The 115,343-nt window shown below is 41.4% G+C and carries 83 protein-coding genes, 1 tRNA gene and 1 pseudogene (1 of these 85 running past the window's edge); 51 read left to right on the forward strand and 34 right to left on the reverse strand.

What is annotated here, in order from left to right; genetic code table 11:
- The 4 genes from RMZ41_RS19655 to RMZ41_RS19670 all read right to left on the reverse strand — a co-directional run.
- Nucleotides 1–4,107 (reverse strand): amino acid adenylation domain-containing protein (locus RMZ41_RS19655; protein ID WP_322641005.1); only part of this gene is annotated, 4,107 nt, incomplete at its 3' end.
- A 71-nt stretch (nucleotides 4,108–4,178) separates the two neighbouring features.
- Complete coding sequence (locus RMZ41_RS19660) at nucleotides 4,179–7,928, reverse strand: type I polyketide synthase (RefSeq protein WP_322641004.1); 3,750 nt, start codon at nucleotides 7,926–7,928, stop codon at nucleotides 4,179–4,181.
- Nucleotides 7,925–20,983, reverse strand: a complete 13,059-nt coding sequence (locus RMZ41_RS19665; protein WP_322641003.1) for a non-ribosomal peptide synthetase — start codon at nucleotides 20,981–20,983, stop codon at nucleotides 7,925–7,927. The genes RMZ41_RS19660 and RMZ41_RS19665 overlap by 4 nt, the downstream gene beginning before the upstream one ends.
- A gap of 949 nt (nucleotides 20,984–21,932) precedes the next feature.
- A complete protein-coding gene (locus RMZ41_RS19670; protein WP_322641002.1) occupies nucleotides 21,933–22,058 on the reverse strand; it encodes a hypothetical protein in 126 nt (41 codons plus the stop codon).
- An 814-nt stretch (nucleotides 22,059–22,872) separates the two neighbouring features.
- Here RMZ41_RS19670 and RMZ41_RS19675 point away from each other — a divergent pair.
- The 9 genes from RMZ41_RS19675 to RMZ41_RS19715 all read left to right on the forward strand — a co-directional run bounded on the left by RMZ41_RS19675 (nucleotide 22,873) and on the right by RMZ41_RS19715 (nucleotide 36,817).
- Nucleotides 22,873–24,033, forward strand: a complete 1,161-nt coding sequence (locus RMZ41_RS19675) for an AAA-like domain-containing protein (RefSeq protein ID WP_322641001.1) — start codon at nucleotides 22,873–22,875, stop codon at nucleotides 24,031–24,033.
- Between the two features lie 1,010 nt (nucleotides 24,034–25,043).
- Nucleotides 25,044–26,459: an AAA-like domain-containing protein gene (locus RMZ41_RS19680; protein ID WP_322641000.1), complete on the forward strand. Its 1,416-nt coding sequence runs from the start codon at nucleotides 25,044–25,046 to the stop codon at nucleotides 26,457–26,459.
- Nucleotides 26,460–26,855: 396 nt separating this feature from the next.
- Nucleotides 26,856–27,344, forward strand: a complete 489-nt coding sequence (locus RMZ41_RS19685; protein ID WP_322640999.1) for a hypothetical protein — start codon at nucleotides 26,856–26,858, stop codon at nucleotides 27,342–27,344.
- Nucleotides 27,345–27,849: 505 nt separating this feature from the next.
- Complete coding sequence (locus tag RMZ41_RS19690) at nucleotides 27,850–29,181, forward strand: Rieske 2Fe-2S domain-containing protein (protein ID WP_322640998.1); 1,332 nt, start codon at nucleotides 27,850–27,852, stop codon at nucleotides 29,179–29,181.
- A gap of 52 nt (nucleotides 29,182–29,233) precedes the next feature.
- Nucleotides 29,234–29,716: a TerB family tellurite resistance protein gene (locus tag RMZ41_RS19695; RefSeq protein WP_322640997.1), complete on the forward strand. Its 483-nt coding sequence runs from the start codon at nucleotides 29,234–29,236 to the stop codon at nucleotides 29,714–29,716.
- Nucleotides 29,717–29,880: 164 nt separating this feature from the next.
- Nucleotides 29,881–31,455 (forward strand): mechanosensitive ion channel family protein, encoded by a 1,575-nt coding sequence (locus RMZ41_RS19700; RefSeq protein WP_322640996.1) that lies wholly within the window; start codon nucleotides 29,881–29,883, stop codon nucleotides 31,453–31,455.
- A 213-nt stretch (nucleotides 31,456–31,668) separates the two neighbouring features.
- Complete coding sequence (locus tag RMZ41_RS19705; protein ID WP_322640995.1) at nucleotides 31,669–35,472, forward strand: AAA-like domain-containing protein; 3,804 nt, start codon at nucleotides 31,669–31,671, stop codon at nucleotides 35,470–35,472.
- Nucleotides 35,473–35,797: 325 nt separating this feature from the next.
- A complete protein-coding gene (locus tag RMZ41_RS19710; protein WP_322640994.1) occupies nucleotides 35,798–36,394 on the forward strand; it encodes a tRNA-(ms[2]io[6]A)-hydroxylase in 597 nt (198 codons plus the stop codon).
- Nucleotides 36,395–36,412: 18 nt separating this feature from the next.
- A complete protein-coding gene (locus tag RMZ41_RS19715) occupies nucleotides 36,413–36,817 on the forward strand; it encodes a VOC family protein (RefSeq protein ID WP_322640993.1) in 405 nt (134 codons plus the stop codon).
- Between the two features lie 181 nt (nucleotides 36,818–36,998).
- Here the strand turns inward: RMZ41_RS19715 and RMZ41_RS19720 are convergent, their stop codons facing one another.
- The gene (locus RMZ41_RS19720) at nucleotides 36,999–37,610 is read right to left on the reverse strand and encodes a PEP-CTERM sorting domain-containing protein (RefSeq protein WP_322640992.1); all 612 of its coding nucleotides are present in this window, start codon (nucleotides 37,608–37,610) and stop codon (nucleotides 36,999–37,001) included.
- A gap of 695 nt (nucleotides 37,611–38,305) precedes the next feature.
- On the opposite strand from RMZ41_RS19720, the gene RMZ41_RS19725 reads away from it, so the two are divergent.
- The 4 genes from RMZ41_RS19725 to RMZ41_RS19740 all read left to right on the forward strand — a co-directional run bounded on the left by RMZ41_RS19725 (nucleotide 38,306) and on the right by RMZ41_RS19740 (nucleotide 41,651).
- Nucleotides 38,306–39,631 carry an alkaline phosphatase PhoX gene (locus RMZ41_RS19725; RefSeq protein WP_322640991.1) on the forward strand — a complete coding sequence of 442 codons (1,326 nt, stop codon included), beginning with the start codon at nucleotides 38,306–38,308 and terminating at the stop codon, nucleotides 39,629–39,631.
- A 233-nt stretch (nucleotides 39,632–39,864) separates the two neighbouring features.
- Nucleotides 39,865–40,356, forward strand: coding sequence for a GNAT family N-acetyltransferase (locus RMZ41_RS19730; protein ID WP_322640990.1), 492 nt, complete (start codon nucleotides 39,865–39,867; stop codon nucleotides 40,354–40,356).
- Nucleotides 40,357–40,429: 73 nt separating this feature from the next.
- Nucleotides 40,430–41,107, forward strand: a complete 678-nt coding sequence (locus RMZ41_RS19735) for a ComF family protein (RefSeq protein WP_322641009.1) — start codon at nucleotides 40,430–40,432, stop codon at nucleotides 41,105–41,107.
- 88 nt (nucleotides 41,108–41,195) lie between these two features.
- Nucleotides 41,196–41,651 carry a PPC domain-containing protein gene (locus RMZ41_RS19740; RefSeq protein WP_190936836.1) on the forward strand — a complete coding sequence of 152 codons (456 nt, stop codon included), beginning with the start codon at nucleotides 41,196–41,198 and terminating at the stop codon, nucleotides 41,649–41,651.
- 85 nt (nucleotides 41,652–41,736) lie between these two features.
- Here RMZ41_RS19740 and cobS read toward each other — a convergent pair whose 3' ends face one another.
- Nucleotides 41,737–42,510: an adenosylcobinamide-GDP ribazoletransferase gene (gene cobS / locus RMZ41_RS19745; protein ID WP_322640989.1), complete on the reverse strand. Its 774-nt coding sequence runs from the start codon at nucleotides 42,508–42,510 to the stop codon at nucleotides 41,737–41,739.
- 376 nt (nucleotides 42,511–42,886) lie between these two features.
- On the opposite strand from cobS, the gene RMZ41_RS19750 reads away from it, so the two are divergent.
- The 5 genes from RMZ41_RS19750 to psbM all read left to right on the forward strand — a co-directional run bounded on the left by RMZ41_RS19750 (nucleotide 42,887) and on the right by psbM (nucleotide 45,835).
- Nucleotides 42,887–43,339 (forward strand): hypothetical protein, encoded by a 453-nt coding sequence (locus RMZ41_RS19750; RefSeq protein ID WP_322640988.1) that lies wholly within the window; start codon nucleotides 42,887–42,889, stop codon nucleotides 43,337–43,339.
- A 321-nt stretch (nucleotides 43,340–43,660) separates the two neighbouring features.
- Nucleotides 43,661–44,806: a tRNA guanosine(34) transglycosylase Tgt gene (tgt, locus tag RMZ41_RS19755; protein ID WP_322640987.1), complete on the forward strand. Its 1,146-nt coding sequence runs from the start codon at nucleotides 43,661–43,663 to the stop codon at nucleotides 44,804–44,806.
- A gap of 115 nt (nucleotides 44,807–44,921) precedes the next feature.
- Nucleotides 44,922–45,059 (forward strand): photosystem II reaction center protein K, encoded by a 138-nt coding sequence (locus RMZ41_RS19760; protein ID WP_006195022.1) that lies wholly within the window; start codon nucleotides 44,922–44,924, stop codon nucleotides 45,057–45,059.
- Between the two features lie 188 nt (nucleotides 45,060–45,247).
- On the forward strand, nucleotides 45,248–45,544 hold the full coding sequence (locus RMZ41_RS19765; RefSeq protein ID WP_322640986.1) for a 2Fe-2S iron-sulfur cluster-binding protein: 297 nt from the start codon (nucleotides 45,248–45,250) through the stop codon (nucleotides 45,542–45,544).
- A gap of 174 nt (nucleotides 45,545–45,718) precedes the next feature.
- Entirely contained in the window at nucleotides 45,719–45,835 is a 117-nt protein-coding gene (psbM, locus tag RMZ41_RS19770; RefSeq protein WP_012407089.1) for a photosystem II reaction center protein PsbM, read from the forward strand.
- Nucleotides 45,836–46,055: 220 nt separating this feature from the next.
- Here psbM and RMZ41_RS19775 read toward each other — a convergent pair whose 3' ends face one another.
- The 7 genes from RMZ41_RS19775 to psbZ all read right to left on the reverse strand — a co-directional run bounded on the left by RMZ41_RS19775 (nucleotide 46,056) and on the right by psbZ (nucleotide 52,909).
- Nucleotides 46,056–46,907, reverse strand: coding sequence for a universal stress protein (locus tag RMZ41_RS19775; RefSeq protein ID WP_322640985.1), 852 nt, complete (start codon nucleotides 46,905–46,907; stop codon nucleotides 46,056–46,058).
- Between the two features lie 533 nt (nucleotides 46,908–47,440).
- Nucleotides 47,441–49,000 (reverse strand): alkaline phosphatase, encoded by a 1,560-nt coding sequence (locus tag RMZ41_RS19780; RefSeq protein ID WP_322640984.1) that lies wholly within the window; start codon nucleotides 48,998–49,000, stop codon nucleotides 47,441–47,443.
- A 385-nt stretch (nucleotides 49,001–49,385) separates the two neighbouring features.
- The gene (locus RMZ41_RS19785; RefSeq protein WP_322640983.1) at nucleotides 49,386–50,651 is read right to left on the reverse strand and encodes a glutamate-5-semialdehyde dehydrogenase; all 1,266 of its coding nucleotides are present in this window, start codon (nucleotides 50,649–50,651) and stop codon (nucleotides 49,386–49,388) included.
- A 4-nt stretch (nucleotides 50,652–50,655) separates the two neighbouring features.
- On the reverse strand, nucleotides 50,656–51,063 hold the full coding sequence (locus RMZ41_RS19790) for a hypothetical protein (protein WP_094329162.1): 408 nt from the start codon (nucleotides 51,061–51,063) through the stop codon (nucleotides 50,656–50,658).
- 653 nt (nucleotides 51,064–51,716) lie between these two features.
- Nucleotides 51,717–51,788: transfer RNA gene (locus RMZ41_RS19795), tRNA-Gly, on the reverse strand.
- A 164-nt stretch (nucleotides 51,789–51,952) separates the two neighbouring features.
- Nucleotides 51,953–52,531, reverse strand: a complete 579-nt coding sequence (ribH, locus tag RMZ41_RS19800) for a 6,7-dimethyl-8-ribityllumazine synthase (RefSeq protein ID WP_094346524.1) — start codon at nucleotides 52,529–52,531, stop codon at nucleotides 51,953–51,955.
- Between the two features lie 189 nt (nucleotides 52,532–52,720).
- On the reverse strand, nucleotides 52,721–52,909 hold the full coding sequence (gene psbZ / locus RMZ41_RS19805) for a photosystem II reaction center protein PsbZ (RefSeq protein ID WP_322640982.1): 189 nt from the start codon (nucleotides 52,907–52,909) through the stop codon (nucleotides 52,721–52,723).
- Between the two features lie 150 nt (nucleotides 52,910–53,059).
- On the opposite strand from psbZ, the gene RMZ41_RS19810 reads away from it, so the two are divergent.
- From RMZ41_RS19810 to RMZ41_RS19820, 3 genes and pseudogenes are all read left to right on the forward strand, one after another.
- Nucleotides 53,060–55,768 (forward strand): CBS domain-containing protein, encoded by a 2,709-nt coding sequence (locus RMZ41_RS19810; protein WP_322640981.1) that lies wholly within the window; start codon nucleotides 53,060–53,062, stop codon nucleotides 55,766–55,768.
- 25 nt (nucleotides 55,769–55,793) lie between these two features.
- Nucleotides 55,794–56,366 carry a Uma2 family endonuclease gene (locus RMZ41_RS19815; protein WP_322640980.1) on the forward strand — a complete coding sequence of 191 codons (573 nt, stop codon included), beginning with the start codon at nucleotides 55,794–55,796 and terminating at the stop codon, nucleotides 56,364–56,366.
- A gap of 88 nt (nucleotides 56,367–56,454) precedes the next feature.
- Nucleotides 56,455–56,610: pseudogene (locus RMZ41_RS19820) on the forward strand (IS701 family transposase); the annotation flags it as partial.
- A gap of 293 nt (nucleotides 56,611–56,903) precedes the next feature.
- On the opposite strand, the gene RMZ41_RS19825 reads toward RMZ41_RS19820, so the two are convergent.
- Nucleotides 56,904–57,086 (reverse strand): CsbD family protein, encoded by a 183-nt coding sequence (locus RMZ41_RS19825; RefSeq protein WP_322640979.1) that lies wholly within the window; start codon nucleotides 57,084–57,086, stop codon nucleotides 56,904–56,906.
- A 764-nt stretch (nucleotides 57,087–57,850) separates the two neighbouring features.
- Between RMZ41_RS19825 and RMZ41_RS19830 the strand changes: the two genes are divergently transcribed.
- From RMZ41_RS19830 to RMZ41_RS19860, 7 genes are all read left to right on the forward strand, one after another.
- Nucleotides 57,851–58,078, forward strand: coding sequence for a hypothetical protein (locus tag RMZ41_RS19830; RefSeq protein WP_322640978.1), 228 nt, complete (start codon nucleotides 57,851–57,853; stop codon nucleotides 58,076–58,078).
- Nucleotides 58,079–58,083: 5 nt separating this feature from the next.
- Nucleotides 58,084–59,703, forward strand: a complete 1,620-nt coding sequence (locus RMZ41_RS19835; RefSeq protein ID WP_322640977.1) for a hypothetical protein — start codon at nucleotides 58,084–58,086, stop codon at nucleotides 59,701–59,703.
- Nucleotides 59,704–60,158: 455 nt separating this feature from the next.
- Nucleotides 60,159–60,482 (forward strand): RNA-binding protein, encoded by a 324-nt coding sequence (locus RMZ41_RS19840; RefSeq protein WP_322640976.1) that lies wholly within the window; start codon nucleotides 60,159–60,161, stop codon nucleotides 60,480–60,482.
- A 108-nt stretch (nucleotides 60,483–60,590) separates the two neighbouring features.
- The gene (gene rpsU / locus RMZ41_RS19845) at nucleotides 60,591–60,779 is read left to right on the forward strand and encodes a 30S ribosomal protein S21 (protein WP_012407716.1); all 189 of its coding nucleotides are present in this window, start codon (nucleotides 60,591–60,593) and stop codon (nucleotides 60,777–60,779) included.
- A gap of 229 nt (nucleotides 60,780–61,008) precedes the next feature.
- The gene (locus RMZ41_RS19850; protein WP_322640975.1) at nucleotides 61,009–62,769 is read left to right on the forward strand and encodes a serine/threonine-protein kinase; all 1,761 of its coding nucleotides are present in this window, start codon (nucleotides 61,009–61,011) and stop codon (nucleotides 62,767–62,769) included.
- Nucleotides 62,770–63,204: 435 nt separating this feature from the next.
- Complete coding sequence (locus RMZ41_RS19855) at nucleotides 63,205–63,768, forward strand: pentapeptide repeat-containing protein (protein WP_322641008.1); 564 nt, start codon at nucleotides 63,205–63,207, stop codon at nucleotides 63,766–63,768.
- A 166-nt stretch (nucleotides 63,769–63,934) separates the two neighbouring features.
- Nucleotides 63,935–65,119 (forward strand): M20 family metallopeptidase, encoded by a 1,185-nt coding sequence (locus tag RMZ41_RS19860; protein ID WP_322640974.1) that lies wholly within the window; start codon nucleotides 63,935–63,937, stop codon nucleotides 65,117–65,119.
- An 81-nt stretch (nucleotides 65,120–65,200) separates the two neighbouring features.
- On the opposite strand, the gene RMZ41_RS19865 is transcribed toward RMZ41_RS19860, so the two are convergent.
- Entirely contained in the window at nucleotides 65,201–66,253 is a 1,053-nt protein-coding gene (locus RMZ41_RS19865; RefSeq protein ID WP_322640973.1) for a hemerythrin domain-containing protein, read from the reverse strand.
- A 774-nt stretch (nucleotides 66,254–67,027) separates the two neighbouring features.
- A complete protein-coding gene (locus RMZ41_RS19870; protein ID WP_322640972.1) occupies nucleotides 67,028–67,525 on the reverse strand; it encodes a pentapeptide repeat-containing protein in 498 nt (165 codons plus the stop codon).
- Nucleotides 67,526–67,735: 210 nt separating this feature from the next.
- On the opposite strand from RMZ41_RS19870, the gene gcvT reads away from it, so the two are divergent.
- The 4 genes from gcvT to typA all read left to right on the forward strand — a co-directional run bounded on the left by gcvT (nucleotide 67,736) and on the right by typA (nucleotide 75,202).
- A complete protein-coding gene (gcvT, locus tag RMZ41_RS19875; protein ID WP_322641007.1) occupies nucleotides 67,736–68,872 on the forward strand; it encodes a glycine cleavage system aminomethyltransferase GcvT in 1,137 nt (378 codons plus the stop codon).
- 125 nt (nucleotides 68,873–68,997) lie between these two features.
- A complete protein-coding gene (gene gcvH, locus RMZ41_RS19880) occupies nucleotides 68,998–69,387 on the forward strand; it encodes a glycine cleavage system protein GcvH (RefSeq protein WP_322640971.1) in 390 nt (129 codons plus the stop codon).
- Nucleotides 69,388–69,718: 331 nt separating this feature from the next.
- Nucleotides 69,719–72,682 carry an aminomethyl-transferring glycine dehydrogenase gene (gene gcvP / locus RMZ41_RS19885; protein ID WP_322640970.1) on the forward strand — a complete coding sequence of 988 codons (2,964 nt, stop codon included), beginning with the start codon at nucleotides 69,719–69,721 and terminating at the stop codon, nucleotides 72,680–72,682.
- A 729-nt stretch (nucleotides 72,683–73,411) separates the two neighbouring features.
- Nucleotides 73,412–75,202, forward strand: coding sequence for a translational GTPase TypA (gene typA, locus RMZ41_RS19890; protein ID WP_322640969.1), 1,791 nt, complete (start codon nucleotides 73,412–73,414; stop codon nucleotides 75,200–75,202).
- A 234-nt stretch (nucleotides 75,203–75,436) separates the two neighbouring features.
- On the opposite strand, the gene RMZ41_RS19895 is transcribed toward typA, so the two are convergent.
- From RMZ41_RS19895 to nfi, 3 genes are all read right to left on the reverse strand, one after another.
- Complete coding sequence (locus tag RMZ41_RS19895) at nucleotides 75,437–77,392, reverse strand: FHA domain-containing protein (protein WP_322640968.1); 1,956 nt, start codon at nucleotides 77,390–77,392, stop codon at nucleotides 75,437–75,439.
- A 109-nt stretch (nucleotides 77,393–77,501) separates the two neighbouring features.
- Complete coding sequence (locus RMZ41_RS19900) at nucleotides 77,502–78,050, reverse strand: FHA domain-containing protein (RefSeq protein ID WP_322640967.1); 549 nt, start codon at nucleotides 78,048–78,050, stop codon at nucleotides 77,502–77,504.
- A 107-nt stretch (nucleotides 78,051–78,157) separates the two neighbouring features.
- Nucleotides 78,158–78,823 (reverse strand): deoxyribonuclease V, encoded by a 666-nt coding sequence (gene nfi / locus RMZ41_RS19905; RefSeq protein ID WP_322640966.1) that lies wholly within the window; start codon nucleotides 78,821–78,823, stop codon nucleotides 78,158–78,160.
- A gap of 239 nt (nucleotides 78,824–79,062) precedes the next feature.
- Between nfi and RMZ41_RS19910 the strand changes: the two genes are divergently transcribed.
- Nucleotides 79,063–79,584, forward strand: coding sequence for a hypothetical protein (locus RMZ41_RS19910; protein ID WP_322640965.1), 522 nt, complete (start codon nucleotides 79,063–79,065; stop codon nucleotides 79,582–79,584).
- A gap of 205 nt (nucleotides 79,585–79,789) precedes the next feature.
- Here the strand turns inward: RMZ41_RS19910 and RMZ41_RS19915 are convergent, their stop codons facing one another.
- Nucleotides 79,790–80,764 (reverse strand): RsmB/NOP family class I SAM-dependent RNA methyltransferase, encoded by a 975-nt coding sequence (locus RMZ41_RS19915; RefSeq protein WP_322640964.1) that lies wholly within the window; start codon nucleotides 80,762–80,764, stop codon nucleotides 79,790–79,792.
- Nucleotides 80,765–80,996: 232 nt separating this feature from the next.
- Between RMZ41_RS19915 and RMZ41_RS19920 the strand changes: the two genes are divergently transcribed.
- The gene (locus RMZ41_RS19920) at nucleotides 80,997–82,415 is read left to right on the forward strand and encodes a DUF2157 domain-containing protein (protein ID WP_322640963.1); all 1,419 of its coding nucleotides are present in this window, start codon (nucleotides 80,997–80,999) and stop codon (nucleotides 82,413–82,415) included.
- A 264-nt stretch (nucleotides 82,416–82,679) separates the two neighbouring features.
- Complete coding sequence (locus RMZ41_RS19925) at nucleotides 82,680–83,390, forward strand: GDYXXLXY domain-containing protein (protein ID WP_322640962.1); 711 nt, start codon at nucleotides 82,680–82,682, stop codon at nucleotides 83,388–83,390.
- Nucleotides 83,391–83,622: 232 nt separating this feature from the next.
- Here the strand turns inward: RMZ41_RS19925 and RMZ41_RS19930 are convergent, their stop codons facing one another.
- On the reverse strand, nucleotides 83,623–84,669 hold the full coding sequence (locus RMZ41_RS19930; RefSeq protein ID WP_322640961.1) for a threonine aldolase family protein: 1,047 nt from the start codon (nucleotides 84,667–84,669) through the stop codon (nucleotides 83,623–83,625).
- Between the two features lie 164 nt (nucleotides 84,670–84,833).
- Nucleotides 84,834–85,499, reverse strand: a complete 666-nt coding sequence (locus tag RMZ41_RS19935) for a cupin domain-containing protein (RefSeq protein WP_322640960.1) — start codon at nucleotides 85,497–85,499, stop codon at nucleotides 84,834–84,836.
- A 646-nt stretch (nucleotides 85,500–86,145) separates the two neighbouring features.
- Between RMZ41_RS19935 and RMZ41_RS19940 the strand changes: the two genes are divergently transcribed.
- The 3 genes from RMZ41_RS19940 (at nucleotide 86,146) to RMZ41_RS19950 (ending at nucleotide 88,113) form a co-directional block, all read left to right on the forward strand.
- Entirely contained in the window at nucleotides 86,146–86,370 is a 225-nt protein-coding gene (locus RMZ41_RS19940) for a type II toxin-antitoxin system Phd/YefM family antitoxin (protein ID WP_322640959.1), read from the forward strand.
- Complete coding sequence (locus tag RMZ41_RS19945) at nucleotides 86,370–86,750, forward strand: type II toxin-antitoxin system VapC family toxin (RefSeq protein WP_322640958.1); 381 nt, start codon at nucleotides 86,370–86,372, stop codon at nucleotides 86,748–86,750. The genes RMZ41_RS19940 and RMZ41_RS19945 overlap by 1 nt, the downstream gene beginning before the upstream one ends.
- Nucleotides 86,751–86,841: 91 nt before the next feature.
- Nucleotides 86,842–88,113: a ribulose bisphosphate carboxylase small subunit gene (locus RMZ41_RS19950; RefSeq protein WP_322640957.1), complete on the forward strand. Its 1,272-nt coding sequence runs from the start codon at nucleotides 86,842–86,844 to the stop codon at nucleotides 88,111–88,113.
- Nucleotides 88,114–88,231: 118 nt separating this feature from the next.
- Here RMZ41_RS19950 and RMZ41_RS19955 read toward each other — a convergent pair whose 3' ends face one another.
- From RMZ41_RS19955 to RMZ41_RS19970, 4 genes are all read right to left on the reverse strand, one after another.
- Nucleotides 88,232–88,984: a hypothetical protein gene (locus RMZ41_RS19955; RefSeq protein WP_322640956.1), complete on the reverse strand. Its 753-nt coding sequence runs from the start codon at nucleotides 88,982–88,984 to the stop codon at nucleotides 88,232–88,234.
- An 898-nt stretch (nucleotides 88,985–89,882) separates the two neighbouring features.
- On the reverse strand, nucleotides 89,883–90,269 hold the full coding sequence (locus tag RMZ41_RS19960; protein WP_322640955.1) for a DUF2358 domain-containing protein: 387 nt from the start codon (nucleotides 90,267–90,269) through the stop codon (nucleotides 89,883–89,885).
- Nucleotides 90,270–90,344: 75 nt separating this feature from the next.
- Nucleotides 90,345–90,908 (reverse strand): hypothetical protein, encoded by a 564-nt coding sequence (locus RMZ41_RS19965; RefSeq protein WP_322640954.1) that lies wholly within the window; start codon nucleotides 90,906–90,908, stop codon nucleotides 90,345–90,347.
- Between the two features lie 192 nt (nucleotides 90,909–91,100).
- Nucleotides 91,101–91,775, reverse strand: a complete 675-nt coding sequence (locus RMZ41_RS19970) for a HupE/UreJ family protein (protein WP_322640953.1) — start codon at nucleotides 91,773–91,775, stop codon at nucleotides 91,101–91,103.
- Between the two features lie 371 nt (nucleotides 91,776–92,146).
- Here RMZ41_RS19970 and RMZ41_RS19975 point away from each other — a divergent pair, with 371 nt between their 5' ends.
- The gene (locus tag RMZ41_RS19975) at nucleotides 92,147–93,949 is read left to right on the forward strand and encodes an endonuclease (protein ID WP_322640952.1); all 1,803 of its coding nucleotides are present in this window, start codon (nucleotides 92,147–92,149) and stop codon (nucleotides 93,947–93,949) included.
- A 316-nt stretch (nucleotides 93,950–94,265) separates the two neighbouring features.
- Here the strand turns inward: RMZ41_RS19975 and RMZ41_RS19980 are convergent, their stop codons facing one another.
- Together RMZ41_RS19980 and RMZ41_RS19985 are read right to left on the reverse strand one after the other, a co-directional pair.
- Nucleotides 94,266–96,017: an ABC transporter ATP-binding protein gene (locus RMZ41_RS19980; RefSeq protein ID WP_322640951.1), complete on the reverse strand. Its 1,752-nt coding sequence runs from the start codon at nucleotides 96,015–96,017 to the stop codon at nucleotides 94,266–94,268.
- Between the two features lie 363 nt (nucleotides 96,018–96,380).
- Nucleotides 96,381–97,034 carry a hypothetical protein gene (locus RMZ41_RS19985; protein ID WP_322640950.1) on the reverse strand — a complete coding sequence of 218 codons (654 nt, stop codon included), beginning with the start codon at nucleotides 97,032–97,034 and terminating at the stop codon, nucleotides 96,381–96,383.
- A gap of 413 nt (nucleotides 97,035–97,447) precedes the next feature.
- Between RMZ41_RS19985 and galE the strand changes: the two genes are divergently transcribed.
- Entirely contained in the window at nucleotides 97,448–98,446 is a 999-nt protein-coding gene (gene galE / locus RMZ41_RS19990) for a UDP-glucose 4-epimerase GalE (protein ID WP_322640949.1), read from the forward strand.
- Nucleotides 98,447–98,534: 88 nt separating this feature from the next.
- Here the strand turns inward: galE and RMZ41_RS19995 are convergent, their stop codons facing one another.
- Nucleotides 98,535–99,236 carry a hypothetical protein gene (locus RMZ41_RS19995; protein ID WP_322640948.1) on the reverse strand — a complete coding sequence of 234 codons (702 nt, stop codon included), beginning with the start codon at nucleotides 99,234–99,236 and terminating at the stop codon, nucleotides 98,535–98,537.
- Nucleotides 99,211–100,458: a sulfite exporter TauE/SafE family protein gene (locus RMZ41_RS20000; protein ID WP_322640947.1), complete on the reverse strand. Its 1,248-nt coding sequence runs from the start codon at nucleotides 100,456–100,458 to the stop codon at nucleotides 99,211–99,213. The genes RMZ41_RS19995 and RMZ41_RS20000 overlap by 26 nt, the downstream gene beginning before the upstream one ends.
- Before the next feature lie 762 nt (nucleotides 100,459–101,220).
- Here RMZ41_RS20000 and RMZ41_RS20005 point away from each other — a divergent pair.
- Nucleotides 101,221–102,279, forward strand: coding sequence for a M28 family peptidase (locus RMZ41_RS20005; protein ID WP_322640946.1), 1,059 nt, complete (start codon nucleotides 101,221–101,223; stop codon nucleotides 102,277–102,279).
- 47 nt (nucleotides 102,280–102,326) lie between these two features.
- Here RMZ41_RS20005 and RMZ41_RS20010 read toward each other — a convergent pair whose 3' ends face one another.
- Nucleotides 102,327–102,587, reverse strand: coding sequence for a hypothetical protein (locus RMZ41_RS20010; protein ID WP_322640945.1), 261 nt, complete (start codon nucleotides 102,585–102,587; stop codon nucleotides 102,327–102,329).
- Between the two features lie 71 nt (nucleotides 102,588–102,658).
- Nucleotides 102,659–103,342 (reverse strand): iron-sulfur cluster biosynthesis transcriptional regulator SufR, encoded by a 684-nt coding sequence (gene sufR, locus RMZ41_RS20015; protein ID WP_322640944.1) that lies wholly within the window; start codon nucleotides 103,340–103,342, stop codon nucleotides 102,659–102,661.
- Between the two features lie 419 nt (nucleotides 103,343–103,761).
- Between sufR and sufB the strand changes: the two genes are divergently transcribed.
- The 6 genes from sufB to RMZ41_RS20045 all read left to right on the forward strand — a co-directional run bounded on the left by sufB (nucleotide 103,762) and on the right by RMZ41_RS20045 (nucleotide 110,294).
- A complete protein-coding gene (gene sufB, locus RMZ41_RS20020; protein ID WP_322640943.1) occupies nucleotides 103,762–105,201 on the forward strand; it encodes a Fe-S cluster assembly protein SufB in 1,440 nt (479 codons plus the stop codon).
- Nucleotides 105,202–105,306: 105 nt separating this feature from the next.
- Nucleotides 105,307–106,095 (forward strand): Fe-S cluster assembly ATPase SufC, encoded by a 789-nt coding sequence (gene sufC, locus RMZ41_RS20025; protein WP_322640942.1) that lies wholly within the window; start codon nucleotides 105,307–105,309, stop codon nucleotides 106,093–106,095.
- On the forward strand, nucleotides 106,095–107,465 hold the full coding sequence (gene sufD / locus RMZ41_RS20030) for a Fe-S cluster assembly protein SufD (protein WP_322640941.1): 1,371 nt from the start codon (nucleotides 106,095–106,097) through the stop codon (nucleotides 107,463–107,465). Before sufC ends, sufD begins: the two co-directional genes overlap by 1 nt.
- Nucleotides 107,466–107,480: 15 nt before the next feature.
- Nucleotides 107,481–108,743 (forward strand): cysteine desulfurase, encoded by a 1,263-nt coding sequence (locus RMZ41_RS20035; protein ID WP_322640940.1) that lies wholly within the window; start codon nucleotides 107,481–107,483, stop codon nucleotides 108,741–108,743.
- Between the two features lie 218 nt (nucleotides 108,744–108,961).
- Nucleotides 108,962–109,594 carry a Uma2 family endonuclease gene (locus tag RMZ41_RS20040; protein WP_322640939.1) on the forward strand — a complete coding sequence of 211 codons (633 nt, stop codon included), beginning with the start codon at nucleotides 108,962–108,964 and terminating at the stop codon, nucleotides 109,592–109,594.
- Between the two features lie 46 nt (nucleotides 109,595–109,640).
- A complete protein-coding gene (locus RMZ41_RS20045) occupies nucleotides 109,641–110,294 on the forward strand; it encodes a Uma2 family endonuclease (RefSeq protein ID WP_322640938.1) in 654 nt (217 codons plus the stop codon).
- 61 nt (nucleotides 110,295–110,355) lie between these two features.
- Here RMZ41_RS20045 and RMZ41_RS20050 read toward each other — a convergent pair whose 3' ends face one another.
- Nucleotides 110,356–110,808 (reverse strand): HNH endonuclease, encoded by a 453-nt coding sequence (locus RMZ41_RS20050; RefSeq protein WP_322640937.1) that lies wholly within the window; start codon nucleotides 110,806–110,808, stop codon nucleotides 110,356–110,358.
- Between the two features lie 196 nt (nucleotides 110,809–111,004).
- Complete coding sequence (locus RMZ41_RS20055) at nucleotides 111,005–111,703, reverse strand: Uma2 family endonuclease (RefSeq protein ID WP_322640936.1); 699 nt, start codon at nucleotides 111,701–111,703, stop codon at nucleotides 111,005–111,007.
- 113 nt (nucleotides 111,704–111,816) lie between these two features.
- On the opposite strand from RMZ41_RS20055, the gene RMZ41_RS20060 reads away from it, so the two are divergent.
- The 4 genes from RMZ41_RS20060 to RMZ41_RS20075 form a co-directional block, all read left to right on the forward strand.
- Complete coding sequence (locus tag RMZ41_RS20060; protein WP_322640935.1) at nucleotides 111,817–113,391, forward strand: type II CAAX endopeptidase family protein; 1,575 nt, start codon at nucleotides 111,817–111,819, stop codon at nucleotides 113,389–113,391.
- A gap of 607 nt (nucleotides 113,392–113,998) precedes the next feature.
- Nucleotides 113,999–114,274: a TM2 domain-containing protein gene (locus tag RMZ41_RS20065; protein WP_322640934.1), complete on the forward strand. Its 276-nt coding sequence runs from the start codon at nucleotides 113,999–114,001 to the stop codon at nucleotides 114,272–114,274.
- A gap of 544 nt (nucleotides 114,275–114,818) precedes the next feature.
- Nucleotides 114,819–114,998 carry a hypothetical protein gene (locus tag RMZ41_RS20070; RefSeq protein WP_322640933.1) on the forward strand — a complete coding sequence of 60 codons (180 nt, stop codon included), beginning with the start codon at nucleotides 114,819–114,821 and terminating at the stop codon, nucleotides 114,996–114,998.
- A gap of 135 nt (nucleotides 114,999–115,133) precedes the next feature.
- A protein-coding gene (locus RMZ41_RS20075) for a heavy metal translocating P-type ATPase (protein WP_322640932.1) crosses the window boundary here: on the forward strand, nucleotides 115,134–115,343 show its 5' portion. Its footprint extends 2,268 nt past the window's final position; 210 of the gene's 2,478 nt are visible here — the first part of the coding sequence; the start codon lies at nucleotides 115,134–115,136; the stop codon falls past the right edge of the window.

The raw sequence follows: 115,343 nt of genomic DNA on the forward strand, positions 1-115,343 counted from the left end.
TTGGATCAATCCTTGAGTGAGCTTCTGTGAGAGTGCAAACTCTTGATGTGCGCCAGCGAAAGTTTGCACAGCAGGTCTTGGTCGGTCTGTGGGTAGAGACAACAAGGCTGGTGCATCTTTGAGTTGCTGTTGCCAGTAACTCAGTTGGCTTTGTAGTACGCCTCCTTGCAACCATTGTCTTTGCCACAGTGCAAAATCTGCATACTGAATCGGCAGTGGTGCTAAAGGTGACGGTTGAGCTTGAGAATAAGCGTTGTACAGTGCTGCTAGTTCTTGAATAAACACACCCATTGACCAGCCATCAGAGACAATATGGTGCATACACACACTCAAAACGTGTTCTGTCTCGGACAGCACTAGTAATGTCGCCCTAACTAATGCTTGATTTGCCAGGTCAAAAGGCTCAATAGCTTGTTGTCGCGCTAATTGCTGTGTGGCGATTTCTTGTTCAGTTGTTGATAAATGCTTTAAGCCAACAATTGAAACTGTCCAATTCCTTTGTGTTTGAATAATTTGAGAAGGTTTTCCATTAACGGTTACAAAATTGGTGCGTAAGGCTTCGTGGCGATTAATGATTTCATACAAGCTTTGTTCTAAAGCAACTTGATTAAGAGTTCCGACTAGACGCAAAGCCATAGGAATGTTGTATATGGCACTGTTCGGCTCGAATTGGTCTAAAAACCACAGACGCTGTTGAGCATAAGACAGTAGTAATTGAGCATTCTCTGCCCTTTGTGTGATGAATGGTGTAGAAAGTTCTAAGTTTTGTTGCTGCAATTGCCCAATCGATTGCGCCAATTCTGCAACTGTTGATCTGGCAAACAATTCACGCAATGGTAGTTCCATTTTGAACCAGGTGCGGATACGTGAAACTAGTTGCGTTGCTAGTAGTGAGTGTCCTCCAAGTTCAAAGAAGTTATCATGTATGCCTACAAGCTCTAGTTTCAGCACTTGTGCCCAAAGGAGTGCCAGCATTTCCTCAATGGGTGTGCGCGGGGCGACATATTTTTCTAGCAGTGTGGTGTCTAAGTCTGGTTTTGGTAAGGCGCGGCGGTCAACTTTGCCGTTAGGAGTCAGGGGTAAGGATTCCAAGATTACAAAAGCACTTGGCACCATGTACTCTGGCAGCTTTGCTTTGAGGAATTGCCGTAGTTCGCTGATTGCGGGTTTACAGTCCTGATGTGCTACCACGTAGGCGACTAAACGTTTATCACCAGGACTATCCTCACGGGCGATGACACAAGATAACTGCACATCACTATGTTGGCTCAATACTGCTTCAATTTCGCTCAACTCGATGCGGAAACCACGTATTTTTACTTGGTCGTCAATGCGTCCTATGTATTCTATATTGCCATTATTTAAATAGCGTGCTTTATCCCCGGTTTTGTAGAGGCGGGAATGTGATTCATCACTAAAAGGATTGGGGATGAATTTTTCTTGTGTTAACTCTGGACGGTTAAGGTAGCCTCTGGCTAATCCTGCACCACCAATATGCAATTCTCCCGGTACACCTACAGGTACTGGCTGTAAATAAGAGTCCAATATATAGATTTCAACATTGGCTATGGGGCGACCGATGGGTGGTGAAATATTATTATCCCGCCCATTAGAAACTACTAATCCTGAAGTTGCGACAACAGTATTCTCAGTTGGGCCATAATTATTCACTACCTGGAAAGGGAGTAAACCTGATGGATATCGATGAAGCTTATCCCCCCCAGTTAGCATAGTTTGCAAAGTTGTACTTTCTGGCCATTCCAGAGACAATAATTGCTCTGCTATTGGTGTTGGCAGAAAACTGATAGTGATCTTTTTCGATTCCAACCAATCTTGCAAATCTACTGGAGATAAAAGAATTTCAGGTTTGACTAAATAGATACTTGCCCCTGCGGTCAGGTAAGGCCACAACTCCCATACAGCAGCATCAAATGCTGTTCCTGCTAGCTGAGTAGCTTTGTCTAAGGTCGTGATTTTAAAAGCTTTTTGGTGCCAGAACACCAAATTTAGCAATCCTTGATGGGCAATTAGCACTCCCTTGGGTTGACCCGTAGAACCGGATGTATAAATCACATAAGCCAAGTTAGCTGCTTGTGTCTCAGTGATGAGATTATCCTGACTTGACTGAGAAATAAGCTGCCAGTCAGCATCTAAACAAACACGCTGTGCAGTATGCTCAGGCAATCTGTCAATGAGTTTCTGCTGAGTCAGCAACACTGAAACTTGAGCATCTTCTAACATCAAGCGCAAACGCTCGGTAGGATAGTCTGAAGCAAGTGGCAAATAAGCGCCACCCGCCTTCAGAATCCCTAGCAGTCCCACCACCATTTCTAAGGAACGCTCGACACAAATACCCACTAGCACATCGGCTTTTACACCCAAAGACTTGAGGTAGTGCGCCAACTGGTTAGCGCGACAGTTTAATTCGTGGTATGTAAGATGTTGATTTTCATACACCACTGCTACAGCATCGGGAGTACGTTCAACCTGCTCCTCAAATAACTGATGAATACATTTATCTTGGGGATAATCTACCCCTGTATCATTCCATAGCAATAACTGCTGTTGCTCAATTTCCGTTAGCAGAGGCAATTGTGAAATCTGCTCTTGAGGGTTAGCAACAATTCCTTCGAGTAATGTTTGGAAATGCCCCTTCATCCGCTCGATTGTACTGGCATCAAACAAGTCAGCATTGTACTGCCACACACTCACCAATCCAGTTGCAGTATTCTGCATTGATAAAGTTAAATCAAACTTGGCAGTTGTGCTTTGGGCTGGCAATGAACTGATAGTTAAGCCAGCAAGCTCTATCTCAGATATGGGCGCATTTTGGAGGACAAACATCACCTGAAACAGTGGTGTATGGCTGAGGTCGCGTTGTGGCTGCAATGCTTTTACCAACTCCTCAAAGGGCAAGTCTGGATGAGCGTAAGATAAGAGTGTCAGTTGCCGCACTCGACTTAGCAATTGCTGAAAACTGGGGTTGCCCGACAAATCGGTACGTAATACTAAAGTATTGACAAAAAAGCCAATTAACCCTTCAAGTTCCAAGCGATCGCGGTTAGCAATGGGCGTACCCACTACAATGTCATCGGAGTCTGTATAGCGATAAAGCAAGGTGACAAATGCCGCAAACAGCGTCATGAATAGGGTGGCTCCCTCTTGCCTAGTGAAATTAGCGATCGCTTCACTCAGTTCAACTGAAAATTCTCCATATTGAATTTCGCCCCGGAAAGTTTGAATCGCTGGTCTTGGTCTGTCTGTGGGTAATTCTAATAAGGTAGGAGCGTTTTTGAGGAGTTGCTTCCAGTAATCAAGCTGTGTTTGGAGTACTTCTTTTTGCAACCATTGTCGCTGCCAAATCGCAAAGTCGGCATACTGAATTGGTAGCTCAGGTAGCTGTGGTGACAAGTTATTGCAGAGGGCGGAGTAAATAGTTGCTAACTCGCGCATCAATATGCCTATTGACCAACCATCTACTACAATGTGGTGTATTGTTAGTACCAAAGCGTGTTCTACCTCTGTGAGTTTAACCACAGAAGCTCGGATTAAAGGAGAACTAGCAAGGTCAAAGGGTCGATTAGCTTCAGTTGTGGCTAATTGTTGGCAAGCGATTTCTCTTTCACTTTCAGGTAATTCTGATAGGTCTACTATTGACACATTTAAGTTTAAGCTGTCAGTAATTACCTGTACTGGCTGCTCGTTGATAGTGCGGAAATTAGTACGTAAAGCTTCGTGGCGATCGATAATTTTGTTGAGGCTTTGCTCTAGCGCCACGACGTTTAATTTACCGTGAAGTTTTAGAGCGGCTTGTTCGTTATAGGAGGGGTTATCTGGTTCCAACTGGTTTAATAACCAGAGTCGTTCTTGGGCAAAAGACAGAGGTAAGTTCTGAGGACGCTCGGCTTTGATCGGGGGGAAATCTGTATCGGTATCCGCATTTTTCTCGTGCAGCAAGAAGATAAGTTCTGCTTTATTTTTAGCTAATAAGTCACGAGTTTCCAGTGTCAATACCCCTTTTGGAGCATTAACACGCAACTGCTCACCTTCAACCCACAACTTTACACCCTGTTTACTAAGATCAACTACCAATTGTTCGATATTCACAGAAACATTACCTCTACTCGCCTAATTCGTAATTTGTAATTCGTAATTCTTAATTTAAAATTATTTGTTACTCAAATCGTCATTTCTTCTCTCTCGCTTGCACCAAAGCTTGCATCTGGATCTAGTTGTTTTTCTAGCTTTGGTGCTATTTCAGCTATTGTGGCTGACTCAAATAAATTTGCTACAGATAATCGAATAGAAAAAATATTTCGTATTCGGGATAAAACTTGAACGGCTATTAAAGAATCTCCTCCTAATTTAAAAAAGTTGTCATGGATTCCCACCTGTTTAATTCCCAATAATTCTTCCCATATATCGGCAAGTTTTTGCTCAATCTCATTACGGGGAGCTAGATAAGAATTAGGTAAATCAGGTCTTGAGTGGAGTACAGATAATTTTTCTGGCTGAAAAATATCCGGCTTTCTTTGTAATGAAATCTCTGATTTCTGGTTATTCTGTTCTAGCCTAGATTTTATGCTAAATGCGGCTGATGCAAAAGTTTGAGGCAATGGCAATAGTTTGACCACCTGTTCCAAACTTGAGTGCAAAATAGAGTTGTAGTAAGTATTTAAGGGAGATTCTGAATGTGAGCCTTTGTTTTCTTTTTGGTAAACCAGTTCATTGAAAATCTCTAAGGGTTCTTGTTCAACAACAATAGCAGCTAAATTTTCACCGCAGCGTTGCACTAAATCTAAATCTACTAAAGATGAAGTAGTAAACCTCGCTCTAACTTCTTCTAAATGTTCATTAATATAATCTTGTGAACATGGTAATAGCCCAGTGAATAACCCCTCCTCTTCCTGTAGTTGTCCTTGCTCAACTAATATTTGCAACCATCTAGAAAACAATTGCTGATAGCGAGGAGCAATATGGCATTGCGCCAACAAATTTTCCAAAGAATACTTTTCTTCGGCATTGCTAAAAGCCCCTAACTGTCTGAATGCAGAGTTAATGTAGGCTGTACATAAACGATTCAACCACTGTATGTTCTCCTGATATGTTAACTCGTTGAGTTCTGCATTTCTAGTATTTGCTTGATTTTGACCTTCTTGTACAAGCGATGTCCATAATTGTGATGGTGTGGGTAATGCTTGCAACTGTCCCCAAGCTGTTTTTTGTGGGGGATCAATCCAATAACGTTGGCGCTCAAAGGGATAAGTCGGTAAGGGAAGGCGGTAATGCTCCTGGTGACTATAGAATCCAAACCAATTTATATTGACTCCAGCCAGCCAGAGTTGACCTAATGTAGTGAATAAAACATGATTATCAGATTGTTTTTCTTGAGGATGACGTACCGAAGTCAAGACAGTTTGTGCAGCTGCTTTGTCTGGATGTCTTTTGACTAATGTAGTCAATGTGTGTCCTGGCCCCACTTCTAGTAAGACTTGCTCAGGTGTTGCTAATAATTTCTCGACACCTTGGGCAAACAGCACAGTGGAACGCAGATGTTGAGCGTAGTAGTCGGGATTTGTGGCTTGGGTAACTGTAATCCAATTACCAGTCAGGTTGGAGATATAAGGAAGTTTTGGGGGATTTAAAGTAACTTTTTTGACTCGTTCGGCAAATGCCTTTAAGATTGGTTCCATCATTTGCGAATGGAAGGCATGGGAAGTATGCAGTTGGCGACATTCAATCCCTTGAGCAGCAAGCTGATTTTGTAGTGTATCTACTGCTGCTGTAGAACCGGAAACTACACACTGGGAGGGTTGATTAATCGCTGCAACAGAAAGTTCTTGCCCTAGTAGGGATTTTATCTTGTCTGCGGGTAGTGGAATTGAAAGCATTGCTCCAGTAGGCAATTGCTGCATCATCTGTCCGCGTGCTGCTACCAGAGATAAGGCATCTTCTAGGGAAAAAACTTCTGCTAGAGTTGCTGCTACATACTCGCCAATACTGTGACCGATCGCAGCTTGTGGCTCCACTCCATAAGACTGCCATAATTTAGCTAGGGCGTATTCAATTACAAAAATAGCAGGTTGAGCAACGGCTGTTTGTTGAAGTTGCTTTGATGCTTCATCAATCTTTTGCTCACTGGGATAAAGTATGTGACGTAAATCTAGCCCTAGTAAGGGTTTAAGAACTTCTGAGCAATAATCAACTTGTTCTTTAAATACTGTCTCAGTTTCATAAATTTCCCGCGCCATGTTGACGTACTGTGAACCCTGACCGGGAAACATAAAGACAACAGACCGTTCTGTAATCTCTGTATAATTGGTAAAAACTTGTTGGGCTGCTAAACTACCAAGAGTTTTGACAACATCTTCTAAGTCTTGACAAATCAACATCCGTCGATAATTAAAACCCCGCCGACCACTATTGAGGGTATAAGCTACATCGCCTAAGTCAAGTTCTGGATGCTCTTTTAAATGCGTGATTAAATTAGCTGTTGCCTTTTCAAGAGCCGTTGCAGTCTTAGCTGAAAGTACCAACAAGTGTAAAGGACGTTCAATAACATCTTTAGAATTTTTAATTTTTAATTTTAAATTTTTAATTTCTAAGGGTGCTTCTTCTAAAATGACATGAGCATTAGTACCCCCGATACCAAAAGAACTAACTCCAGCACGGCGAGGAGTGTTGTTTGTTTTCCATTCAGTCAGGGTTGTATTGACATAAAAAGGACTGTTGGCAAAATCAATTTTGGGATTTGGTGTCTCGAAGTGCAAACTAGGAGGCAGCATTTTATTTTGTAGTGCTAATACAGTTTTAATCAAACCTGCCACACCTGCTGCTGTATCTAAATGTCCTAAGTTGGTTTTTAAAGAACCAATAGCGCAAAAACCTTTTTTATCAGTACTTTGATTAAAAGCTTGAGTTAAAGCGGCAATTTCAATCGGATCTCCTAAAGGTGTAGCTGTCCCATGAGCTTCGATGTAGGAAATTGTTTCGGCATCTACACCAGCTATAGCTTGAGCCTCGCCAATCACTGCTGCTTGACCGCTAACACTAGGAGCAGTGAAGCCCACTTTCATTGCACCATCATTATTAATCGCCGAGCCTTTAATGATTGCATGGATGTGGTCGCGGTCTGCGATCGCATCCTTTAATCTTTTCAATACCACAATCCCAGCACCGCTACTAGCAATTGTTCCTTGTGCCTTAGCATCAAAAGCACGGCAGTGTCCATCAGGAGAAAGAATCATTCCCTCTTGATGCAAATAACCTATTTTTTGAGGAATGCTGATAGAAACTCCACCAGCTAAAGCCATGTCGCATTCATAATTTAATAGGCTTTGGTAAGCTAAATGAACAGCAACCAAAGAAGTAGAACAGGCTGTTTGTACATTCACTGCTGTCCCAGTCAAGTTGAGTTTATATGCAACTCGTGTTGGCAAGAAATCTTTATCGTTGGAGATTGTTAATTGCAGTGGATCAACTGTCTCTAATAATTGATGATGAGGGTAGAGATTATTGACAAGATACCTATTCATTCCCACACCAGCATAAACCCCGATTAACCCATTATAGGTATGCGGATCATAACCAGCTTTTTCTACTGCCTCCCATGCCAATTCTAAAAATAAGCGTTGTTGCGGATCTATTAACTCAGCTTCTTTCGCACTATAAGCGAAAAAATTGGCATCAAACAATTCAATATCTGATAAAACAGCACTAGCTTTTACATAATTAGGATTATTCAGTAAATCTAGAGAAACGCCAGAATTTATCAACTCTTCATCCGTCAACCTGGAGATAGATTCTACACCATCACACAAATTTTGCCAAAAAGAGTCAATATCTTTTACTTCTGGGAACCGACCAGCAAGAGAAATTATTGCTATTTCAGAGTTATTAAAATCATTATCATTAAGAGCATTTATCATAGTTTTTTACCCTTCCTTTGAGAAAGATACTGCTGTCTAAGCTGTAATTGTTGATTTCTGAAAGCTTTACTTTCGGTTGGAGATTGAGGGCGAGAATTATTTTGTTTTAATGTATCTTCTTTATTAATTTTAGTACTTAAATATTGGCTTAATCTATGGATAGTTGGGTAATTAAACATATCAACTATTGACACTTCCAAACCAAATTTTTCCTGCAATTGCTGATTAATTCTTACCAGTAGTAAAGAATGACCTCCTAATTCAAAGAAATTATTGTAAATTCCCACTTTTTCTACTTCCAGTGTTTTTTGCCAAATGCCAGCAATGATTCTTTCCACTTCAGTATTTGGCATTACATAATTTGATAGTTCCTGTTGTAAATCTGGAGCAGGTAAAGCGCGACGGTCTACTTTGCCGTTGGGTGTCAGGGGTAAGGACTCCAGCATCACAAAAACACTCGGAACCATATACCCAGGCAGTTTATCGTCAAGAAACTGACGCAGTTCATCCGTTGTGGGTGTCACCTCTTTTTGTGGCACTACATAGGCGACTAAGCGCTTATTACCTGGAGTTTCTTCACGAGCAATGACACAACATATCTGCACATCATCATGTTGTCCCAGTAATGCTTCAATTTCTGCCAACTCAATGCGGAAGCCCCGAATTTTTACTTGATTGTCAATGCGTCCCAGGTATTCAATGTTGCCATCGGGTAAATAGCGTGCCAAATCTCCAGTTTTATAAAGCCGGGGGCTGGGGACTAGGGACTGGGAATTAGGAAGAATTTTTGCTCCTCTGCTCCCCTGCTCCCCTGCTTTCCTGCTTCTTGTAAACGGATTGGGGATGAATTTTTCAGTTGTCAGTTTGGGGCGGTTAAGGTAGCCTTTTGCCAACCCGACACCAGCAATATGTAACTCTCCTGGGATACCAATGGGAACTGGTTGCAGATTACTATCTAGAATATAGGTTTGAGTGTTAGCGATCGCTCGCCCAATACTCGGTGATATCTGTTCTTGCTCCTTGGCAACTACCAGCCCAGAAGTTGTAACAACAGTATTCTCAGTTGGGCCATAGTTATTCACTAGTTGGAAGGGGATTAAATCTGATGGATACTGATGAAGCTTATCTCCTCCAGTCAGTATGGAACGCAAAGCCAAACTTTCAGTTGGCCATTCCAAAGACAATAATTCCTGTGCTAGTGGTGTTGGCAGAAAACTGATAGTAATCTGCTTGGAAATCAACCAGTCTCGTAGCTTCACTAACGAGCTAAGGAACTCAGATTTGACTAAATAGATACTTGCTCCTGCCGTTAGGTAAGGCCATAATTCCCATACCGCAGCGTCAAATGCTGTTCCTGCTAGCTGAGTGGCTTTGTCTAAGGTCGTGATGTTAAAAGTGTTTTGATGCCAGAACACCAAATTTAGCAATCCTTGATGGGCAATCAGCACTCCCTTGGGTTGACCTGTAGAACCAGAGGTATATATCACATAAGCCAAATTAGTTGCTTGTGTCTCAGTGATGAGATTATCCTGACTTAACTGAGAAATAAGCTGCCAGTCAGTATCCAAACAAACCAGTTTTGCTTGATGTTGGGACAGCCTATCAAGGAGTTTCTGCTGAGTCAGCAACACCGAAACTTGAGCATCTTCTAGCATAAAGTGCAAACGCTCAGTCGGATACTCAGGGTCAAGCGGCAAGTATGCCCCACCCGCCTTAAGAATACCTAGTAGTCCCACCACCATTTCTATTGAGCGTTCCACACAAATACCCACCAGCATATCTGCGGACACTCCCAAAGACTTGAGGTAGTGCGCCAACTGGTTAGCACGACTATTAAGCTGCTGGTAAGTCAGTTGTTGGTCTTCAAAAACAACTGCCACTGCATCAGGTGTACGCTGAACCTGCTCCTCAAACAACTGATGGATACACAAATCTTGCGGATAATCTACCTGAGTATCAGTCCACTCTACTAATAGTTGATGTTGCTCAAATTCTGTTAACAGTGGCAGTTGAGAAATTCGCTCCTCTGGATTGGCAATAATACCTTCAAGTAATGTCACAAAATGACCCGTCATTCGCTCAATGGTGGATGCATCAAACAAATCAGTGTTGTATTCCCATGTCCCGACCAGTCCAGTGGCAGTGTTTTCCATTCCTAAAGTCAGATCAAACTTGGTAGTTGTACTTTTTACCACCAGTGGACTGACAGTTAACCCAGTCAACTCCAATTGTTGAGATATAGGAGCATTTTGGAGGACAAACATCACTTGGAACAGTGGTGTGTGACTGAGATCCCGTTCTGGCTGCAATGCTTCTACTAGCATTTCAAAAGGCAAATTCTGATGAGAGTATGCATCCATAGCCATTTCACGAACACGACCCAGTAATTCGCTAAAGCTAGGATTGCCAGCCAAATTGGTACGCATGACTAAAGTGTTGAGAAAAAAGCCAATTAACCCTTCTATCTCACTGCGATCGCGGTTAGCAATTGGCGAACCCACTAAAATGTCTTCTGTACCTGTGTAGCGGTAAAGTAAGGTATCAAACGCTGCTAACAGCGTCATGAACAAGGTAACTCCTTGTTGCTGGCTTAGTTGTGTGAGTTTATCAGTTAATTCCTTTGAGAGGGCAAACTGTTGATATGCTCCGGCAAAAGTCTGCATAGATGGTCTAGGTCGGTCAGTAGGTAGTGACAACAAAGCTGGTGCGTTTGCCAGTTGTTGTTGCCAGTAACTCAATTGACTTTGTAAGACATCTCCTTGCAACCAATTTCGCTGCCAAAGTGCGAAATCTGCGTACTGTATCGGCAGTGGTGTTAAAGGTGACGGCTCACCTTGAGAATAAGCATTGTACAAGGCTGCTAGCTCTTGAACAAACACACCCATTGACCAGCCATCGCTGACTATGTGATGCATACAGACTAATAAGGTGTGTTCTGTCTGGGACAGCACTACTAATGTTGCCCTAACTAACGCTTCATTTGCTAAGTCAAAAGGCTGTTGCGCTAATTGCTGTAAAGCTATTTCTTCCTCGGTTGGAGATAAATGCTTGAAGTCAACAACTGAAAGTGTGCAATTTTTTTGTGTTTGAATAATTTGAGAAGGTTTTCCATCAACGATGACAAAGTTGGTGCGTAACGCTTCGTGGCGATGAATAATTTCTTGTAAGCTTTGTTCTAACGCAGTTCGATTAAGAGTTCCGACTAAACGCAAAGCTATGGGGAAGTTGTAGAAGGCGCTGTTCGGGTTTAACTTGTCTAAAAACCATAGCCGTGTTTGGGCATAAGACAATGGTAATTCTGCATTCTCTGTCCTTGGTAAAATGGGTAATGCTATTAGTTCTAAATCCTGTTGCTGCGATCGCTGAATATTTTGGGATAATTCAGCAACGGTTGGTGCAGCAAATAAGCTACGCAATGGTAGTTCTACTTTCAAGCTGGTACGCACGCGGGAGATGAGTTGCGTTGCTAGTAACGAGTGGCCTCCAAGTTCAAAGAAGTTATCATGTATACCCACTTGTTCTACTTTCAGAACTTGCGCCCAAATTAGTGACAGAATTTCTTCGATTGGGTTACGTGGGGCAACATATTTGTCCAATAATTGGCTGTGTAAATCAGGTGCGGGTAATGCGCGGCGGTCTAGTTTCCCGTTGGGGGTAAGCGGTAAAGCTTCTAAGATAACGATCGCACTTGGCACCATATATTCTGGTAACTTTGACTTCAAGAAGCTACGCACAAAGCTGACTGTGAGTTTCTGCTCTTTTTGAGGCACAATGTAAGCGACTAGGCGTTTGTTCCCAGGAATGTCTTCACGGGCGATTGCACAAGATGCTTGCACATCAAGTTGGCTCAGTACTGCTTCAATTTCTCCCAACTCGATGCGGAAACCCCGAATTTTCACCTGATTGTCAATACGCCCCAAGTATTCAATATTGCCATCACTTAAATAGCGTGCTAAGTCCCCTGTTTTATAAAGGCGATCGGAATTAAAGGTTTCCCCTCTGCTCCCCTGCTCCCCTGCTCCTCTGCTTCTTTTAAAGGGGTTAGGGATGAATTTCTCAAGTGTTAACTCTGGTCGGTTGAAGTAGCCTTGCGATAAAAGGACACCAGCAATGTACAATTCTCCTGGTATACCAACGGGTACAGGCTGTAAATACTTATCCAGAATGTAAATTTGCGCGTTGGCAATGGGACGACCAATGGGAGGAAGTAGCGGCCAAGTCTCCACTGAATTAGTCAGAGTAAAACTGGTAGCTAAATGGCTCTCTGATGGCCCATAGTGATTGTGCAATGTACAATCAGTTAGCTTGCTTAACCATTGGGAAATCGCGGGAGTAATCTGCAATTGTTCCCCAGCAGTAATGATTTCCCGCAAATGACTATTAACTAATTCACCACCAATAGCAACTTCAGCTAGTTGCTGTAAGGCAACAAAGGGGAGAAACATTCTCTCAATTGCTTTTTGTTGGAGAAAACCTAACAAAGCTGATGTATCTCTGCGTAATTCCTCCCCAATTAAGAACAATGTACCTCTAGAACACCAGGTAGTGAATATTTCTTGGAAGGAGACATCAAAGCTAATCGAAGCAAATTGTAGGGTTTTTGCTCCACGAGGAATTTTCAGATTTTCCCGATGCCACAAGATCAGATTGCTAAGGGCAAGCTGATTCATGGCTATACCTTTAGGTTGACCTGTAGAACCAGAAGTATAAATTATATAAGCTAAATTATTTGCTTGTACGTCCGAGATGAGATTGTCTTGACTGCACTGGGAAATCAGTTGAGCGTCAGTATCCAAACAAACAAGTTGTGCTTGATGTTGGGGCAATTTATCAAGAATTGACTGCTGGGTTAGCAACACCCTAACTTGAGCATCTTCTAAAATAAAGCTCAAACGCTCAGGTGGATATTCTGGGTCAAGTGGCACATAAGCAGCACCCGCTTTGATAATCCCCAGAAGTCCTATGACCATCTCTAAAGAACGCTCTACACACAGACCAACTAGGGCATTAGATCCTACACCCAAAGACCGCAAGTAGTTCGCCAACTGGTTAGCGCGGTAGTTTAATTCATAGTAAGTCAGTTGTTGATTTTCATATACAACTGCCACAGCATCGGGTGTACTATCCACCTGTTTCTCAAACAACTGATGAATGCACAAATCTTCTGGATAATCCACTCCTGTATCGTTCCACTCGACAAGTAACTTTTGTTGTTCCGGTTGTGTCAGCAGTGGTAATTGAGAAATTTGCTCCTCTGGGTTAGCAATAATACCTTCAAGCAATGTCACAAAATGACCAGTCATTCGCTCAATGGTACTAGCATCAAACAAGTCAGTGTTGTACTCCCACACCCCTACCAAACCAGTAGCAGTGTTCTGCATTATTAAGGTTAAATCAAACCTTGTAGTTGTACCTTTTATTGGCAATGAACTGACAGTTAGCCCAGTCAGTTCTAATCCAGATGTCGGCGCATTCTGGAGGACAAACATTACCTGGAACAGTGGTGAATGACTAAGATCCCGTTCTGGCTGCAATGCTTCTACCAGCATTTCAAAAGGCAAATGCTGATGCGAGTATGCCTCCATTGCCATTTCACGAACACGACCCAGTAATTCGCTAAAACTGGGGTTGCCTGATAAGTCAGTACGCATGACTAGAGTATTGACAAAAAAGCCAATTAACCCTTCTATCTCGCTGCGATCGCGGTTAGCAATTGGCGAACCCACCAAAATGTCTTCTGTACCCGTGTAGCGGTAAAGCAGCGTATCATAAGCTGCCAACAGCGTCATGAACAAAGTTACCCCTTGCTCTTGGCTGAGTTTTGCCAGCTTACCAGTTAGTTCTTCAGAAAGTGCAAACTCTTGATGTGTCCCTTGGTAAGTTTGCACAGCCGGTCTGGGTCGGTCTGTGGGTAGCGACAATAAGGTTGGAGCCGAAGCCAATTTTTGTTGCCAATAATTCAATTGGCTTTGTAGTACTTCTCCTTGCAACCACTGTCTTTGCCACAGTGCAAAATCTGCATATTGAATCGGCAGTGCTGCTAATGGTGAGTTTTTACCTTGAGAATAAGCATTGTAAAGTGCTGCTAACTCCTGAACAAACAAACCGATTGACCAGCCATCTGAGACTATGTGGTGTATACACATTAACAGTATGTGTTCTGTCTCGGATAGCACTACTAATGTTGCTCTTACCAATGCTTGTGTTGCCAACTCAAAGGGTTGAATAGCTTGTTGTTGCACTAATTGCTGTGAAGCTATTTCTTGCTCAGTTGTCGATAAATGCTTCAAATCAACAACTGAAACTGTCCAATTCGTTTCTGTTTGAATGATTTGTGTTGGTTGTCCATCAACCGTAATGAAATTAGTACGTAACGCTTCGTGGCGATGAATAATTTCTTGGAAGCTTTGTTCTAATGCGGCAACTTCCAGAGTTCCTGCTAAACGCAAGGCTATGGACATATTGTAGAAAGGACTGTTTGGCTCGAATTGGTCTAAAAACCATAGACGCTGTTGAGCATAAGACAGTGCTAATTGTGCATTCTCCGCCCTTGGTAAGATAGGCGGTGCAGACAGTTCTAAGTTTTGTTGCTGTAATTGTTCAATTTCTCGTGCTAATTCGGCTAGTGTGGCTCTTGCAAACAACTCTCGCAATGGTAGTTCCACTTTGAAAATGTTGCGGATGCGTGAAACCAATTGTGTTGCTAATAGTGAGTGTCCGCCAAGTTCAAAGAAGTTATCATGTATGCCTACCTGTGGCAGTTGCAGTACTTGTGACCAAGTTTGCGCCAGTATTTCTTCAATTGGAGTACGTGGAGCTACATATTTATCTTTGATTTCGCTGGATAAATCTGGTGCGGGTAAAGCGCGACGGTCTACTTTGCCGTTAGAAGTGAGTGGCATTGATTCCAATATTACAAAAGCACTTGGAACCATGTAGTCTGGTAGCTTTGCTTTCAGGAATTGCCGCAGTTCATTGGTTGTGGGTGTAAAGTGCTGATGCGGCACTATATAGGCGACTAAGCGTTTATCCCCCGTCGTACCTTCGCGGGCAATAACACAAGATGCCTGCACCTCTTCATATTGGTTCAGTAATACCTCAATTTCTCCCAATTCGATGCGGAAACCACGTATTTTTACTTGGTTATCAATTCGTCCAATGTATTCAATTGTGCCATCTGGTAAATAACGCGCTAAATCTCCAGTTTTATATAATCTACCCCCTTCTGCTTCCTCAAACGGGTTAGAAATGAATTTTTCTGTTGTCAATTCTTTTCGGTTCAAGTAGCCTCGTGCCAACCCCAAACCAGCAATATGCAATTCTCCGGCTACACCTACAGGAACTGGTTGCAGATGCTCGTCTAAAATGTAAATTTGTGTGTTGGCGATCGCACGACCAATCGGTACTGTCCTAAGATTCCCATCTGGAAAGCATTGCCAGTAAGTGACATCTATTGCCGCTTCTGTTGGGCCATAGAGATTGTGTAATTCACACTCTAACCGAGCAAAAAAGCGTTCCTGAAGTTCTACAGGCAAAGCTTCACCACTACAAATCACTCGTTTCAAACTACGGCAATTTTCAAGACTTGGTTCTTCTAAGAAAACCTGGAGCATAGAAGGAACAAAATGCACATGAGTAACCTGCTGCTCTAAAATTAGGTTGACCAAGTAAGCACTATCTTTATGCCCTCCTGGTTTAGCCACAACTAAACGCGCTCCAGTGATTAATGGCCAGAAGAACTCCCAAACTGACACGTCGAAGCTAAAAGGAGTTTTCTGTAAAATGCAATCTAGTGCTGTTAATTGATAAGCTTGTTGCATCCACAATAGGCGATTGCAAATCCCCAAGTGGGTGTTCATTGCTCCTTTGGGCTTACCAGTGGAACCGGATGTGTAAATCACATAAGCCAAGTTACTATCTTGCACGGTAGTAATTGGATTTTCCTGACTGGACTGAGAAATCAACTCCCAATCAGTATCTAAATATACAACCGATGCTTGATGCTGAGGTAACTTTTCCTTGAGTTGCTGTTGTGTCAGCAGCACTCTGACTTGAGCATCTTCTAGCATGAAGCTCAAGCGGTCTTGTGGATAGTCTGGATCAAGTGGTACATAAGCTCCACCTGCCTTAAGTATCCCTAACAGTCCTACTACCATCAAGAGCGATCGCTCCAGACAAATACCCACCAGCACATCTGCTCCCACTCCCAAAGACTGCAAGTAATGTGCTAACTCATTTGCGCGACAATTCAACTGTTGGTAAGTCAGTTGTTGGTTTACTCTCCGAGAAGCCTCGCTGCGCTCGTCTACAAACACCACCGCTACAGCATCGGGTGTAAGCGCTACTTGCTCCTCAAACAACTGATGGAGACATTTATCAAGGGGATAATCCACCTGAGTATTGTTCCACTCAACCAATAACTGCTGTTGTTCAACTTCTGTTAACAGGGGCAATTGAGAAATGGACTGTTGTGGGTTAGCAATAATACTTTCAAGCAATGTCACAAAATGACCCGTCATTCGCTCAATTGTGCTGGTATCAAACAAGTCAGTGCTATATTCCCACACACCCACCAGTCCATCAGCAGTATTTTCCATTGACAAGGTAAGATCAAACTTGGCAGTTGTACCTTCTATCAACGTTGAACTGACACTTAACTGATTTAACTCCACGGTCGATATGGGCGCATTCTGAAGTGTAAACATCACCTGGAATAGCGGAGTATGGCTAAGATCCCGTTCTGGCTGCAATGCTTCCACTAGCATTTCAAAAGGCAAATGCTGATGCGAGTATGCTGACATTGCTATTTCGCGGACACGAGTCAATAATTCGCTAAAACTGGGGTTGCCTGTTAAGTCAGTACGCATGACTAAAGTATTGACAAAAAAGCCAATTAACCCTTCTACCTCACTGCGATCGCGGTTAGCAATTGGCGAACCCACCAAAATGTCTGCCACACCTGTATAACGGTAAAGTAAGGTATCAAACGCTGCTAACAGTGTCATGAACAAGGTAACTCCTTGTTGCTGACTCAGTTGTGTCAACCTACCAGTGAGTTCACCAGAAAGTGCAAACTTTTGATATGCACCAGCAAAAGTCTGCACAGCAGGTCTGGGTCGATCTGTGGGCAGTGACAATAGAGATGGTGCGTTTGCCAGTTGTTGTTGCCAGTAAGTTAGTTGGTTTTGCAGTACATTTCCTTGCAACCACTCTCTTTGCCAGATAGCAAAATCTGCGTACTGAATTGGTAGCGGTGCTAAAGGTGATGGCTGGCCTTGAGCATAAGCATCGTACAGCGCTGCTAGTTCTTGAACAAATACACCCATTGACCAGCCATCACTGACAACATGATGCATACAAACTAACAATATATGTTCTGTCTCCGACAGCACTAGTAATGTTGTCTTGATTAATGCTCCGTTTGCCAGGTCAAAAGGCTCAATAGCTTGTTGTCGCGCTAATCCTTGGCTAGTAATTTCTCGATCGGTTGTAGATAAATACTTTAAGTCAATAACTGAAACTGTCCAATTCGTTTGTGTTTGAATAATTTGAGAAGGTTTTCCATCAACTGTAATAAAGTTGGTGCGTAACGGTTCGTGGCGATGAATAATCTCTAGTAAGCTTTGTTCTAGGGCTGGTTGATTCAAATTTCCCACTAGACGCAAAGCCATAGGAATGTTGTAAAAGGCGCTATTCGGCTCGAACTGATCTAAAAACCACAGACGCTGTTGAGCATAAGACAGTGGTAATTCTGCATCCCTCACCTTTGGTAAGATAGGTGCTTCAGAGAGTTCTAAGTCTTGTTGCTGTAACTGCCTAATTGATTGTGCTAATTCGGCTACTGTCGCTCTTGCAAACAACTCACGTAATGCTAGTTCCACTTTAAAAACGTTGCGGATGCGTGAAACTAATTGTGTTGCTAGTAGCGAGTGTCCGCCAAGTTCAAAGAAGTTGTCATGAATGCCTACTTGCTCTACTTTCAGCACTTGTGTCCAAAGGAGTGCCAGCATTTCTTCCACTTGATTACGAGGTGCAACAAAATTATCTTGTTGTTCGCTATGTAAATCCGGTGTGGGTAATGCACGGCGGTCTACTTTGCCGTTGGGAGTAAGCGGCAGTGACTCCAAGATAACTATTGCATTTGGCACCATGTAATCTGGGAGTTTTGCTTTAAGGAATTGCCGCAGTTCGCTGATTGTGGGTTTACAATCCTGATGTGCTACCACATAGGCGACTAAACGTTTATCACCAGGGGTATCTTCGCGGACAATGACACAAGATACTTGCACATCACCATGTTGGCTCAGGACTGCTTCGATTTCGCTCAACTCGATGCGGAAACCACGTATTTTTACTTGATTGTCAATGCGTCCTAAGTACTCTATGTTACCATCTGCTAAATAGCGTGCCAAATCCCCCGTTTTATAAAGCCGGGGACTGGGGACTAGGGACTGGGAATTAGGAAGAATTTTTGCTCCTCTGCTCCCCTGCTCCCCTGCTTCCCTGCTTCTTGTAAACGGATTGGGGATGAATTTCTCTTTTGTCAATTCAGGGCGGTTGAAGTAGCCCTGTGCTAATCCTGCTCCACCAAGATATATTTCTCCTGGCACACCTACTGGTACAGGCTGTAAGTTTTGGTCAAGGATGTAGATTTGCGTATTGGCGATCGCCCGACCAATGGGAATAGTTGTGGCTGTCGTTGCTAAGTCCTCTACCAAATACCAAGAAGAAAACGTGGTGTTCTCTGTTGGCCCATACACATGGAGCAAATGCTGGGGAGCGCCTTTATCTAGTACTTCTTGCACCCATTTGGGATCAACCGCTTCACCACCAAATAATAGATATCGTAGAGAACTAAATGCTTGCGGGACAACACTGGCTAACTGATTAAATAAAGCTGTGGTTAAAAATAAAACACTGATTTGACGATCGCGGATATTGACAGCAAATTCTTCCGGGATCAGCAATACAGATTTAGTGATAATGACTAGCTTGGCTCCGGAAAGCAATGCTCCCCAAATCTCAAAGGTAGCTGCATCAAAAGCAATATTTGCCGCTTGAGCAACGCATTCATCAGCTGTTAACTGTATATAGTTGGTGTTTAACACTAGGCGATTGACGGCCTGATGATTGACAGCGACTCCCTTGGGTGTGCCTGTAGAACCGGAGGTGTAAATCACATAAGAGAGGTTTTCTGCACTGACTGTGCTGTTGAGATTATCCTGATTTGCTTGGCTAATGCTGTGCCAGTCGGTATCTAAGCAAACGATACAAGCTTGATGTTGAGGAAGAGATTCTACTAATTTCTCTTGAGTCAACAGCACTTTTACTTGAGTGTCTTTGAGCATGAAGCTTAAACGTTCAGCAGGATACTCAGGGTCAAGTGGTACATAAGCCCCACCCGCCTTGAGAATCCCCAAGAGTCCCACCACCATTTCTAAGGAACGTTCTACACACAAACCCACCAACACATTTTCACCGACACCCAACGATTGCAAGTAATGGGCTAATTGGTTAGCGCGACAATTCAACTGTTGGTAAGTCAGTTGTTGATTTTCAAACACAACTGCGATCGCATCGGGTGTGCTATTTACTTGCTCCTCAAATAACTGATGGATACATTTATCTTGAAGATAATCTACACCTGTATCATTCCACTCAACTAATAACTGCTGTTGTTCAATTTCTGTCAGTAGAGGTAATTGCCAAATCTGCTCTTGAGGATTAGCCACAATGCCTTCAAGCAAGGTAACAAAATGCCCTGCCATACGCATGATTGTACTAGCCTCAAACAAGTCAGTATTGTATTGCCAGCAGAGTTGCAATACTCCCTGAGCTTCCATCACCATTAAATTCAGATCAAAGTCTGCACCGCGTTGATGTCCCAGCAAGTATGGTTTTATCTCAAGCAGTTGTTCTCCACTGTGCAAGGAATTTTCTGTTGGTTCACACCAACGGTGTGCTTGCCAAGTAAAACTAACTTGACATAAAGGAGAACGACTGGGATCTCGTTGTGGCTGGAGTTGTTCTGCTAACAAAGAAAAAGGGTAATCTTGATGTTTTTGGGCTTCTCTAATTGTCTTGCTGACTTGAGCGAGAAATTCTTTGAACGTGGCGTTTTCCTGGACAGAAATTCGTAAAACGTTCAGGTTAACGAAGTAGCCGACAATCTCTTTAAACTCTCTACCCCACCTACCTCTCATCGGGCTTCCTATGAGGATATCTGTTTGATTGGTGTAGCGGTAAAGTTGCACGTAAAATGCTGCTAGCAGAATCTGATAAAGGCTTGTTCTAGAGACTAGAGCTAGATGGTTGAGTTTTTGACTTAAATGTTCATCTAGCTTTGAAATATGTGTTGCTCCTTGAGAAGTCTTGACCAAGGGGCGGGGTTTATCTACAAGCAAATTCAAAATTGGCAATTCGCCAGCTAATTTTTGTTGCCAGTATTGCCACAGTTTTTCTCCTCTAGAACCAGATAGCATTTCTGACTGCCAGCGAACAAAGTCTAGATAAGATTTATTTTCAGTCAAAGAATCTGAAGCGATTTGGATCTGATCTTGACTAACTTGCTCAATTTCCTTAGCATACAAAGTTTGAAATTCACTCAGTAGTAAATCAAAAGACCACATATCACCTGCAATGTGGTGCATTGTTAGCAAGAGAATGTGTTCTTTTGTTGAGCGAGTAAATAAATTAATTCTCAAAACAGCATCTTTTTCTAACTTAAAAGGGCTGTCGGTTATAGCAAATATTTTCTCTTTTAGGTAATCTTCACTCCAATTGCTAGCATCGATTACCTCAACATTACATTTATATTCTTGATTAACTTGCTGAACGGGTTTGCCTTCAAAACTGGTATATGTGGTTCTGAGAATAGGATGGCGTTCAATAATTTTTTTCCATACACGATTGACAGCAGCAATATTTAAACATGAATTAATTTTTACAGTAATAAATATATTATAAGCAACGCTCTCTGGAGCAATTTGGTAGATAAACCACATTGCTTCTTGGCCAGAAGAGAGTGGGGAATTTGTTTTTATAATTCTATCCATTAAAACTCCTGAAAATCCTGACAATCTTATTTATAAAAATACAAATAATGCAAAAATATAGTCTTTGCTACTAAAAAAACCTTTATTTAGATGAACTTACTCTTTTTGTCACTGTTAAATTGGAAGTATTAGCACTTTTTTTCTTGGCTAATATTTCGCTTTTATGATAGTGAAATTAGCAACAATATAATTATGCTCAAAGCGAATTAATATTAATTAACAAATAGCCATCAAAATTATTTATAAAAAACTAAACTTTTTTTGAAATTTAAATATCTTGGGTATCGGTAAAATTTTTTGGGCATCCTACCTTTGATGTCGCAGGGGTGTTGTTTGACTTACACCGCAGTTGGGCACATCGTTGGATGCTAAAACTACAACTTTATTATTAATTTGTAAGCAACATCATAATTTATTTTTAATTATTCAGTAGATATATTCAGATAAATAATCCCAGTTTTTTAAATAAGATGCAAGATCAGTTAAGACATTTAAGAAGATATTTAAGAGAACAGTTAAGAAATTTAGGAAATTTAGGAAAGTTAAGAAAGTTAAGCACATAGATATTTAAAATATACGCCTTATGTGAATTCAGCCACAGGATATTGTTCAAAAGTAAGGACATCAATGCCTAAACGCTTCATTTTTCAACTGGTACACCACCCATAACCAGCATTGCCAGTAAAATCACTTTGGCCTTTGTCGCGTTTGTAGCCAACTACTGCTACTGGTTTTGTATATAACAACAAGGTGCGCTCAAATATTACTCCTAAGTCTCAAACTCAAAACGTCTTAGTTCTTCGAGCATTCCCTCCAAGCGTCTGGCTCAATGGTAGAATTGCCTCTGGTCTGATAATTTCGGGAATAGACTTGCATTTGTTTACTCTGACAAACCCTAAAAACTGCTGTTCTCTTGGGTATAGGAAAAAATCTATTGCCACTAACAGCGTCAACATCTCACTATCTGTAAATCTTGGTGATGGTCTTGGTAATAACGATAGCCTTTTTGCTGATACCAATCATCTACTAGCACAAAAATTGTGGTCAATAGGGTTGAACCATCTACCATATTCATTGGGACACCTCAAGCTTTTTCTTACCAGATAACAATCGCATTTTCTTGATTTAGAATGATTGTGTCATTATTTGAAGAGTTGTTTTCATTTTTTAGTTTAAAACACAAGTTACTTTTTTATTAATTGTTTTAACTAATACTGCTTGGTTAAGCTTCTTTGGGGCATTATAGACAACGATATTTCAAGGGCTTGAGCTTACTTTTTTCCTTAACTGAGCAGTATTGCTGTCTTAACTATCTCAAAAATTTACTTAAATGTCTTAACTTTCCTTGATTTTTGTTTTTAGCTAAGAGAAGATAAGTCTGCACATGATAGAGTGATCAACTTTGGTACTATCTCTTGAGCGATTATTCTTTAGTTATCTAAAAATATATAATTTTTTTTAAAAAATTTGCTTTCTTCATAGGCTAATTTAGTTGTTATTCCCCACTACACGTATACTGTGAAAAATTATGAACTATGTTGATTTGCATTCTCGTTTGCATTGCGATTAGCTATGCTGGGCGGTTATGCCATTGCTAAAAATCTCAACCTAGATTTATCAAATGTCAATTTAACAGCCCAATGAAAAGGAAGTAAGTGGAATAGAAAGCTCGGCATATAGCATAATAGTTAGAAAAAAACTATTCCCTGAGAGTGATGAAACAGGGCGATCGCCATCAGAGAATTTAAGTAAAGATAAGACAATTAAAATTTAATTAACAGTAAAGATGATGAGCATAATAATTAAAATACATCAAAATATTGTTGCGTTTAAATATAGTATCGATTACAAAAGTACAAGCATCAGTATTTATAGTAATTGACTTGACTATGAGATATCAAGTCGGTGGTAGCCTGAAGTATGATGACTCTACATATATTGTCCGTCAAGCAGACGAACAACTTTATACTGGATTAAAAACAGGAGATTTTTGTTACGTTTTCAACTCCCATCAAACAGGTAAATCATCTTTACTACACCGGACTATTCATCGCTTAGAAAAAGAAAATCATATATGTGTTTATCTGAGTTTAGCTCTATTAGGTACTAATCACATTACACCTATACAATGGTATAAAGGTATTATATTCAGCCTGTTTCACAAGTTAAATCTGACAAAACAGGTCAACTTTGAAAGTTGGTGGAAGCAACAATCAGAGCTTGCTCCTGTACAACGACTGTATCGATTTGTTGAACAGGTGTTGCTGAAGGCAGTTCCAAATAATCGCATTTTCATCTTTATCGATAATATTAATTGTCTGCTAAGTTTGGATTTTCCGGTCAACGATTTTTTTCTCTGGATTCGTTATTGTTATGAGCAGCAAGCACACAATCTAAGTTTTCAACGCTTGGGTTTTGCTTTGTTTGGTGTAGCCAGTCCATCTAACTTAATTGCCGATCGATATCGAAATCCCTTTAAGATTGGTCAAGCAATTAAGTTATGTGATTTTCAAATACATGAAGCTATGCCCCTGCTAGAAGGCTTAGAAGAAGTAGTCACCCAGCCACAGCTAATATTGCAGTATATTATTCATTGGACAAGAGGACAGCCGTTTCTCACGCAAAAGCTTTGTCAGTTAGTTGTGCAAGTTGCTTTGGAAAGTTATAAAGGAACGATTACTATACCGAACGGTGCTGAAGGATATTGGATAGAACAATTGGTGCGATCGCGCATTATTCAACATTGGGAATTCCAAGATGAACCTGAACATCTCCGTACTATAAGAGATCGCTTACTTTTTGACGAACACAAAGCAGGAAAGTTATTAAATATTTATCAACAGGTGTTACAAGTAGAGGAACTAAAGAATAGGAACCCGATAGAGAACTTGATACCAGCCGATAATAGTAAAGAACAGACAGAACTGTTGCTAGCTGGTTTGGTAGAAAATTATAACGGCTATCTGAGAGTTAAAAATCCAATTTACCGGAATGTTTTCACTCCTCAATGGGTATTAAGACAGTTAGAAAATCTTCCCTTTTCTTGGTAGAAGCTGGTAATTAGAATACATCTGTTAGATAAGTTCTGCATTGCTTGTGTGATAAACAGGAGTCAGGAGTCAGAATACAGGAGTCAGAATAGAATGGCACTAAGAAAAGGGAAAATCGTTGAGGCAGCAGGGGTGCAGAGGAGCAGAGGAGAAAGAAGAAGTTTTAGGTATTGCGTTCGGATATTTAGATAATTCCCCTCTGTACCCTTGCCCCCTACCCCTCTGCAATCCTTACGCTGCATACTCTTCAGCTTAATTTAGTGTCATTCGAGTCAGAATACTCCACCCATGAAGGGATTGAGTTTTAAGGCGAGAATATTTTAATTCTTTTCGCGCCACAAGGGGCGAAGTTTTAAATCAATATTCAGACGCGACGCTCGCAGACTCGCTACCGCTACGCTATCGTGAACTCGCACTCCGCAAGCTATCAGCCACTCGTACAGAATTCATGGCCTTTTTCTGACTCCTGATTTCTTCTTGTAAGAAAGTATAAAATATTACAATTATATATCATTTATTCGTATATCTTTGGATTTTGCTTGTGCATAAAAGTTTTCAACTTAAGTTTTGATAACAAATATTTCCAAAACTATTAATACTCAGTATTTATAGTTCTACTAAAGCGATAATTTTTTTGCAACACACAAACAACAAAAGTCATAAATCATACAAGTTAAAAATATTACATTGTTTAATCGTATTTGTATAAATTTAACTGAATACAAGGACTTTATTTCTTCAGACATTTTTTGCAAGACAACCATCAAATACTGAGTGCAAAAGTAGGAAAAGTAAGAAAAGTAGGAAAAGTAGGATAAATAAATAATTGATGTCAGTGTTTACTATCAAGCTAGTATAATGTAACTTAGTTTATTAGAGTTCCAATAGATTTGAGGAGAAAGTGAAATTGCAGTGTATCAAAAACTGCTCCTTTTAGTTCCAGTTTCAGTAGGCAAATAGAAAAAATTATTGCTTGTAACACTCATTTGTAATAAATATCTGGAACAGCAATGTATAAAACTAAACGCAAACGGGGAGTTGTACTAACTTCTACAGGAATTAAACGGTTGCAATCAGCAATTCTTTATGTAGAGGTAGTAGAAAACAAAGGCGAACACTTGAGTTTAGAAGAAATAAGCTCGCGTATTCATGTTTCTAGTAGAACTTTGAGTAAATTATGGTCTTTAAGTGAAAGTGTAGATCAAAAAACTATAAAACTCTGCTTTAGCGCTTTTAATCTAGAATTACACAGCGAAGACTACACCATAGTCAACAAAGCAAATGAGACTGAAACATCTGAGTTATTGTCTATTACAAATATAAGAGAAGATTTATCTCAACGTTCCGAATTAACCTCATTTGTCGAAAAACATCATACACAAGCTGAACAGATAGAAAACCTTTGGTCATACCCGGATGGGCCCGTACCTTTAGATTCTCACTTTTATATTGAACGTCCTCCGCTAGAGAAAAAGGTTTATCGAGAAATAACTACTAGTGGCTGCGTGATTCGAATTAGATCCCCCAAACAGATGGGTAAAAGTTCTCTTGTGTTGCGGCTTTGTGCGTTTGCACACAAACTTGGGTATCAGACTGTGAATCTGAATTGCTACCAATTCGATAGTGAGTGTTTAACTGATTTAAATAAACTGTTGCGTCGTCTTTGCTGGAAAATTGCAACAGGGTTAGGTATTGACCCCAAACTCAAGGAAAAGTGGAATGAAGAAATTGGCTACAACTTGAGTAGCGGCTTCTATTTAGAAAACTATTTGCTCGAACAATGTCAAAGTCCAGTAGTTTTAGTGTTGAATGAAGTTGACCGTTTTTTTGAATATCCTCACATTTGTCAAGATTTTTTTGCATTGTTGCGATCGTGGTGTGAGGAAGCACGACACAATCCCAACTGGCAAAAGCTGAGGTTAGTAATGGTTTACTCAACCGAAGACTATATCTCTATGGATATTAACCTCTCTCCTTTTAATATTGGTCTACCTATTCGTCTGAGCGATTTTACTCAACCACAAGTAGAAGATTTAGCTAGGCGGTATAGTTTAGACTCGTTTCAAGCTAAAGATTTTACTCAACTAATGTCATTAGTAGGAGGACATCCAGCACTAATTCAGATTAGTTTGTACTATCTTAAGTCTCATGAAATGACCCTGCAAGAAATAATAGAGGAAGCGATCGCTAATGGTGGTATCTACCGCGATCATTTATGGCGACAGTTGATGAAACTGCAAGAAAACTCTAGACTGGCAAAGACTTATGCTGAAATTCTGGCAGCAAAACAAGGTATTTCTCTTAATCCTATTGACACTAACAAGCTTGAAGGTTTGGGATTAATTCGCTTTGAGGGCGATCGCATCTTACCACGTTGCGAACTCTACCGCGCCTATTTTGCAAAACAGCTATCGACAATTGTTTGATAAAGCAATAGTAAGGCACTCACTCAATATCAGTTACTGCGTAGGCGCATCCCAACCTAAGCATCGCAGTAGTACAGGATCAAATTCCAGAAAATTTTAGTTCCGCGTTTTCAACAATAGCAGTTAATAGCTGTTTGATATCAAGTATTTAACTATAATCTATTTTCAATTTAAAATAATTTTTTGCTAACTTTCTTAACTACCTTAACTGTCCTTGCATTTTCGCTTCTTAGCTGAGAATATCTAAATGCTTAGATACCAATAGCAGTACATCAGCAATTATAGAAATAATTTAATGGGTAAATAGTAATTATAAACCTGGGTAATAATTCTTTCATTTATAAATTGTATGTATCTGCTAAATAGTAAATTTAACAAAAAACAAAGAGGTAATGTATGAGCAATGTTCAAGAAGTACTACCAGCTTCAGAATTTCTGAAAAAGAACTTAGGTATTTCTGCAATTCCTACTGAAGCATATCTTAACTATGGATATGCGTTACTTGCTATTGCTGGAGCAGACGGAGAAGTTTCAGAAGCTGAATTGAACTGGTTAGTAAATCATCAACGCTTGGCTGGCGCTCCTGAAGAAGTAATAGCAAAATACAAAGCATTTGACTATAAAAATGCTGATTTAGGAAATTTGCTGAGTAAGATTACAGTTGATGTTCCTACTTGGTCTAAATCAAGGTCATTGTTGTATCATGCAATTCAAATGGCTCGTGTTGATAATTACTCAGTTGAAGAGAAAGAAGCTGTAAAAAAAGCAGCTAAACTGTTAAAGCTTGAAGATGATATTGCGCTTGCTATCGATAGATTGATAGAGACAGAAGAAGCAGTAACAGCATTACGTAAAGCGCTACTCCAAACTGAGGTTTTAGCTTAATTTAAGAGCTTTATGTTGCTTGAATAACGTTGGTTATTCAAGCGCAGTTACGGTTGGCTGATGGGGTGTCAGCGATTAGTCAGAGACTATGAGTTATTGCCCGACGAAACATCACAGACGTTTATCTACCTTGCCATAATATGAATTATGGTGAGGTAATTAGCATAAAACTTGACTGCTACAATTTTTCAAACACCCTCAAGTACGACTGGTTCATGACGTTCGCTAATACTAAGTAAGAATGTTGTGGGTTTGCTATTGCCTTCACATCGTAGATGGTTCTTGGTGGTAAAGCCTCATTTTGAGCGTTCCAAAGCAACTCGAAAGCTTTACCTGCTGAATATTTTATATCAAGGGACTGGGGACTAGGTGAAAAGCCTTTTTGTGTCTAAGTTTTATCGTCTGTTGATGTCCTAACCACCTTGACTGTTGCTATATATAGTGTTTCCTAGTGGAGGAAAAACCATAATTGAGCCAAATCTTAATTTAAATTCCCGTTAGTAAAATGGAACCTGAATTTAACTTTTTTCAGCATTGGTATCCTCTCTCACCCATCGAAGACTTAAATCCCAAGCAACCAACTTCAGTGACACTTTTGGGACTGCGTTTAGTCATCTGGAAACCCAAATCATCTGAAACTTTCCAAGTGTTTTTAGATCAATGCCCCCACCGCCTTGCTCCCTTAAGTGAGGGACGCATTGATGACGAAACAGGGAATTTAATGTGTAGCTATCATGGTTGGCAATTTGACAAGCAAGGAATTTGTACTCATATTCCCCAAGCAGAAAATCCAGAACTTGTGAGCAACAATCAAAAAAATCTCTGTGCTGTAGGACTACCAGTTCGTCAGCAACAGGATTTACTCTGGGTTTGGCCAGATGCAAAATCAAGTGAACTAGCTGCTAATACACCCTTACCTTTGTCACCCAAAATAGATGCAAGCAAAGGCTTTGTTTGGACTTCTTTTGTACGAGATTTAGAGTATGACTGGCAAACGCTTATAGAAAATGTGGCAGATCCGAGCCATGTTCCTTTTTCTCATCATGGCGTGCAGGGCGATCGCAAACAAGCAAGACCAATCCCGCTTAAAATTGAACAATCAACACTCAATTTGATTGAAGTAACAACAGTTGGACGTGTTCAAAGAAAAATCACTTTTGAACCACCTTGTCGCTTAGAATATACTTTTAGTTTTGGCGATAGCAGCAAACAGTTTGGATTTGTCAGCTACTGTATACCCGTATCTCCAGGTAAGTCTAGAATTATTATTTTATTTGCCCGTAACTTTGCCACAACGCTTTTTCGTCTCAAACCCCGTTGGTGGGAACACATCAGCGATCGCAATCTGGTTATTGATGGAGATATGGTTCTTTTACAGCAGCAAGAGTATTTTCTCCAACAACAAAAATCTACCACTAGCTGGAAAACTGCCTATCAGTTACCTACAAGTGCAGACCGTTTAGTAATTGAGTTTAGGAATTGGTTTGATCGCTATTGTCACGGACAACTACCCTGGAGTGAAGTTGGAATCAATGTTCCACCGATACGGAATATCAATAGCGATCGCCAACAAATGCTCGATCGTTACAATCAACACACCCAACATTGTCGTAGCTGTCAAGAAGCACTTTTGGTTGTGCAACGCTTGCAAGCAGTACTTTTAATCTACTTTGTGATTACTGTTTGCGCTGTTGCTCTCCTTCCTGATAGATTGCAACTAACTCTGGGTTTACCCTTAATTGCGATCGCACTACTAGGTTTAGGAGCTTACGGTTGGCTAAGATTCTGGCTTCGTCCCAGATTTTACTTTGTAGACTACATCCATGCACACAGATAGTAGCAAATTTCAAATACTTTTGTAGTAAATAAGCAACTAGTAATCGAAACTTATGTCTGATATCAAAAAACTTGGTAAATCTTGGATATTTAATTGGTTCTTTGGGTTTAATCAGATTCCTACAAATGAGGACTCTAGCACTTATATGAAATCTGTTTTATGTTGCGCTAATGCAGATGAAGTTCTCTCAGCAGAAGAAAAGGATTGGGCGCTTGGATTCTGTGCATCTTGGGGAGTAGAAGACTGGGTAATTGAAGAGCTAAAAACATATAAAGCGGATGAAGATTTAACAGAAGTAATTGCTCGTTCTCCTCAAGTATCCATAGCACAGAGAGATTTACTTCTCACTGCAATTTGGGCTTGTGCTGCTGATGGAGAACTTCATGAAAAAGAGAAGATAAAAATTCGGCAAATGGCTTCTATTTTAGGGGTAAAAGAAGAAATAGTAGAGCAGTTAGAGCAACTACAACAAGAAGAATCAGCACTACGGCAAAAGCGCCTCAAGCTCTTATATCCTGAGAAAAGCCCCTATTAAGGCTTCCTTTTATCATCAAAGCTAACTTACGCGACCAGTACCGTAAGTTGATTGTGATTTTCTTAGTTAGTAGACTATTTCACTAATTTTTCTGGGCTAACATCTCCTCGTATTCTTTAAAAACACGGGAATGTAACTACTTTTTCAGATATTTTTACTCAAAAATGAACATATTAATTATCCTCGTTGAAGTCATATTTTTAATAGTCGTTTTTTCTCTATTGAACTTGCTGATTGGTATCATATTCAAACAGTTTACTAAACTTACTTGGCTTCAAGGAAGAATTGCAAACATCACTTTTCTGCGCCGCAGCATCAGCAAAATTTTAATTTTAATTTGTGTGATTATGTGTCTGGCGCTGGTTGGCGTGAATGGGATGGTAATTTATCGACGTGGAAACATTCAAGAATTTCAACTTAATCTAATTCGTAGTCTTCCTACCCAATTTTGGATCAATCTTTTTACGGCAAGCTTCAAAAGCGTGAGTTTGCTATTGCTAGTTAAGTTTAGCATCTCACCGTTAAAGCGGAGTATAGATTGGGTCTGCAATTACGCAAAGCAAGCCGATCAAATAAAAGCTAATGATGAGAGTATTGAGGCTTTCTTTAAAGTCTTAAAAAGAATTGTTGTTCATACCCTCTGGATATCTTCTTTTATCATCTGTGCTAAATTTCTCTACATCCCAGAAGTTGTTCCCAAATATCTTTACATTGCTTTAAAAATATACATTATTATCTCAGTTGGTTTACTGATAATTAAAGCTGTTGCTACCATTGTTGATACTCTCGACGCACTGAGTCTTAAATACTCCAATTCTGACAATCTACTACGTTTATACGAGCGTTTACGCCACTTAATTCCCCTCTTCAAAAAATGTTTGGAATACGTTCTCTATGTTGGCATAGTAAATCTTGTTGTTCCAGAAATAGAACCTATCGCTTGGATAAGTGCTTATACCCCTAGAATTGTGCAGATTATTGGGGTTTATTTTATTAGCAATGTTTTGATTGAAGTCGTTTACTTTATTCTAGATGAGTTCTACTTAAAAACTACAGATTTAAATGATTCACAGCAACAGAAACGGCTGACGCTAATTCCTTTAATACGGAGTTTTGCCAAATATTTCATCTACTTTACAGCCGGAGTAACTATACTCCGGCTGATTGGCATTGATCCTGCACCGATCTTAGCAGGTGCAGGAATTGTGGGTATAGCAGTTGGTCTTGGAGCGCAAAACCTGATTAATGATGTTGTTTGTGGATTTTTGATTTTATTTGAAAACTATTACTTGGTTGGTGATTATGTCGAAGCCGGGAAAATGGAAGAGAGAAGTGTTGAGGGAGTTGTAGAGGCGATTGAACTGCGAACCACTCACCTCCGCCATCCTGATGGTCAATTGCAGATTGTTCGGAATGGGGATATTGGATCAATTGTCAATTTCTCTAAACAATATATATATGCAAGGGTAGAAGTTAGTGTTTCATATAACTCCAATTTAGATCATGTGTATAGAGTAGTTGAGAAGGTAGGACAGCAGTTAAAAGCTGATGAACAAGATGTTTTAGAACCTACCCGTGTAGCTGGACTAGAACATTTTGGCGAGAATAATCTATTACTGCTGACACTGACAAAAGTCAAGCCTGGAAAACATCTTCATATTCAGCGTGTTCTCCGCAAGATATTAAAGGATACTTTTAGCCAAGAAGAAATTGAAATTTGTGGTTTTTCTAAAAATTGATATTAGCTCTTTTCAAGTATTTTTTCTACAACACAGTTATTATCTCTCTTTCAATAAAAAAGCGGGAGTCAAGAGGATTTGACTAATTCTATAGAATAAACTGAATTATTACATAAAACTATGCTGTAAAATTTACAATATTTACTTTCAATAATTTATCTACAAATTACTAGTGATTGTGTTAATGTTTTTATTTGATAATCACACTTAGATATGAGATATCAAGTAGGGGGTAGTCTCCGCAGTGACGATCCCACATACGTTACCCGTCAAGCAGATGAACAACTCTATGCCAGTTTGAAAGCTGGCAATTTCTGTTATGTTTTCAACTCCCGTCAGATGGGTAAGTCATCGTTACTACAACGCACAAGTTATCGTCTTAAGGAAGAAGGTCATAGCTGTGTTTACTTGGATATGACTCGTTTGGGTATTGAAGATACTACACCAGACCAATGGTATAAAGGCATTATTGTCAGTTTATTATATAGTTTAAAATTAGCATCACAAATTGACTTTCAGCATTGGTGGAAAATGCAAGCAGGTATTTCCTCGGTGCAAAAATTACAGCTATTTGTTGAAGATATCTTACTACCAAGTCTCAAAAGTGATTCTCTACAAAACGGCAAAGCTAAACGCATTTTCATATTTATTGATGAGATTGATAGCCTACTAAGTTTAAGTTTCCCAATTAACGACTTTTTTGCTTGGATTCGTCAATGCTATAATCTACGACCACACAACTCAAACTTTGAACGCTTGGGATTTGCACTATTTGGTGTAGCTAGTCCCTCCGACTTGATTGCTGATAAACGCCGCACGCCCTTTAACCTTGGTAAAGCAATTGAGTTACAGGGTTTTGGACTAAATGAAGCCACGCCTTTGCTTCTAGGATTAGAAGAAGTAGTCAGTCAACCACAAGCAATACTACAAGAGGTTATTTATTGGACAGGCGGACAACCCTTTCTGACACAAAAGCTCTGTGACTTAATTACTGAAGTTGCCTTTGAAACTACTACAGGAATGATTACTCTACCTCCAGGTACAGAAGCATTGTGGGTAGAGCAATTAGTGCTTAAGCAGATTATTCAAAATTGGCAGTCACAAGACGAACCCGAACATTTGCGTACTATTCGCGATCGCCTCCTATTCGACGAACAACAAGCAGGGCGGTTGTTGAGTATTTATCAACAGGTGTTGCAAGCAGAAGAGGCTATTGAGCAGGGAAGCGGGGGAGAATTTTCCCCTTTGCCCCTTCATTCTGTTCCGAGTGATGATAGTCGAGAACAGACACAACTGTTGTTGTCCGGTTTAGTAGAAAGACACAACGGCTATCTCAAAATTAAAAATCCTATCTATCGAAATGTTTTTAATGCCCAATGGGTGTTAAGACAATTAGATAATCTCCGTCCCTACTCGCAAACATTCAACGCTTGGGTAGCATCACGTTACACAGATGAATCGCGTCTGTTGCGAGGACAAGCTTTAAAAGATACTCAAAATTGGGTACAAGGTAAGAGTCTGAGCGATTTGGATTATCAATATTTAGCCGCAAGTGTTGAATGCGATCGCAAAGAAGTGCAAATGGCATTGGAGGCAGCACGGCTTCAAGAAGTAGAAGCAAGACTCATACAAGAGAAAAAAACGGCTTTAGAGATAGAAGCAAGACTAGCACAAGAGAAAAAAACAGCTTTATTGCAGAGATATTTACTAGTTGCAGTAACTATTGGGTTGCTCGTTTCTAGTAATTTGGGAATAGGAACTTTCATTTTGTATCGCCAGACTCAGAAAAGTGAAACTATTGCTAAAAACAGTGAAATTCAAGCGCTTGTATCTTCTTCTGTTGGATTGTTTGCCTCAAATCGCAGATTGGATGCACTTATAGAAGCAATCAAAGCCAAAAAAAGACTGCAAAAATTAGGTAAATCAAATACAAATCTTGCACCTCAAGTAGAAAATGCACTGCAACAAGCAGTTTATGGAGCAGATGAATACAACCGTTTTTCGGGGCATACCGCAGCTGTAATGGCTGTAGATATTAGCCCTGACAGTTCTCTGGTTGCTTCAGCCAGTATGGATAGAACAATCAAACTTTGGCGACGTGATGGCCGAGAAATTGCTACTCTCAAAGGTCATGAGAAAGCAGTTAAATCAGTTAAATTTAGTCCTGACGGTCAGATACTTGCATCAGGAAGTGAGGATGGTTCTATTATACTTTGGCAGCGCGATCGCAAAGAGGCATCGTGGCACATTTATAAGACATTCCAAGCTCATACAGCTTCAGTTTGGGGAATCGCATTTAGTCGGGATGGTCAAACTATTGCCTCTGCAAGTTGGGATACAACGGTAAAAGTTTGGCAGCTAGATGGTGAGCCAGCGCTGTTCGCGCAGCGTCTCCGCCAGGAGAAGAAGGGTATCCCTCCGCAGGCGACTGGCGTTCGCCCTGGCGTGCCGGAGGCATCACCCCGAAGGGGTCAACTGCTAAGAACGTTTCAAAATTACACAAAGGGATTTCGGGAAGTTGCTTTTAGTCCTGACGGCCAGACCATTGCTGCTGGAAATTTTGACGGGACAATCAAACTCTGGAGACGAGACACATCAGGCTGGCAGAACGCCAAAACCCTACAACCTCTCCAAGGTCATACATCTTGGGTTTTGGACGTAGCTTTTAGCCCTGACGGTAAGACCATTGCTTCGGTGAGTGAAGATACAACTGTCAAACTTTGGCAGCGAGACAGCACAGATGGCAGTTATCGTTTTTATAAAACTCTCATTGGTCATAGTGCGGGAGTTTCGGGAGTCGCGTTTAGTCCTAATGGTCAGACTATTGCTTCCGCTAGTCTCGACAAAACTATAAAACTTTGGGACATTGATGGCATAGAACAGAGAACCCTCAGAGGACATAGTGCATCTGTTTGGGGAGTTACTTTCAGTCCTGACGGTAGCTTTATAGCTTCGGCAGGTGCAGAAAATCTTGTAAGACTTTGGCAGAGTGAAAATCCATTCCAAAAGAGTGCCATAGCCCATAAAGGCGGGATTTGGTCAATAGCGATCGCCTCCGACAGTTCCACCATCGCCACAGCCAGCCACGAAAATACTGTGAAATTTTGGAGTCGTCAAGGCAAATTGCAGAAAACTTTGATACAAAAAAGCTCAGTCTCCCAGGTTTCTTTCAGTGACGATAACAAGTTAATAGCTCTTCCTAGTGAAGATGATACGGTACAACTCAAGCGGCGAGATGGTACGTTAATCGCTAGTTACAAAAACCCTCATGGCAAAATCACCGGAGCGTTATTAAGTCCCGATGGTCGAGCGATCGCCATACCTAATGCTGACAATAATGTTCGGATCTGGCGTGTAGGTCAACCTACGCTACAGATTCTCAAAGGGCATCAAGCCGAAATATGGGAAGTTGCATTTAGCCCTGACAGTCAACTGATTGCTTCTGCCAGTGAGGATGGTACTGTTAAACTATGGACGCTAGAAGGTAAGTTACTCAGCACATTTGTCGGACATTCGGCGGCAGTTTGGACAGTTGCCTTTAGTCCTGACGGTAAGATGGTAGCTTCTGGAAGTGGCGACAATACCATTAAGCTGTGGACACTTGAAGGCAAGTTACTGCAAACATTCATTGGTCACACAGCCGCAATTTGGGGGATAGCTTTTAGTCCCGTTGGCGATAGCCTGCCGTCAGGCACTGGTAAAATACTAGCTTCTGGCAGTGGAGATGGAACCGTTAAGCTTTGGAGACTTGATGGTACAGAAATAACTACCCTCAGAGGACATACCGCAGCGATTAGGCAAATTGCAATCAGCCGCGATGGAAAAATCCTTGCTTCCGGTGGTGATGACAACACGCTCATTCTTTGGAACTTGCCCCAAATTCTCAAGCTAGATGCACTGACTTATGGTTGCAAGTTGGTACAGGATTATCTGAAAATTAACACAGCAGTTGAGAACGGCGAAACTCCTGCACAGTCGCTGCGCGATCGCTCACTCTGCGATCGCTCTCAGAACTGAATAGCACGCTTGTAAGTTTATCTACGGTAGCAGGCATTGCAGGAGTGATCAGATATCGGGCATGGGCTGTTTTGTAGGCTTTGAGTTGTCCTTTGGGAAGACAACAACTCTACTACAGACTGCCCTCTCTCTTCATCCTCTTCTTTTGGCGAAGGTATTGCACAAACCAAACCCTCAGTTTTTCTTAGTCCGTTCAGGCAGACTAAGCCTAGTGTAAGCGTGAATTTTAGTCGATTGGGCTATAAGAGCAACAAATTGCTCCGTCCACGATTAAAATCAATTTGCTGGGATACTCAGCTAAATTAACATTCTGGAGTTTTGTGATGTGCTTACTCAGTTACCAACTATCAACGCCTTAAAACAGCCCACTAGCTCTGCTTGGGTCGAACAAGCGATCGCTAATTTAGATATCATCTTACTCGACCACTCCCACTGTGAACGTAAAGCAGCAGGTGTGGCTTTAAACATGATGTTTCGCTACCCTTCCAATACTAAAATGGTTCGGGAATTAACTGCGATCGCCCGCGAAGAACTAGAACACTTTGAGCTAGTCAACCAATGGTTAGAACGCCGGAATATTCCCCTAGCTCCCTTACCACCGCCTCCCTACGGCGCAGGTTTAAAAGCTCAAGTCCGGCCCAAAGAACCTGAACGATTTCTGGACTCCTTACTAGTCACAGGTTTAATCGAAGCTCGCTCTCACGAACGCCTGGGACTATTAGCTGCTCACTGTCCAGAACCAGAGTTAGCAAAATTTTATCGGGGGTTAATGGCATCCGAAGCGCGCCACTACGGTATATATTGGGTTTTAGCTGCTACTTACTTCGACAAAGAAATTGTCATGCAACGGCTTGATGAATTAGCAATTGTCGAAAGCGAGTTGCTGGCGACTTTGCACTCAGAACCTAGAATTCACAGTTAGTAGATTAAGGTAACAGACATGAAGCTTCAGTTAACACACCTGAGACTGCTTGTATCCAACTACAAAGATTCTTTTCTGTTCTACCGGGATCTGCTAAAATTTGATGTCGATTGGGGCGATGAAAATAGCGGATATGCTGAGTTCAATACCGGATACGTGAAGCTAGGTTTGTTTAAAAAAGAATTAATGGCTGAGGTAGTCCCAAGAATTGAACAGCCTTCATACATTGTAAATCGAGATAAAATTGCCTTGATTTTCGCAGTCGATAACGTGGATGAGGTTTATCAGCAAGTAAAGAGTCAAAGTGCGATCGTTGTGACTGAACCACAAGATCGCCCAGACTGGGGAATTCGCACGGCTCATTTTCGCGATCCTGATGGCAATCTCATCGAAATCTACAACAATCTAGGAATTGTTAGTTAAAAGTTCACTGTGTTGTTTGATTTATTATTACCCAATTAATATAAATAGGGGACATATTTGCAATACGTCCCCCTAAAAATTTTAGGCATTTATAACCTTCTAAATTTCTTGGTCATTAAAGCTAGAATAATGTTTAATTACAGTTCTAATCAGGCTAGCTTCAACTATTCAGGTTCACTGTCTATGTAGATGCTGGCTTTTTCTTCAAGGCTCTATTTACAAAACCAAGAACCAACAAACCAAAAATTGCACCGGGTTCAGGAATCGCAGTTGCAGTCAACTTACCCCCAAGATCCAACCTACAGTCTGGGTATGTATTGCATACTTCTGGTGAAAGGTCATCCTTCAAGAATATTTTAGCCGTTGGTAATCCTTGTTCAGCATTTAGATAAGTATAAAAATCTAAACCTGTCACATCAGTTGCAAAGTCAATTCCTAAATCAAAACCATTAGATGTATCAAAGTTACCAGTTTGTAGAACAGTCTTTGTGGCTGGCTCAAAGTTGAAATTAAAACTACTATCCGATTGCGGAAAATCGTAGTTAAAAGTTTGCAGCAAAGTTCCCTGTGGGTTGAAGAAAGAAATAGCAAAATCAGTCAGTTGATCCTTAGTAACAATGCTTCCCAGAAAATTATCATCATAGCTAAATTGCCCCTTAGCTGAATAACCTTTATCTCCTTGCCAATCAAGCTCAAAAGAAGCAGCATCAGCACTGGAAGCATGAATTAAACTAGCTATACTAAAAGCAACAACAGCTACTGTAGCTTTGGTTTGGTTACGAATGCTTTTCATCTTCTTGATATTTGATGTCGTAGTTGACTGTAAAGTAATAATCACTATTGATTGCAATACTAAATTATTACTTCGAGATGTGAACTCTACAAACTTAATTCATGTATCTCATTAGGCACTCTCAAAGTCAACACAATTTATGCCAATTAGCTTAATTCCTCTTATAATTAGAGGCTTTAGACTCTGGAAATCACAATAAACAATGACTTCTCTTACCTAATTAATGTAATGCACGAAAAACCTTCAGGGAAATTGTATCACTTAGATTCAAATTAATCATTATAATTTTTGATTATTTTTTTCAATAGAAATTCTAAATAGCAAAATTTATTTTCAAATGGCTATATTTATTTAAATTAAACTAATCTTTAACTATTCTTAAACAAATACTGTGTTTTCGTCGGCATACAACTATTTTTTAATTTAAATTAACTCCTGTATTTTCTTAGCTTTTACCTTTTAAAGAGTGCGAGTAAAAGAACCTACCACCGTAGACTTTGTTGATATAGCTCCAGACTTTACGTAGTGGGTTTGGATAAAGCTTACATTAATAAATATTGCTGGGTTTTATTGGAAAATTTTTATATAAATTTATGTTTTGTTAAATAACCCTAAATTAAATAAAACATTACCCAAACTTAATCAAAATCAAATATTTTCTCTTCAGCATTATTTTAAGTAACCAAACCATCCTCATGACATTTTCAAGACGTAAATTTTTTGCAATAGCAGGTACGACTGCTGTCGGCACTTTGATGGTGTCTCCTTTGGAAGGTCTTCTTGCGAGAAAAGCTTTTGGTCAAAAACTTGGTAAAGGATATGGGCCGCTCTTTCCAGGTGCTGATGGGATTTTAGAAGTGCCAAGGGGATTTCAGTATGAAGTTATATCTCGCACAGGCACTCTCATGAGCGATGGGAATCTAGAGCCTAGTAATCATGATGGGATGGCAGCCTTCCCTGGGCCCAAAAACACAACAATTTTGGTTCGTAATCACGAACTTAGCATCACTTCTAGTACAAAAGTACAAGTACTTAATCCCTACGATCCTATTTGCAGAGGTGGCACTACAACCTTGGTTGTTGGGCCAAATCGCCAGCTGATAAAACAGTTCGCCTCTCTTGGTGGAACCATTCGTAACTGTGCGGGTGGTATAACTCCTTGGGGTTCATGGATTAGCTGTGAAGAAGATACAACTAGACCAAGTGCAAGTAATGGGGTAACAAAGTTACACGGTTATAACTTTGAGGTTCCGGCTAGCGCCACCTCTGCCGTAGATCCAGTGCCTCTAGTTGATATGGGACGGTTTAATCATGAGGCTATAGCTGTAGATCCTAAAACTGGGATTGTTTATCAGACAGAAGATAGAGGAGATAGCCTTTTCTACCGTTTTATTCCGAAATTTCCTGGCCAGTTACAAAAAGGTGGAACTCTTCAAGCTTTGAGGATCGTAGGTAAACCAAAAGTCAACACTAAAACCGGTTTTGTAGTAGGACAGAAGTTGTCTGTAGATTGGGTGAATATTCTCGATCCCAACCCAACAACTACAGATAATGTCAGAGTGCAAGGCTTCAACTTAGGTGCAGCCCAGTTTAGCCGTGGGGAAGGCATCTATTATGAGGATAACAAGGGTAAGAAAGGCAACAATGGCAAAGGTGAATTTTATTTTACCGCTACAGATGGTGGCCCTGTAGGTGGTGGTCAGGTCTGGCGCTACATTCCGGGTGAAGAGACAATTGAATTGTTTGTCGAGTCTCAATCTAAAAATGAACTCGATATGCCCGATAACATAGTTGTGGCCCCTTTTGGCGATCTGATTCTCTGCGAAGATGGGGATGGTGAAAATTTCTTAAGAGGTGTGACTCCTGACGGCGAACTTTATAATTTCGCACGTAACGCCTTAAATGATAGTGAGTTTGCTGGAGCCTGTTTCTCACCTGATGGTCACACTTTGTTCGTTAACATTCAAACCCCTGGTATTACTTTAGCTATTTGGGGCCCTTGGAATAGTAACAGAGGTTGATATCTAGTTGTAATATTAACGTCAGCGTAGGCGTAACCCGCGATCGCTAATATATCGCTGAATTGCGGTTGTTAAGCAGACAAGGGGAGGGAAAACAATTCCCCTCCCCTTGCCACTTTTTTAGTACTTTGAGAGTACCGCCTGAAACAAACTCTGCAAGAATTGCTATTTGCTGGGTAAATTGGGATATAGAACCAGAAAATTTTCTGTGTAAACTTGACCAGCAAATGGTAATGAAAAACTATTATCAAGATTTTATAATTCGTGATTGGGTTGCAAGCGATCGCACCAGAGCCGCCAAAGTCATCAGTTATGTATTATCAGAATACGGTCTGGGTTGGGAACCCAACGGTGCTGACCGAGATGTGCTGCTAGTCGAGGAATGTTATTTAGCTACTGGGGGAGAGTTTTGGGTAATTGAACACCAAAGCCAATTAGTAGGAACTGGGGCATACTATCCCATCCACCGGGGTGAAAAAGCAGTAGAAATCCGCAAAATGTATCTCTTGCCCAGCATCAGGGGTTTAGGATTAGGGAAATATTTGTTACAACAGCTAGAAGCAGCGATCGCAAACCGTGGTTTTCAGGAAATTTGGATTGAAACCGCCAGCGTTCTGGTGGAAGCAGTCAAGCTGTATGAAAGCAACGGCTACACTCCAGCAACAGGAGTAGAAACAACACGCTGCGATCGCGTGTATTTTAAGTCATTAGTCATTGGTCATTAGTCATTGGTCATTGGTCATTAGCTAAGGACAAAGGACAAATGACAAGTGACTAATGACAAAGGACAATTCTAAAATGCACCCTTGGATTAAAAATCTCACAGGCTTACTTAACCTTTTTCTCCAATCCCATTGCCCCCTATGTCAACGCGCAACTTCCCAAGAATTTTGTCAAAACTGTACGAGACAACTGCAAAAATGCCAACGTAAAGACCCGATTTCTCTATGGAAAGAGCCAATACCAGTGTTTGGCTGGGGGGAGTATGGTGGCCCAGTAAAACGAGCGATCGCAGCGATGAAATACGACAATCAACCCCAAATAGCTCGTCCTTTGGGGCAATGGTTAGGAGAAGCATGGTTGTTAAATTCACCAAGGCGAGATAGCCAACCTGTGGTAGTTCCCATTCCAATGCATCCTAGCAAGCAAAAGCAACGTAAATACAATCAAGCTGCACTAATAGCACAAAGCTTCTGCGAAATAACTGGATTAAAATTGAAACTAAACGGTTTAGCCAGAGTGCGAGAAACTGAAGCGCAATTTGGTTTATCGGTATCTAAGCGAGAAAAAAACTTGGCTCAAGCTTTTGCTGTCGGACAAGAATTTTGCGATCGCCCCCCAAATGTTCCTGTACTGTTAGTGGACGACATTTATACTACTGGTGCTACTGCCAGGTCTGCTGTGCAAACACTTCGTCAGTATGGAATAGTGGTCTTAGGATTAGTAGCAGTAGCTACTGCCGTCAAAGACGGATAAATCCAGATTTAATGGGTTAACTTGAACATATAAGCGCATCAATTGACCGAATTACTCTATATTTTGTGGAAAAAATTGCTTGAAATGTATGAATAAAGTTTTTGCGGCGGGTTTAAAGCAACTCATGATTATTCCTGCCACATTGCTGGCAATAGGCGTAAGTACAAGTGCGGCTTTTGCTCAAAATAAGTTGTATAGTCCAATTCCTTTATCTAACAGTACTGAACTTTCCGATAGCCTTTCAGATAAAGACATTCCCACGGGTCAAGGTGGCTTTGCTCGTGATTACACAGTGAAGTTACAAAAGGGCGATAATTTAGCAGTTGACCTGTCATCTGAAAACTTTGACAGCATCATCACACTGCTAGCACCTGATGGTTCAACTCTGGCAGAAAATGATGATGGGCCTGATGGTAGTAGCAATTCCCTACTATTTACCCGCATCGTAGAGACAGGGAATTATGTGATTCGTGTCCGATCTTTTGGAGAAACTGGGGTGGGGGCTTTTAAACTCAAGGTGACAAAGCTGCAACCGATTAAGTGAATTAGTCATTTGTCATTTGTCATTTGTCATTGGTCATGAGTCAGGAGTGAAAATTCTTTTTTTTACTCCTCTATCCGCCCATTGATTAAAAAACGGTTAGCACACAGAGAAATAAGGCTTCAGTCCACTCGACGACTGCGCCGTAGGTGTCTCCGGTGTGTCCGCCTAATTTGTGGTTGAACCATGCACCGGTTAAAGTGGCGATCGCACTTCCAGCAATTATCATTGCTAGTGCGAGAAATAGCTGCTGTTTATCTATCAGCACTAGTAAACCACTCAAACCTAACAGCAATAATAATCCTGGTAATAAATCTTTGTAAGAACGAATGGCTTGTTTGTGAAATGCACCTTTGCCAGTCGCTTTTAGATAAGGATATCGCGCGATCGCTACCTGCTGTCCCCAACGTCCCCAGCCACAAGCAGCCATTAGCAAGAAACAACGGTTTTCTGGCAAATCTGTTAAGGCTGTGATTTTGAGCAGTACTAAGGCGATCGCAGTCATTGCCCCAAATGCACCTGTAGCACTATCTGCCATCACCTCCAGCCGCCGTTTTGGATCGCCCACTGCCAAACCATCGGCAGTATCCATTGCCCCATCTAAGTGCAGTCCTCCAGTTATGGCAATCCAAATACTTACTACTAAAGCACTACGAGTTAACACGGGCATACCAATATAATCCATCCCCGTATCCAGTAACCCTAAAATTCCCCCAATTAGCAAGCCTACAAGGGAAGCAAGACGCGCTACTCCTTGAAAGTCTAATCCGTTCAAATACGGTAACGGGATACTTGTGTAAAATATAATACTAGCTGCCAGCTTTAACAGCAGCTTTTTCCACCACTGTTGCTGTTTCGTCATTGTAGTTACATTAATATTTGGTTAATTGCTGGATAATCATCGTAATTTGACTACAATTGAACATCAGTACACCTTAAAGCTTTAGATAAGATTTACTTCTGTTAGAGATTATTATTGAAAATTTTGTTATGCTGGTCTAAGTAACAATTAGAAAGTTTTAAGTGTTTTTTTATACAAAAAACAAATGATTCAGGAAATTAAAATTCCATCAGGAATCAAGATTTGGGTTTTGTATTCGTTAACTAAAACTTACTCAAAATTGTTAGACGATTGCCCCACAAAATTGATATTTTTTTAATGTAGGGAGTAAACAAGCTATTCAGTTATGACAGTTTAGCTACGTTGCCGCTCTCCTTAGCTCAATCGCTATTTTCCTATGAGTCACCATCTACCCGACACCAGGATACCAGCTCCGTGCATTATTAACACGGGCATCATTGTAAATAAGCTCGACATCCGGCGATTGCTGGCAGATTTAGGTCGAGTCCACTACATCTACACCCAAGAAGATAAGGTACTGAGCGAGGGTGAAGGGGATGTGATGGAAGTTTTTGCTAATCCACTAAGGTCTACCTTAGTGGCTAACCATGCGCTATATTTGAATGTTTGTAGTTTTGATTATTTGGAACTCAAACAGTCATCGCAACAAGAAACTTACTTCGATTTGATGCAAGAAGGAGTGTGTCTGCGGTTGATTCCCCGTTCAACCCCCATACAAGAACGACGAGAGCGAACCTTCAATGTCAGCGCCATAGAAGCGATGATGGAGCAAGTCCTCTCAGCCAGATGGGATGCAGAAATTGACGATGACTGCTCTGATTCTTTTTAAAATAGCGGCTACTATGCCAATTTGATGTAAGACTGCGCTTTATTAAGAGGCAGGGGGCAGGGGAGCAGGGGGCAGAAAGAAAGGTACAAAACCTCATCCTAAATAGCATGAAAGCACCCCTGCTGCCTTTCTGACGATGGTTGTCAGTGCAGCATCTACATAGAGAAGCTACACTCCAAATGATGTGGTTTTTGTTTTCCTCCCCTGCTCCCCCGCTCCCCTGCCCCCTGCCCCCTGCCCCCTGCTTATTCAAGAATTGCCCCTACGTCGTATAGTTTTGCATAAGTCTTAATAGGCGCATCTTCAAAAATCTAAAATGGCATGAGTGCGAATTTTTCCTTTGAATGTCTTGCTTGCTGTAGTCAAACAAAAGCTAGAGCCGGAGTGTTTTCCACTCCTCACGGGATTGTAGAAACCCCCAGATTTATGCCAGTGGGTACGCTGGCGAATGTTAAAACTATCACCCCAGCCCAGCTACGAGATACTGGGGCGCAAATGATCTTATCTAATACTTATCATCTTCACCTACAACCAGGGGAAGCGATCGTAGCTGGGGGTGGTGGGTTACACAAGTTTATGGGTTGGAACGGCCCAATGCTCACAGATTCCGGTGGGTTTCAGGTGTTCAGCTTAAGCGAGATGCGAAAAATTACTGAAGAAGGTGTAACTTTCCGCTCACCTCACGATGGACGAATTATTAACTTGACACCAGAGCTATCAATTGAGATTCAAAATACTTTAGGGGCAGATGTGATCATGGCCTTTGATGAGTGCCCGCCCTACCCAGCGACTCGCCAAGAGGTTGAAACTGCAACTGAGCGGACTTATCGTTGGTTAGAACGCTGCATAACGGCTCATCAACGTAGCGAACAAGCTTTGTTTGGGATTGTTCAGGGGGGCGTGTATTTGGATTTACGTTGCCGTGCGGCTGAAGCTTTGGCTAAGTTGGATTTGCCTGGATATGCCATCGGTGGCGTGAGTGTAGGTGAACCGCCAGAATTGATGGCTGAAATTGTAAAAGTGACAGCACCACTTCTACCACCCGAAAAGCCGCGTTATTTGATGGGTGTGGGTACTTATCGGGAAATGGCGATCGCGATCGCATCTGGTATAGATTTATTTGATTGCGTAATTCCCACTCGCTGGGCTAGACATGGAACGGCAATAGTCCAGGGCGGACGCTGGAATTTAAAGAATGCTAAGTTTCGTGAAGATTTTACGCCATTAGATGAAACTTGTCCCTGCTATACATGTCAAAATTTTAGCCGTGCGTACATATCTCATTTGGTGCGATCGCAGGAAATTTTAGCTTATACCTTGTTGAGCATTCACAACATTACCGAGCTAATTCGCTTTACGCAGCGTATTAGAGAAGCAATATTAAGCGATCGCTTCACCACAGAATTTGGCCACTGGCTCAACCAAGAAAGTCAAGATGAGGATTGGGGATTGGGGACTGGGGATTAGGAATTAGGGATTGGGGAGATAAGCAATGACAAATGACAAATGAACCAATGACCAAACCATGTTAAGATACTTTTCAATTATGAAAGCTGTGTTGGATAGGTGGATTTAAACAAACATGGAAGCAGCACTTTTATTAGCAAAACTGCCTGAAGCTTACCAAATCTTCGATCCTTTGGTAGATGTTCTCCCAGTCATCCCTGTATTCTTCTTATTGCTTGCTTTCGTTTGGCAAGCAGCTGTCGGATTTAGGTAAGTTAATCTATTTTTCAATTTATAGGACAGGTAATAATACCTGTTCTATTTTTTTGTGCCACTATATTTTGAATAATTAACATTTATTAATATTTTGTAATGATTTAATATAATAAATAAGATTGTGAATCAAGCCATGTCAATATAAAGCCTTGAAAGCCACGCTTAGAGTCAAGGAGGGAATTAGTTATGGGTAATATCAAGTTCGTTAAAGAGAATAAAGAAGTAGTCGCAGCAGATGGTGCAAATCTCCGGCTCAAAGCAGTGCAAAATGACATTGATATATATACATTTATTGGCAAGATGACTAATTGCGGTGGTAATGGTCAATGTGGTACTTGCATTGTTGAGATAGTCGAAGGATTAGAAAATCTTTCCCCCCGCACAGACGTAGAAAATCGTAAATTTAAGAAAAAGCCGGAAAATTACCGCCTTGCGTGTCAAACTTTAGTGAATGGCTCAGTCAGCGTAGTTACGAAGCCTTAAGTCCTCAAATCTGCGATTCCTTCAATTTGTATCCAGTCAGTAGTCAAAATACTTACCTAAATTGAGTTTCCTCATTTTGAATTTTGAATTTTGAATTTTGAATTGGTATAACTCTGTCATCGATGATGGTATCCTAATGTTGTTGACTGGAAATTTAAGAGAGGCTTTCTTGCCATGCAAGTTAATGACCTGGGGTTCGTAGCGAGCATTTTGTTCGTACTAGTTCCCACTGTGTTTTTACTAATCTTGTACATCCAAACAGCTAGCCGCCAAGGTGGAAAAGATAGTTAAGAGTTTGTGTATAAAATAAATAACCCCTGCACTAGTAATGTAGGGGTTTTTATTTATCAACCGCTAACTGATAGCATTTCTGTAGGGACAATTTATATAGACCCAAAGCCTTTTACCGCAGGGTATTGCCCTTCAAACAAAAATAGTATGAGTACTGAGTAAGGAAATCTTGCTTCTCTAGTATCTTATTACAATAATTTTTATACTCAGCACTTTTGACTTAAGCGATCGTCCGCGCCAACAATACCGGACAAGTGGCATTGACTCTAACATAGTCTGATAAAGAAGATCCGATGAGTCTGTCTATATCAACAAAACTCTTAGCGATGGATGGACGACGATCTGGAGAACCGAGTAATAATAAGTCTATATTCAACTCCTCTGCCAACCGACAAATTTCTTCACCAGGTTTGCCACTGCTGATATAACAACGAGATTTTATGCCCTGTTTTTCAGCTTCTGCAACTGCGGCTGCTAAAACTGGATTTTTATCTGAGTTAACCTCGGTTACTTCTGATTTTTTACCGCCTAAATCTGTACTAATATTTGCCAAAATTAACTGGCCTCCTTGAATATCTCGCAGTAAAAATAGTGCCAATTTTAAGCAGTTCTTTGCAGAATCAGAATTGTCTATTGCCACCATAATCCGCTTAATTCTTTTAACATAAATGTCATCTTTCACCAGCAGCATGGGGCGAGAAGATAACTGAAAAACATACTGACTGACTGAGTTTGATAAAATCGATTGTAGTCGCTTAAGTCCGCGCGAACCCATAACAATCAAGTCAGCGTCAATTTCATCAGCTACTTGGCAAACTACATCTTTGGGATCGCCTTCGCGCAAAATTGAAGAAACCTGACTAGGATCTAAGTTCAAAGTTTGAATGGCATTAGCTAAAATTTTACCCCCATTTTCCCATTTAGTTGTCATGGTAGCAGCAGTACTTTGTGCCTGAACAACATGCAAAATCGTAACTTTCGCAGATTCAATTGAAGGGATCTCTCTCAAGGTTTTGAGCATTTCTTCTGCATGTCCCAATCCCGATACAGCCAGCAAAATTTTTTTTATCATCTTACGTAATTGTTTTTAAGTTTACTTTTGTTTTCGCTTTTAGTACTTGGCTCAGGTGGAATTTTTACCGCTTTACTCGATAACCTAGTTAGTAAGTTCGCACAAATAAACTTTGTTTCTTAGTATTTAATACTCAAACAAATAGCAAAGTAAAAAAATCTCAACAAAAGTTTAGGTTTATTTGCACCTAGTTACTTAACTTCTTAACTAGACTCTAATTATTAAGCATACTCTCAAATTAGCCTGACTAACTTAATAAAATATGATGTTAGTTATTATTGTTAATCTATGTTCACTTTTTTTAATTAGAAGTTAGTTAAGTATTGCAAAGAAATTCAAAAATAACTCTTTAGAATAATCGATTGGTTGTAATCTTGAACAAGCGATCGCTTGTAGGTTGAATATTATAAAGTCATATTTAATACTATAAAGACCTTTCTCTGGCTTTACGTAGTAAAACCGTCCCTCTCCGACTCGGAGAGGGGGAGATTTGAATTTTAGTTGAACTTAGGAAGAAGTTGGTCGAACTCACCTTAACTTAGTTGCGCTCCTGGTTGTCCGTTTTGGACTACAAACGAAGCTAGGGTTTTGACAGAGGCATTTAAGTCAACGATGCTTGATACAGCGCGGTAGTCAGTTTGCCAGCGTTGTGGAGTAAGGTTGCAACGCACGTATCCCCGGTAAGCACCATCAAAGAACTTAGTATGGGGATTGTTCGGTAGAGCAGCTTGAACTGGAGCAATAAATGATGTGGGAAAGTCAGAGGTAATTGAGGTTCCGACAAACTCAGTACCTACCGTGGTTGAGTTGGGGTTATTAAAATCAAGCTTCAAATCGTGTACCCAACTAGAATGGATATCTCCACTAATCACCACAGGATTAGAAGGTTTACGCTGATTGAGAAAACTCAAGAGCCGATTCCGTGCAGCCACGTAGCCATCCCACTGATCCACATTGAACACACCGGGGCCTGGACTACTATTAAAATTGTACTGGCCGAACATCACCTGTTGAGCAATCACATTCCAGCGCGATCGCGACTGATCTAAACCTTTTCGTAGCCACTGCTCTTGTTCTGAGCCGGTCATAGTAGCATTTGTATCAAAAGCTTCTGGGCAGCGAGGCTTAAGTCCATCATTACAAGGTTGGTTAGTACGGTACTGCCTTGTGTCTAGCACATTGAACTCAGCTAAATTCCCAAAGTTGAACCGCCGATAAAGCAGCATATCTGGGCCTTTGGGCAGCGAAGATTCACGGAGAGGCATGTGTTCGTAGTAAGCCTGGTACGCATTAGCTCGGCGTTTCTTAAAAGCCTCTTTGGTTTGGTTATCTTCGGGGATTAAATTGGCATAGTTATTGTCAACTTCATGATCGTCCCAGGTGACAATCCAGGGAAAAGCAGCATGAGCAGCTTGGAGACTTTTGTCTGTTCTGTACAGGGCGTAGCGATCGCGGTAATCTGCAAGAGTGATGATTTCTGGACTGTTATGCTGCCGTGGCCCACCAGATTGTGGCCCATATTCGTAGATATAGTCACCCAGATGAACCACAAGGTCGAGGTTTTCTTCAGCCAAATGCCGATAAGCCGTATAGTAGCCATTTTGCCAGTCTTGACAGGAGACAAAAGCAAAGTTTAGTTGTTGCGTATAGCTATAAAATGCTGGCGCTGTGCGAGTTCGCCCAATGGGGCTAACTTCCCTACCCGTTTGAAATTGATACCAGTACCAACGGTCAGGATCTAGCCCACGCACATCAACGTGGACTGAGTGTGCTAACTCTGGTGTTGCTAGCACTGTTCCTTTACGCACAACCTGTCTCATGTTTTCATCAAGAGCAACTTGCCACCGCACTGGCACATTTACCAATGGCATCCCACCTCCAGAGAGTGGATTTGGAGCCAGTCGTGTCCAGATAACAACACCATCAGGCAAAGGATCGCCAGAGGCAACACCAAGACTGAACGGATAATCAGAAAACCTTGAGTTAGCTAATACTGGATGCCATTGGCTAGCAATTGTTAACCCCGTTAAGAAGCCTGCACCCAACAAAAAACTCCGCCGTTTTAGGAGGCGCTTGTTATTTATAAGTTCCATATTCACTTCTATCCAGATGTAAATACAAGGAACCTAGCAATCCAGGATCAAGCAAAAATTAAGATTTTGTTAACTTTAAGATTGGGCATTGGGCATTGGGCATTGGGAATTGGGAATTGGGAATTAGTTATTAATAATTATTCTTCTCTGCTCCTTATCTCCCCGTGTCCCATGCCCCATACCTGACAGGTGTAGGTTTTTTATTTGTGCATGAGTGGGCACTCTCAAACAGAGTTCTAAACGTGGTTCAAATAACGAAATTTCGTTCTGGAATGGGAAATCAGAAATTAAAATTAGAGTTCTCAACCAACGGAAAAACGCTATTTCAGCCACATTTGTTAAATACCTACACCTGTCAGATGCCCCATGCCCAATTACCAATTATTTAAAACCTGCCATTCCCTTGAACAATGTGCTTGACGGTGGTCAAAGTTTCCAGGCTGATAAATCCCCGACGATGACCTTTTTGGTTAGACATACCAAGAAACACTGAATCTCCCCGCGAGGGGTTGCGGGAAAAACGCGGGGAAGTGTTGATGTAGGTAGAGGCACTGTTAACTCCCAAGGCAAACTGCCGACTTTCTTGGTAGGATTCAGTAACGATGCAGTCGGCGTGACCACTGCTGTGTTCATTAATCCAAGCGATCGCACCCTCTAAGCTATCCACTAGTTTAAAAGCTACTGTCTTAGTTAAATAAGGATTTTCCCATTCACTCTCTTTCACCAGTTGTAACTGGGGAAAAGCTTGCACTAGTTCTGCATCCCCTTTAATTTCAAAGCCTTTTTCCATCAAGCTGTTCCACAGAACTGCTAGAGATGATGGCAAGGCTTGGCGATGAATCAATACCTTTTCAATGGCGTTGACTTGATCTGGTTCACTTTGATGGCTATCAAGAATCATCCAGCGCACCATTTCTAAGCTAGAATTTAGCGACCAGTAGAGGTAACAGTTACCCATCGCTGACTTTAAAACTGGGCAAGTTGACTGTCGTACTACCTGCTGTACCAAGCTAGAACGTCCGTAGGGAATAACTAGATTCACATACTGGTCTTGGGTAACTAAATCCCGAATTGAAGCCCCATGTTCGGCTGCGATCAGTTCTACACAGCCCGGAGGTAGCCCAACTTCTGCGATCGCATTTTGCAGCGCCTCAGCGATGGCGGCGTTGGAATGGCTAGCTTCAGTACTGCCTTTGAGAATTATACTATTGCCAGTTTTGATGCAAAAACCCGCTGCGATCGCTCCTAAATCGGAAAAGGCTTCATAAATAAATCCAATCACTCCCAAAGGCATTAACTGGGTGTAACTCTGAGAATCTCCCAGTTGATAATCAGCCGTTCTAACGCGCCGCAACGGATCTGATAATTCCCCCAACCGTTGTAAAATATCTACTGTCATCTCTAGCCTTGTGGGAGTCAGCTTCAGCCAGTCCAATATCAACTCTGGCACTGCCATTTCTCGACTGGCTTCTAAATCCAAGGTGTTGGCTTCTAGAATGTCGTCAAATGAGCGCTCAAGGGCTTGTGCCATCGCCAATACTGCACGACTCCGGTCTGCTCCCTTTGTGATCCCCAACTTTAGGGAAGCTTGATAGGCTCGTTGGGCGCTAGTAATTGGTTTGGGGTGGTCATCTAAAACTTCAACAGTCATTGAGTTAACGTCTGTAGGTAAGCCAGACCATTAGTGCTGGCAGAATAGCTAATAGTACCGCCACCATTGCCCAAGCAATAATGCTGGAACCATTTGCTAATCGCAGTGCTAATGGCAGCCATATAATCACTAGCACGAAAATAATGCCAAGTGCTATAGGCAGATAGCTTTCTCCCAAGCGGGGATGGACAACATGCCAACTATTTCCCATCCAACGCCAAGCCCGTTTGTAGGGATAGGTGGTGGAAAGCTGTTCTAGGACATGACCATTATCTTCTACAACAAAGATTTGCTGACAGCGATCGCAACCAAATGCTTCTGTCAACGTAATCGGAATTAACTGACCCCGGCGACGACAAGGACAGGGGTAGTCAGTATTGAAATCTATTTTTTCAGGTTTTTGAGATTGCACAAGCGTTCTAGTAACTTGAGCGTGTTTTACACGAACTACGACAATATAATCTTTTGGTAAATGCAATAGAAGCTTCTGCTACTAGAGATTGCTCTCTTTATATACATGAATTGGCAATGTTTAAATCGCCAAGATTACAAACAGTATATGCAACAGACTCTAAGTATCCTAATTCTCATATCAGTACGGAGTTTTGAATTTGTAGTCTTTCCCCGGATCTGACAATCTTATTTAAAATTTCCTTCTACATAAAATTTAGACACTAATTGACGTTTCAGTGGGTGCATGGGAGCAATTATCCCTTAACGTCCAGACACGATTTAGCTATCCGTGCATAAGTTTCAATATTTTTAGATACATTTAAATATTAGCTAGCAGTGTGCTGAGATTTCTGATATACATAAACCCGCTTTCAGAGACTAAGACCCTTGAATTCCCCCATAATTTAAACTAGTTTTACTAGATCGGTAAAATCTTATCCCTGAATACGATAGTTCCACCATATCTAAATTACTTTATATCTTACCTATCTATGAAATTCATGAAACTTGGGAACGATTCACACGAATACAGTGCGAATCGCTAAAGACTTCAATGCACCTTAAAAATACTAAACCTCTTGAAGTTAAAACTATCAAGAGGTTCTACTTGGAAGCGGGTGACGCGATTCGAACGCGCGACATTCACCTTGGCAAGGTGACGCTCTACCACTGAGCTACACCCGCAATCAATTGCCATATATCAATATCTCAGATTTATCCCTGATTGTCAACCCCTTAATTTTGTCATTGGTCATTGGTCATTGGTCATTGGTCATTGGTCATTGGTCATTAGGTGAATAACAAAGGACAACTGACAAAGGACAAATGACTAATGACAATGACATGCCCTAGCCGAGTTCTTCTGACTCCGCCGTTAAATTACCGATGCTGGCACTTTGAAACGAGGCTGGCAAAGACTGGCTATTACGAGAATATGGCTCTGCTAGGTTAGAACGCAGTTGCCGCATCAGGCTTGCCATTTCTAGGGCATTCAGGGCATAATCCCACCCATGATTACCTTTAATACCTGCCCGTTCTAAGGCTTGCTGCATAGTGTCTACTGTCAAAATGCCAAAAATTACTGGCACTCCAGTTTGAAAGCTAGCGGCGGCAATACCTTTAGAAACTTCGGCGGATACATAATCAAAATGGGGTGTTTGCCCACGAATGACTGCACCTAGACAAATTACAGCATCATAACGATGGGAAAGTGCTAGTTGGCGAGCTACTAAAGGTACCTCAAAACTTCCCGGAACCCAAACATAGTCTACCTGATTACCTTGGGGGTTAGGATCTACACCGTGGCGTTTCAAGCAATCTTGACATCCCTCTAGCAGCTTTCCGGTAACAAGATCGTTAAATCGACCAATCACCACTGCAAACCGCAAAGGCTCCGTTTGGGTAAAAGTTCCCTCGAAAACTGCCATGACTGCCTCTTAATCAACTATAGTTCTGGCCAATATACATTTCTTATTTAAATGTAGAGGAGCAGGAAAGCAAGGTCATAAAAAAGGAAGTCGGAAAAAATTTCTCCTTTTTTCCTTTGGTCTTTAACCTTGGCTTTTCTGCCCCTCTAATTCTTATATTATGTGCCTGCGCCAGAGTGAAGCCGTCGCCTACACGACAAAAAAGTTTAACAAACCAACTAAAAATACCAAACCAATCCAGACAGCAGAACCAACCCAGAGCAGTTTCTTAGATTCAACCCAATTCTGGGGGGTGGCGTAAGCAACTGGAACACCCACAACCAGGACAAAGGACAATAGGACTAGACCTATTAAGGCAAATTGGAATATTATGGTCATTTTTGCTTCTCCCAATACAGCGAAATACTAAGGATAGAATATCCTAAAGGGCGACACTGACACTTTCTTATTATTTTTAAGCTAGCAGAAATTGCAACATTTTAGTCATTTGTCCTTTGTCTAAGTACCAGTGACTAATGACTCTTAACTATGGATTTAATTCTTTGCCACACAACCGCAGATTTTGACGCACTAGGAGCAGCAGTAGGGTTAACACGCCTACTACCGGGAAGCAAGATTGTGCTGACTGGCGGTTCTCACCCTCCTGTACGGGATTTTTTAGCATTGCATCGGGATGAATATCCGCTAATTGAACGCCGTTCGGTGAATTCTGAAAAAATTCGCTCTCTAACTGTAGTAGATACGCAAATGCGCGATCGCTTGGGTAAAGCTGCCCAGTGGTTAGATTTACCCCATCTTCGGGAAATTATAGTTTACGATCATCACTTAGGACAAGAGTCAGATATTCCCGCCACGCGATCGCATATTTCTTCAGTTGGAGCCACCACAACTTTAATTGTGGAACAATTGCAAGAACAGGAAATTTCTCTGACTCCTGCCGAAGCGACAGTGATGGCTTTGGGTATCCACGTTGACACCGGCTCTTTGACCTTTGATCAGTCTACAGCGCGGGATGCCTTAGCTTTGGCTTGGTTGATGCAACAAGGTGCTAGTTTATCGGTAATTTCTACCTACCGTGACCCTGGCTTGTCGTTGCAATTGCAGCAGTTATTGACTCAGGCGTTGGAAAATCTAAAATATCTTTGCCTGCGTGGATATACGATAGCTTGGGTAACTCTGAAAACAGATGCTTTTGTGCCAGGGCTATCGAGTTTGGCTTCGGAACTCGTGGAATTAACTGAAATTGATGCCATCCTGCTAGCTAATGAGTATCCTTTGAGTGAAAGTGATTCACGGTTAACAGTAATTGGGCGATCGCATATTCCCAAAACAAATCTTAACTTATTATTCCAACTTCTAGGAGGCGGCGGTCATTCGCAAGCCGCATCGCTAAACCTCAGAGGAGTTGATTCACAAGCAATATTAAAACAACTCCTTGATGGGGTAAAAGCACAAATTCCCCAGCCCCTCACCGCTAGGGATTTGATGTCCTCTCCTGTCCGCACGATTCTGCCTGAAACCACAATTGCTGAAGCACAGCGAATTTTGTTGCGCTATGGACACTCTGGTTTATCTGTAGTCGATGCTCAAGGGCAACTAGTAGGTATTATTTCGCGGCGAGATATTGATATCGCCCTGCACCACGGATTTAGTCATGCGCCAGTCAAGGGCTACATGACCACAAATCTGAAAACAATTACACCAGATACAACACTGCCACAAATTGAAGCGCTGATGGTGACTTATGATATCGGACGCTTGCCAGTACTGGAGAATGAGCAGTTAGTTGGTCTAGTCACTCGTACTGATGTTTTACGAGAATTACATCAAGAAAGGGATGAAGACGAAGAGGACGAGCAAAAATTCAAAATTCAAAATTCAAAATTCAAAATTCCTCTCAGCACTGAGTTGCAAAATCTTCTTGCACCGCAACTGTGGCAATTGCTCATCATCGCATCGCAAGAAGCAGAAAAACGAGGTTGGCATCTTTATCTAGTTGGGGGTGCAGTGCGAGATTTGCTGTTAGCTGAGGTAGCAGGCAGCTTGATGATTAAAGATATTGACCTAGTAGTTGATGGTTTTCACAAATCAGCAGATGTTGGTGCTGGTGTGGAACTAGCAAAAGCACTCCAACAACTTTACCCTGCGGCTCGTTTAGAAATCCACGGGGCTTTTCAAACTGCTGCTTTGTTGTGGCATAAAGACCCAGAATTAGATTCTTTGTGGGTAGATATTGCCACGGCTAGAACAGAGTTTTATCCTTACCCGGCGGCGAATCCAGAAGTTGAGGCGAGTTCGATTCGTCAAGACTTGTATCGTCGAGATTTTACCATTAATGCGATCGCTTTGCGCCTCACCTCTCCCCGCTCAGGCGAATTACTCGATTTCTTTGGCGGTTTACTTGATTTACAAGCTAAAAAAATTCGGGTTTTACACCCCAATAGCTTTATCGAAGATCCCACCCGCATTTATCGCGGCGTGCGCTTTGCCGTGCGCTTCGGATTTGAAATTGAACCGCAAACGGAAGAGTTTATTCGCTATGCCATCAACAGTGGTGTTTACGATCGCACTTCTCAAGAGAATAGCAGAACCCCAGCCCTGCAAACTCGACTGAAAACAGAATTAAACCATATCCTAGAAGCCCCCTACTGGAAATCGGCTTTGCAGTTACTTGATAACTTAGGGGCGTTGCAATGTATCCATCCTACCCTCAAGCTAGATGAGTCACTCTTTCGGCAATTACGTTTGTTAGAACGTTGTTTACGGCGATTTGATGCTGAACAAACTCTCATTCATTGGCAAATGCGTTTAGAAGCATTAATCGCCCACCTCGCACCAGAATATCGGGCGAAAGTAGCACAAAATTTGCAATTACAAGACGATAGCATTGTGAGGTTGAAAAACTTAGCCCAAGGCTTTAGTCAAGTAATAGAATCTTTACTCACTTTGCAACGCCCTAGTCAAGTAGTGCAGTTGTTGCGACAGTACGACTTACCAATGCTGATTTTAATTGCTTTGCAAAGTCCGCGAGAAATTAGACATCAGATTTGGGAATATTTAACAGTTTTGGCGAATGTGCAGCCACTATTAAATGGCAATGATTTAAAGAAACTTGGTTATAAACCAGGGCCACAGTATCGGCAAATATTAGATAATGTAGTTGCTGCTACCTTGGATAAAGTGATTAAAGATAAGGCTGAGGCTGAAGAGTTTTTAGCCAAGCATTATCCCCAGTAATTTATATTTACCAGATGTGGTTTTTATGGAAACACAAACACAAAACAAATACTACACTCCAGAGGAATATTTACAACTAGAGGAGACATCAGAATCCAAAAATGAATATAGAGATGGAGAAATAGTTTCTATGCCTGGTGGTACGACTAATCACAATGAAATTGCTCTGAATTTCTGCACAAATTTTAAATTTACGATGCGGGGTAAAAATTACAAAATATACATGGGTGATGTCAAATTGTGGATACAGCGTTATCGGATTTACACCTATCCAGATGTGATGGTCATTTTGGGTAAACCAATATATGAAGGAAATGGCACTACCCAAGTGACAAATCCTTCAATTATTGTAGAAGTCTTGTCCAACTCGACACAAAACTACGATAGAACGAATAAATTTAGATTTTATCGTTCCATTCCTGAACTACAAGAATATATTATGATTGACCAATATGAATATCTGGTTGAGCAGTTTACTAAAAATGCTAATGGTCAATGGGTATTAACTGAATACGAATCAGTGGATGCAGTTTTATCGCTCCAGTCAATAGACTTTCAAATTTCCTTCAGCGATATTTATGAAGGAGTTAGTTTGTAAATAGAAGAATAATCATAATGCGTAGACGAAGCCCATCGTTCGCGTAGCGTCTCGTAGAGAAGATATCGCAGTAGCTTAAATTGTATCTGGGCTTAATATTGAATTAGTACTAGCTAATAGCTTATATGGCGCAAGTAATCAATTTATTAGAAAAATAGCTGAATATAACTTAGCTTACGTTGTGTCAATTAGAAGTAATTATGGAGCCTGGTTGCCAGCAGTGCAAAGCGTTAGAGCAAACCACTCTTACTTTTTTGGATAATTTATCCTTGGCTAGATATTTTTCCCAATTCACATTTATTGCTAGGATTCAATCATTTAATTGCTGCAATGAATCAATTTAAATTAAACCTTGTTATGCTTTTGGATAATCTAACTTATTTACTACTAGCTCGTTCCAGAAAGTGACAGAAGAGGGCTAGTGACTTGCAGAAAATAAATTATCCAAAATTATTTGCATATTTGTAGGGACGCAAGGCGTTGCGCCCCTACAATGGGATCTTTTTTTAACTGGAACTCCCCTAAATTAAGTTCAAGCTATTCTAAAGCCTTTTTTACTTCATCTTTGATATTTTCCGTAGTGTGACGGACTTGGGATTCAGCTTGTTTAGCTTTACCTTCAGCTTTATCATTAGGGTTGCCAGTTACTTCACCAACCACTTCTTGTACTTTTCCTTCTACGTTCTTAGCAAAAGCCTTTGCTCTATCTTCGATACTCATTTGCTTTGTTCCTAATTATGTTAATTATTGATTAGTTATTGCTTGCTAATGAAGCGTTGCAATGTTTATATATTAGTTTTAGACAAGTTTTAATTCTTCTATCTGACGATGTTTTTATTCATAATATTTTTGTCCGTTATATATAGTTATCTCAAGGTTAAATTCATCTTGAAGAATTTAAGTAATATCCAAAAGATATAAGAAAACGATCTTATTTTTCTATCTTGAGATAAAATCATTCCCTACCTGAGCTAGATAACAATGCAGATGTGTAGCCTGAACTAGCGTTTAAGAAGTACTCAGTATGTAAGAAGCAGTAACTTAATTTCTTAGTAATTACACTGAGTTATGTGATTTATATTACATGATTGCATTATTTAAGCCGCAAAGAGAAACGATTGGGACAACAAAATAGTTGAGATGTAATGAAATATTCCAAGATTCTTAGTTTGTGTAACAAGGGTTTCGTTACAAATCTTAGGCGTAAATAAACATAATTATTCAAGTTTTAACTGAAGAGTAGTTTAGCTAGTGCAAGAAAACACAGAAAAGTTTTTACATTTTTCTAAGGCTTCCCAGGTTACGTAACTTCAAAGAGACAGCAGGAAAGAAAGCTTTTCAATAAGTTTCTGTTACCTTTTTCAATTAGATAGTTATTTCTGCTTGCACTAGTAAAACTTGTGACTATTTTATGAACAAAGACAGCAGGAATAAGGATTGGCATCTATTCCTAGTTCTTAATTACAGTATTTATGAAGGTATTTATGCAATCAAATTCTACTACTCAAGCAACCCCTAAGTTCCAATATATAGATTACAGAATGCAAAATGATGTATCTGTTAATATTTTCATCGGATTTTCTCTTTTGATTCCAATAATTGTGTTTGCAGGGTTTAATATCTATAAGAAACACCGTAGTGCTGTTCTCAGCCAACAAATTGCCTCATTAGAGAAACTGTGGCTTTTGAATATTAAGAAAAAAAGAGCTTGAAGACAATGAAATACTTATTTATAATTTGGGTACTTATACTATCTTTAGTTGCTCCTAGTGAGGCGATCGCTCAATCAAGACAGCCCTACACCTTAATATCTGGACTTGGCACAATTCACCATGCAGTTTCTACTGCTAATCCCCAAGCCCAAAAGTTTTTCGATCAGGGATTAAATTTAATTTACGCTTTCAATCATGATGAAGCAGTGCGTTCTTTTCAACATGCTGCCAAACTCGATCCGCACTTAGCGATCGCATATTGGGGTATTGCTTTGGCTTTAGGCCCCAATATTAACTTAGAAATCGACCCTAATCGGGAATTAGCTGCTTACCAAGCTGTACAGCAAGCTTTGGCACTTTCCAGTAAAGCATCTAACCAAGAACAAGATTACATTACCGCCTTAGCAAAACGTTACTCGCAAGATCCTAGTGCAGACTTGTATCAACTTGCCGTAGACTACACAAAAGCAATGGCAACCCTAGTTGAGCTATATCCTGATGATTTGGATGCAGCGACACTTTACGCTGAAAGCTTGATGGATCTGCATCCGTGGCAGCACTGGACTAAAGATGGTAAGCCACAGCCAGATACAGAAAAAATTGTGGCTCTTTTGGAATCTGTTCTCAAACGTAACCCGAATCATACCGGAGCCAATCATTATTATATCCATGCGGTGGAAGCCTCACCTTCGCCAGAACGGGCCCTTGTGAGTGCCAAAAGATTAGGAAACCTAGCGCCATCAGCAGGACACTTGGTACACATGCCTTCCCATATTTATTTTCGTGTGGGAGACTATCAAGGGGCAATGCAAGCAAACGAGCAAGCGATCGCTCAAGATAATATTTACATCAAAAAATATCAAGTCCAGGGCACTTATCCCATGATGTACTACAACCACAACGTACATTTTCTCATGGTAGCCAGCAGCATGGCAGGAAAATATGAAGATGCTCTCCAAGCCGCAGATAAATTAGTTGCAAATATAACTGCAATTGACCCATATATACCAATGCTGGAGGGATTTATGGGCAGTAAATTGTTGATTCAGACACGCTTTCATGACTGGGATGCTATTTTAAAAACTCCTGTTCCCGATGCTAAATTGCCCACTACCAAAGCCCTTTGGCATTTTGCTCGCGGTATGGCTATGGCTACCATAGGCAAACTTGAAGATGCAGTCAGCGAAAGTCGGACATTACTGGCTGCCAAACAGGGAATTTCCACCGCAGCAACTATTGGATTCAGTCCCGCCAGTGACATTTTAGACATAGCCTCAAAAGTTCTAAATGCCAAAATTGCAAAGGAAAAGTATGATTATCAATCTGCTATTCAATTACTAGAAAAAGCTGTACAAATAGAAGATACCCTTAAGTACGTAGAACCACCAGACTGGTACTTTCCGACGCGGGAATTTTTGGGCGGTGTACTTTTAGCTAAGGGTGATTATAAAGAGGCAGAGAAAGTCTTTCGTGCCGATCTAGAAAAATATCCCCATAATGGGCGTTCTCTATTTGGTTTGCAGGCAAGTTTGCAGGGACTGGGGAAAGATGATGCCGTTGAAGTTGTCAAAACCGAATTGAAAACAGCTTGGAAGGGTCAAACAAGTTTAGATTTTAGATTTTAGATTTTAGATTGGCCCCATGCATAGCAGGTTATCCAAAGAAGTACAACCCAAAATAGCCTTTATTTGTTGCCTGACTTTAGCTTTCGTATTAAAATTTTGGAGTAATGCTTCATGGTTAATGCAGTCAAACGTTCAATTCGGATATTCAAAGATGTGCCCCTGTCTGTCTGATTTCCTTTATCACCCTACAGAATTCATTTTCTTTCATTTTCAACCCTTTTTTGGGTTGGGCTGTACTTAGGGTAGATAGGGGCAGGCGATCGCGTAAGTGCGATCGTATCACTAGTTAACTATCAACTTGATGCAGAGAGATGGCTCCTATGTCATCCTAGATTTAGGAGAGTTAATTCAGTGATGTCTTTGATTTTAGTATTGAAAGGCTTCTTCCTTTTAGTATTTACAGACTTCTCAGAGAAATTAAAATCTCTACACAGTGATGATTTTGGAGAGAATCGATGTCAATTTACGTAGGTAACCTCTCTTATGATGTTACATCAGAAGATTTAAGCGGTATTTTTGCAGAATATGGTACTGTAAAGCGGGTTCAAGTACCTACTGACCGTGAAACAGGTCGTCCGCGAGGCTTTGCTTTTGTGGAAATGGGAAGTGAAGCAGAAGAAACAGCTGCCATTGAAGCTCTCGACGGTGCTGAGTGGATGGGTCGCGATCTGAAAGTGAATAAAGCTAAACCCAAGGAAGACAGAGGTTCCTTTGGTGGCGGCAACCGAGGAGGAGGATACGGCGGTGGCGGTGGCGGTGGCGGACGCGGACGCTACTAATTTTGGAAACAAAAAAAATTTACCAATAGTCTTAAGGTCAGACAAACAACAGTCTGTCTTTTTTTTGTAAGGTTCCCGCCTGATTAAGTCAACTTAGTAGGAGAAATAATGACCCAAGTAATTGTAGGCGACAATGAACACATTGAATCAGCCTTACGACGATTTAAGCGAGAAGTTTCCAAGGCTGGAATTTTTCCAGACATGAGAAAGCATCGTCATTTTGAAACACCCTTAGAAAAACGCAAGCGCAAAGAAGTTGCCAAGCACAGACAGAGCAAGAGAAGTTTTCGTAATTAAGGGCTGACATACAGCAGAATTCAGAAGTCAGAAGTCAGAATTCAGAAGTCAAACAGGCTTTATACCTTGCTTTGAGACGCGAGCTTGTGTACCTCACCTTCCTTGAAATATGCTGTAAATATAAACGAATACCCTCATAAAATCTATGAGGGTTTTCCTTTTGGCTATTTAAAAATCAGGAAACCTCAAGAAACGCTAAAATCAAGTCAGCCTTTGTATTGTAGCGGTTGTGTCCCACATTACTCAGAGTGCGGTTCACTGCATAAATCCTGATTGTCAACGTCCTTATCCCCAACCTTGGGGCAACAAGTTTTGTAACAGCTGTGGCGCACCGCTAGAGTTGTTAGACCGCTATGTTCCACTTCAACAATTAGGATCGGGAGGATTTGCTCAAATTTACACGGTTTGGGATGAAAAAACTCAAACCGAGAAAGTGCTGAAAGTGTTGGTAGAAGATTCACCAAAGGCACTGGAATTATTTACCCAAGAGGCGGCGGTTTTATCTAGTTTGCAGCATCCGGGTGTTCCCGCAGTCGATGCCGAAGGTTATTTTCAGGTGCAACTGTTTAACCCCAAGCCGCACCAATTGCCTTGTCTGGTAATGGAAAAAATTAATGGGCGGACTTTAGAGGAGATATTAAAAAAGTTTCCCCAAGGGTGTCCAGAGAATTTGGTTATAAACTGGTTTGCTCAAACTGTAGAGATTTTACAAGAATTACACAAACGTCAGATTATTCACCGAGATATTAAACCTTCTAATTTAATGTTGGGAACCTCTTCGCCTGCTGTAACTACCCCTCAAGGGCAAGCACAAGGCGATCGCCTGGTACTAATTGATTTTGGTGGGGCAAAACAATTTAGCGCCTCTAAGCTGCGTTCTCAGTCGAGTTCCACCCGATTATTTTCTTCTGGCTACAGCCCACCAGAACAAGTGAGTGGAAGTATTGTCGGGCCAAGTGCTGATTTTTATGCCCTTGGTCGAACGATGATTGAACTGCTAACAGGCAAATACCCGCTAGAGTTAGAAGATCAACAAACTGGGAAATTGCACTGGCGAAGTTCGGTAAATGTCAATCCGCAATTAGCAGATTTGCTGGATGAGATGGTGCAGGAAGATGTGCGATCGCGTCCAGCAAACGCAGCTATAATTCAAAAACGCTTGGCGAAGATTTCGCAACCATTACCACCGCCAGGATTATTTGCCCAACTGCGAGACAAGGCGAAGCTTGCATCAGGGCAAATATCCCAGAGCTTTACACTGCTAATCCAAGCTATTGAACGAGTCTTAGCTAACTTTAGCCAAGCTGTAACTAAAACTGTTGTTTTCATCGCTCAAACAATCATCAAAATTTTTCAAGCTTGTTTGGCGACCATTTGGGCAATGATATTGGCTTATGTTGGCGCTTGTTTTGGTGCGATCGCTGGTTTTATTTTGGCATATCGCACCAGCTTGGGGCGTTGGGTTGTGGAATCTATTTCGATTCAGCTAAACCAATTAGTGCCAAATACTCAACCCATCTTCGGGGCAGATATTTTGGTATTCGTCGCCGCCGGCTGGGGAACCGCTTGGGGGCTAACAGTATCAGGGTGTTTTAGTCAACGGCGACGCTTTTTAGTAGCATCGCTGATGGGCATGATTAGCTACGGCTTTGGTTGGTTCATTTTGCAATTAATCACACCAAAAGATAGTGGCGAGGGCTTAATAGCAGTGATTTTAGTGGCAGTTTGCCTACTCACCTTGAGCTTAGGTCTTCGCAGCCATCATGTAGTGTACGCCGTGGTCGCTGCCTTTGGTAGTGCGATCGCCTATGCACTTTTAATTATTTTGGGATTAGCACCTCCCATCTTCCAATTTTCTAGTCAACCAGCCTGGTCAGAGTTACAGTTACCTCTAATTTTTTTTGGTTTCGTAGGCTTCTTTATCAGCTTCTGGCTAGGAGTAAGTTACTACCTAATTGTCCCTGGATTGCGCTTTTTGGGATGGCGGTGAAGGAGGCAGGGGGCAGGGGGCAGGGGGGCAGGGGGCAGGGGGCAGGGGGACAAGGGGACAAGGGGGAATTATTGAATAAGTCTCTCCCAAGTCTCCCCCCTCTCCCAAGTCTCCCTTGTCTCTTCTTCATGCCCAATTCCCAATTCTCAATTCCCAATTCCCAATTCCCAAAAACAAGATCCCCCTAGTCGTATTTTGCATCGAGCTAGGGGGATCACATATATGGTAGTCTATAAGAGGTTCGGTATAGTTCCTTACGAATCGATTCTATAGCCTATATTTCAGTTTGAGTAGTCTTACCACTAGAATTTATAGTATTTTTACAGCTTCTTAATGAATGCTTCATCCCTGTTCTTCCTTAGAGAAGCGGTATATGTAAGTATGGCAGTACGCAATGTGCGTAAATTGTCATTTTTGTGGATATCTGTAAAAAATATGAACTTTAAGATTGTTGCTACCGTCGCTTTGTTAGCTTGTTTTGGGTTTGCAGAGCAGGCCCTAGCGTTAAATCAGCTAGATCTAGATCAGTTGAAGGCAACAAGTGGCTGTCCCCGGTGTAATTTGAGTGGTGCTGACCTAACTCAACTAAATCTAGCTGGAGCAAATTTGCGAGGGGCTGACTTGAGTGGTGCAACATTATCTAAAGCTAATCTCACCAATGCCGATCTCACTGGCGCAAATTTAGAAGGTGCAATTCTGAATTTGGCTAATCTTAATGGTGCTTCCTTAACAGGAGCAAATTTGAAATCAGCATCCTTGGAAAATGCCGATCTATCTTATGCCGGTTTCATCAGCGCTAATTTGGAAGCAGCAAACTTAAAAGATGCCAGAATTGAGTTTACCAATTTTCGCGGGGCTAACTTCCGACTAACAACTATGGCGAATGGTGTCGTCACCTCCGATAAGCCTTATGGCTGGTCGTCAGAGCGTCAACAGGACAGAGAATGTAATGAGTTCAAACCCGAAAATACTCGAGGCACAACCTGTTATTCAAAATAAATTGGGCATTGGGAATTGGGCATTGGGCATTGGGAATTGAATATAATTATTCCCCTTGTCCCCTTGTCCCCTTGTCCCCTTCCCCCTGCCTTCTTGTATATCAAAAGCATTTTGTTTGTTAACGGTTCTTTATCATGGGAAAAAAGCTTGTAGATTAATTGAATCAATGCTTACCCATATTAAAGACTTAGCAGCAAAACTAGCGCCTCGCTTGATTGAAATTCGCCGCCATATCCACTCTCATCCAGAACTTAGCGGTCAGGAGTACCAAACAGCAGCCTTTGTAGCTGGTGTTTTGTCCTCTAGTGGTCTGCATGTACAAGAAGGTGTTGGTAAAACGGGCGTTATTGGAGAATTGCAAGGCACTGGTCAAAATGACCGTTTATTGGCAATTCGTACCGATATGGATGCTTTGCCAATTCAAGAGGGCACAAATTTAGAATACGCCTCTCGCGCAGTGGGGGTTATGCACGCCTGTGGTCACGATGTCCATACTACTGTGGGACTAGGGACAGCAATGGTGCTGTCCCAAATGGCAGAGGAGTTGGGTGGTAAAGTGCGGTTTTTATTTCAGCCAGCCGAGGAAATTGCTCAAGGAGCAAGCTGGATGATGAAAGATGGGGCGATGGAAAATGTCTCGGCTGTATTAGGGGTTCATGTTTTCCCTTCTATACCCGCAGGATCTATTGGTGTGCGTTACGGAGCATTGACAGCCGCCGCAGATGATTTAGAAATTCTGATTATGGGAGAATCTGGGCACGGGGCGCGTCCCCATGAGGCGATTGATGCAATTTGGATTTCTTGCCAAGTCATTACTGCATTGCAACAAGCCATCAGCCGGACACAGAATCCTTTGCGTCCTGTAGTGTTGAGCATAGGGAAGATTAATGGTGGCAGAGCGCCGAATATCATTGCTGATAAAGTACAGTTATTGGGAACGGTGCGATCGCTCCATCCCGAAACCCGCGCCCATCTCCCTAACTGGATTGAAAATATTGTATCTAATGTTTGCCATACCTACGGGGCAAAATATCAAGTCAACTATCGCCAGGGCGTACCCAGCGTTCAAAATGATTACACCTTGACGCAATTGTTACAATCAGCCGCCGAAGAAGCTTGGAGTAGCGATCGCGTCCAAGTCTTACCTGAACCTTCTCTTGGTGCTGAAGATTTTTCTATGTATTTGGAACATGCCCCCGGTTCCATGTTTCGGTTAGGTGTAGGCTACAAAGAAAGAATTATTAACCACCCATTACATCATCCCCAATTTGAAGTTGATGAATCTGCCATTATTACCGGAGTTGTAACTATGGCTTATGCCGCTTATAAATACTGCCAGCAAAATGTTTAAACAAAAACTCCCAGACTTGATGTGCTGGGAGTTTTTGTTTAACTAACTTTTTTTAGCGGATATAGAAAGTTCAAAAACATCCTATGCTTTTGATTCGCTAACAACGCCTAATTTTTCTTGAATTTTGGTCTTAGCAGCTTTGAATTCAGTAGCCAATTGTTCACTTTGTTCAGTGCTTAAGTTGTTGCGAATGGCAGCAAACATTGTGCTTTCTTCTTGACGAATGTGATCGCCAATAGCATCCATCAACTGTTTGACTTTCTCTTTGAACTGGGGTGAAGATGGGCTAAGAGCCTTAATTTCTTCTAACGCCTGCTTTGCATGAGCTTGTTCATCAAACAATTCTTGAGTATTATCTTGACCGTAGAAAGGACGTACTCTTGGATAGACTACTTCTTCTTCAGCTTCAGCGTGAGCAGTTAAATCCTTGTAAATTTGACCAAAATATTCTTGGATCTTTTGGGGATTATCGCTTTGCAGGAGTTCGGTAAATAAAGTATTTACCTTGTTGTGATCGAGGCGGATGACATCTTGGATATTTAGATCGCTTTTGTCACTGGTTTGGGTAACAGCACTACCCACTACACCACTGACTGCGGCCATAGCGTCTTGAACACGTGCCCAAATTCCTTGATCTGCATCTTGACCAGTGAGTTCGCGGACACCCAGAATCTCTAAAACACCTTTGAGTTGCTCTTGGTGAGCGCGGTTTTCAAAGTTAATAGTATTCAGAGGCCCGATCGCTAGCAGCACGTCAGCACCAACTTTTTGAGCAGCTTTGTGAACTATCAAGCCACTCATTACTGCTTGGTGTTTCAACAATTCATGCTGAGATACTTTTTCATACAGGCTCAACTCAGAACCTTTGAACAATTCACGAGCTTTTTCAATGAATTCTGTAATATTTTTCTTCGGTTCAGCCTGAATGCCATACTGACCAATCACAGTTTCTAAAACGCCAAGATTTTTTTCGTCATCTTTGAGAAAATTCCGAATGCGATCTGCAATTTCAGCATCGAGTCCTTCTCTCAAAAGCAATTGCTCATTTTCAATGACCAACTGTTGAAGGGCTTTAAGACTTGCCAATTTAACAGCAATAGCATTGCGTTTCGTATCATCTAAAGTAGCTACCATCCGTGTTCTCCTCGGCAAAGTGTTTTGTAATTCTTACTTGATATCACCTTGACACAGAGGTTAGGAAGATTCCATCTTTCTTTTGAGCGATCGCTATCACAACTATGGGTAGAAAAATACAATTTTTCTTTATAAAAAACTTTTGTTTTTATACTTTTAGATAGATATATGAAATTTAAACTATATCCTGAGATATAAAACTTATATTTGATTTGTTAAAATACACATTAACTATGTGTAATCTGCAACGCCCTACCAAAAACTTTTGGTTATAGCTAGGTTTTTTAAAAAATTAAATTGGATTGCTATAGATACTTGTCAATCCCTCTTTTATGAAACAGGATAAAAGTAAACTAATTAAAATTAAGCTGGGTTTTCTAAGTTATAAAATTGTATTTATAAATTCAAAAAAAGTTAGTCAATATTGAGAAATTTATTTTGATTATCAATATAAATAAATTATTTATTGAATATTTTACCAAGATTCTCTCAGATTAGAATGCTTAAAAAGTAGACTTTGCTACTTTTAAGTAGCGAAGTCTACCTTTTAACGAAGGGCTATAGGAATCCGGTTTGATTTGAAGAAAATATCCGTAGGATGTGTTAGCGCTAGCGTAACGCATCAAACTTTTGATAATAGTGCGTTACGAACTCCGTTCTAACACCAGTCGTCTACGGCGGCAAACCCGCCTACAGCGCTGGATTCACCGCAACGCACTGGCTCCTCTACAATACCTAATTTCGTTCAAAAATCAAATAGTAATCCTATAGATTCTACTTACATCCTAAAGACTCACGAGTATCTACACCAGTTTTAGAATTAACACCGCTTGCTTTAACACAAAGCTTTTTCACTTGCGTTCCATCTAGAATTGCATTTGTAAAATCAGCGCCTGTGACATTTACATCATCAAAAGTAGAACGCAGCATCATTGCATCGGTTAACACAGCATCACTCAAATCAGCAGCCTTAAATCTTGATAGATAAGCTATGCCTTCACTAAAATTAACACCATGCAGATTTACTCCCTCCAGCAGAGTACCGTTAAATACAGTGCCACGTAAGTCAGCATTGCTAAAATTAGCATTCTCTAATTTGAGATTGGTAAACTCAGTACCAATTAAACTTTGACCAGAGTAATCCTTACCCTTGAGTTCATCATTACCCACAGAACGGGTAATACTGGAAGAACTTGCAGCTTCCGCCGATAGGGGAAACAAAAAAAGAACCATAGCTAAAACACAGCTAGCTATTAGTCGCCAATATTTCATAATGTGTTCTTAATAAATCTCAACACTTCATCATTAACCATTAAACCTCACACAAGAGGACAAAGGAGTGAAGAAGGGAATAGGTTACAGGGTAGAGATTATTCCCTATCACCTACCACCTGTCACCTCTTCCCTAATCTCTCGTAGGATGATAGATGTTGAGGTGCGATGCCTAATGGCAAGTTGCTCCGCATCTACGCAAAATTACCTGTGGCTAATCAAGAAGACAACGCCCAATCTCTGGCGCGAACCCCTTTATATAAAGTGGGTGTAGAACTCAAAGCTCGCTTTACCAGCTTTGGTGGCTGGGAAATGCCCGTGCAATTTAGTGGCATTAGCCGCGAACACGAGGCTGTAAGAAATACAGCTGGAATGTTCGATATTTCTCACATGGGCAAATTTACCCTCCAAGGTAAAAATCTCATTTCCCAACTCCAGTCTTTAGTACCTTCAGACTTGAGTCGATTGCAACCCGGTCAAGCGCAATATACCGTATTGTTAAATCCCCAAGCGGGAATTATTGACGACATCATTGTTTATTACCAAGGTGAAGACACCACTGGCATACAAAAGGCATTTATCATCGTCAATGCAGCAACCTCTGGTAAAGATAAAGCATGGCTTTTGCAACATCTAGACCTGGATAAAGTGCAATTCCAAGACCTTTCACCAGAAAAAGTCCTAATTGCCGTACAAGGGCCAAAAACGATTAAATATCTCCAGTCTTTAGTGCAAGAAGACTTACAACCAATCAAAGCCTTCGGACATTTAGAAGCAACCTTACTAGGCAAACCTGCCTTCCTAGCCCGTACAGGTTACACCGGAGAAGATGGCTTTGAGGTGATGGTAGACCCAGATGTGGGCGTAGAATTATGGCGAAATCTCCATAAAACTGGTGTTATCCCCTGTGGGCTTGGTGCGAGAGACACCTTGCGCTTAGAAGCAGCAATGGCACTTTACGGACAAGATATTGATGACATCACCACACCTTTAGAAGCAGGTTTGGGATGGCTAGTCCACTTAGATACCAAAGGTGATTTTATGGGAAGGGAAGTTTTAGCACAACAAAAAGCCTCTGGAGTGCAGCGTCGATTAGTGGGTTTACAAACTCAAGGACGCAATATTGCCCGTCATGGCTACCAAGTGTTATCAGCAGGTAAAGTTGTGGGAGAAGTTTCTAGTGGTACTCTGTCGCCTACACTTGGTTATCCCATTGCTTTAGCCTACGTTCCTACCCAACTAGCAACCGTTGGTCAGCAGCTAGAAGTCGAAATACGCGGCAAAGCATATCCAGCAGTTGTGGTTAAACGCCCCTTTTATCGTTCAAAAAATCGTGCTACCAACTGATAAGCGCTAGGGTTTTTAAGGAATAATGTGTTGTGAGTTACTCAATTTACAGTAAGGTTCATTACCAGATATGGCTTGGATGACTGTTGGGGCAATAATTTTTTTGATAAGGGAGAGGAAGTGATATGTCTTTTGAATATCCTCAAGATTTTAGATACCTCGATTCTCATGAATATGTGCGAATAGATGGCGAAATTGCCACCATTGGCATTACTGAGTTTGCCGTACATGAATTGGGTGATATCGTCTTTTTGGAACTGCCAGAAATTGGCGATGCTCTTACCAGGGGAGAAAACTTTGGCACAATTGAATCAGTGAAAGCCGTTGAAGAACTGAATTCACCAGTCACAGGAACGGTTGTAGAACGCAATGATGCTTTAATTGACGATCCCGAACAAGTGTCAGATGATCCCTATGGTGAAGGATGGTTCTTAAAAGTGCGCGTCAATGACCCTGGTGAAATTGAGGATGCCTTGACAGCAGATGAGTATCGCGCCCAAGTGGAAGGCGAATAGGAACTAAAGGTGCAGGGGGCAGGGAGCAGGGGGAAAAACTGCAAATTCTTCTCCCCAACTCTCCCCGCTTCTTGCTCCCTTGTCTCTTTTCTCTGTCGTGGAATGAAGAAGGGAACATGGGTTTGAGTCTCCCACTTCGCAGGCATAGTTTTTGTGCAGGTGGGGTTGAATCCTCATTATTTTCTATCCCCCTTGCTCCCTGCTCCCTACGCCCTGCCTCTTAACTACTCCAGAAAATAAGTCATGAAATTTAGATAAACTTAAAAGTTACACCTACTTCTCATGAGTATTTATTGCAAAATATGAAATAGTCCCATCTGGAGAGTAATTTGTGGTATTGAACGCCCCTATTCTCAAATCGAATGAGCAGCAAGTGCTGAATCAAAAAGGTCAAAAGTTAAGTAGTTTTGCGCCAAGACATATTGGCCCTAACTCCGATGACATCCAGCTTATGCTTCAGGTTTTAGGATTTCCCAGCCTGGATGCCCTAATCGACAAAACAGTTCCTCAGACAATCCGGCTGAAGCAACCCCTAAAGTTACCAGAAGCCGAAAGTGAGTATGCAGCACTGACATCCTTAAAAAAAATTGCTAGCAAAAATCAGGTTTTCCGCTCATACATTGGTATGGGATATTACGATACTATTACCCCACCTGTGATTGGGCGTAACATCCTAGAAAATCCGGGTTGGTATACTGCTTACACTCCTTATCAGCCAGAAATTGCCCAAGGGCGATTGGAAGCGCTGCTCAATTTTCAAACCCTAATTATCGATTTAACAGGTTTGGAAATTGCCAATGCTTCGTTACTTGATGAAGCCACAGCCGCAGCTGAAGCAATGAGTCTGAGCTATGGTGTTTCTAAAAATCAGGCAAATGCTTATTTTGTCTCTGGTGATTGCCATCCCCAAACTATCGACGTGTTAAAAACACGTGCTAAACCATTAGGGATTAATATCATTGTCGGCGATCATCAAACATTTGATTTTGATCAACCAATTTTTGGGGCTGTTCTGCAATATCCTGCAAGTAATGGCACTATTTACGACTACCGCGCTTTTATAGAAAAAGCCCATGCTAAGGGTGCATTGGTAACGGTAGCAGCAGATCCTTTAAGTTTAACTTTGTTAACCCCTCCTGGGGAATTTGGCGCTGATATTGCGGTCGGTAGCACTCAGCGATTTGGTATTCCGTTGGGGTTTGGGGGGCCTCATGCGGCATACTTTGCGACGAAGGAAGAGTATAAGCGGCTGGTTCCAGGGCGAATTGTGGGAGTATCAAAAGATGCTCAAGGTAAGCCGGCATTACGTCTCGCCTTGCAAACCCGCGAACAGCACATCCGCCGGGAAAAAGCTACTAGTAATATCTGTACTGCACAGGTGCTACTGGCAGTAATGGCGAGTATGTACGCCGTGTATCATGGCCCTGCTGGACTGAAGCAAATTGCTGAAAATATCCACCAGCTAACTTTAATGTTGGCAGCAGGACTAAAGCATTTGGGTTACAAAATTAGTTCTGAACATTTCTTTGATACATTGCGCGTGGAGTTGGGAACACGCAGCCTAGAAGTAATTCTCGAAGCTTCTCAAACACGGAATATTAACCTGCGGATTTTTGATGACAATGCAGTTGGGATCTCTGTAGATGAAACAACTACAGTAGATGATTTGGTAGAGCTTTTCGAGATTTTTGCAGCACCTGATAGTCTATTGTTCGGTTTTAAAGAAATTGGAGACTTAATTGCAGCACAGCGCAAATCACCTCTACAAAACTCAAGCCTTGCCCGTACCAGTACATATCTCACCCACCCAGTTTTTAACCGCTATCACTCAGAAACTGAATTGTTGCGCTATCTGCACAAGCTAGAAGCCAAGGACTTGTCGCTAACTACATCGATGATTCCCTTGGGTTCTTGCACAATGAAGTTGAATGCAACAGCAGAGATGATTCCGGTAAGTTGGGAAGAATTTGGCAAGATTCATCCATTTGCCCCCGCGTCCCAAACCCAAGGTTATCAAATCTTGTTTGAACAACTTGAGGCATGGTTAGCTGAAATTACTGGTTTTGCCGGAATTTCTCTACAACCAAATGCGGGTTCTCAGGGAGAATACGCCGGACTTTTAGTAATTCGCCAATATCACGAAAATCGAGGTGAAGCACACCGGAATGTTTGTTTGATTCCCACCTCAGCACACGGGACAAATCCGGCGAGTGCGGTAATGTGTGGGATGAAGGTGGTGGCAGTTGCTTGTGACTCACAAGGTAATATTGATGTTAATGACCTGAAGGCTAAGGCAGAAAAACACAGCCATGAACTCGCCGCCTTAATGGTGACATACCCTTCAACTCACGGTGTCTTTGAAGAACCAATTCAGGAAATCTGCGCTGTTGTCCATAGTCATGGTGGACAAGTTTACATGGATGGGGCAAATATGAACGCCCAAGTAGGGATTTGCCGTCCTGGAGATATTGGCGCGGATGTGTGTCATTTAAATTTGCACAAAACCTTCTGTATTCCTCATGGTGGCGGTGGCCCTGGTATGGGGCCGATTGGGGTTGCATCCCATCTCGTGCCATTTTTGCCCGGACATGCTGTAGTAGGTACTGGGGACTGGGGACTGGGGACTAGGAAAGAGGAAATCCCCAGTACCCAACATATTGGTGCTGTGGCGGCTGCACCTTGGGGTAGTGCGAGTATCTTGGTGATTTCTTGGATGTATATCGCCATGATGGGTGCAGATGGTTTGACTGAAGCAACTAAGGTGGCGATTCTCAATGCTAACTACATTGCCAAGAAACTGGAATCGTACTATCCGGTTTTGTATCAGGGTAAAAATGGTCTAGTTGCCCATGAGTGTATTTTAGATTTGCGATCGCTCAAAAAATCAGCTGCGATCGAAATCGATGATGTAGCCAAGCGTCTGATGGATTACGGTTTCCATGCGCCGACTGTCTCCTGGCCTGTAGGGGGTACAATCATGGTGGAACCTACAGAAAGTGAATCTAAGCAAGAGTTGGATCGTTTCTGTGATGCGTTGATTTCTATTCGCCAAGAAATCGCTGAAATAGAATCAGGTAAGGTGGATATTCAAGATAATGTTTTGAAGAACGCACCCCACACCGCCGAAAGTCTCATCGTCGGAGAATGGCATCATCATTATTCTCGCGAACAAGCTGCCTATCCTGCACCTTGGACTCGTGAACATAAATTCTGGCCGGCTGTTGGTCGTATTGATGCAGCTTTTGGTGACAGAAATTTTGTTTGTTCTTGTCTGCCAATGGATGCTTATTCCTGATATAGCTATACAGTTTAGTTAAAATTTACTCCCCTTAACTCTAGTTTCTAGAAAGTTGAGGGGATTTTTTGCGCAAAGATTCTCTCTGCGTCTTTACATGAGAAAAAAGTTTACCCTATTCTTCTCTAATTAAAAGTCAATACTGTTCAGTTAAGGCAAGAGACGCGATAAATCGCTGTCTTTACAATAATCAGTCCCTCATCTTGAGGGCGATTTATCGCATCTTTGGGATCGATTATTTTCATCAAATAATCTTAATCCGAACCGTATAGAATTAAGAGTGATAAAAGAGCATTACCCCAGATAATTTATCTGGGAGCAGTGATAGTATTTAATTGCTTAACCATCTGCTAATAAAATTGTCCACAGACATTGAAATTTGAGCAATCAGCACTAGTCAAAAATGCTGGTGTCAATTGTCGCAGAAGCCAGACTAATTTACAGTAAAAAAATATCTGAGAAATTTTAACCAGACATTTACCCACCCTTCAACTACCTCGGTTAAGGTTTCTAACAATATGGATAAATAATTTAACTTTAAACGCGTAAATTAGCCTGCCTAACTTTCCATCTCAGCAGCATTTACAAAACTCACCGTAATTGTGACGATTACGCTAGAATTGTTAAAGGTTCTTTACAGAATTTGCCGATCATCCCCAATTCTGTTAAAACAGCCTAGCATTCAAATGTAAATCTAAAAACCCCCTCTAGAGTTCACCAAAAGCTTCTATGACGCTCCCAATTCGCAACGTCGCCATTATCGCCCACGTTGACCACGGCAAAACTACGCTGGTTGACGCACTCCTCAAACAATCCGGCATTTTCCGCGAAGGCGAAGACGTTCCGGATTGCGTTATGGACTCCAACGCCCTAGAACGGGAACGGGGTATTACTATCCTGTCCAAAAATACGGCAGTTCGCTACAAAGAAACACTAATTAATATTGTTGATACTCCTGGACACGCTGACTTTGGTGGCGAAGTTGAACGAGTCCTCGGCATGGTTGACGGATGTCTTCTGATTGTCGATGCCAATGAAGGCCCCATGCCCCAAACGCGCTTTGTCTTGAAAAAAGCTTTGGAAAAAGGGTTACGCCCCATCGTTGTCATCAACAAAATCGACCGTGGCCAAGCTGACCCCCACGTTGCAGTTGATAAAGTCTTGGATCTGTTCTTGGAATTAGGGGCAGATGAAGATCAGTGCGATTTTCCTTATCTGTTTGCCTCCGGTATGGGAGGTTTTGCCAAAGAAACCTTGGAAGCAGAATCGGTAGACATGCAACCCTTGTTTAACGCTATTCTGAAACACGTTCCACCACCTGTAGGCGACATCAACAAGCCTCTGCAATTGCAAGTCACAACCCTAGATTATTCTGAATACCTGGGACGGATTGTGATTGGCAGAATTCACAACGGCACTATCCGGGCTGGACAGCAAGCGGCTTTAATTACAGAAAATGGCACAATTGTCAAGTCCAAAATCAGCAAGTTGATGGGCTTTGAAGGACTCAAGCGCGTAGACCTGGAAGAAGCAACCGCAGGTTATATTGTCGCGGTGGCTGGTTTCGCCGATGCTTATATTGGGGAAACGATTACTGACCCTAACGAACCGCAAGCTTTACCATTGATTAAAGTGGATGAACCAACCTTGCAAATGACCTTCTGGGTGAATGATTCGCCCTTTGCAGGTCAAGAAGGTAAGTTGGTGACATCAAGACAAGTACGCGATCGCCTATTCCGCGAACTTGAAACCAACGTAGCTTTGCGGGTTGAAGAAACCGATTCTCCCGATAAATTCCTCGTTTCCGGTCGTGGAGAACTCCACCTGGGTATCTTAATTGAAACCATGCGCCGGGAAGGATTTGAGTTTCAGGTATCTCAGCCACAGGTTATTTACCGCGAAGTCAACGGTCAACCTTGCGAACCTTACGAACTATTGGTGTTAGATATTCCTGTTGATGCTGTGGGTAGCTGTATCGAACGCCTGGGACAACGCAAAGGCGAAATGCAAGATATGCAACCTGGTAGTGGCGATCGCACCCAGTTAGAGTTTGTCATTCCCGCCCGTGGTTTGATTGGCTTCCGGGGTGAATTCATGCGGATGACTCGTGGCGAAGGCATCATGAACCACAGCTTCCTCGACTACCGTCAACTTAGTGGTGACATTGAAGCCCGCAACAAAGGCGTTTTAATCTCCTTTGAAGAAGGCGTTTCTACCTTCTACGCCATGAAGAACGCCGAAGATAGAGGAGCATTCTTTATCACTCCTGGTACAAAGGTTTACAGAGGAATGATTGTCGGCGAACACAATCGTCCGCAAGACTTGGAACTAAATATCTGTAAGACCAAGCAGTTAACCAACCACCGCGCTGCTGGTGGCGATGAATTGGTACAACTACAAGCACCGATAGACATGAGCCTAGAGCGTGCTTTGGAATACATTGGCCCCGATGAATTGGTGGAAGTTACCCCCCAATCGATTCGTCTACGGAAGATGTCCAAGAAGTTGGCTAAACGGTAAGTAAAGCAATAACTTAATTGATTTAAAAAGCCCGCTCATGCGGGCTTTTTGATTTATTAGTTATAGCAACAGTCAAGGTGGTTAGGACATCAACAGATCATGAAACTTAGACACAAAAAGACTTTTCACCCAGTCCCCAGTCCGCAGTCCCTTGCTATATTTTCTCCAAATCAAACCGGATTTTTATAGACTATAATTTTTTAAAAGATATTTCATCCCAATTTCTTAATAATTTCATGGCGACTGATTTAACACCCACTTCAACCACTGCCTAAAGGAATTTATCGTATTCAAACGATGGACTCCAGGCGCACGGGTGGCGGCGAGTCCATCAACGGCGACTAATGCAGCATATTGCAAGCCCAAAAAACTATCAACTGCGGCATAAGGGCCACCTAAAGTAATAGCCCCAGCAGCGTACATTTGACCTTTTCCGCTACGCATTTCTACTAGTTCAAAATTATTCGCTACAGTCAATCGCCCCAGATGATTTACTGGGAGATTGTAATGTTTCACCAAATCTGCTATTAGGGGATTGGCATCTACTTTAGCGTCCAATCCAGTAGCATCAACAATAAAATCAGCTAGCAATTTCATTTCCCCAAAGCTTTGTTCTCGGATATGGGTAATAGTTCGGTTTTGGGCATCTCGTTCTACATCCAAAACCTCTCCGAAAGTAATTTGATACCAGCCTTCGCTGATCCCTTGGGCAGTAATTTGCTGCCAGTCGTGGCGATCGGCGGTGGTTGTTCCACCCCAGTCTGCTAATAAACGTTTGCGTTCATCGGGGGTAGCTTTTTCTAACATTGCCCGGAGTTCGCCACCCCAACAGGCTTTTGGCCAGTTAAAGGGTTGAAATTCGTAATGATTTTTGACTAAGCGCTGGGTATTTTGAAATTTGTTGCCTTGAGGTTTAGGCGATCGCATTAAATGCAAAACTGCAATATTCCGATTTCGCTTTCTCGCTTCATAAATGCGCTGAATAATCCGTGAAGCCACAATTCCCCGGCCACGAATCAATACCGTACCACCTTGTCGCTCTAGTTGTTCATAAACATGATCGTGTGCTTCATAAGCATTGACGACAGATTTAAAATCTTGATATTTTTCTCTATAAGTTTGCAAATCTGGAAGAAACTGAATTGCTGGATATCCAGTAGCTAAATGTAAATAACGAGTAACTAAAAAAGCATAATTTCCTGGGGCGCGAGAATAGGCTACGCAATATCTGCCATCATCAGTTTTGCGAATTGCCCTAACTCGTCCATAGCGATAAATTTGATTCCAACCAATACGCTTCGCCTCTCTATCTATGGAATCAAACACATTACCAGCACGGGGTGTATAAGTTTCCGCAAATGTTGGTTCTGCAAATACTTGCCACAAATACTTGAATGCTGAATTTATCTGTCCCTTGCTGCAATCGTGCCAAGCCTCGCGTAAGGCATAACTTGGCCAGCCCCAAATATTATCAGGACAAGAGTCAGAATTCGATCGCAGTCTTTCATATAAAGGAATTTGCGAATTTAAACAAAGGCGCTTGTAACGAGCATAAGGCTCCGCTTCTAACCCCAAAGCTACAATTTTGTCAGGACGCACACCGCTAAGTCGCAGCAAATCAGTCCAAACAAAGCTACCCAGTCCCCCCCCAATAGCTAGATAATCAGATTCATCTACTGACAAACCCGTAGCATGAAGTGCTTGCACAGCGACATTTTCAGCCTGAAACGCTAGCGGTGGGAAATTACTTGCTAAGGGCGTTAACGGCTGGGCTACAGGCAAGCTGGGGTCTGGACGATTGGTATTTGCGTTGAAATGGATCGTTGAAGGTGGGCTGGTATCTGGTTCAGAGATGCTAGCACCAAATTTCACTGTGATTACATAAGGGCCAATTTGCAATGTATCGCCATTAGCCAAAACACTGCGTTTTTGTGGTTGACCATTGACATACACACCGTTAACACTGCCTTGGTCAATCACTACGAGATGGTCTTGTTCCGAGTCAATTAGGGCGTGGTAGCGAGAAACTTCGTTACTGTTAAGCAGCATCCGAGAAACGCGCACTCCCCGGAGTTCGGCAGGTAAGCGAGGGAATTCTCGACCAAAAGCGATCGGCACATTCAACCTTGGTTCTCGCCGTTCTCCCGTCGCTGGTTCATCCCAACTTAATTGGATTTGTTCATTTGTCATTTGTCATTTGTCATTTATCATTTGTCATTTGTCATTGGCAAAGAGGAGGCAAAAGTTCTTTAATTTTGAATTTTGAATTTTGAATTGATTTCTCCCCTGCCCCTAGTCCTCAACTACTCGGTGCTACTAAAACACTGACAGCCGCAGCTAAAGATGTCCCACACCAACGGCAGCCAATTTGTAGGTTCTCTGGTGGGGAAACTTTATGACATTTGGGGCATTCTAAGCCATAAATTCCTAGCGATGGTGTGGAAGGTGTTGGTGAATGGTGGTGATGTCCGTGGACTGGTGGATGTGGTGGCAGCAAAATTGTTGCTGGAATGCTGCCCGTGGAAATGCTAGTAACATTGAGTTGCATTTTTCCCAAAGAGATACTAGTGCCCTCTGTTAAAGGCATTTCACCTTGGACTAATTGCCGTCCATCGATAAGGGGGGGATTTTGCGATCGCAAATTTCTAATATAAAAGCGCTGTTGCTGGTGATGAAAAAATATTTCAACGTGCAGGCCAGATACAGTAGGGTGACTCAAAACAATATCACACCGCAGTGGATCGCGACCAATGCGGACAGTACCAGGATTGTGACTTGGCTGTTGTTCGTAAATGTTCTGAGTTTTATCCTGGCCCGCATCGTGCCAATGTAAAGTTAGTGCGTTCATTGTTCTAACTTCGTAGATGGTATTTAGCTACTTCAACTTTCTTCTGTGCGATTCCTAACATGATTGAGTAGGCGCAAGCAAGTATTTAGAAAAAACTTCAACAAGCTTTATCTGTCCGACGCTAGTTTATCAGCGATGCGTGTAGTTTCTGGCAGCCGATATTTTGGCGTGCAGCGTAATACGTAGTCAATTGCTGTCGGTAAACTAATTCGATGACCACTGGAGATGTACAGAGGTTTTACTCCTGTGCGCGATCGCAAAACAGCCCCAACGGTTTCACCCTCATATATCAGTGGTTGCGTACTACCTTTGGCTTCTGGTAATTCCTCATACTTCCCTACCAACCGGGACTTGGCTACACCAATTGTTGGCATATCTATAAGTAACCCTAAATGGCTAGCTATACCTAGTCTGCGCGGATGGGCAATTCCCTGACCATCACACAGGATAATATTTGGTGTTGTTTGAATTTTCTCTAGGGCATCGAGAACAGCTGGAATTTCCCGAAATGAGAGGAATCCAGGAACATAAGGAAAGGTCGTAGGACGGTGTGCTAGGCTCGTCTCAATTACTTGTAGATCGGGAAAACTCAGTACTGCCACGGCTGCACGGCTAATGGTTCCATCAGCTTCAAAACCCATATCTACTCCAGCGACGTACTGAATAGGTTCTTGTAGTTGATCTTCAGTAATTACTTGATCTCGTAGCTTTTCTTGGATAACTATGGCTTCTTCCAGCGTCGAAGGCCAAGCACGATCTCGATAAAACTTCATATTTAAAATCGGAATTAAACTAATTAATATTAATCCTGTTCAGGCAAGGACAAAAACAAAAATTTTGATGTTGATACAGGGAAAACATATTTTTTGCAAAAGTCTGTGAAAGACTATCTTTATACTAAATACTTTAACGCAGGTTAGCTGATATTCTGCATCATAATGTTACTTAAGGCTGTCAAGAGGGAATCCTGAGAATATAAGTTTATTTTCCTAGATTTTCTCTTTTAGTGGTTATGACACAGCCAAATGTTCTGGAACTTGCAAAACAGGGAGATGTAGATGCGATCGCATCTCTAATGAATCGCCACCTGCACCCCAAAGGGATCGCTGCAAAAGTTGCCTTCAAAGATGCTTGCTTAGAGGTAACTCTAGAAGCTGACAAAGTACCAAATCAGCAAATTTTAGTTGCATTTATCCGCAAAGGTTTAACTGGTTTAGGGGCTGTATCTGTTGAAAATGTGAAAGTCTACGGGCAACAAACGGGTAAGAAGTTTCCAGCTTGGAGTAAGGAGTTTAATCTAGGCATAGTAGAAGGTGAATTAGAAGCAGCAGATAATGAAGAGTCTTCTATTGAACCTCAACCTCTAACTATTTTTATTAACTTAAGTGGCGACACTGCGCGGGAATTAACAAACCAAGACTTTGAATTTATTGCCAATCAAATAAGCGCTGATATTTTATCATCTTGCAATGATATTTTTATTCAAAAAGTAAGTATTAGTAATGGTAGTTCTGTAATTACAAAGGAACGTTAGGCTTGAGCCTATCTCATCAGAGGTGCATAGACGTGCAAAAAGAGTATAAAATGTTAGTTTTTCCAAAAAGTATAATCAATCCAAATAAGTTTTAAATGTATGTCTTGATACGTTTTAGTGTTAGTTATGCTATATTTGCCTCACTTAACACCCTATATTTAAGTTTCTTAACATAGCTGGAAATATTAGTACCCATTTATAGGGACTACGTTTTTACTTCTTGATTTTTTAGATTTTGGTAGATATACAGCGAAGATATTGCATTTAAATCCACTTCTTTATGCTCATCTTCATTAGTATTTTGAAATAATACTGTAAATGCACCAGCACCTAACCGATCTTGAGGAAACATCCGATAACAAGGAATGGTAGTTAAATGCGATTGATATTTAGCTAAATTACTAATTTCCATCGCCTGAAATTGGGGAAACCGTGCTAACAACCATTCACAAACTTGCTCATTTTCTTCGGGTGAATATGTACAAGTCATGTAAGCTAAATAGCCTTTTGGTGAAACAAGTTTAGCAGAATTAGCTATAATTCGCTTTTGCCGATTTGCACTTTTATTAATAGCACTTGGATGAAAACAACCAGGTGCTTTTTCACCTTTAGCAAGTAAAGATTGTCCAGTGCAAGGAGCATCTACTATTACTAGATTGCTAGAACAAGGAAACATTTCAGCAAATATACTCGAATCTCTATTAACCACTACACTAGGGCTGATTTGGCAACGTTTCAAATTAGAAATTAGCATTCCTAGACGTTTGCCAATTACTTCATTACTGATGAGCAAGTCAGGTTGTAAAGCTTTCCAGGCAAAGATACTTTTACCTCCTGGTGCGGCACACATATCAAAAACTAAAGGCACTGATTCAGGAATAGCTAACAATGTAGTAGCTGCAAACACCGAAGAAAAATCTAAACAATAAAAATATCCTTGTTGATGCAGGGGATGCTGACCGGGTTTTTCTCCCAAGGATAAACGGTCTATAAATTGTGGTTGCCAATAAGTTGGAGTTTCTATTGCTAAAGGCGAAATTTCAGGCTTTTGTTGACACCAAAGAATACTGGGTGAAAAGGGCTGAGGATTGATTAAAGCCTCAATGAATTTTTCTTGCTCATCTAAATTAGCGAACAAACGCCGCGAGACTTTAAGTAATAAATTAGAAGGTTTTTCCATTTGAATATATAAATAATAACAATCTTCAGAAATCAGAGTAGAGATGCAATTGTGTGGAAACTAATATGAAAAACGTTTCTTGTTAATTAATTACGAATTAGGTTGTATCAAAATCCAAATCAAACTGTTACACAAGAACAATGTAATTAAGGCTTTTGGCTTCATACTCAAAATATAATGACCGCCATTCAGAACGCAATGGCCAAGCTACCCCACTGCACCGGAGAAGGTCATGTTCTTAGATAGTTTTCCGCATAAGTTACGCAAAGAAGCACAATTATGGAGGGATGAAGGATTAATTAGTTCTTCGCTGTATGAGCAAATAGCAGAACGTTATCAATTTAAAAACCTGGAAGCTGCTGTGCGCGATCGCAATAAAGCAATAGCGATCGCTGTAGGTAGCGTACTTTTATGCTTAGGCATAATTACCTTTGTATCAGGAAACTGGCAAGGAGGATCGCGAGAAGTCAAATTTATTCTAATGATGAGTTTGTTTTTTGCGATCGCTATCACTGGTTTTTACAATTGGATAACACCTGAAGGAAAGAAGCCGCAAAGAAGTAAACGCTTACTGGGAGAAGGTTTACTCATTTTAAGCGCCTTAATTTTCGGCGCAAATTTACTGCTGATGGCCCAGATGTTCAATATCGCCGGTTCAACTTCCCAACTTTTTCTCGCCTGGGGGTTGGGTGTTGTGGTGATGGCCTTCAGTTTGTCCATAAATTCTTTAGGAATTCTGTCAATTATTCTCGTGGAAATCGGGTATTGGACGGGATTAGAAGATTTATGGTACGCAACAGGAGATTTAACTTGGTCGCGGCTAGTAGTGCAGCATCTACCTTTGTTGGCATGGGTGGTATTTGTCCCTTTAGCCTACTTCTGCCGATCGCGCTGGATTTTTGGTCTAGCAGCCTTTGTTTTCGCTAGTTCCTTACAAGCTAACCTTAATCCTCTGCCACTGCTGAACTATGCTGATATAGCCCCTTGGGTGGCATCTTTTGCTTTTGCACTGCCACCTGCATTATTCTGGAGTTATGATGACCTGCTGTTTCCAACCATAAATTACAGGTTGTTTCAATCTCTAGCCCGTAATTTAGCATTGTTAAGCTTCGGCGTTGTCTTTTACGTTCTGTCTTTTCGTTGGGTTTGGGAATCTCCAAATTATGGTTATAATCAACCAACGAACGTGACCAACTTGTTCCAGTCTCTGCCGATCGTTGATTTAGGGATTCTCAGTGGCTTGGCAGTATTACAATGGTTGTTTCTACTGCGTCAAAGAAATAACCCTCCGCGCCGCGAAGTGATTTTCACAACTGCTGTTATCGGTACTTTTCTTGCCTTCATTACCATCGTACCTTTTTGGCATCAAACTGTCAGCCGGATTGATGAACTTGGTGTTTTTATTTTCAATGTACTTCTAGCAACATTAGCCTGGGGACTAATTCAAGAAGGTTTGAAATTAAGCAACAGAACTTCCTTTTGGGGAGGTATGCTGTTAGTGACACTGCAAATTATCAGTCGTGTGCAAGAGTATGATACCGACTTACTTTTCAAGTCTCTAGTCTTTATCTTGTGCGGTTCCGCTTTAATTAGCGCTGGACTCTGGTTTGAACGCCGCTTACCTGGTGGTAGCTCGGCAAGTAAGAAATAGTGTAAAGGATGAAAGAATTCAGGAGTCAGAATGGGCTAAACGCCCCGCTACCGCTAACAGGAGTCAGAATTCAGGAAAAGCCCAATCCTAAAGTGATGGAGTTTCAACATCGATAGATTTTGCCTTGCACTCCTAACTCCTAACTCCTAACTCCTAACTTCTTCTAAAATCTCTGTGCGTCAAAATTTTTAAAGTTTCTCTGCGTTAGTCCTAATCTCGTTACTTTTGACCTCTTCAATTCTTCTGCTTTTTAGGACTACGCTCATGACTAATAGTTCTTCTGAATCTAAAAATAAAACCTTGTCTCCCGAAGCCGAGTTCTCCAATAAGGTGACTTTTCGGGATTACTTGATTGCTACTGAACAAAAATCGAATAAGCCCTTACCTTTTTGGCGGTTACTAGCTCCCCTGGCGCTGCAAACGGGGTTAATTATGGCAGTACCAGCCCAAGCCGTTTATACAGATGTGACAGGCAAGACGGTGATTTTGCAAACCGTACCTGTAGACCCGAACAATGTATTAGATGGTAATACATTAGCGTTAGATTACAACATATCCCGTCCCTCAAATTTGAGTAGATTACCTGGTTGGCAAACATTAGTCAGCAAAGGCCGGGGAAGTGGCAGAAGATTGCCTGAAGGAACCAACATTTACGTGACTTTGCAAGAGCAACTATCCACTGGTCGCGGTGTTCCTAGAGCTTGGAGACCGTTACGAGTCAGTAGCGATCGCCCCACAACTCTTAGAGCCAATCAGGTAGCCTTAAAAGGTGTTTATCAAGATGGTTCTGTTAACTACGGCTTGGAAACATATTACATCCCAGAAAACCAACGCCAGCAAATTAGTAACGATTTGCGAACCCAACGCGCTCGCAGAGGACAAGTACCTCCCATTGTGGTGAAGGCAAAGGTAGATCCACAGGGTAAAGCAGTTCCAGTTAGTATGTGGGTGCGCGATCGCAACTATCGCTTTTAAGCTCTTAGGCGTGTAAACATGCAAGATTTGTCTCTAAAGTTCTGAGCGTCGGAATTCGGCGCTCAGAATTTTCTGTTTGTCAACGCGAATAGCATCCCGTAGGGAGGTGAAACCCAACATCAAAATTATTATTAAACTTCGCTTCACTGTAATTGATGGTATTGAAGTTAGCGAGGAAACTCTCAACGATCGCACTATTTCCCAGGAACGAACCGCACTTTCAATATCTTGGCTACACTACCGAGGATTTCACCACTTTGGAAATAGCATCAACCACAAAATTGATATCAGCCCGCGACACATCTAAATGAGTGACTGCTCGAATAGAGTGACCAACGGCTCCCATTTTCACACCATGCTCTTGTAACAGACTGAGAAATATGGCGTTGTCGAATCCTAATCTCGAAACATCAAAGAAAACAATGTTTGTATCGGGTTTTATGCTTTGAACCGTAATTCCTTCGATTTCACTCAGTTGTCGAGCCAGATAAGTTGCGTTGTCGTGGTCTTCTTGTAGACGTTCAACATGATGGTCAAGGGCATAGAGACAACCTGCTGCGACAATACCCGCTTGACGCATCGCGCCACCAAAAATATGTTTATATCGACGTGCTTCAGAGATGAACTCGCGTGTACCCGCAAGAACAGCACCGATTGGTGCGCCTAATCCTTTAGTAAAATCAATCCACACAGAATCAACACAAGCTGCAAAATCCTTAGCTGAAGTCCCAGAAGCAACAACCGCATTTAAAAGCCGCGCCCCGTCCATGTGGGTAGCTAAACCTTTTTGACGGGAGAACTCGCAAACCTCACGTAGTTCATTGAGCCGCCATACCGAACCTCCGCCAAAATTGTGCGTTTGCTCAACACACAACAAACGTGGAATTGCAGAGTAAAGGTAAGGAGCAGTCGCAACTCTTTGAAGCGATCGCGCCACCGCATCGACTGTAAAAATCCCGCGATCGCTAGCGATCGGTTCCATCAATACACCAGAAGTCATTGCCGCACCCCCAGATTCGGCTCGAATAATGTGTGCCATCTGTTCTACTAGCACCACATCAGCAGGACGAGTATGAGTCTTGATTGCCACAAAGTTGCAAATGGTTCCACAGGCAAAGAAAAGAGCGGCTTCTTTACCTAGTAAATCTGCAACCCTTTCTAGTAATTGGTTAACGGTCGGATCTTCTCCTTTTTGCTCATCTCCAACTTCAGCAGTAGCGATCGCCTGTCGCATTGCGTGTGTCGGCTTTGTTTCAGTATCGCTTGTAAGCAAAAGCATAAGCACTCTTAGAGTAGGTAAATAAGTGATTTTCAGTTGCATCAATCAAAGATGCTCATTTAGTCGAGTATTCTCTCTCTCGCTGAGAAATAATTCGACTGGGTACGCTGATTCTGTAGAGTTTGGCGATATTTCTTTTAGGACTATGGCAAAAGCACCACTTGTCATTTTGTTCTAATTGCATCCAGAATTTTAGCTGACTGTTGTCCAACAAAAGTATTATTCAGCATGGTATGAGAATCATCAGTTGGGCCTACATCAGAATCTGGATGATAAATAATGATTCTTAAGGAATTATCAATTGCAGAGAAGCTATGTAACTTGTTTTCGGGAAGGCAGAAGACCGTTCCAACCTCCATTTTGAACGTTCCTTCATCCACCTGACAGGTTCCACTACCCTCAGCGACAAGCCCAATCCGCAATGAGGGATGGGTATGGGGAGTTTGCGATACACCTGGAGGAACGTAGAGGAAATTCAAGCAGGGTTCTCCACGTCTTAAAGGATTAATCAGAACCGTTGAAGAGCAGCCATCAATATAATTCAGTCGCCCTAATGGTTCAATAGGCCCTCCAATTGTGAAAAGTCCAGTGTAGTTGAGTCGCGTTGCAACTAAAACTTGTCCTGAACCATCTAAAGAAAAATTCCCTGGAACTGCGGCAAAGCAGTTTTTTCGCAATAAAAACTCTCCGTTACTGCTGTTGAGGATAACTTCGCCGGACGAAACAAATAAAAAGTGCGTATCCTGTTCGCTTTTATTAACTTTAATAGAATTCATAACCCAATAAGCATTCGATGGATGACCCGCCATTGTGTAGTCAAGTTTTGTCATCTCTAGAAATCGCTGACAGTAAAACTTTTGGTATTTCTGCATAGGAATAGTAAATGATATGTTTTTTGGGTTTGTATTCTCCCTGTAATAATACTTATACCATTTACTGTATTTAATTTATTCATCTTCACAATTACTGTAAATTCACTAGCTTATTTAAAAAGTTTTCTAATTTTCGTAAAAACTTTACAAAATAATTGGCTGAATTATGACGGTTCTTCTTGAAGAGAATACACCAGTAAATACACGTTAATGTCGTATATTTGTATTTCGTAATATAATCTTTTACCGCACCTGAATTGGAACCGCTACATATAATGTTTTTATGGTTTGTGTAGCAGTATACGTAGAAAAATAAACTTAAAGAAAGCAGATAACTATAGATTTATCCAAACAATATGCTTTGATTTGTAAGGAACTAAATATACCTTATTTAGACGTTTTTTCGATATGAGAAAAATCAAACATCTGGATTAATGAAGCAAGAGCTAATGATGGTGTTCATCCTAGAGCAAGCGGTTATACAGAATTTGCCCAAATATTAGAAGATTGGGACGCTTGGTTAAATTGGTTTCCTGTGATTTAATCGAGCATTCAAAGTTAGGATAGTGGTAGCACCTAATTTTGATATCCAAAGGTGGTAACTATGCAACAAATTACTCTAGCGGAAGCATCTCAACACTTACCCGACTTAATTGAAGCAGCACTCAGTGGTGAGGAAATCATCATTATCAAAGATAATCAACCTTTGGTGAAGTTAACTCCTGTGTCACCAGTTAAACGCCGTCCCAAGTATGGTAGTGCCAAGGGACTTGTGACAATATCTGATGACTTTGATGAACCACTAGAAGATTTTAAGGAATATATGTAATGAGGCAGCTACTAGACACTCATATTTTTATTTGGTTTGTGATGGGCGATCCAAGAATCAGCATTAGTATGCGATCGCAAATTGAAAACAATGAAAATCTACTGAGTATCGCTAGTGTGTGGGAAATGGCAATCAAGCACAGCATTGGTAAACTCAACTTTGGCCTGACTTTTGACGAGTTTATCGAACAGCAAATAATTAGAAATGGTATTGAATTAGTGCCAATTACTATAGACCATATTATTGCTGTTGCCACGCTACCTTTACATCACCGCGATCCATTTGATCGAATTTTAATTGCACAAGCACTCGTAGAAAATATACCTATACTGAGTGCTGATAAAATTTTTGATGCATATTCAATTGAGCGTTTGTGGTAATTAGCGCTCCTTTTCTACCAAAAGATAAATAAACAGTCATCACCAAAAAAACTTAACATTACTTTAGGCAGTGCTAGGCAAAGATAATTTTATGGGTTACTACATCGCTCCCCGCTTTCTGGACAAACTGGCTGTCCACATTACCAAAAACTTTCTAAAGCTTCCTGGCGTGCGAGTTCCCGTGATTTTAGGTATTCACGGACGCAAAGGTGAAGGTAAAACATTTCAATGTCAATTAGTCTTCGAGAAAATGGGTATCGAAGTGACTAACATCTCTGGCGGCGAATTGGAAAGTCCAGATGCGGGAGATCCGGCGCGGTTGATTCGGCTGCGCTATCGGGAAACAGCAGAACTGATCAAAGTACGCGGCAAAATGTGTGTACTGATGATTAACGATTTAGATGCGGGGGCTGGACGCTTTGATGAAGGCACTCAATATACTGTAAATACGCAGTTGGTGAATGCCACATTGATGAATATTGCTGATAATCCCACAGATGTGCAGTTACCTGGAAGCTATGATTCCACGCCTTTGCATCGTGTACCGATTATTGTCACAGGTAATGATTTTTCCACCCTCTATGCACCGTTAATTCGGGATGGACGGATGGAGAAATTTTACTGGGAACCAAACCGAGACGATAAGGTGGGGATTGTCAAGGGCATTTTTGAATCAGATGGACTTTCGCAGAAGGAAGTTGAACAGCTAGTTGATACATTTGTCAACCAGTCAATTGACTTTTTTAGCGCATTGCGATCGCGCATTTATGACGAACAAATCCGCAACTACATTCATCAAGTCGGTTTTGAACGGGTATCTTTGAGTGTAGTTAACAGCACTGAAGGGCCACCAGAATTTAAAAAGCCAGATTTCAGGCTATCTCACTTGATCGAGTCTGGTAACTTCCTCGTTGGCGAACAAAAACGGGTGGAAAATTCCCATTTGGTTGATGATTACAATCGACTCAATCGAGGTAGAAATTCTCAATCTGCACCACCGCCTGCGACACCAATTAATCAGCCGTCAAGTAATGGTGCAAATCAAGAACCAAAAACTAATGGATTCCAGAAGCAGGAAGCATCCAGTAGCCATTTGACCTTGGATACACAAGCTCAAATTAGGCAATTATTGTCTCAAGGTTATAAAATTAGCATTGAACACGTCGATGAACGCCGCTTCCGCACGGGTTCTTGGCAAACTTGTGTTCATAGCCATATTGATGCAGAGTCTGATGCAATATCAAATTTGGAAGCAACTCTGGCAGAATATAGCGGTGAATATGTGCGCTTGGTAGGTATCGATCCGAAAGCCAAGCGGCGGGTAGTAGAGACGATTATTCAGCGTCCAGATGGCAAAAATTAGGAATAGATAATTGAGAAAGAGCGATCGCACCGCAAATATCAAGAGCGATCGCTTTTGCTAATTCCTAAACAATAGGAAAAAATCTGCTTCCTCAATTTGATAGCTGAATCCTTACCCTTTAACTACAGGTAGCAGCTGAAGCCGAGTTAACCGTTCTTAAATCACCAGTGAATACTGCTGTGTATATATAAGGTGATGAACCAGTGCAAGTCATGGAATTTGTATTAGCGCGTCGAGGAACCCACCATGACTTTGCTTGCACAGTCAAATTTGTGCCATTCCATGATAAAGTTTGGACAACTAAAGAGTTTGTATTTCCATTATCTGCCTTTTTAGCAGATAAAAATGTGGCATAATTAACCTCACCATTAGCTGGATTAATCCGGGCTATAACTGCGACTTTTGGGCCGCCTCCGCTACCATAGCTAGACAACCAACGCCCAGTTGCAAAGCGGCGAAAATCACTACCAGTTTGACTGCCGGTGGAAGAGTAAATGCCATATAAAACATCGTACCCATTCCAATACAATCCGTAACCTGTACCGTCATCATTTGTTGTTTCGTAATCAGTCCGACACCATGATTTGATACCACTATTGAAACGGATAGTTATAGGGTTTTTATTATTGGATGAGACTTGCTGATAACCAATGTAAAAGGCTGTATTCCCATTAACTACTCTGGGGCCATTCTTAGCTTTGATTGTCGCTTCACTATCATTGCAGCTAAATGTCACAGCATTCCCGATAGATGAATTTACCGTTTGGGCAAAAGCTGGAGGGGCTTTTAGTGTGATGACTAAATCAGTTGCTAGTAATGCAGATAAGGAGAAAACTGCTAAAGACTTTTGCAATTTGAGAGAATAAATCATGGTATAAACTTGCCGAGAAATTGCCAGGAAAAACACCGTATTACTATAAACTCTAATGAGAGTTTAAACAAGCAAAATTTTGGAAAATCGCAGATTGTAGCATTTTCAATATCAGGAAAAATGATATTTGGCTACAACATCTATAAGCTAATATGTATGGTATTAATTGTATATAAGCCTTTTTTATCAAGAAATATCAGCATCCCCCACTGATAGGGCAGCGTAAAGCCTACGGTATAGCTGCGTTTAAAGCGAGTCCGCGTGCGTTTTGATTCTGAATTCTGACGAATAGCACCAATATTGCTGTTTAAGAAATTGCACTGATGTTTACGACGGGCTACGCCTACGCACCAATCAGCAACCAATAGTTGTAATCAACAATTAGCATTTGCTCATTCTTTATATTTATTGTTAGAAGCTTGGAAGTAAATTTGAATCAATTGTTTTTTGTTCATCGGATATCAATTCAGATTTTCCGAGAACATAGATATATTTTTTAGAGAAAGTTCTAGAGTTAGTTTGGCTTAGTAAAGCTGTTTTCTGGTTCAGTAAAATTCGTGAATAATTTTATTTTTATGAAACCAATATATACATCTAAGTAATTTACCTTAATTCAGATACTGTATCTGGTTTTTTAGATGATTGCTTTAACGTTAGTGATTCATCATAATGGCTTCTAATGTTGGCGTATAGATGCATAGCGGTTTGTCATCTTCATCTACTAAGTGTAACTTCAAGATGGAAATAAGCTAGATTTGAAGTAAGTATTTATATCGAATAACGAACCACAGAGACGCAGAGAAGCCAGTGCGTTGGGCGGGTTCCCCGACTTAAAGCAACTGGCGCGACACAGAGAAATGAGAGTTTGAGAAATATTTTGCGTAAGTCCTAATATTGATTAGATTTTTTTAGCAAATAAATGCTGCTTTACTACATCTAAACGCGAACAATTCCAATAATCGATATGGGAGACAATCAAATGATCAGAGTTAAGACCTAATTCACTCCAACCAGGAATAGAAATTCGTGGCTTCCAGGGAAGAGGAGTATTCCAACTGAGCGTCCACTCGGTTTTTATTGTGTCTCCTAAACGTTGAATATTATGTAAGTCCATCTTGGGATCTAAAAACCAACTTTGGATAAAGTTAATCATTTCTTTATAACGTTTAACACCACGAAATTTATTCAATGGATCTTGAAAATAAACGTCTGGAGCGTAAATAGTATAAGTTTGATTGATTGGGAATCTTTGATAGTCTTCTTTGAGGATTTCAATGATATCCATAATAAATAGATATATTTTTAAATTACTTTAATATGTCAACTTGGGACGGGTATAAATTACGATTAAAGGTCAAAGTTAACCTTCGTTCCATAAACGTTCTAGCTGATACCGCCAAGTAGCTAAAACTTCTTCTCGCGCCTGTGAACTTTGATTTATTTCGCCCATAAATCCTTCTGCATAAAAGCGTTCTAGGCTTTGCATAGTAGCTGGCAGAGATTGTCCTTGTTGTTTGGCTGCCTGAATAATTTGCCGGATGCGGCTTTCAATTAGTCGATTAAAAACATTATTTAATCTAGCCAGATAGAGAGATATAAGTCGGTTGATTGCATTGGACAAATCTGCACTTACTAAAGTGCCACTATTATGTTGAAATACTCCCCAAATTACTCCTTCATACAAAGCGTAACGTACTTCTTGAGTGTCATCAAAGTTGGCTTCTAGGAACTGTCCTAAAAATGGTTGTCCTTCCTCTACGGACACAATAGGCAGTAAAACTCGTAGCCAAGTATTATCTTCGGAAAGTAGTACCAACAGCCGAAAAGTAGAAGTGTCTACTTGCCACGATCCTGGCTCGATCGCACTAACAGCCGATGTGCCAAATAATTCTGTTAACGTATCCGCAATTTCTTCAACTGTCATAAGCTTTTGTTTACAACATATAGCTTCTAGATTAGCGCAGAGATGCATCAGCTTATTCACTAAAACTCTGTGGTGCTGCTGAAAAAGTTCTTGTTGTAAAAAAGTTTCAGTTCTCTTGAACGTGCAGTGGGGGCATACAGCTAAGTGTATGCCCCCACAAATAATGTATTCCACTAAATTGAAATCTTTTATTTAGATCGTCGAATTGCTCAAAAACACGATACCGATCGCACACAAAGCGAAGCCAGCAATGGTAATTTTCCAGGGTAAAGTTCGGCTGATTTCTCCCATACCCATTGCAGTACCAATTTGTCTGGCACTCATGGCAACTGCAAACAGAGTTAAGGTCATACCTACTATATAGGCAATTAGCGGTATCGTTCCTGCGCCAATAATAGATTCAGCAACAGTATAACCCTGAAATAAACCAGCACTGATACCCATGAGAGCAAGTACCGCAAAGTTTGGTTGATTTGGCATCATCAACATAATACTAAAAACGATGGTAGAAATAGCGATTGCTATTTCAGCACCTGGAAAATTTAGCTGGAATAGATGAATTACAATGCCCAAAATTGCTGCTAAGACAAAACATCCAGCGATCGCAGCGCCACGAACAAACATAGATGACAGTAAGCCAATAGCAATAATACCTACTAAACAATCCAAACCAATTACTGGATCTGCCAATCCCCAAACAAAGCCTTCCCAGGGGTTAGAGATGGCATGATTGGCTGGTGTTCCACTCAATGAACTTAGTAAGCTAATTAGAATTAAAGCTGCGATCGCTCCAATATGGCGATCGGCTAACTTTGAGGTGTAAAATTCCCGTGAAGCACGGAATTGCGATAATTTAGTTTTGAACATCAATATATGCCAAATTAGTTTTTTCGGTAATTTATACTACCCACTTTCCTAAAAAACTAACGTGGTAATTACACCGCCTTGTACTAGTTTTATGAAGTTATACAAAGCCACGGTTACTGAAAAGCATAACGAGCGGCGTAGCCTCTTGCAGAGAAGCCCATGCCGATATTACTACTAAAATTATCAAAATTTGATATTCAAGACGGTATCTAATCGACTGCAAATGTAGTTGAAAAATCTAGCTGTAATTTTCTTTTTTTTAGTATTTTCTCTTAGATATAATGCTCTCCTTTACCTAAGCTAAAACTTATCTTAACTGAACTCTCTTAAAAAGAAGACTAATCTAGAAAGTACCTTCATTGAAAGAGAGAATGAAATTCATCAAATTTCAACTACTTAGTGTTGCTCTCATCTTCTTTGTATGGATTAGTCCACTACACGCTAGTCCAATAGCTCAATTGCCAACTTCTTTACTTCCATCACAACAGGAAACGACATCTCTAAAAAGTTCACAGGATGTATTGACTGTTGCAACTTTTAATGTCGAGAATTTAGACCCAAAAGATCGACGCTTTGATAATATTGCTAAAATTATTGGCAATAATTTGAACGCACCAGATGTCATCAGTTTGGTTGAAGTTCAAGATAATAACGGGCCAACCAATGATGATGTTGTAAATGCAAACGAGACTTACCAAAAACTAATTGCTGCGCTCGAAAATATCGGTAGTCCAGCATACGACTTTGTGGATATTGCACCCAGCGACGACCAAGATGGCGGAGAACCTGGAGGTAATATTCGTGTTGGTTTATTATTTCGACCCAGTAGAGTAACTCTAGCAAAACTGCCTAGAAGAGGCGGTTCATTAGATGCTGTAGCTATTACTCAAGGTGCAAATGGTCTTGACCTTTCACTCAACCCAGGTCGGATCGATCCTACCAATAGCGCTTTTGAGGCAAGCCGTAAGCCACTGGTGACAGAATTTATATTTAACGGTCAAAAACTGTTTATCATTGCTAATCACTTTGTTTCTAAGCTTGGAGGTTCTCCTAGCGATGTTCAACGAGTCAAGCAAGCCGAAATTGTTAATGAATTCGTAGGACAAATACTAGAAGTTGACCCGCAAGCCAAAGTAATTGTACTGGGGGACTTAAACGATTTACCAGATTCTCTACCTCTGAAAACTTTGAAGGGTAACATTCTGGAGAATCTGACAGATAGTTTACCTGCTAGCGATCGCTTTACTTTCAAATTCAAGGGAAATCCTCAACTTATTGACCATTTGTTGGTCAGTGAAAATCTTTCTCGTGTTGCTCAACCAAAAATTGATATTGTGCATGTCAATGTTGGCTTTAGTAAGCCTGTCAGCGACCACGATCCTGTGATTGCAGCGTTTACATTACCTGCTACCGAGTCCAATGACACAATCCCTCCTGTTGTTGAACCCACTCCCACTCCCGTAACTGATTCGGCAATTATATTGCCTCAATTATCCAAAGTTGCTCTAGTTGAAGAACTTGCTAAGGAGTACACGCCCAGCAAAAATCTGAACTACGATCGCGCCAGAGACGAAATGTTTGGCGTTATCGACAACCAAGCAGGTATTGTGACAGATATCTATGCTAGTTACCAAATTCGTCTAAATAGTAATGGCGATCCTAGTCAGGAAGCTGACAAGTTAGGACTGAATACTGAACACGTTTGGCCACAAAGTAAAGGGGCTGACAACGGTAATGCCAAAAGTGACCTGCACCATCTATTTCCTGCACGAGAAGATATTAATAGCGAGCGAGGAAATAAACCCTTTGAGGATATAGTTGACACCAAGACTAAAAAATGGTATCGAAATGATACCGTTCAATCTACAATTCCTAGTAGAGCAATTGACGAATTTAGCGAATCGGCATCTGCTAAATTTGAGCCTAGAGAAAAAGTAAAAGGGGATATAGCCAGAGCAGTTTTCTACTTTTACACTATTTATCGGAATCAGGCTGAGAAAGTAGACCGAAATTACTTTCAGAATCAGCGTCAGACTTTGTGTAAATGGAATCAGCAAGACCCACCTGATATTACTGAAATAGAACGCAGTCGGGCGATCGCTAAATTTCAAGGCAATGACAATCCATTCGTGCTAGATGTCACATTAGCCGAACGAGCATACTGTAATTCCTAAAAACTTGGGTAGCACAGTTGTGCTACCCTGCAAGCAATAAAACAGGAGTCAGAATTCAGGAGTCAGAATTCAGGAGTCAGAATTCAGAAGTCAGAATTCAGAATACTCTATCCCTTTATGGATAGAGTTTTAAGGTGAGAATATTTTAATTTTTTCGCGCCACTTGCAGACAAGATTTTAAACCAATATTCATTCATTACCCAATCGCACACAATTCAATTCTGTTAGCGATTAGCTAAGGTTTAGCCCATTCTGACTCCTGAGTTCTGAATTCTGAATTCTTCTTTTGAAATATCCTTTTGGGTCAAAACAAACTTTAATGCAGTAATTCTTCAATTTGATGCTGGCTCCACAAGGTTCTGTATAAACCCTGTTGTTGCAAAAGTTCTAAGTGATTGCCTACCTGAACAATTTTTCCCTTTTCCATCACCAAAATTCGATCAGTTGCTGCTGCTGCCGATAATTGATGGGTGATGAAAATTACTGTTTTACGTACAGTACCACTAGAGAGATTTCTGAGGATTTGCGTGGCTGTTTGATTATCCACGCTAGAGAGGGCATCATCCAAAATTAACACTGGAGCATTAACCAGCATCGCCCTAGCCAAAGCAGTACGTTGTCGTTGTCCGCCAGAAAGAGTAATACCGCGTTCACCAACAAGAGTCTCATATTGCTGGGGAAAAGTGTTAATTTCTGATTCAATTTGGGCAAGTTTAGCAACAGATTCTATCTGTTCTTGTTCGCTAATGGGATCGCCATAGCGAATATTATTTTTGATTGTAGTGCTAAATAGAAAACTATCTTGAGGAACGTAGGCGATCGCACCTCGTAAATCTGTCAAAGCTATTTTAGTAATATCCAGCCCATCTAAAAACAATTGTCCTGATTCAATATCCAACAAGCGCGGTAAAGCATTGGCTAAAGTGGATTTCCCGGAACCAATTGCCCCAACAATGGCTACGGTTTCTCCTGGAGCAATAGTAAAATTAACGTTATCTAAAGCTGGAGTAGTGGAACCAGGGTAAGTGTAGGTGAGATTTTTAGCAGTTACTTCCCCTTTAAGTTCAGCCAGTGGTAAATGGATGGCATCGCCTGCATCTTGAATTTTCGGTGTCACAGAGAGAATAGATTCAAGGCGATCTATACTAACTTCACCCCGTTGGTAGGCAGTAATTGTGAATCCTAAAAGGGCCGTGGGGAAAACTAGACGCTCTACATAAATTAACAGTGCTAAAAAGTCGCCAACCTGAAGCGCCCCAGAAGCCATGCGTGCAGCCCCTAGCCAGATAATTACCAACGAACTGACATTAGCTAGCCCACCAATTAGCGGAAACAATGTATTGCGGAGTTTTGCTAGTTCTAGGTTAGCAGTCAATAGTTGTTGATTTTTTTTGGAGAAGGCTCGACGCTCGTTTGCTTCTTGGGCATAGATTTTGATTAAGGCAATGCCACTAATATCTTCCTGGATGAGTTCGCTGATGTCAGAAAGTTGCTCTTGGACTTCTGCTTGTTGTTTGCGTAAGCGATCGCTAAATAAACTCACCAACAAGAGCATAAAAGGGTAAACTGCCAGAGATGCTAGCGTCAGATCCACACTAATCGCCAGCATTACTGGCAGTGTCAGGGCGTAGGCAAACACCGTATTTGCCAAACTCAAAACGGCAAAACCCAATAACCGTTTGATATTGTCCACATCACTGGTAGCCCGATTAATTAAATCACCAGCAGTATTACTGGCAAAATAAGCCGGCTCCAGCTTGAGCAAGTGTTCAAAAATCCGTTGTTTCAGGTCAAATTCCACCTGACGACCTACCCCAAATAGCCAAATTCGTGATGCCATCCGCATTAGCCACATCGCCGAACTGAGTAATACAATAATTACTACATAATGTAGTATTTCGTTCCAGCTAAAGGTTGTCGAGAGTTTGTCAACACCAGCACGAATCAACCAAGGGATATAAACGCCTAGTGCATTGACAGACAATAAAGCGAGAATGCCTAATGACGCTTCCCGCCAATGGGGTCGTAGGTAAGCAATGAGTTTAGCGATTCGTCGAGATTTTGCCATTAAAGCAATTTTGCAACTTTATCATCCTAGATTAACTGCTAGTCCAAGCAGGCAGCTATTTAAAGGGAATATTGCTTGTAAATTAACAAGAAAGAATTCAGGAGCCAGAATACCCGTTCAGGGAAGTAAGCTACAGAATTTAATTCTGTCTAACTGCCGTTAGTGCTGTGCTAGGTAGGGACAAGCGTCACCCGTTAGCTCTTAGCTTTCCCGTAGGGTGAATAAACGGGTTTAACTCTCCCACTAATAGCGCAGCTGCACTATTAGCGAGTCAGAGGCTCGTTGTTCGCTATCGAGCCTCTTACATTCTGAATTCTGTATTCTGACTTCTGACTTCTGATTTCTGACTTCTCTTCTACTTTATTACCGTTGAACACGCAAGAACCTGTAAATTTCAACGAGATAACTTTCCCAAGTTCTTGTTGTCAATTGCAACGTTTCCGAATTTGGTACAAAGTCTTCAAGTCGTAAACCTCGGGTACGAATATCTTGAGGATTTCCTTGTAACAGGTAGGGAGGCACTCTCAGATTATAAGAAAGAATGCTATCTCCCCTTACATCTGAAATGCTTGCCGTGGCAGTTGGTTGCCCTAATGCCACTAGTGTCCCGGATGTTGGTGCAGCAGTTGCTACATAAGTTCCACCTGTCATTGCTAGAGGTGCCCTATAGAGGAAATAGGCAACTGCTGGTGTACTTGCCAACAGCAAAATTGTCAATGCCCAACCTATCAAGTATCCCCCTGGTTTATCTATTCCGCCTCCTTTGATTTTTTGAGCAGCCAAAATCATCAGTAAAACAGAAGCTCCCAGAGGCTTGAGTGGAAAAGACAGCATTCTCCACAACGAGGCCACAGCTGGTTCACTGGGGTTAAGAAATGATAGGGCTACGATTACCAAGATCACGACTAGGATTAATCGCCCGACAAAAGTTCCAGAGGGATAAAATCGCTGGAACAGAGAATATACGATAGTGCCAATCAGCAGCCACAGCAGTACTCGGCTTAACAATAGAAACATAGATTAACTCTCAAATTTTCTGGTGCAGTAAGCCAGTGTGGTGTTAAGACAGTCCGCCTTGCTAGGGGTTTCTACGCCGCTTCTTCTCTGAACAGAACAAGAAGCGACTCCCCAAGAGAATCTGTCCTGCATGGTTTCCCTGTATAAAACAACTAGTGACTTCTTCGCCGCGACGCTAGAAGCGCCACCCGTAAGGGTCAACCTAGAAGTTTCGGGAAATGGATTTATTTTATTGTCAAATTGTAATCGTACTGTTTGACTTAAAATACTTCAAACCTCACACCAAAGACTACCGTCGTAGTGATTTTAGTTCAAATTTTTAACACTGCGTCTATTATTTATAATTTTCCAGAAGAGTAATGTGGCACCGGTAAACTAAATTAATTGAGTAATCCACTCAAAAGGATAAAACTATGTCGCTTGGAAAGCCTACCATTTTGGTAACAGGGGGAGCCGGATATATTGGTTCCCATACGGTGCTTGCTTTGAAGCAAGCGGGTTATAACGTTGTCATACTTGATAATCTAGTCTATGGGCATCGTGACCTAGTAGAGAAAGTTTTACAGGTAGAACTGGTAGTAGGCGATACAGGCGATCGCGCTTTGCTAGATCACCTATTTAAAACCCGCGAGATTTCTGCTGTGATGCACTTTTCTGCCTACGCCTACGTAGGAGAATCGGTGACTGACCCAGCTAAATATTACCGCAATAATGTCCTTGGTACTTTCACGCTGTTAGAAGCGATGCTGACGGCATCTGTAAAGAAATTTGTCTTTTCTTCTACCTGTGCTACTTATGGTGTACCGGAATTTGTACCTATTCCAGAAAACCATCCCCAAAATCCGATTAATCCTTATGGCGCTACAAAGTTGATGGTAGAGAGGATTCTTTCCGATTTTGATGCTGCTTATGGTTTTCAATCAGTGCGTTTTCGCTATTTTAATGCTGCTGGTGCTAATCCCAATGGTTTACTCGGTGAGGATCATAATCCAGAAACCCATTTGATTCCCTTGGTGCTGATGGCAGCTTTAGGCAAACGAAAATCTATTTCAATTTTCGGCACTGATTACCCCACGCCCGATGGTACTTGTATTCGTGATTATATTCATGTTAATGACTTAGCAGATGCTCATATTTTAGGATTGGAATATTTATTAAAAGGTGGCGATAGCGAAGTTTTTAATTTAGGTAATGGTAGCGGCTTCTCTGTCAGAGAAGTGATTGCAGCCGCCGAACAGGTGACAGGAACATCGATCGCAGTTGAAGAACGCGATCGCCGTCCTGGTGATCCCCCAATTCTCATTGGCACTAGTGAGAAAGCTAGAACAATTTTAGGCTGGCAACCTCAGTATCCATCCATTGAAGATATTGTCGCTCATGCATGGCAGTGGCATCAAAAGCGGCACAAGTAGGGAATGGGGAATGGGGAATGGGGAATAGGAAATTGCTCAATAACCATAGTTATTCTTCCCCTGCTCCCCTGCCCTCTGCCCCCTGCCTCTACTCCCTACCCCCTCTCATACTTCGCAGTACGACAACTAAGATGCCGATAAATCCGAGGATGGGAAGTGCGATCGCCCAAATTGGTAATTTCTGAGAATCACCCTCTACTAAATCACCATTACTATTGACATCTCGCAGATTTTGTGTATTTTGTGTTGAGCCACCTGCCACAGTAACTTCAAATTTGAATTGAAAGGGTTTGAATCTTGCCCCAGATACTGGTTTACCATTTAGTTGCAACTCATAAATACCTGGCTTGGGAAAGGTAATTTCAGCACCTGGAATGCCTTGATAACGTTCAGCTGCTACAGCTTCTAACTGTGGTTCTAGCAGTGGTGGCTCTCCGGTTGCATAAGGTTCGGCATAAACAGCCAACCGACAATTACACTGTGACAGAGGAATCACCCTTCCACCTCTGCGGGTAAGGGCAAACCAGGCTTGGGTAGGTTCTCCAGCCCGGGGATTATCATTTGGTTCAATGTGGAGAGTACCACCAACATCTCCAGTAGCTTCCACCTTATGAGCAGATGCAGGGGAAAGATTAGTTATTGATATAACTAAGCAACTCAGGAATAATAAATACTTTATTTTTCCTTGATGCCAGGATTGGCTATTGAGTAGGTAATGCCTTTGTTTTTGACTAGTTGAAATAGAGCCAGAAAATAAGGATAATTTACCGCGATTTGGTTGGGGGAACATAAAACTTTTCTACGGCTAACTTTGACCAAAAAAAGCGCGATCGCACCATCAATACACTGAAGGTAATAATTACCATCAGTACTACCGCTAATTTATTTCCCCAAGTTGATTGCCAGGAACCCAAATAATGGGAACCAATCAACACAGCATGAATGGCACTCAAGAGCAAGGCTGGTACACCCAATAGATGAATCTGTCGCCAACGCTTGCCCAAAGATTTCTGCAAAGATTCCCAACTCGTAAAAGCGGCGGGGGACATTAATATCAATGCTACAGCACCCGCAGCCATACCCAATTGAAATTCTGGCGGCATAAAAGAAAAGGCGGCAAAATTCCATTGCAATGAGTGTTCTATCATGTGGATGGTGTGAACTACAGAAAGCACAAAAGAACCCACGCCCAAGGCACGACGGTAACGCAGTGGTGATGCCCACAACCCACTAATAGGACGGGCAATTAACGCCAAAATTAAGCAGAATAAAGCAGCGTGTCCGGTGTAATCTACCATTGTGTCACCAGTCCGCAACAAGGTGATAATGCCAATGGTGAGCGTTACCCAACCGCCTAATCGAAATAACTGACTGCGCCTGTCTTTACTTACCAATGATGTGGAAACGCCTACACCCAACATTGTGGGCAGGGTTCCTAGTCCAAAAGCCAGCATAGTCGCCCCACCCATCCATAAATTGCCAGTTTCAGCGGCTTTAATTTGGGCAGCATAGAGAAAACCACAGGGCATTAAACCCCAAGTCATTCCCAAAAGCATTGGTGTCCACCATTTAGTTTTAAAGGAAAGCTTAACCATTCCTGTGCTGAGGCGATCGTGTAAGCTACCTTGCAATAAGGGGTGTAACACGGGAATGCGTGGCAGTAAATCGGGTTTTACTTGTCCTAAGCCAAACCAAATCAGCATCACACCAGTTATAATTGCCATCCAGCGCCGGAAGTCGCTGCCAACACCCGCTAGCTGTCCACCTTGCAGCAATACCGAACCCAGCGCCCCAATGCCAGCACCGACTAAAGCGTAACTTAACATCCGCCCCAAGTTTAGCAGGAGATGAAATTTTAATTGCTGTCGCCAAGTGTTTGACTTTTCTGAGGGTAATGTTCCTTTCGGCTGATGAGATAGGGAAAACGCCACTGTTAGGGGGCCACACATCCCAAAGCAATGCCCAAAACTCCCCAGGAACCCCAGAATTGAGATCAGCAGCAAATCTACCATAAAAAAAGTCCTGAGTTCTGAGTCATGAGTCCTGAGTGTCAGAATAAAGATTTTGAAGAATCTAAGAAGAAATTGCTTTCTCTTTTTCTTTGCTCAGTACTCAGTACTCAGCACTCCTCTAGTGGGGCACTTTAAATCAAGTTGTGTTCTCTGTCAAAAGACGAACTGTAAAACTTGATTTTTACTTCAGTATTAAGAATCCATATTTATCAAGGAATCCGGTTTGATTTCTGATAATATCCGTAGGATGTGAGCGTGGATAGTACGGCATCAAACCCTTGACAATATTACGTTATGAACTCCGTTCTAATACACTTTACAATACCTAATTCCGTTCAAAAATCAAGTAGTAATTCTATATATAAAAATCAGGTTTGATTTGGAGAAAATACCCGTAGAATGTGAGCGCAAAGAGTACGGCATCAAAGCCGTGATAATAGTGCGTTACGAACTCCGTTCTAACACACGCTACAATACCTAATTTCGTTCAAATATCAAATAGTAATCCTCTAGCTGATGATGGATAGGCTTTTTTTCTGCAACCCTTGGGAATGACTTTCTTTGCAAACCAACAGAATGTGAAGAAATTCTTGTTTAAAGAAGTAGCCTTTGAGTACTTTTGGGATATTTTGCAAAAATCATTGCAATAAGACTCAAGATGAGCATATAGCCTCTTTACTAACTAAAAATTTTCTCTTTTAATAAAAGTGGACTGATTGGGATTCGCGCTACCCTAAGTCTGAAAGCCAAGAATAAATCTACATGAAAAAATGGATTTGGCTGATGCTGTTGGTGCTAGTAGCAGTTGCTGCGTTGGGTAGCAGAGGTAGCACATTTTTTGAACAGCGTCCGTCACCAGAAATTGTTGAGCGCATTCCAGCAGTGGAAACAACCCAACCAAAGCCAGAGTTAAAAGAAGTTGACAGTGCGCCACTAGTGTCTACTGACAAGCTGTTAAGTCATATCCAAAAATTGAATTTTCAGCGCTACACGATAAAAGAGCGATCGCTTACTCGCACTTATATCACAACTGAACTCACAAAATTCGGCTGGAAACCTAAATTAGAAAAGTTCTCTGAGGGTGTGAATATTTTTGCCGAACGTGTAGGAACTGACAAAGCTGCTAAAGCAATTCTCGTCGCTGCACATTACGATACTGTTGCCTTATCCCCTGGTGCTGATGATAATGCCAGTGGTGTAGCTGTGGTGCTGGAAGTTGCAAGGTTGCTCGGTTCTCATCCCACACCACGGACGTTACAAATAGCTTTTTTTGACAAAGAGGAAGCAGGACTTTTAGGTAGTCAGGCTTTTGTGAGCAAAACAGCACGCTTGCAAAACTTGGGCGGAGCGATCGTTATGGATATGGTAGGTTATGCTTGTTACACTCCTGGGTGTCAAAAATACCCTGCCGGGTTGCCTGTTACACCACCTAGCGACAAGGGCGACTTTTTGGCAGTAGTTGGTGATACAGAACATTTGACTTTGCTGAATGCTTTTCAAAGCTCACAGATGCTCCCCTCAACCGCCCTGAATAAACAGGAATCAAATTTGCCAGCAGTTTTAACACTACCAATTCCATTTAAAGGTTTACTGACACCAGACACTCTACGTAGCGATCATGCACCATTTTGGTATCAAGGCGTGGGTGCTGTTCTGGTGACAGATACCGCAAACTTACGAACTCCGCACTATCATCAACCTAGCGATGTTCCAGGGACTATCGAGCGATCGTTTTTCACAGGATCGGCACAAATTGTAGTTAATGCAACTAATGTTTTATTGCAGAAAAATGAGGTTTTGGAAACTCAACCACCAAGCTAGGAAAAACGCATGATATCGCAGGAAAATTGGAAAATTTGTTAGACAAATTACCATTTCAGATATGAAGCTTCAATTCCCTGCTCACGGCGAATTCTGCCATCTTTTTCAAACCAAGAAATTAGTTGCTGTGCTGTTAAATCTTCAATAGCAACACCGTGTTCTTGAGCGATATGCTTCAAAAGTTTCAGTGATGAAATTGTCAATCTTGTTAAAAACTTTTCTGAAGAAGACAACAAAGCCGCATCTACTTTTGCTGACTCTTCCAGAGTTAAAAATTGTGCTGATGGTTGCTGTGTTGGTACGTCCATAACGCTATCTAAAATTTAGTTGATTATTGGGAATTGGGAATTGGAAATTGGGTAGTAGTTTTCACAAATGACTAATGACGAACTTGTACTAAATAGCCACAACGATGTTCACCATCAATAATCCAGTGGGTGCGCTCTACGGTACAATCTGGTAATACAGCTGCAAACATTTCTAATTCGTGACCACAAATGCTGGGGAAAGACTCGGCAACGTTGGAAATAGCGCAGTTATGCTCCATTAAGATAAAGCGATCGCACTCAAAGGAGTCATTTACATCAACAGCGTGATACTCTGCCATGAAGCCTTCCGCTTTTCTCAACTCGACTAAGTTGGCTACACGCTCTCGCAGTGAACCGTTACCGACGCGATCGCGGTATTCTTTAGCTTTGCGCTGCCACTGTTTCTCTAAAATCGATTTAAATTGGTCGTCTCCTACCGTTTCGGCTAAGGTGTCTAGCAGCGAAACCGCAAAATTTCCGCTTGCATCACCAAAGCGATCGCTCATTGTTCGATGCAAGCGATCGCGTCCTTGACGACTCAATTCATAAAGATGCTGCGGCCGCCCCATCCCCGCCGCCTGCACTGATGTCGAATACAAAACTAGCTCCTCCGTCTCCAAATCTTTGAGATGGCGACGAATCGCTTGAGGGGTTACGTCTAAAACTTCAGCTAGCTCCAAAGCCGTTGCTTTTTCATGTTTGTGCAGATATTCTAGGATATCTTGCTTGGTTGAGGACTGGTGGGTAGTCGCCATCTTCTGGTGCGAAACGTTCAGCGAACGTCCCAAAAATTTATTTGAAAATTTGACCGTGCCGATTTTGGATTTTGGATTTTGGACTTCGACTTCGCTCAGTCGAACGATTTTGGATTAAAAAAGTTTTCTGGTATATGCCCAGCTACGCGATCGTCAATCTAAAATCCTTGAGCCAAGCACCTTTGTGGCCTTTTTCAATCCCAAATTGCAAATCTAAAATCCAAAATTGTTTGACTTTGACAACATTGTTGTTGTTAATTTAGCGTAAAATGAAGATAGATTAAACAACATAGCTGTTGTTTTACTCTCCACCACTATTCTAGCAGCCGTGTAACCATTCCGTAACGGGAGATGGGAATCGGTTAGCCGCAGCCCGTCTCCCATCTTAAAAGAGTTCCGAACACGAGAGATTATTACTGATGAGTGCCACTGTCAAAACCTTAGTCAACCAACCTTACAAGTACGGCTTTATCACCGATATTGAAGCCGACACAATTGAGCGTGGACTAAACGAGGACGTTATCCGCTTGATCTCCTCTAAGAAGAATGAGCCGCAGTTCATGCTGGACTTTCGCCTCAGAGCTTATCGCCAGTGGCAAAAAATGACGGAACCGACTTGGCCCAATGTCAAGTATCCGCCAATTAATTATCAGGATATTATTTATTACTCAGCGCCAAAACGCAAGAAAGAAAAGCTCAACAGCTTGGATGAAGTCGATCCAACCCTTTTAGAAACCTTTGAAAAGTTAGGCATTTCTCTATCTGAACAGAAGCGACTGGCAAATGTCGCCGTCGATGCCATTTTCGATAGCGTTTCTGTCGCCACTACATTTAAAGAAAAGCTAGCGGAAGATGGCGTTATTTTCTGCTCGATTTCGGAAGCGTTGCAAGAACACCCAGAATTGATCCAAAAATACTTGGGTAGCGTTGTTCCCATCGCTGACAACTACTTTGCCGCTTTGAATGCCGCTGTTTTTAGCGATGGTTCTTTTGTCTATATTCCTAAAGGCGTAAAATGCCCAATGGAACTGTCTACCTATTTCCGCATCAACTCTGGTGACACGGGACAATTTGAGCGGACTTTGATTGTCGCCGAAGAAGGTAGTTATGTTTCTTACCTTGAAGGTTGCACCGCACCAATGTATGACAGCAACCAATTGCACGCCGCCGTTGTGGAACTTGTCGCTCTGGATAACGCGGAAATTAAATATTCCACCGTGCAAAATTGGTACGCTGGAGATGCTAATGGTAAAGGCGGTATTTACAACTTTGTCACCAAGCGCGGTTTGTGTCAGGGCGTTAATTCCAAGATTTCCTGGACTCAAGTAGAAACAGGTTCGGCAATTACTTGGAAATATCCTAGCTGTGTTTTGGTGGGTGATAACTCTGTGGGTGAGTTTTACTCGGTGGCGCTGACAAATAATATGCAGCAAGCTGATACGGGTACAAAGATGATTCACGTTGGTAAGAATACCCGCAGTACAATTATTTCTAAAGGAATCTCCGCAGGTAATTCTAGTAATAGTTACCGGGGTTTGGTGAAAGTAAATCCGACGGCTAAAGGAGCGAGAAATTATTCTCAGTGCGACTCGATGCTGATTGGGGATAATGCTCATGCGAATACTTTCCCTTATATTCAGGTGCAAAATAACACTGGGAAGGTAGAGCATGAAGCTTCTACTTCCAAGATTGGGGAAGATCAGTTATTTTACTTTGCTCAACGGGGCATTTCAGCAGAGGATGCGATTTCGATGATGGTTAGCGGCTTCTGTAAGGATGTTTTTAATCAGCTACCGATGGAGTTTGCTGTGGAAGCTGATAAGTTGTTGAGTTTGAAGTTGGAAGGCAGTGTTGGATAAGTGGAAGGAAGGATAAACACAGGGACATCGGTGTTCTGTGTTTATCTTTTGGAAGAATAACGAACCGCGAAGACGCGAAGAGCGCGAAGAGAGAAGGGAGAGAAGATGATTATTGAAAATAGTGAAGTTGTGCTGTCGGTTAGAAATCTGACGGCTAATGTTGATGGGACACCGATTTTGAAGGGTGTGAATCTTGAGGTGCGATCGGGTGAAATTCATGCGATCATGGGGCCGAATGGTTCTGGTAAGAGTACCTTTTCTAAGGTGTTGGCTGGGCATCCGGCGTATGAGGTGACTGGCGGTGAAGTGATTTTCCAGGGGCAAAATTTGTTGGAGTTGGAGCCGGAGGAACGAGCCAGAAGTGGTGTATTTTTGGCGTTTCAGTATCCGTTAGAAATTCCGGGTGTGAGCAATTTGGATTTCTTGCGGGTGGCGTACAATTCCCGTCGGAAGGCGCAAGGTTTAGAGGAAATAGACGCTTTTGATTTTGACGATTTGATTGAGGAAAAGCTGGATGTGGTGAAGATGAATTCCAGTTTTCTCAGTCGGAGTTTGAATGAAGGGTTTTCTGGTGGTGAGAAGAAGCGGAATGAAATTCTGCAAATGGCGTTGCTGGAACCAAAGTTAGGAATTTTGGATGAAACTGATTCAGGTTTGGATATTGACGCGCTCCGAATTGTGGCGAATGGGGTAAATCAACTGGCAAGTCCAGAAAATTCGACAATTTTGATTACTCACTACCAGCGATTACTTGATTATATTGTGCCTGATTTTGTGCATGTGATGGCACAAGGGCGGATTATTACGAGTGGCGGTAAGGAACTGGCACTAGAATTAGAGTCTCGCGGTTATGACTGGGTGCTAGAAGAATTTGCTGCTGAGGTGGGTGTGTAATGAATATTCAAGTATCTCCTAGTGCAATACCTAATTCAAATGCAGTCAGTTTGACATCGATGTTAGATAGAGATGATTATCTGACTAGGTTGTTAAATCAAGTAACGGCGACTAAAACAGAAGGTTGGTTGCAGGAATTACGCCAAAGTGCTGCAAATTGGGTACGCCACTCGACTATTCCCACCACCCGCGAGGAAGAATGGCGGTTTACTGATTTGTCGTCCTTGCGAAAGGTGCAATTTAATGTAGAGGCGGGAAATTTTGCGTCTTTGCAATTTGATATTTTGCCAGAGGCGGCTAATAGTCGTTTGGTATTTGTGAATGGCGTTTTTGCGCCGGAGTTATCCGCAGTTTCAGATTTGCCATCTGGGATTGTGGTGAGTAATTTGGCTGGTTTGTCTGCGGTTGAGCAGGAAGGTGTACGGCAGTATTTAGCTCAAGCTGAGGGAGCGCAAGAAGTTTTTACTGCTCTCAATACGGCTGGGATAACTGATGCAGCTGTGGTGTGGGTGAAGAAGAATGTGGTGGTTGAGACACCAATTCATTTGGTGTTTATTTCGGTTGCGGGTGAGACAGCGACGATTTCGCAGCCGCGTTGTTTGGTGGTGGCGGAAAGTGGTTCGCAGGTGACGTTGGTTGAAGAGTATACGAACCGCCAAGGCGCAGAGAGCGCGGAGGATGGAGTTTACTTTACCAATGCGGTTACGGAAGTTTGGGTTGGTGACAATGCCCAAGTGAGCCACACTAGGGTTGAATGGCAAGGTGCAGAGGCTTTTCATATTGGGAAAACTGCGATCGCACAAGCTCGTGATAGCCGATATACTTGTCATGCCATAACTTTAGGTGCGAAGTTGTCACGGCACAATTTAGAAATTTTGCAAACTGGTGAGCAGACACAAACTACTCTCAATGGTTTGACGGTGATTACTGGTAAGCAGTTGTCTGATACTCACAGTGCGATCGCACTTAACTATCCTCACGGTACAAGTGACCAATTGCATAAATGTATTGTAGGCGATCGCGCTCATGCAGTGTTCAATGGTAAAGTTTTTGTACCTAAACCAGCGCAGTTAACAAATGCATCCCAGTTGAATCGCAATTTGCTACTATCATCGAAAGCCAGAGTTGATACCAAACCCCAATTGGAAATTACGGCAGATAATGTTAAATGCGCTCACGGTGCTACTGTTAGCCAATTAGAAGATGACGAAATATTTTATCTGCAAAGTCGGGGAATTGATGAAAACGATGCTCGGAAGTTGTTAATTAACGCCTTCGCTGCTGAAGTTATCAACCAAATACCGATTCCCTCTCTGCGAGAAATCCTTTTAAACACAGTGAATAATCTCAAGTCCCTGACTAATGAGTAATAACGTAATCTACCAATGACTTTTACTCCTACCAAAACCCTTGCTGATAAAGTTCGCGCTGACTTCCCGATATTGCATCAGGAAGTCAACGAGAAACCCCTGGTTTATCTCGATAATGCTGCGACTTCGCAAAAGCCTTTATTCGTATTAAATACCCTGCGGGACTATTACGAGCAATATAATGCTAACGTGCATCGAGGTGCCCATTCTCTGAGTGCTAAAGCTACTGATGCTTATGAAGGTGCTAGAGATAAAGTTGCCAAATTCATCAATGCTGCATTCCGTCAAGAAATCGTTTACACCCGCAACGCAAGTGAGGCGATTAACCTAGTAGCTTACAGTTGGGGAATGAATAATTTGCAGCCTGGGGATGAAATTATTCTGTCGGTGATGGAACACCACAGTAATATTGTGCCTTGGCAATTGGTGGCACAAAAAACGGGTGCAGTACTGAAATTTGTAGAATTAACACCAGAAGAAACTTTTGATTTGTCACAGTTTAAAAAGCTGATTTCCGACAAAACTAAGCTGGTGTCAGTGGTGCATATTTCTAATACTTTGGGTTGCATTAATCCAGTGGAAGAAATTGCTGCGATCGCACACAAATATGGTGCTAAATTCTTAGTTGATGGTTGCCAAAGTGTTCCCCACTATCCTGTAGATGTGCAGAAGATAGATTGTGATTGGTTGGTAGCATCTGGTCATAAAATGTGCGCTCCAACCGGGATAGGATTTCTGTATGGCAAGTTAGAATTATTGGAATCAATGCCACCATTTTTTGGTGGTGGTGAGATGATTGCAGAAGTGTATCTTGAGCATTCAACCTATGCAGAATTACCGCATAAATTTGAAGCTGGTACACCTGCAATTGGAGAAGTGATCGCACTTGGTGCTGCAATAGATTATCTTAGCAGTATCGGTATGGATAAAATCCACGCCTACGAAGCAGAATTAACAGCTTATTTGTTCCAGCAATTAGAGCAAATTCCCAAAATTAGAATTTACGGCCCCAAACCAAATGCTAAAGGGGAAGGTAGAGCCGCTCTCGCTTCGTTCACAGCCGGAGAAGTCCACGCTAACGACTTATCTACATTATTAGATCAAGAAGGCGTTGCCATCCGTTCTGGACACCACTGCACACAACCATTACACCGTTACTTAGACCTTGCTGCAACCGCACGAGCAAGTTTATCTTTCTACAACACCCGCGAGGAAATTGATATTTTCATCAAAGCACTGAAAGAAACTCTAGACTTTTTTGCAGGTTTCCTTGCTTAAAGTTACAAAATATTTAGATAGTAATTGTGCCAAATATCAGCAACATATCTTGCTAATAGTTGGCACAATTTAATTATCTGGATTATTTACAGGAGCAACTAAAGTTTTTAAGCTCATTGGGCAAGTGATTGAAACTGACTTGAGCGAGTATTATATTAATAACATAGGTAAAATTATCGGGATTTTATCTAACATCCTGACAGAAGAAGTATTGTAATATGCTTGTCAAGTCAACGCCTGCTGAACAAAGAACAGTGCTACAGAACATTAGCTGGGAAACCTTTGAAGCCTTGCTGAGAGATACAGGTGAGGACAGAGGCTCAAGATTTGCTTATGACTGCGGTGTTTTAGAAATCATGACTCCACTTTTTGAACACGAAAATCCTAAAATTCAGTTTGACCGCTTGATATTCGCTTTAGCAGTGGAATTAAAAACTAAAATTAGAAGTGCTGGTTCTACAACATTGAAACGTAAACCAATAACAAAGGGAATAGAACCCGATACTTGCTATTATATTCAAAATGAGCCACTAATTAGAGGTAAACAAGAATTAGATTTAATAACAGATCCAGCACCAGATTTAGCAGTTGAAATTGATATTACTAGCAGTTCTATTAATAAGCTTAATATTTATGCAGCTTTAGGTGTAGGAGAATTATGGAGATATGACGGTGAATTTTTAAAATTTTATCAATTAGTAGCAAGCGAATATATTGAAATTAAGTCGAGTATCGCTTTCCCTTTAATTTCTGTTAGTGAAATGAATAGATTTATCCAGCAAAGTAAAACTATGGATGAAATTGATCTGATACAATCCTTCAGCACTTGGGTGCGTGGAAAGATAGCTTAAAATATTAATTACGAATTACGAATTACGAATTACGAACTATTTTAATATGCTTGTCAAGTCAACGGTTGGTGAACAAAGAACAGTGCTACATAACATTAGCTGGGAAACCTTTGAAGCCTTGCTGAGAGATACAGGCGAAGATAGAGGTTCTCGCTTTGCTTATGACTGGGGTGTTTTAGAAATCATGACTCCACTTTTTGAACACGAAAACCCCAAAATTCAATTTGACCGTTTTATTCTAATTTTAGCTGAAGAATTAGGAATTGAAATTAGAAGCGCTGGTTCTACAACATTAAAGCGGAAAATATCAAAGCAAGGCATAGAACCAGATACTTGCTATTATATCCAGAATGAACTAGCTATTAGGGGTAAGCAAACTTTAGATTTAGAAACAGATCCGCCGCCTGACTTAGCAATTGAGATTGACATTACCAGTAGTTCAGTTAACAAATTGGGAATTTATTCAGCGTTGGGTGTAACTGAACTTTGGAGATATGATGGACAAAATTTAAAATTTTATCAGTTGATAGAGGGGCAATATGTCGAGTGTAAGTTTAGTATTGCCTTTCCTATAGTATCAGTGAGTGAGATAAGCAGATTTATTGAGCAGAGTAAAAGTATCGGTGAAATTGCTTTGCTCAAATCATTTCGTACTTATGTCAGGGAAAAGTTAAAATACTTGGGTAGCTATTTGTATTAATTTTTACTATAAAATACGTATATTAAAATATTTTAGTTTTTTATTGTTAAAATTATATAATTTATTGATAGTTTGTAGCAAGTTCCATAATATATATACGCCATTCAGAATAATCCTTTGTAATTGCCTCAATGTTATTTGGTATCCAAACAGATTTTCCTTTTATACTGTTACAAGATTGGCAAGCTATTACAAGATTATAAGGCTTTGCTACTCCACCTATTGAGGCAGGTATAACATGTTCGACCACATATTCTTTATGTAAGGATTTACTTCCACAATATTGGCATAAAATACCATCACGTTGGCGAATTTTCTTTCTCATATTTTGCGAAACATGCGGTGTAGGCAAATTTGGATTTCTAGTGAGAGCTAAAATATCGGCTGTTATTGCACTATGACTACAAGCAAAAATAATACCAATTTCTAGTTTCATTTTGAAATCGATATATACACCTTTATCTAATAATATTTTGACATAATGCCTTCTTTGATCAATATTAGGATGTGCCATTATAAATTACTTTAAAAATATAGTGTTATCTTAGAAAATTCTAATTTAGATAAATAATACGTGTATTTGAAGAAAAATTAAATACCATTACTAAAAGTAACTGCTAAAATCGTACTTCTCAAGTATAAGATTAGCGAAGCACGCTTGTATTCGCCAAACACAAACTAAATCAACTTTAATCACCCCATATTTACGCTCAACTCAAAGAATCTGGATCTATTCCCAACTTTCGTAATTCTTCTGTTAGCCTTTGAGTGCGTTGTTCAGCAGTGGTAGCACGTTGTTCAGCAGCGATCGCTCGTTCTTCTGGTGTTAAATATCTGACTCCTTGTTTGTCATACCAATACAACCAATCCCGCGTAATTCCCTGATAGGTTCCCCGTTCATAACCAATTGCTAAACCTATCTCTGATAACCAAACAAGATTTCCTGGCTGCAATACATATTCACCATTTACAAAGCGATAAACTTCTAAAGGTGGTTTTCTCCGGCGTTGAGGATTGTAAACAACATAATACAAAATCTCCATTTCAGCATAAAGTTTCTTTTTGCTGGTGTATTCTCCACGCCGTCTGTGAGAAACAACTTCTAATGCCATAATTGGCATTACTTTTTCTTCCCACAACACATAACTTAAACGCAAGTTCTCATCAAAAACTCGCTCGACTCCTAAACTTAAAAATCCATCGGGCACAATCGGCGGTAATTCGGGATCATAATATATCCCCATATCAACGCCAAAAAACCAATCCATCCGAGTTGCCCACAGCCAAGCTAAGATGGCTTCTAACAAGCCAGGAATCAAATGTTGTAGTTGATTATCCACAGGTTCATCGTCAGAATCGGGCAGATCCTCGGCGGAGGGTAAGCAGTGCAATGGGTTGTAATTTAACATGGTGGTTGCGATTGCAAACTTATAATATTGATGATATCTATCCACCTCTGACTTTTTATTGCGATAATTCCCAAGGGAGACGCGCTCTCCACTGGTCAGTTAAAGGGGGATAGATGACACTCAAGCGGTTGGTTTTATTTTTTGTGCTAACGCCGATAGCAGTTCTGTTGGCAGTTTCGGCTTTATTCGGTAGTTGGCAAGAACCTCAGTTCCAAAGTCGCCTGGAATTGTACCAAACCAATATTGCTCTACAAGCTCAAGCTTGGCAATCAGAAGATAGCAGTGATGACAATCTCCAGGCAATTCGGGAAGCAATACTGGGTGAGCAGCCCCTAGAAAGCGCTACAAAGCAGTATGAGGAGGCGCGTCAATCAGTTGCAGCTAATTTAGACAAAGTTAACAACAAACTTGCACAATTACGCTCTCAATCTGAAATAGCTCCCATACCTCCGAAACCTTTACCGGACGTTCCTCCCACTACTAAAACTTCTAAACAGGGAAAGCAACAGTTACAGCAATCCCTCAAGCAATTACAAAAATTACTGGCTGAATTAGACTTACGCCTGGGAATTTTACAAGCACAGCAAGGACAGACGGATACAGCCCTCAAAACTTGGAGCGAATTACAACAACGCTCAGATATTAATCCAGAGTTTGGAGAGACCGCAGCTGTATTGAGTGGACTGTGGAACAATCCTCCTCGTCTGCTGCAAAATGCTCCAGAACGGATTCAAAAGAATTTAGAAGGTTGGTTTCGCTCTACTGCTTTGGTTCAGCTATACCAACTCCAGCAACGACAAGACGCTTTATCAGCAGTTAAAGCTACACAACAAGAATCTGCTGCTCAAGCAGTGGTGAAATTAGCAGTTATTGGCACTATTCCCACCTTGGCAGCTTTAATTGGTTTAATACTGCTGATTTTCTTATTTGCTCAACGCTTGTTGAAAGGAAAAGCCTCGTTACTAGCTCAAAATGCCGATGTCCCTTGGTCAACGCCTTGGGATGGTGAAACCATTTTGCAGGTTTTTGTCGTCGGCTTTTTCTTCATGGGGCAAATTTTTGTGCCTCTATTGCTATCGCTTCTCCCCATCCCTCGCCCTGTGGGTGATGTGCGACTTCAGGCTTTTTATGTTTTAGTTAGTTACTTTCTGGTAGCATCAGGTGCGCTGTTAGTGCTGTATTTCTCTCTTAAGTCCTTTTTTCCGTTACCAGAATTTTGGTTTCGCTTCCATTTTCAAGATAACTGGTTTTTGTGGGGGCTAGGGGGCTATTGCGCGGCTTTACCTATAGTTGTGGTGGTATCTTTGATTAATCAACAGCTATGGCAAGGACAGGGTGGTAGTAACCCCTTGTTGCAACTAGCCTTAGAAAGCCAAGATGGTATAGCACTAGGCATATTTTTCTCTACAGCCGCGATCGCAGCTCCATTTTTTGAAGAAATTCTATTTCGTGGCTTTTTGTTACCTTCTCTAACTCGCTACTTACCCGTATGGGGATCGATTCTGATTAGTAGTTTGTTGTTTGCGATCGCTCACCTCAGCTTGTCAGAAATTCTTCCCCTGACAGCCTTGGGGATCGTTTTAGGGGTAGTTTACACGCGATCGCGCAACCTCTTTGCTCCTATGCTCCTCCACAGCCTCTGGAATAGTGGTACATTATTAAGTCTGTTCATTTTAGGTAGCAATTAGAACTAAATACATACTGTTGCTTAAAATAAAAATATCTGCTTTTATCTGCATAAGTAGAGACAATTTACTAATTATAATTTGGTTGTTAAGCATAAATACTAGCTGAAAACCTAATATAAGATAACGGCAGAAGCAAATTAAAGAATACTCTTAACATAGATAACAAACTATCTAGTTAAGCCTTTATTCTAAATCTGGGTGATTCTAGCCAACAACTGAATCTTTTCATTGATGCGATCGTAAAAAAACCCGGAAATAATACTGATGGACTTGTAAAAAGTGGTGTAGCAGTTTTTGCTGATTATTGAGGTTCATGATTCTCAAGATCGATGTCTTACCTGAAAATCTGCAAAACTGCTGTACCAGTGTTTGCAACCATCCAATCCACCAAAATTGATTAAGTAAGGAGTGCCAAATTTTAAAGCTATGCCGCCAAAGATGTTAGTGTATCTTCTGGAAAGAAGAACGCTAACTTTAATCATTGGTCTTGAGGCTTACTTGTACTGAAAAAATTAAAAATCTATTTATTAAGCAAGTAAAGGTATTCTGTTTGATTACAATAAAGACTTTATTTTTATACTTCACTTATCAAGGAGCAGCACTTAATATGTCAAATTTCAACCCCAGTCACCCTACCAAACAACTTCTAGCTGGTTACTGTGGCATTATCCTTGGAGGATTTGGGGTTCATAAATTTATTCTAGGATACGCTCCAGAAGGCTTTATCATGTTGGTGATTTCTGTAGTTGCGGGTTCTTTTACCTACGGCATTGCCTTGTTAATTATGCAACTTATAGGTTTAATTGAAGGCATGATCTATTTGAATAAGCCCCCTGAAGAATTTGTAAATACCTACTTTCTAAATAAACAGGGGTGGTTCTAAAAACTTAAGATTTTACACTTCAGTCAGTTACTTTGTGAAGTGTAGAATCTTAAGTGTATCTTTGAAAAAAGTTAGGACTTAGGCAAAACTACACTGGCTCTGGACAATTCATGGATTGACCCTGTTTGAATTATCTCCTTATCCTTTGCCATCCCACAGTAAATTAGTTCGCTGGCGTTTACTAGGATTCTCCTGTACGCCCCTAATTGATACTTATTTTTATTATCAAGGTTATAGAGCAATACGGTTCAGTTAAGGGCTATTGGTCAAAAATTTTGGTTTTCGAGACGCAATAAATCGCCGTCTCTACAAGTGTTTTGGTGTCACAGAGTGGAGAAATGTATTTTTCTTTTATTAACTCTCCTTTGGGTAAATTTTTTTTTTAAGTAACTATTCTGTACAGAATTATAGATATATAGCACAAGCCTTGGTGGTTAGGACATCAACAAATGATGAAACTTAGACACAAAAAGACTTTTCACCCAGTCCCCAGTCCCTTGCTATAACTAGAGATTTTTGCTAAAAAATTCTGAAGCCTACTGCTATGCTAAGCATCAAACGTAAACAGATGATCTGGATACTCTTCTTATTGTTGGGCTTTGGCTATTTCAGTGCCATGTCAAATTTGGAAATTCACAATTTTTGGAAAAGTCTGGTTGTGCTGATGCCAATGCAGGCTGGAGCTATCATTTATGTAACTTATGTACGCTGGAGCCGTCAGTGATCCTCAGCGAAGTACGATAAATTAAGAAATTTAATAGGGTTTACATACAGTCGTAGTTCCATATTTAGCCTACGCTCAAATTAGAGACGCTTTTAGTCAGGCGTTGAATTTCTGTAGCGAATCTAAATACTTGTCATGCAACTTATCCCAAAAACTAAGCTAGACCCAGAACTTGAGCCAATCCTAGAGAAAATTATTCTCGATGTTGGGGGTATGAAGTGTGCTGGGTGTGTGAATGCAGTAGAACGACAGCTAAACCAACATCCAGGAGTTAAGAATGCCTGTGTAAACCTGGCCACAGAGGTAGCAGTTGTAGAGTCAGAAACGGGTGCGGTAGATGCAGAT

The sequence above is a fragment of the Nostoc sp. DedVER02 genome, assembly GCF_034530675.2.
Classification (GTDB): Bacteria; Cyanobacteriota; Cyanobacteriia; order Cyanobacteriales; family Nostocaceae; genus Nostoc.

Excerpts from the sequence above, each read along its gene's own strand:
- RMZ41_RS19660 (WP_322641004.1), bottom strand. The coding sequence starts at position 7,928 with ATGATAAATGCTCTTAATGATAATGATTTTAATAACTCTGAAATAGCA.
- RMZ41_RS19665 (WP_322641003.1), bottom strand. The coding sequence starts at position 20,983 with ATGGATAGAATTATAAAAACAAATTCCCCACTCTCTTCTGGCCAAGAA.
- RMZ41_RS19670 (WP_322641002.1), bottom strand. The coding sequence starts at position 22,058 with ATGAATATGGTAGATGGTTCAACCCTATTGACCACAATTTTTGTGCTA.
- RMZ41_RS19675 (WP_322641001.1), top strand. The coding sequence starts at position 22,873 with ATGAGATATCAAGTCGGTGGTAGCCTGAAGTATGATGACTCTACATAT.
- RMZ41_RS19680 (WP_322641000.1), top strand. The coding sequence starts at position 25,044 with ATGTATAAAACTAAACGCAAACGGGGAGTTGTACTAACTTCTACAGGA.
- RMZ41_RS19685 (WP_322640999.1), top strand. The coding sequence starts at position 26,856 with ATGAGCAATGTTCAAGAAGTACTACCAGCTTCAGAATTTCTGAAAAAG.
- RMZ41_RS19690 (WP_322640998.1), top strand. The coding sequence starts at position 27,850 with ATGGAACCTGAATTTAACTTTTTTCAGCATTGGTATCCTCTCTCACCC.
- RMZ41_RS19695 (WP_322640997.1), top strand. The coding sequence starts at position 29,234 with ATGTCTGATATCAAAAAACTTGGTAAATCTTGGATATTTAATTGGTTC.
- RMZ41_RS19700 (WP_322640996.1), top strand. The coding sequence starts at position 29,881 with ATGAACATATTAATTATCCTCGTTGAAGTCATATTTTTAATAGTCGTT.
- RMZ41_RS19705 (WP_322640995.1), top strand. The coding sequence starts at position 31,669 with ATGAGATATCAAGTAGGGGGTAGTCTCCGCAGTGACGATCCCACATAC.
- RMZ41_RS19715 (WP_322640993.1), top strand. The coding sequence starts at position 36,413 with ATGAAGCTTCAGTTAACACACCTGAGACTGCTTGTATCCAACTACAAA.
- RMZ41_RS19720 (WP_322640992.1), bottom strand. The coding sequence starts at position 37,610 with ATGAAAAGCATTCGTAACCAAACCAAAGCTACAGTAGCTGTTGTTGCT.
- RMZ41_RS19725 (WP_322640991.1), top strand. The coding sequence starts at position 38,306 with ATGACATTTTCAAGACGTAAATTTTTTGCAATAGCAGGTACGACTGCT.
- RMZ41_RS19730 (WP_322640990.1), top strand. The coding sequence starts at position 39,865 with ATGAAAAACTATTATCAAGATTTTATAATTCGTGATTGGGTTGCAAGC.
- RMZ41_RS19735 (WP_322641009.1), top strand. The coding sequence starts at position 40,430 with ATGCACCCTTGGATTAAAAATCTCACAGGCTTACTTAACCTTTTTCTC.
- RMZ41_RS19740 (WP_190936836.1), top strand. The coding sequence starts at position 41,196 with ATGAATAAAGTTTTTGCGGCGGGTTTAAAGCAACTCATGATTATTCCT.
- cobS (WP_322640989.1), bottom strand. The coding sequence starts at position 42,510 with ATGACGAAACAGCAACAGTGGTGGAAAAAGCTGCTGTTAAAGCTGGCA.
- RMZ41_RS19750 (WP_322640988.1), top strand. The coding sequence starts at position 42,887 with ATGAGTCACCATCTACCCGACACCAGGATACCAGCTCCGTGCATTATT.
- tgt (WP_322640987.1), top strand. The coding sequence starts at position 43,661 with ATGAGTGCGAATTTTTCCTTTGAATGTCTTGCTTGCTGTAGTCAAACA.
- RMZ41_RS19760 (WP_006195022.1), top strand. The coding sequence starts at position 44,922 with ATGGAAGCAGCACTTTTATTAGCAAAACTGCCTGAAGCTTACCAAATC.
- RMZ41_RS19765 (WP_322640986.1), top strand. The coding sequence starts at position 45,248 with ATGGGTAATATCAAGTTCGTTAAAGAGAATAAAGAAGTAGTCGCAGCA.
- psbM (WP_012407089.1), top strand. The coding sequence starts at position 45,719 with ATGCAAGTTAATGACCTGGGGTTCGTAGCGAGCATTTTGTTCGTACTA.
- RMZ41_RS19775 (WP_322640985.1), bottom strand. The coding sequence starts at position 46,907 with ATGATAAAAAAAATTTTGCTGGCTGTATCGGGATTGGGACATGCAGAA.
- RMZ41_RS19780 (WP_322640984.1), bottom strand. The coding sequence starts at position 49,000 with ATGGAACTTATAAATAACAAGCGCCTCCTAAAACGGCGGAGTTTTTTG.
- RMZ41_RS19785 (WP_322640983.1), bottom strand. The coding sequence starts at position 50,651 with ATGACTGTTGAAGTTTTAGATGACCACCCCAAACCAATTACTAGCGCC.
- ribH (WP_094346524.1), bottom strand. The coding sequence starts at position 52,531 with ATGGCAGTTTTCGAGGGAACTTTTACCCAAACGGAGCCTTTGCGGTTT.
- psbZ (WP_322640982.1), bottom strand. The coding sequence starts at position 52,909 with ATGACCATAATATTCCAATTTGCCTTAATAGGTCTAGTCCTATTGTCC.
- RMZ41_RS19810 (WP_322640981.1), top strand. The coding sequence starts at position 53,060 with ATGGATTTAATTCTTTGCCACACAACCGCAGATTTTGACGCACTAGGA.
- RMZ41_RS19815 (WP_322640980.1), top strand. The coding sequence starts at position 55,794 with ATGGAAACACAAACACAAAACAAATACTACACTCCAGAGGAATATTTA.
- RMZ41_RS19825 (WP_322640979.1), bottom strand. The coding sequence starts at position 57,086 with ATGAGTATCGAAGATAGAGCAAAGGCTTTTGCTAAGAACGTAGAAGGA.
- RMZ41_RS19830 (WP_322640978.1), top strand. The coding sequence starts at position 57,851 with ATGCAATCAAATTCTACTACTCAAGCAACCCCTAAGTTCCAATATATA.
- RMZ41_RS19835 (WP_322640977.1), top strand. The coding sequence starts at position 58,084 with ATGAAATACTTATTTATAATTTGGGTACTTATACTATCTTTAGTTGCT.
- RMZ41_RS19840 (WP_322640976.1), top strand. The coding sequence starts at position 60,159 with ATGTCAATTTACGTAGGTAACCTCTCTTATGATGTTACATCAGAAGAT.
- rpsU (WP_012407716.1), top strand. The coding sequence starts at position 60,591 with ATGACCCAAGTAATTGTAGGCGACAATGAACACATTGAATCAGCCTTA.
- RMZ41_RS19855 (WP_322641008.1), top strand. The coding sequence starts at position 63,205 with ATGAACTTTAAGATTGTTGCTACCGTCGCTTTGTTAGCTTGTTTTGGG.
- RMZ41_RS19860 (WP_322640974.1), top strand. The coding sequence starts at position 63,935 with ATGCTTACCCATATTAAAGACTTAGCAGCAAAACTAGCGCCTCGCTTG.
- RMZ41_RS19865 (WP_322640973.1), bottom strand. The coding sequence starts at position 66,253 with ATGGTAGCTACTTTAGATGATACGAAACGCAATGCTATTGCTGTTAAA.
- RMZ41_RS19870 (WP_322640972.1), bottom strand. The coding sequence starts at position 67,525 with ATGAAATATTGGCGACTAATAGCTAGCTGTGTTTTAGCTATGGTTCTT.
- gcvH (WP_322640971.1), top strand. The coding sequence starts at position 68,998 with ATGTCTTTTGAATATCCTCAAGATTTTAGATACCTCGATTCTCATGAA.
- typA (WP_322640969.1), top strand. The coding sequence starts at position 73,412 with ATGACGCTCCCAATTCGCAACGTCGCCATTATCGCCCACGTTGACCAC.
- RMZ41_RS19895 (WP_322640968.1), bottom strand. The coding sequence starts at position 77,392 with ATGACAAATGAACAAATCCAATTAAGTTGGGATGAACCAGCGACGGGA.
- RMZ41_RS19900 (WP_322640967.1), bottom strand. The coding sequence starts at position 78,050 with ATGAACGCACTAACTTTACATTGGCACGATGCGGGCCAGGATAAAACT.
- nfi (WP_322640966.1), bottom strand. The coding sequence starts at position 78,823 with ATGAAGTTTTATCGAGATCGTGCTTGGCCTTCGACGCTGGAAGAAGCC.
- RMZ41_RS19910 (WP_322640965.1), top strand. The coding sequence starts at position 79,063 with ATGACACAGCCAAATGTTCTGGAACTTGCAAAACAGGGAGATGTAGAT.
- RMZ41_RS19915 (WP_322640964.1), bottom strand. The coding sequence starts at position 80,764 with ATGGAAAAACCTTCTAATTTATTACTTAAAGTCTCGCGGCGTTTGTTC.
- RMZ41_RS19920 (WP_322640963.1), top strand. The coding sequence starts at position 80,997 with ATGTTCTTAGATAGTTTTCCGCATAAGTTACGCAAAGAAGCACAATTA.
- RMZ41_RS19925 (WP_322640962.1), top strand. The coding sequence starts at position 82,680 with ATGACTAATAGTTCTTCTGAATCTAAAAATAAAACCTTGTCTCCCGAA.
- RMZ41_RS19930 (WP_322640961.1), bottom strand. The coding sequence starts at position 84,669 with ATGCTTTTGCTTACAAGCGATACTGAAACAAAGCCGACACACGCAATG.
- RMZ41_RS19935 (WP_322640960.1), bottom strand. The coding sequence starts at position 85,499 with ATGACAAAACTTGACTACACAATGGCGGGTCATCCATCGAATGCTTAT.
- RMZ41_RS19940 (WP_322640959.1), top strand. The coding sequence starts at position 86,146 with ATGCAACAAATTACTCTAGCGGAAGCATCTCAACACTTACCCGACTTA.
- RMZ41_RS19945 (WP_322640958.1), top strand. The coding sequence starts at position 86,370 with ATGAGGCAGCTACTAGACACTCATATTTTTATTTGGTTTGTGATGGGC.
- RMZ41_RS19950 (WP_322640957.1), top strand. The coding sequence starts at position 86,842 with ATGGGTTACTACATCGCTCCCCGCTTTCTGGACAAACTGGCTGTCCAC.
- RMZ41_RS19955 (WP_322640956.1), bottom strand. The coding sequence starts at position 88,984 with ATGATTTATTCTCTCAAATTGCAAAAGTCTTTAGCAGTTTTCTCCTTA.
- RMZ41_RS19960 (WP_322640955.1), bottom strand. The coding sequence starts at position 90,269 with ATGGATATCATTGAAATCCTCAAAGAAGACTATCAAAGATTCCCAATC.
- RMZ41_RS19965 (WP_322640954.1), bottom strand. The coding sequence starts at position 90,908 with ATGACAGTTGAAGAAATTGCGGATACGTTAACAGAATTATTTGGCACA.
- RMZ41_RS19970 (WP_322640953.1), bottom strand. The coding sequence starts at position 91,775 with ATGTTCAAAACTAAATTATCGCAATTCCGTGCTTCACGGGAATTTTAC.
- RMZ41_RS19975 (WP_322640952.1), top strand. The coding sequence starts at position 92,147 with ATGAAATTCATCAAATTTCAACTACTTAGTGTTGCTCTCATCTTCTTT.
- RMZ41_RS19980 (WP_322640951.1), bottom strand. The coding sequence starts at position 96,017 with ATGGCAAAATCTCGACGAATCGCTAAACTCATTGCTTACCTACGACCC.
- RMZ41_RS19985 (WP_322640950.1), bottom strand. The coding sequence starts at position 97,034 with ATGTTTCTATTGTTAAGCCGAGTACTGCTGTGGCTGCTGATTGGCACT.
- galE (WP_322640949.1), top strand. The coding sequence starts at position 97,448 with ATGTCGCTTGGAAAGCCTACCATTTTGGTAACAGGGGGAGCCGGATAT.
- RMZ41_RS19995 (WP_322640948.1), bottom strand. The coding sequence starts at position 99,236 with ATGTTCCCCCAACCAAATCGCGGTAAATTATCCTTATTTTCTGGCTCT.
- RMZ41_RS20000 (WP_322640947.1), bottom strand. The coding sequence starts at position 100,458 with ATGGTAGATTTGCTGCTGATCTCAATTCTGGGGTTCCTGGGGAGTTTT.
- RMZ41_RS20005 (WP_322640946.1), top strand. The coding sequence starts at position 101,221 with ATGAAAAAATGGATTTGGCTGATGCTGTTGGTGCTAGTAGCAGTTGCT.
- RMZ41_RS20010 (WP_322640945.1), bottom strand. The coding sequence starts at position 102,587 with ATGGACGTACCAACACAGCAACCATCAGCACAATTTTTAACTCTGGAA.
- sufR (WP_322640944.1), bottom strand. The coding sequence starts at position 103,342 with ATGGCGACTACCCACCAGTCCTCAACCAAGCAAGATATCCTAGAATAT.
- sufB (WP_322640943.1), top strand. The coding sequence starts at position 103,762 with ATGAGTGCCACTGTCAAAACCTTAGTCAACCAACCTTACAAGTACGGC.
- sufC (WP_322640942.1), top strand. The coding sequence starts at position 105,307 with ATGATTATTGAAAATAGTGAAGTTGTGCTGTCGGTTAGAAATCTGACG.
- sufD (WP_322640941.1), top strand. The coding sequence starts at position 106,095 with ATGAATATTCAAGTATCTCCTAGTGCAATACCTAATTCAAATGCAGTC.
- RMZ41_RS20035 (WP_322640940.1), top strand. The coding sequence starts at position 107,481 with ATGACTTTTACTCCTACCAAAACCCTTGCTGATAAAGTTCGCGCTGAC.
- RMZ41_RS20040 (WP_322640939.1), top strand. The coding sequence starts at position 108,962 with ATGCTTGTCAAGTCAACGCCTGCTGAACAAAGAACAGTGCTACAGAAC.
- RMZ41_RS20045 (WP_322640938.1), top strand. The coding sequence starts at position 109,641 with ATGCTTGTCAAGTCAACGGTTGGTGAACAAAGAACAGTGCTACATAAC.
- RMZ41_RS20050 (WP_322640937.1), bottom strand. The coding sequence starts at position 110,808 with ATGGCACATCCTAATATTGATCAAAGAAGGCATTATGTCAAAATATTA.
- RMZ41_RS20055 (WP_322640936.1), bottom strand. The coding sequence starts at position 111,703 with ATGTTAAATTACAACCCATTGCACTGCTTACCCTCCGCCGAGGATCTG.
- RMZ41_RS20060 (WP_322640935.1), top strand. The coding sequence starts at position 111,817 with ATGACACTCAAGCGGTTGGTTTTATTTTTTGTGCTAACGCCGATAGCA.
- RMZ41_RS20065 (WP_322640934.1), top strand. The coding sequence starts at position 113,999 with ATGTCAAATTTCAACCCCAGTCACCCTACCAAACAACTTCTAGCTGGT.
- RMZ41_RS20070 (WP_322640933.1), top strand. The coding sequence starts at position 114,819 with ATGCTAAGCATCAAACGTAAACAGATGATCTGGATACTCTTCTTATTG.